The sequence below is a fragment of the Serratia sp. BFP-2025 genome (assembly GCF_050880365.1).
Taxonomy (GTDB): Bacteria; Pseudomonadota; Gammaproteobacteria; order Enterobacterales; family Enterobacteriaceae; genus Serratia; species Serratia surfactantfaciens.
Map to the genome: position 1 here is coordinate 401,729 of NZ_JBPAFV010000002.1, position 115,343 is coordinate 517,071.

105 protein-coding genes (2 of these 105 running past the window's edge) are annotated in these 115,343 nt (G+C 60.3%); 44 read left to right on the forward strand and 61 right to left on the reverse strand.

Annotated elements, in window-relative coordinates; translation table 11 throughout:
• From kdsD to npr, 10 genes are all read left to right on the forward strand, one after another.
• A protein-coding gene (gene kdsD, locus ACRAWE_RS17350; RefSeq protein WP_432525660.1) for an arabinose-5-phosphate isomerase KdsD crosses the window boundary here: on the forward strand, positions 1–675 show its 3' portion. The gene continues 312 nt to the left of window position 1, outside the view; only the last 675 of its 987 coding nucleotides appear in the window; the start codon falls outside the window, past its left edge; the stop codon is at positions 673–675.
• 17 nt (positions 676–692) lie between these two features.
• A complete protein-coding gene (kdsC, locus tag ACRAWE_RS17355) occupies positions 693–1,247 on the forward strand; it encodes a 3-deoxy-manno-octulosonate-8-phosphatase KdsC (RefSeq protein ID WP_432525661.1) in 555 nt (184 codons plus the stop codon).
• On the forward strand, positions 1,244–1,822 hold the full coding sequence (gene lptC, locus ACRAWE_RS17360; RefSeq protein WP_019453139.1) for an LPS export ABC transporter periplasmic protein LptC: 579 nt from the start codon (positions 1,244–1,246) through the stop codon (positions 1,820–1,822). Before kdsC ends, lptC begins: the two co-directional genes overlap by 4 nt.
• Entirely contained in the window at positions 1,791–2,330 is a 540-nt protein-coding gene (lptA, locus tag ACRAWE_RS17365) for a lipopolysaccharide ABC transporter substrate-binding protein LptA (RefSeq protein WP_025160121.1), read from the forward strand. Before lptC ends, lptA begins: the two co-directional genes overlap by 32 nt.
• Positions 2,331–2,336: 6 nt before the next feature.
• Positions 2,337–3,062: an LPS export ABC transporter ATP-binding protein gene (gene lptB, locus ACRAWE_RS17370; protein ID WP_004937040.1), complete on the forward strand. Its 726-nt coding sequence runs from the start codon at positions 2,337–2,339 to the stop codon at positions 3,060–3,062.
• A 52-nt stretch (positions 3,063–3,114) separates the two neighbouring features.
• Positions 3,115–4,548 carry an RNA polymerase factor sigma-54 gene (gene rpoN / locus ACRAWE_RS17375; RefSeq protein WP_063918697.1) on the forward strand — a complete coding sequence of 478 codons (1,434 nt, stop codon included), beginning with the start codon at positions 3,115–3,117 and terminating at the stop codon, positions 4,546–4,548.
• Between the two features lie 23 nt (positions 4,549–4,571).
• Positions 4,572–4,859 carry a ribosome hibernation promoting factor gene (gene hpf / locus ACRAWE_RS17380; RefSeq protein WP_004937038.1) on the forward strand — a complete coding sequence of 96 codons (288 nt, stop codon included), beginning with the start codon at positions 4,572–4,574 and terminating at the stop codon, positions 4,857–4,859.
• A gap of 155 nt (positions 4,860–5,014) precedes the next feature.
• Complete coding sequence (gene ptsN / locus ACRAWE_RS17385) at positions 5,015–5,476, forward strand: PTS IIA-like nitrogen regulatory protein PtsN (protein ID WP_016930212.1); 462 nt, start codon at positions 5,015–5,017, stop codon at positions 5,474–5,476.
• A gap of 129 nt (positions 5,477–5,605) precedes the next feature.
• Positions 5,606–6,460, forward strand: coding sequence for an RNase adapter RapZ (rapZ, locus tag ACRAWE_RS17390; RefSeq protein WP_015379177.1), 855 nt, complete (start codon positions 5,606–5,608; stop codon positions 6,458–6,460).
• Entirely contained in the window at positions 6,457–6,729 is a 273-nt protein-coding gene (gene npr / locus ACRAWE_RS17395) for a PTS phosphocarrier protein NPr (protein WP_004937034.1), read from the forward strand. The genes rapZ and npr overlap by 4 nt, the downstream gene beginning before the upstream one ends.
• A 48-nt stretch (positions 6,730–6,777) precedes the next feature.
• Here npr and ACRAWE_RS17400 read toward each other — a convergent pair whose 3' ends face one another.
• From ACRAWE_RS17400 to ACRAWE_RS17445, 10 genes are all read right to left on the reverse strand, one after another.
• On the reverse strand, positions 6,778–8,694 hold the full coding sequence (locus ACRAWE_RS17400; protein ID WP_432525663.1) for a BglG family transcription antiterminator: 1,917 nt from the start codon (positions 8,692–8,694) through the stop codon (positions 6,778–6,780).
• 51 nt (positions 8,695–8,745) lie between these two features.
• Complete coding sequence (locus ACRAWE_RS17405; RefSeq protein WP_063918695.1) at positions 8,746–9,960, reverse strand: lactonase family protein; 1,215 nt, start codon at positions 9,958–9,960, stop codon at positions 8,746–8,748.
• A 214-nt stretch (positions 9,961–10,174) separates the two neighbouring features.
• A complete protein-coding gene (gene dagF / locus ACRAWE_RS17410) occupies positions 10,175–10,915 on the reverse strand; it encodes a 2-dehydro-3-deoxy-phosphogluconate aldolase (protein WP_019453144.1) in 741 nt (246 codons plus the stop codon).
• Positions 10,912–12,030 (reverse strand): DgaE family pyridoxal phosphate-dependent ammonia lyase, encoded by a 1,119-nt coding sequence (locus ACRAWE_RS17415; RefSeq protein ID WP_019453145.1) that lies wholly within the window; start codon positions 12,028–12,030, stop codon positions 10,912–10,914. The genes dagF and ACRAWE_RS17415 overlap by 4 nt, the downstream gene beginning before the upstream one ends.
• Positions 12,014–13,153, reverse strand: a complete 1,140-nt coding sequence (locus ACRAWE_RS17420; RefSeq protein ID WP_432525664.1) for an amidohydrolase/deacetylase family metallohydrolase — start codon at positions 13,151–13,153, stop codon at positions 12,014–12,016. The genes ACRAWE_RS17415 and ACRAWE_RS17420 overlap by 17 nt, the downstream gene beginning before the upstream one ends.
• A 63-nt stretch (positions 13,154–13,216) precedes the next feature.
• Positions 13,217–13,867, reverse strand: a complete 651-nt coding sequence (locus ACRAWE_RS17425; RefSeq protein ID WP_004937013.1) for a DUF4310 family protein — start codon at positions 13,865–13,867, stop codon at positions 13,217–13,219.
• A gap of 11 nt (positions 13,868–13,878) precedes the next feature.
• Positions 13,879–14,655 carry a DUF4311 domain-containing protein gene (locus tag ACRAWE_RS17430; protein ID WP_004937006.1) on the reverse strand — a complete coding sequence of 259 codons (777 nt, stop codon included), beginning with the start codon at positions 14,653–14,655 and terminating at the stop codon, positions 13,879–13,881.
• Between the two features lie 30 nt (positions 14,656–14,685).
• Entirely contained in the window at positions 14,686–14,982 is a 297-nt protein-coding gene (locus ACRAWE_RS17435) for a DUF4312 family protein (RefSeq protein ID WP_019453147.1), read from the reverse strand.
• The gene (locus ACRAWE_RS17440; RefSeq protein ID WP_019453148.1) at positions 14,982–15,347 is read right to left on the reverse strand and encodes a glycine-rich SFCGS family protein; all 366 of its coding nucleotides are present in this window, start codon (positions 15,345–15,347) and stop codon (positions 14,982–14,984) included. The genes ACRAWE_RS17435 and ACRAWE_RS17440 overlap by 1 nt, the downstream gene beginning before the upstream one ends.
• Positions 15,348–15,383: 36 nt before the next feature.
• Positions 15,384–15,710: a glycine dehydrogenase gene (locus ACRAWE_RS17445; protein ID WP_086012753.1), complete on the reverse strand. Its 327-nt coding sequence runs from the start codon at positions 15,708–15,710 to the stop codon at positions 15,384–15,386.
• Between the two features lie 444 nt (positions 15,711–16,154).
• Here ACRAWE_RS17445 and rnk point away from each other — a divergent pair, with 444 nt between their 5' ends.
• Positions 16,155–16,565, forward strand: coding sequence for a nucleoside diphosphate kinase regulator (gene rnk / locus ACRAWE_RS17450; protein WP_004936993.1), 411 nt, complete (start codon positions 16,155–16,157; stop codon positions 16,563–16,565).
• A 37-nt stretch (positions 16,566–16,602) separates the two neighbouring features.
• On the opposite strand, the gene ACRAWE_RS17455 is transcribed toward rnk, so the two are convergent.
• Genes ACRAWE_RS17455 through ACRAWE_RS17465 form a run of 3 tightly spaced genes read right to left on the reverse strand, consistent with a single transcriptional unit; the run spans position 16,603 to position 19,656 of the window.
• A complete protein-coding gene (locus ACRAWE_RS17455) occupies positions 16,603–17,391 on the reverse strand; it encodes a sulfite exporter TauE/SafE family protein (protein WP_197667930.1) in 789 nt (262 codons plus the stop codon).
• Positions 17,384–18,265, reverse strand: a complete 882-nt coding sequence (locus tag ACRAWE_RS17460; protein ID WP_019453151.1) for a formyltransferase family protein — start codon at positions 18,263–18,265, stop codon at positions 17,384–17,386. The genes ACRAWE_RS17455 and ACRAWE_RS17460 overlap by 8 nt, the downstream gene beginning before the upstream one ends.
• Positions 18,262–19,656 (reverse strand): FAD/NAD(P)-binding protein, encoded by a 1,395-nt coding sequence (locus tag ACRAWE_RS17465; protein ID WP_432525688.1) that lies wholly within the window; start codon positions 19,654–19,656, stop codon positions 18,262–18,264. The genes ACRAWE_RS17460 and ACRAWE_RS17465 overlap by 4 nt, the downstream gene beginning before the upstream one ends.
• Here ACRAWE_RS17465 and ACRAWE_RS17470 point away from each other — a divergent pair.
• Both ACRAWE_RS17470 and ACRAWE_RS17475 read left to right on the forward strand, forming a co-directional pair.
• On the forward strand, positions 19,549–19,800 hold the full coding sequence (locus ACRAWE_RS17470) for a hypothetical protein (protein WP_432525689.1): 252 nt from the start codon (positions 19,549–19,551) through the stop codon (positions 19,798–19,800). The genes ACRAWE_RS17465 and ACRAWE_RS17470 overlap by 108 nt on opposite strands.
• A 199-nt stretch (positions 19,801–19,999) precedes the next feature.
• The gene (locus tag ACRAWE_RS17475; protein WP_019453153.1) at positions 20,000–20,782 is read left to right on the forward strand and encodes an AraC family transcriptional regulator; all 783 of its coding nucleotides are present in this window, start codon (positions 20,000–20,002) and stop codon (positions 20,780–20,782) included.
• A 4-nt stretch (positions 20,783–20,786) separates the two neighbouring features.
• Here ACRAWE_RS17475 and cybC read toward each other — a convergent pair whose 3' ends face one another.
• Both cybC and pmbA read right to left on the reverse strand, forming a co-directional pair.
• Entirely contained in the window at positions 20,787–21,173 is a 387-nt protein-coding gene (gene cybC / locus ACRAWE_RS17480) for a cytochrome b562 (RefSeq protein WP_019453154.1), read from the reverse strand.
• Between the two features lie 138 nt (positions 21,174–21,311).
• Positions 21,312–22,652: a metalloprotease PmbA gene (pmbA, locus tag ACRAWE_RS17485; RefSeq protein ID WP_063918690.1), complete on the reverse strand. Its 1,341-nt coding sequence runs from the start codon at positions 22,650–22,652 to the stop codon at positions 21,312–21,314.
• Between the two features lie 179 nt (positions 22,653–22,831).
• On the opposite strand from pmbA, the gene yjgA reads away from it, so the two are divergent.
• On the forward strand, positions 22,832–23,380 hold the full coding sequence (gene yjgA, locus ACRAWE_RS17490) for a ribosome biogenesis factor YjgA (protein WP_197667931.1): 549 nt from the start codon (positions 22,832–22,834) through the stop codon (positions 23,378–23,380).
• Between the two features lie 30 nt (positions 23,381–23,410).
• Here the strand turns inward: yjgA and ACRAWE_RS17495 are convergent, their stop codons facing one another.
• The 5 genes from ACRAWE_RS17495 to aaeX all read right to left on the reverse strand — a co-directional run bounded on the left by ACRAWE_RS17495 (position 23,411) and on the right by aaeX (position 27,583).
• A complete protein-coding gene (locus ACRAWE_RS17495) occupies positions 23,411–23,710 on the reverse strand; it encodes a barstar family protein (protein ID WP_019453157.1) in 300 nt (99 codons plus the stop codon).
• A gap of 5 nt (positions 23,711–23,715) precedes the next feature.
• The gene (locus ACRAWE_RS17500) at positions 23,716–24,189 is read right to left on the reverse strand and encodes a ribonuclease (RefSeq protein WP_019453158.1); all 474 of its coding nucleotides are present in this window, start codon (positions 24,187–24,189) and stop codon (positions 23,716–23,718) included.
• Positions 24,190–24,469: 280 nt separating this feature from the next.
• Complete coding sequence (gene aaeB, locus ACRAWE_RS17505) at positions 24,470–26,437, reverse strand: p-hydroxybenzoic acid efflux pump subunit AaeB (RefSeq protein ID WP_019453159.1); 1,968 nt, start codon at positions 26,435–26,437, stop codon at positions 24,470–24,472.
• Positions 26,437–27,372 (reverse strand): p-hydroxybenzoic acid efflux pump subunit AaeA, encoded by a 936-nt coding sequence (aaeA, locus tag ACRAWE_RS17510; protein ID WP_025160123.1) that lies wholly within the window; start codon positions 27,370–27,372, stop codon positions 26,437–26,439. The genes aaeB and aaeA overlap by 1 nt, the downstream gene beginning before the upstream one ends.
• A 7-nt stretch (positions 27,373–27,379) precedes the next feature.
• Positions 27,380–27,583 carry a p-hydroxybenzoic acid efflux pump operon protein AaeX gene (gene aaeX, locus ACRAWE_RS17515; protein WP_004936952.1) on the reverse strand — a complete coding sequence of 68 codons (204 nt, stop codon included), beginning with the start codon at positions 27,581–27,583 and terminating at the stop codon, positions 27,380–27,382.
• Between the two features lie 314 nt (positions 27,584–27,897).
• Between aaeX and aaeR the strand changes: the two genes are divergently transcribed.
• A complete protein-coding gene (gene aaeR / locus ACRAWE_RS17520) occupies positions 27,898–28,809 on the forward strand; it encodes an HTH-type transcriptional activator AaeR (protein WP_025160124.1) in 912 nt (303 codons plus the stop codon).
• Here aaeR and ACRAWE_RS17525 read toward each other — a convergent pair.
• On the reverse strand, positions 28,800–29,144 hold the full coding sequence (locus ACRAWE_RS17525; RefSeq protein ID WP_432525665.1) for a hypothetical protein: 345 nt from the start codon (positions 29,142–29,144) through the stop codon (positions 28,800–28,802). The genes aaeR and ACRAWE_RS17525 overlap by 10 nt on opposite strands.
• Positions 29,141–29,416 (reverse strand): zinc ribbon domain-containing protein, encoded by a 276-nt coding sequence (locus ACRAWE_RS17530; RefSeq protein WP_019453163.1) that lies wholly within the window; start codon positions 29,414–29,416, stop codon positions 29,141–29,143. The genes ACRAWE_RS17525 and ACRAWE_RS17530 overlap by 4 nt, the downstream gene beginning before the upstream one ends.
• A gap of 207 nt (positions 29,417–29,623) precedes the next feature.
• Here ACRAWE_RS17530 and ACRAWE_RS17535 point away from each other — a divergent pair, with 207 nt between their 5' ends.
• Positions 29,624–30,565, forward strand: coding sequence for a nucleoside hydrolase (locus ACRAWE_RS17535; RefSeq protein WP_019453164.1), 942 nt, complete (start codon positions 29,624–29,626; stop codon positions 30,563–30,565).
• A 692-nt stretch (positions 30,566–31,257) separates the two neighbouring features.
• Positions 31,258–32,922 carry a Wzy polymerase domain-containing protein gene (locus tag ACRAWE_RS17540; protein WP_432525666.1) on the forward strand — a complete coding sequence of 555 codons (1,665 nt, stop codon included), beginning with the start codon at positions 31,258–31,260 and terminating at the stop codon, positions 32,920–32,922.
• Positions 32,923–32,937: 15 nt separating this feature from the next.
• On the opposite strand, the gene ACRAWE_RS17545 is transcribed toward ACRAWE_RS17540, so the two are convergent.
• From ACRAWE_RS17545 to csrD, 10 genes are all read right to left on the reverse strand, one after another.
• The gene (locus ACRAWE_RS17545; RefSeq protein ID WP_025160125.1) at positions 32,938–33,702 is read right to left on the reverse strand and encodes a CDP-diacylglycerol diphosphatase; all 765 of its coding nucleotides are present in this window, start codon (positions 33,700–33,702) and stop codon (positions 32,938–32,940) included.
• A 163-nt stretch (positions 33,703–33,865) separates the two neighbouring features.
• The gene (gene tldD, locus ACRAWE_RS17550) at positions 33,866–35,311 is read right to left on the reverse strand and encodes a metalloprotease TldD (protein WP_154747274.1); all 1,446 of its coding nucleotides are present in this window, start codon (positions 35,309–35,311) and stop codon (positions 33,866–33,868) included.
• A gap of 7 nt (positions 35,312–35,318) precedes the next feature.
• Positions 35,319–36,179: a deaminated glutathione amidase gene (nit1, locus tag ACRAWE_RS17555; protein ID WP_025160126.1), complete on the reverse strand. Its 861-nt coding sequence runs from the start codon at positions 36,177–36,179 to the stop codon at positions 35,319–35,321.
• A complete protein-coding gene (gene yhdP / locus ACRAWE_RS17560) occupies positions 36,176–39,979 on the reverse strand; it encodes an AsmA2 domain-containing protein YhdP (RefSeq protein WP_063918685.1) in 3,804 nt (1,267 codons plus the stop codon). Before yhdP ends, nit1 begins: the two co-directional genes overlap by 4 nt.
• An 88-nt stretch (positions 39,980–40,067) precedes the next feature.
• The gene (rng, locus tag ACRAWE_RS17565) at positions 40,068–41,537 is read right to left on the reverse strand and encodes a ribonuclease G (protein WP_019453170.1); all 1,470 of its coding nucleotides are present in this window, start codon (positions 41,535–41,537) and stop codon (positions 40,068–40,070) included.
• 38 nt (positions 41,538–41,575) lie between these two features.
• Positions 41,576–42,160: a Maf family protein gene (locus tag ACRAWE_RS17570; protein WP_019453171.1), complete on the reverse strand. Its 585-nt coding sequence runs from the start codon at positions 42,158–42,160 to the stop codon at positions 41,576–41,578.
• A 10-nt stretch (positions 42,161–42,170) separates the two neighbouring features.
• Positions 42,171–42,659 carry a rod shape-determining protein MreD gene (gene mreD, locus ACRAWE_RS17575; protein WP_004936918.1) on the reverse strand — a complete coding sequence of 163 codons (489 nt, stop codon included), beginning with the start codon at positions 42,657–42,659 and terminating at the stop codon, positions 42,171–42,173.
• Entirely contained in the window at positions 42,656–43,681 is a 1,026-nt protein-coding gene (gene mreC, locus ACRAWE_RS17580) for a rod shape-determining protein MreC (RefSeq protein WP_025160128.1), read from the reverse strand. Before mreC ends, mreD begins: the two co-directional genes overlap by 4 nt.
• A 94-nt stretch (positions 43,682–43,775) precedes the next feature.
• Positions 43,776–44,819: a rod shape-determining protein MreB gene (mreB, locus tag ACRAWE_RS17585; protein ID WP_003855260.1), complete on the reverse strand. Its 1,044-nt coding sequence runs from the start codon at positions 44,817–44,819 to the stop codon at positions 43,776–43,778.
• A 413-nt stretch (positions 44,820–45,232) separates the two neighbouring features.
• Positions 45,233–47,167, reverse strand: coding sequence for an RNase E specificity factor CsrD (csrD, locus tag ACRAWE_RS17590; protein ID WP_019453173.1), 1,935 nt, complete (start codon positions 47,165–47,167; stop codon positions 45,233–45,235).
• A 205-nt stretch (positions 47,168–47,372) separates the two neighbouring features.
• On the opposite strand from csrD, the gene ACRAWE_RS17595 reads away from it, so the two are divergent.
• From ACRAWE_RS17595 to fis, 11 genes are all read left to right on the forward strand, one after another.
• The gene (locus ACRAWE_RS17595) at positions 47,373–48,350 is read left to right on the forward strand and encodes an MDR family oxidoreductase (RefSeq protein WP_019453174.1); all 978 of its coding nucleotides are present in this window, start codon (positions 47,373–47,375) and stop codon (positions 48,348–48,350) included.
• A 155-nt stretch (positions 48,351–48,505) separates the two neighbouring features.
• A complete protein-coding gene (msrP, locus tag ACRAWE_RS17600; protein WP_063918684.1) occupies positions 48,506–49,507 on the forward strand; it encodes a protein-methionine-sulfoxide reductase catalytic subunit MsrP in 1,002 nt (333 codons plus the stop codon).
• Positions 49,508–50,107 (forward strand): protein-methionine-sulfoxide reductase heme-binding subunit MsrQ, encoded by a 600-nt coding sequence (gene msrQ, locus ACRAWE_RS17605; protein WP_004936895.1) that lies wholly within the window; start codon positions 49,508–49,510, stop codon positions 50,105–50,107.
• Between the two features lie 287 nt (positions 50,108–50,394).
• Positions 50,395–50,847 carry a type II 3-dehydroquinate dehydratase gene (gene aroQ / locus ACRAWE_RS17610; RefSeq protein WP_004936891.1) on the forward strand — a complete coding sequence of 151 codons (453 nt, stop codon included), beginning with the start codon at positions 50,395–50,397 and terminating at the stop codon, positions 50,845–50,847.
• 32 nt (positions 50,848–50,879) lie between these two features.
• Entirely contained in the window at positions 50,880–51,347 is a 468-nt protein-coding gene (accB, locus tag ACRAWE_RS17615; RefSeq protein ID WP_019453176.1) for an acetyl-CoA carboxylase biotin carboxyl carrier protein, read from the forward strand.
• A 12-nt stretch (positions 51,348–51,359) separates the two neighbouring features.
• Positions 51,360–52,709 carry an acetyl-CoA carboxylase biotin carboxylase subunit gene (gene accC, locus ACRAWE_RS17620; protein WP_019453177.1) on the forward strand — a complete coding sequence of 450 codons (1,350 nt, stop codon included), beginning with the start codon at positions 51,360–51,362 and terminating at the stop codon, positions 52,707–52,709.
• 152 nt (positions 52,710–52,861) lie between these two features.
• Positions 52,862–53,104: a YhdT family protein gene (locus ACRAWE_RS17625; RefSeq protein ID WP_004936865.1), complete on the forward strand. Its 243-nt coding sequence runs from the start codon at positions 52,862–52,864 to the stop codon at positions 53,102–53,104.
• Positions 53,094–54,539, forward strand: a complete 1,446-nt coding sequence (gene panF, locus ACRAWE_RS17630; RefSeq protein WP_019453178.1) for a sodium/pantothenate symporter — start codon at positions 53,094–53,096, stop codon at positions 54,537–54,539. Before ACRAWE_RS17625 ends, panF begins: the two co-directional genes overlap by 11 nt.
• Positions 54,540–54,550: 11 nt before the next feature.
• A complete protein-coding gene (gene prmA / locus ACRAWE_RS17635; RefSeq protein WP_063918682.1) occupies positions 54,551–55,432 on the forward strand; it encodes a 50S ribosomal protein L11 methyltransferase in 882 nt (293 codons plus the stop codon).
• A gap of 393 nt (positions 55,433–55,825) precedes the next feature.
• Entirely contained in the window at positions 55,826–56,830 is a 1,005-nt protein-coding gene (gene dusB, locus ACRAWE_RS17640; RefSeq protein ID WP_004936856.1) for a tRNA dihydrouridine synthase DusB, read from the forward strand.
• Entirely contained in the window at positions 56,812–57,108 is a 297-nt protein-coding gene (gene fis / locus ACRAWE_RS17645; protein ID WP_000462905.1) for a DNA-binding transcriptional regulator Fis, read from the forward strand. The genes dusB and fis overlap by 19 nt, the downstream gene beginning before the upstream one ends.
• Positions 57,109–57,234: 126 nt before the next feature.
• Here fis and ACRAWE_RS17650 read toward each other — a convergent pair whose 3' ends face one another.
• A complete protein-coding gene (locus tag ACRAWE_RS17650) occupies positions 57,235–57,576 on the reverse strand; it encodes a hypothetical protein (RefSeq protein ID WP_019453181.1) in 342 nt (113 codons plus the stop codon).
• A gap of 247 nt (positions 57,577–57,823) precedes the next feature.
• On the opposite strand from ACRAWE_RS17650, the gene lpxO reads away from it, so the two are divergent.
• The 3 genes from lpxO to ACRAWE_RS17665 all read left to right on the forward strand — a co-directional run bounded on the left by lpxO (position 57,824) and on the right by ACRAWE_RS17665 (position 60,763).
• On the forward strand, positions 57,824–58,729 hold the full coding sequence (gene lpxO, locus ACRAWE_RS17655; RefSeq protein ID WP_154747270.1) for a lipid A hydroxylase LpxO: 906 nt from the start codon (positions 57,824–57,826) through the stop codon (positions 58,727–58,729).
• 299 nt (positions 58,730–59,028) lie between these two features.
• A complete protein-coding gene (gene lpxP / locus ACRAWE_RS17660) occupies positions 59,029–59,949 on the forward strand; it encodes a kdo(2)-lipid IV(A) palmitoleoyltransferase (RefSeq protein ID WP_044030347.1) in 921 nt (306 codons plus the stop codon).
• A 115-nt stretch (positions 59,950–60,064) separates the two neighbouring features.
• On the forward strand, positions 60,065–60,763 hold the full coding sequence (locus tag ACRAWE_RS17665) for a CTP synthase C-terminal region-related (seleno)protein (RefSeq protein WP_230328998.1): 699 nt from the start codon (positions 60,065–60,067) through the stop codon (positions 60,761–60,763).
• Positions 60,764–60,805: 42 nt separating this feature from the next.
• On the opposite strand, the gene ACRAWE_RS17670 is transcribed toward ACRAWE_RS17665, so the two are convergent.
• The 3 genes from ACRAWE_RS17670 to ACRAWE_RS17680 form a co-directional block, all read right to left on the reverse strand.
• Entirely contained in the window at positions 60,806–78,586 is a 17,781-nt protein-coding gene (locus ACRAWE_RS17670; protein ID WP_432525668.1) for an amino acid adenylation domain-containing protein, read from the reverse strand.
• A gap of 611 nt (positions 78,587–79,197) precedes the next feature.
• Positions 79,198–79,887, reverse strand: a complete 690-nt coding sequence (locus tag ACRAWE_RS17675) for an LrgB family protein (protein ID WP_004936833.1) — start codon at positions 79,885–79,887, stop codon at positions 79,198–79,200.
• A complete protein-coding gene (locus tag ACRAWE_RS17680; protein ID WP_004936830.1) occupies positions 79,880–80,302 on the reverse strand; it encodes a CidA/LrgA family protein in 423 nt (140 codons plus the stop codon). The genes ACRAWE_RS17675 and ACRAWE_RS17680 overlap by 8 nt, the downstream gene beginning before the upstream one ends.
• A 140-nt stretch (positions 80,303–80,442) precedes the next feature.
• Here ACRAWE_RS17680 and ACRAWE_RS17685 point away from each other — a divergent pair, with 140 nt between their 5' ends.
• On the forward strand, positions 80,443–81,330 hold the full coding sequence (locus tag ACRAWE_RS17685; protein ID WP_019453187.1) for a LysR family transcriptional regulator: 888 nt from the start codon (positions 80,443–80,445) through the stop codon (positions 81,328–81,330).
• Between the two features lie 75 nt (positions 81,331–81,405).
• Here the strand turns inward: ACRAWE_RS17685 and ACRAWE_RS17690 are convergent, their stop codons facing one another.
• The 5 genes from ACRAWE_RS17690 to ACRAWE_RS17710 form a co-directional block, all read right to left on the reverse strand.
• Positions 81,406–83,055, reverse strand: a complete 1,650-nt coding sequence (locus tag ACRAWE_RS17690; protein ID WP_019453188.1) for a Na+/H+ antiporter — start codon at positions 83,053–83,055, stop codon at positions 81,406–81,408.
• Between the two features lie 197 nt (positions 83,056–83,252).
• The gene (locus ACRAWE_RS17695) at positions 83,253–84,614 is read right to left on the reverse strand and encodes an NCS2 family permease (protein WP_063918680.1); all 1,362 of its coding nucleotides are present in this window, start codon (positions 84,612–84,614) and stop codon (positions 83,253–83,255) included.
• Positions 84,615–84,947: 333 nt separating this feature from the next.
• Entirely contained in the window at positions 84,948–85,355 is a 408-nt protein-coding gene (locus tag ACRAWE_RS17700) for a VOC family protein (protein WP_063918679.1), read from the reverse strand.
• A gap of 47 nt (positions 85,356–85,402) precedes the next feature.
• The gene (locus ACRAWE_RS17705) at positions 85,403–86,071 is read right to left on the reverse strand and encodes a glutathione S-transferase family protein (protein WP_019453191.1); all 669 of its coding nucleotides are present in this window, start codon (positions 86,069–86,071) and stop codon (positions 85,403–85,405) included.
• On the reverse strand, positions 86,068–86,511 hold the full coding sequence (locus ACRAWE_RS17710; protein ID WP_019453192.1) for a lipocalin-like domain-containing protein: 444 nt from the start codon (positions 86,509–86,511) through the stop codon (positions 86,068–86,070). The genes ACRAWE_RS17705 and ACRAWE_RS17710 overlap by 4 nt, the downstream gene beginning before the upstream one ends.
• Before the next feature lie 194 nt (positions 86,512–86,705).
• Between ACRAWE_RS17710 and bhsA the strand changes: the two genes are divergently transcribed.
• Positions 86,706–86,966, forward strand: coding sequence for a multiple stress resistance protein BhsA (bhsA, locus tag ACRAWE_RS17715; RefSeq protein WP_063918677.1), 261 nt, complete (start codon positions 86,706–86,708; stop codon positions 86,964–86,966).
• A 55-nt stretch (positions 86,967–87,021) separates the two neighbouring features.
• On the opposite strand, the gene ACRAWE_RS17720 is transcribed toward bhsA, so the two are convergent.
• Complete coding sequence (locus ACRAWE_RS17720) at positions 87,022–87,939, reverse strand: LysR family transcriptional regulator (RefSeq protein WP_432525670.1); 918 nt, start codon at positions 87,937–87,939, stop codon at positions 87,022–87,024.
• Positions 87,940–88,065: 126 nt separating this feature from the next.
• Here ACRAWE_RS17720 and ACRAWE_RS17725 point away from each other — a divergent pair, with 126 nt between their 5' ends.
• On the forward strand, positions 88,066–88,815 hold the full coding sequence (locus ACRAWE_RS17725; RefSeq protein ID WP_154747266.1) for a 3-oxoacyl-ACP reductase family protein: 750 nt from the start codon (positions 88,066–88,068) through the stop codon (positions 88,813–88,815).
• A 190-nt stretch (positions 88,816–89,005) separates the two neighbouring features.
• Positions 89,006–90,004, forward strand: coding sequence for an aldo/keto reductase (locus ACRAWE_RS17730; protein WP_019453196.1), 999 nt, complete (start codon positions 89,006–89,008; stop codon positions 90,002–90,004).
• Between the two features lie 52 nt (positions 90,005–90,056).
• Here the strand turns inward: ACRAWE_RS17730 and ACRAWE_RS17735 are convergent, their stop codons facing one another.
• From ACRAWE_RS17735 to ACRAWE_RS17770, 8 genes are read right to left on the reverse strand one after another with little or no spacing between them, the layout of a single operon-like run.
• On the reverse strand, positions 90,057–91,235 hold the full coding sequence (locus ACRAWE_RS17735; RefSeq protein ID WP_025160131.1) for an acetyl-CoA C-acetyltransferase: 1,179 nt from the start codon (positions 91,233–91,235) through the stop codon (positions 90,057–90,059).
• An 11-nt stretch (positions 91,236–91,246) separates the two neighbouring features.
• Entirely contained in the window at positions 91,247–91,642 is a 396-nt protein-coding gene (locus ACRAWE_RS17740) for a carboxymuconolactone decarboxylase family protein (protein WP_019453198.1), read from the reverse strand.
• Complete coding sequence (locus ACRAWE_RS17745; protein ID WP_019453199.1) at positions 91,639–92,853, reverse strand: MFS transporter; 1,215 nt, start codon at positions 92,851–92,853, stop codon at positions 91,639–91,641. The genes ACRAWE_RS17740 and ACRAWE_RS17745 overlap by 4 nt, the downstream gene beginning before the upstream one ends.
• A gap of 11 nt (positions 92,854–92,864) precedes the next feature.
• Positions 92,865–93,536, reverse strand: coding sequence for an HAD family hydrolase (locus tag ACRAWE_RS17750; RefSeq protein WP_019453200.1), 672 nt, complete (start codon positions 93,534–93,536; stop codon positions 92,865–92,867).
• Positions 93,533–93,763: a tautomerase family protein gene (locus tag ACRAWE_RS17755; protein ID WP_025160132.1), complete on the reverse strand. Its 231-nt coding sequence runs from the start codon at positions 93,761–93,763 to the stop codon at positions 93,533–93,535. The genes ACRAWE_RS17750 and ACRAWE_RS17755 overlap by 4 nt, the downstream gene beginning before the upstream one ends.
• A gap of 8 nt (positions 93,764–93,771) precedes the next feature.
• Positions 93,772–94,605 (reverse strand): hypothetical protein, encoded by an 834-nt coding sequence (locus ACRAWE_RS17760; protein WP_019453202.1) that lies wholly within the window; start codon positions 94,603–94,605, stop codon positions 93,772–93,774.
• A complete protein-coding gene (locus tag ACRAWE_RS17765) occupies positions 94,598–95,392 on the reverse strand; it encodes an AfsA-related hotdog domain-containing protein (protein ID WP_019453203.1) in 795 nt (264 codons plus the stop codon). The genes ACRAWE_RS17760 and ACRAWE_RS17765 overlap by 8 nt, the downstream gene beginning before the upstream one ends.
• A gap of 15 nt (positions 95,393–95,407) precedes the next feature.
• Positions 95,408–96,022, reverse strand: a complete 615-nt coding sequence (locus ACRAWE_RS17770; protein ID WP_019453204.1) for a hypothetical protein — start codon at positions 96,020–96,022, stop codon at positions 95,408–95,410.
• Positions 96,023–96,266: 244 nt separating this feature from the next.
• Here ACRAWE_RS17770 and ACRAWE_RS17775 point away from each other — a divergent pair, with 244 nt between their 5' ends.
• Positions 96,267–97,181, forward strand: coding sequence for a LysR family transcriptional regulator (locus ACRAWE_RS17775; RefSeq protein ID WP_025921000.1), 915 nt, complete (start codon positions 96,267–96,269; stop codon positions 97,179–97,181).
• 60 nt (positions 97,182–97,241) lie between these two features.
• On the opposite strand, the gene ssb1 is transcribed toward ACRAWE_RS17775, so the two are convergent.
• Complete coding sequence (gene ssb1, locus ACRAWE_RS17780) at positions 97,242–97,772, reverse strand: single-stranded DNA-binding protein SSB1 (RefSeq protein WP_004936793.1); 531 nt, start codon at positions 97,770–97,772, stop codon at positions 97,242–97,244.
• A 277-nt stretch (positions 97,773–98,049) separates the two neighbouring features.
• Between ssb1 and uvrA the strand changes: the two genes are divergently transcribed.
• From uvrA to ACRAWE_RS17795, 3 genes are all read left to right on the forward strand, one after another.
• Complete coding sequence (gene uvrA, locus ACRAWE_RS17785) at positions 98,050–100,878, forward strand: excinuclease ABC subunit UvrA (RefSeq protein ID WP_019453206.1); 2,829 nt, start codon at positions 98,050–98,052, stop codon at positions 100,876–100,878.
• A 363-nt stretch (positions 100,879–101,241) separates the two neighbouring features.
• Entirely contained in the window at positions 101,242–102,048 is an 807-nt protein-coding gene (locus tag ACRAWE_RS17790) for a MipA/OmpV family protein (protein WP_063918750.1), read from the forward strand.
• A gap of 219 nt (positions 102,049–102,267) precedes the next feature.
• Positions 102,268–103,065 carry a M48 family metallopeptidase gene (locus ACRAWE_RS17795; RefSeq protein ID WP_157783364.1) on the forward strand — a complete coding sequence of 266 codons (798 nt, stop codon included), beginning with the start codon at positions 102,268–102,270 and terminating at the stop codon, positions 103,063–103,065.
• Positions 103,066–103,080: 15 nt separating this feature from the next.
• On the opposite strand, the gene maa is transcribed toward ACRAWE_RS17795, so the two are convergent.
• From maa to ACRAWE_RS17820, 5 genes are all read right to left on the reverse strand, one after another.
• Complete coding sequence (maa, locus tag ACRAWE_RS17800; protein ID WP_432525671.1) at positions 103,081–103,662, reverse strand: maltose O-acetyltransferase; 582 nt, start codon at positions 103,660–103,662, stop codon at positions 103,081–103,083.
• 146 nt (positions 103,663–103,808) lie between these two features.
• Entirely contained in the window at positions 103,809–104,162 is a 354-nt protein-coding gene (locus ACRAWE_RS17805) for an MmcQ/YjbR family DNA-binding protein (protein WP_019453210.1), read from the reverse strand.
• A gap of 4 nt (positions 104,163–104,166) precedes the next feature.
• The gene (locus ACRAWE_RS17810) at positions 104,167–104,583 is read right to left on the reverse strand and encodes a secondary thiamine-phosphate synthase enzyme YjbQ (RefSeq protein WP_063918672.1); all 417 of its coding nucleotides are present in this window, start codon (positions 104,581–104,583) and stop codon (positions 104,167–104,169) included.
• Positions 104,584–104,709: 126 nt separating this feature from the next.
• The gene (locus tag ACRAWE_RS17815) at positions 104,710–105,903 is read right to left on the reverse strand and encodes an amino acid aminotransferase (RefSeq protein ID WP_041922290.1); all 1,194 of its coding nucleotides are present in this window, start codon (positions 105,901–105,903) and stop codon (positions 104,710–104,712) included.
• Positions 105,904–105,983: 80 nt separating this feature from the next.
• A complete protein-coding gene (locus ACRAWE_RS17820; protein ID WP_049201491.1) occupies positions 105,984–106,457 on the reverse strand; it encodes an Lrp/AsnC family transcriptional regulator in 474 nt (157 codons plus the stop codon).
• 215 nt (positions 106,458–106,672) lie between these two features.
• Here ACRAWE_RS17820 and ACRAWE_RS17825 point away from each other — a divergent pair, with 215 nt between their 5' ends.
• Complete coding sequence (locus tag ACRAWE_RS17825) at positions 106,673–107,440, forward strand: transporter substrate-binding domain-containing protein (RefSeq protein ID WP_019453213.1); 768 nt, start codon at positions 106,673–106,675, stop codon at positions 107,438–107,440.
• A 44-nt stretch (positions 107,441–107,484) separates the two neighbouring features.
• Here ACRAWE_RS17825 and alr read toward each other — a convergent pair whose 3' ends face one another.
• Together alr and dnaB are read right to left on the reverse strand one after the other, a co-directional pair.
• Positions 107,485–108,564 (reverse strand): alanine racemase, encoded by a 1,080-nt coding sequence (gene alr / locus ACRAWE_RS17830; RefSeq protein ID WP_211130557.1) that lies wholly within the window; start codon positions 108,562–108,564, stop codon positions 107,485–107,487.
• 17 nt (positions 108,565–108,581) lie between these two features.
• A complete protein-coding gene (gene dnaB / locus ACRAWE_RS17835; protein WP_025160134.1) occupies positions 108,582–110,006 on the reverse strand; it encodes a replicative DNA helicase in 1,425 nt (474 codons plus the stop codon).
• 167 nt (positions 110,007–110,173) lie between these two features.
• Here dnaB and ACRAWE_RS17840 point away from each other — a divergent pair, with 167 nt between their 5' ends.
• Positions 110,174–111,157: a quinone oxidoreductase gene (locus ACRAWE_RS17840; protein ID WP_019453215.1), complete on the forward strand. Its 984-nt coding sequence runs from the start codon at positions 110,174–110,176 to the stop codon at positions 111,155–111,157.
• A gap of 299 nt (positions 111,158–111,456) precedes the next feature.
• On the opposite strand, the gene pspG is transcribed toward ACRAWE_RS17840, so the two are convergent.
• Positions 111,457–111,675, reverse strand: a complete 219-nt coding sequence (gene pspG, locus ACRAWE_RS17845; protein WP_019453216.1) for an envelope stress response protein PspG — start codon at positions 111,673–111,675, stop codon at positions 111,457–111,459.
• Positions 111,676–111,832: 157 nt separating this feature from the next.
• A complete protein-coding gene (gene dusA / locus ACRAWE_RS17850) occupies positions 111,833–112,843 on the reverse strand; it encodes a tRNA dihydrouridine(20/20a) synthase DusA (RefSeq protein WP_019453217.1) in 1,011 nt (336 codons plus the stop codon).
• A 205-nt stretch (positions 112,844–113,048) separates the two neighbouring features.
• Between dusA and ACRAWE_RS17855 the strand changes: the two genes are divergently transcribed.
• Together ACRAWE_RS17855 and ACRAWE_RS17860 are read left to right on the forward strand one after the other, a co-directional pair.
• Positions 113,049–113,582 carry a tetratricopeptide repeat protein gene (locus ACRAWE_RS17855; protein ID WP_197667942.1) on the forward strand — a complete coding sequence of 178 codons (534 nt, stop codon included), beginning with the start codon at positions 113,049–113,051 and terminating at the stop codon, positions 113,580–113,582.
• A gap of 18 nt (positions 113,583–113,600) precedes the next feature.
• A complete protein-coding gene (locus ACRAWE_RS17860) occupies positions 113,601–114,134 on the forward strand; it encodes an RNA polymerase sigma factor (protein WP_084799185.1) in 534 nt (177 codons plus the stop codon).
• A gap of 21 nt (positions 114,135–114,155) precedes the next feature.
• Here the strand turns inward: ACRAWE_RS17860 and ACRAWE_RS17865 are convergent, their stop codons facing one another.
• Complete coding sequence (locus tag ACRAWE_RS17865) at positions 114,156–114,728, reverse strand: sugar O-acetyltransferase (RefSeq protein WP_432525673.1); 573 nt, start codon at positions 114,726–114,728, stop codon at positions 114,156–114,158.
• A 242-nt stretch (positions 114,729–114,970) separates the two neighbouring features.
• Here ACRAWE_RS17865 and zur point away from each other — a divergent pair, with 242 nt between their 5' ends.
• On the forward strand, positions 114,971–115,343 hold the 5' portion of the coding sequence (gene zur / locus ACRAWE_RS17870) for a zinc uptake transcriptional repressor Zur (RefSeq protein WP_015379223.1). It continues 140 nt past the right edge of the window; only the first 373 of its 513 coding nucleotides appear in the window; the start codon lies at positions 114,971–114,973; the stop codon falls past the right edge of the window.

Here is a 115,343-nt window from a genome sequence, read left to right on the forward strand (position 1 = left end):
AACTCCGGCGAGTCCAGCGAGATCCTGGCGCTGATCCCGGTATTGAAACGCCAGCAGATCACCCTCATCTGTATGACCAACAACCCGGAAAGTTCGATGGGCAAGGCGGCGGATATCCACCTGTGCATCAAGGTGCCGCAGGAGGCCTGCCCGCTGGGGCTGGCACCGACCACCAGCACCACTGCCACGCTGGTGATGGGTGATGCGCTGGCCGTCGCGCTGCTGAAAGCGCGCGGGTTCACGCCGGAAGATTTCGCGCTGTCCCATCCGGGCGGCGCACTCGGCCGCAAACTGCTGCTGCGGGTTAGCGATATCATGCACAGCGGCGACGAAATGCCCCACGTCAGCGCCGACGCCTCGTTGCGCGACGCGCTGCTGGAAATCACCCGCAAAAATCTGGGCCTGACGGTGATCTGCGACGATCTGATGAAAATCGCCGGCATCTTTACCGACGGCGACCTGCGACGGGTGTTCGACATGGGCATCAACCTGCACGAGGCGAAGATCGCCGATGTCATGACGCCGGGCGGCGTGCGGGCGCGCCCCAATATCCTGGCGGTCGATGCATTGAACCTGATGCAACAACGCCACATCACCGCACTGCTGGTTGCCGATGGCGACCAATTGCTGGGTGTGGTACATATGCATGACATGCTGCGCGCCGGCGTCGTTTAATTAAGGAATAGAACGGAATGGGTATGGTAGAAACCTGCTACGGGCTGGTAGAACAAGAGGTTATGGCGCGTGCCGGGAACATTCGCCTGTTGATTTGCGACGTTGACGGCGTGCTGTCGGACGGCCTGATCTTCATGGGCAACAACGGTGAAGAATTGAAGGCGTTCAACGTGCGCGACGGCTACGGCATCCGCTGCTTGAAAACCTCGGACATTGAGGTGGCGATCATCACCGGTCGCTCCGCCAAGCTGCTGGAAGACCGCGCGCAGACGCTCGGTATCACCCATCTGTATCAGGGGCAATCCGATAAGCTTTTGGCCTTCCGCGAACTGTTGGATACACTGTCGTTAACGGCGGATCAGGTCGCCTATATTGGCGATGACCTGATCGACTGGCCGGTGATGGCGCAGGTCGGGCTGGCGGTCGCGGTGGCGGACGCACACCCGCTGCTGACGCCGCGCGCTCACTATGTCACCCGCATTGCCGGCGGCCGCGGCGCGGTGCGCGAACTGTGCGACATCATTCTTTTGGCTCAAAATAAGCTGGAGGACGCCAAAGGGCTGTCGATATGAGTAAAACCAAACTGTGGATCACCATCCTGTTGACGGTGATCGTTCTGGCGCTGATCGGCTGGAACATGACGGACTTCAGCGACGACACCGCGCCTGGCCCGGCCAACGATCAGGATCCGACCTACCAGAGCCAGCATACGGTCACCGTGGTGTACAACCCGGCCGGCAAGCTGAATTACAAGCTGGTGGCGGAAGACGCGAAGTATTACACCGCCGGCGAGCTGAGCTGGTTCACCCAGCCGGTGATGACGCTGTTCGATGAGAATGCGGTGGCCACCTGGTCAGTTCGCTCCGATCGCGCCAAACTGACAAAAGACCGGATGCTGTATCTGTATGGTCACGTCGAGGTAAACAGCCTGACCACCACCTCGCAGCTGGAAAAAATTAAGACGGACAACGCTCAGGTAAACCTGGTCACCCAGGACGTCACCTCCGATGACGAAGTCACGCTTTACGGGACCAATTTTACCTCTAACGGCATGAAAATGCGTGGGAACCTGCGGACCAAAACCGCTGAGCTGATTGATAAGGTTAAGACCAACTATGAAATCCAGAACCAAAAACCAACTCCGTAATCTGTTGATCGGCAGCTTAGTTTTGGCCGCCAGCGCCCCTGCTCTGGCGCTGAAATCCGACTCCAGCCAGCCGGTCAGCATCGACTCGCTCAAGCAGTCGTTGGACATGCAAAGCAACGTCAGCACCTTCACTGACAACGTGGTGATCAAACAGGGCACCATCGATATCCGCGCCGACAAGGTGGTGGTCACCCGTCCGGGCGGAGATCAGAATAAGACCTATATTGAAGCGTTCGGCAACCCGGTAACCTTCTACCAGATGCAGGACAGCGGCAAACCGGTCAAAGGCCACGCGCAGAAAGTGCGTTACGACGTGGCGACCCAGCTGGTGACCCTGACGGGCAACGCCTATCTGGAGCAGCTCGACAGCAACGTGAAAGGCGATCGCATCACCTATCTGGTGCAACAGCAGCAAATGCAGGCGTTTAGCGACAAAGGCAAACGCGTGACAACGGTTCTGGTACCGTCGCAGTTGCAAGACAAAAACGGGCAAAAAAAGAGTAACTAATCACTTATGGCAACACTCATCGCAGAAAACCTGGCGAAAGCCTACAAGGGCCGTAAAGTTGTCGAAGACGTCAGCCTGAAAGTGAAATCCGGCGAGATCGTCGGCCTGCTCGGGCCGAACGGCGCCGGTAAAACCACCACCTTCTACATGGTGGTCGGCATCGTGCCGCGCGACGCCGGGCGCATCGTGATCGACGAAGAAGACATCAGCCTGCTGCCGCTGCACGCCCGCGCGCGCCGCGGCATCGGCTATCTGCCGCAGGAAGCGTCGATCTTCCGCCGTCTGAGCGTGTACGACAACCTGATGGCGGTGTTGGAGATCCGTCCCGATCTCACCAGCGAGCAGCGCGAGGACCGCGCCAAGGAGCTGATGGAAGAGTTCCATATCTCCCATCTGCGCGACAGCCTCGGCCAGGCGTTGTCCGGCGGTGAACGCCGCCGCGTCGAAATCGCCCGCGCGCTGGCGGCCAACCCGAAATTCATTCTGCTGGACGAACCCTTCGCCGGGGTGGATCCGATTTCCGTTATCGATATCAAGAAAATCATCGAGCACCTGCGTGACAGCGGCCTGGGCGTGCTGATCACCGACCACAACGTGCGCGAAACGCTGGACGTGTGTGAACGCGCCTATATCGTCAGCCAGGGCAAACTGATTGCCCACGGCACGCCGGATGCTATTCTGGCCGACGAGCAGGTAAAACGCGTTTATCTGGGCGAAGAATTCCGCCTCTGAGCGCCGGCGCGCCCTGCGGGGCGACACCGTTAACGGAAGTAGACAGAAGACTATGAAGCAAGGTTTGCAACTCAGGCTCAGCCAACAGCTGGCCATGACTCCTCAGCTCCAGCAGGCGATCCGCCTGCTGCAGTTGTCCACGCTTGAGCTTCAGCAAGAGATCCAGCTGGCGCTAGAGAGCAATCCGTTGCTTGAACAGACCGATCTGCACGACGAAATCGACGCCAAAGAAACCCAGGATACCGAGGGGCTCGATACCCGCGAGGCGTTGGAACAGAAAGACATGCCGGAAGAGCTGCCGCTGGACGCCACCTGGGATGAAATCTACACCGCCGGCACCCCGTCCGGCACCGGCACCGACTACAGCGACGATGAGCTGCCGATCTATCAGGGCGAGACCACCCAAACGCTGCAGGATTACCTGATGTGGCAGGTGGATCTGACGCCGTTTTCCGATACCGACGCCGCCATCGCCACCTCCATCGTCGACGCGGTGGACGACACCGGCTACCTCACCGTCCCGCTGGAAGACATTCTGGAAAGCCTGGGCGACGAGAACGTGACCCTTGAGGAAGTCGAGGCGGTGTTGAAGCGCGTGCAGCGTTTCGATCCGATCGGCGTCGCCGCGCGCGATCTGCGCGATTGCCTGCTGGTGCAGCTCTCCCAATACGCCAAAGACACCCCTTATCTGGCCGAAGCCCGGCTCATCATCAGCGACCATCTGGATCTGTTGGCCAACCACGACTTTCGCAGCCTGATGCGATCAACCCGGCTAAAAGAAGATACACTGAAAGAAGCGATGCTGCTGATTCAGTCGCTCGATCCGCGCCCGGGGCAGTCTATCAATACCGGCGAATCGGAATACGTGATTCCGGACGTGCTGGTGCGCAAGACGCAGAACAAGTGGACGGTGGAGCTCAACGGCGACAGCGTGCCGCGTTTAAAGATCAATCAGCAGTACGCCGCGCTGGGCAACAGCGCGCGCAGCGAAGCCGACGGCCAGTTTATCCGCAGCAACCTGCAGGAAGCCAAGTGGCTGATTAAAAGCCTGGAGAGCCGCAACGAAACCTTGCTGAAGGTCACCCGCTGCATCGTCAGCCAGCAGCAGGCGTTCTTCGAGCAGGGCGAAGAGTTTATGAAACCCATGGTGCTGGCGGATATCGCCCAGGCCGTGGAGATGCATGAATCGACGATCTCGCGCGTCACCACGCAGAAGTTTCTGCACAGCCCGCGCGGCATTTTCGAATTGAAATATTTCTTCTCCAGCCACGTGAATACCGACAGCGGCGGCGAAGCCTCCTCGACGGCGATCCGCGCGTTGGTGAAGAAATTGATTGCGGCGGAAAACCCCGCCAAACCACTCAGCGACAGCAAGCTGGCCACCCTGCTCTCCGATCAGGGGATCATCGTGGCGCGGCGCACCGTCGCCAAGTACCGAGAGTCTTTGTCCATCCCGCCGTCGAACCAACGCAAACAGTTGGTTTGACCTCTATTGAGAAGGAAGACACTATGCAGCTCAACATTACCGGACACCACATCGAAATCACCGATCCGTTGCGCGAGTTCGTGAACAACAAGTTCGCCAAACTCGAACAGTATTTTGATCGCATCAATCAGGTGTATGTTGTATTAAGTGTGGAAAAAGTGCAGCAAATTGCGGAAGCAACGGTGCACGTGAATGGAGGCGAGTTGCACGCCACCTCGGAAGACGAGAATATGTATGCCGCAATTGATACGCTGATCGACAAATTGGCACGTCAATTGAACAAACATAAAGACAAATTGAAGCAACACTGACACCCTAACCCATTCCATGAGGTTGCATACGTCGCAGCCTCGCCGTTCGGCGCGTGACCCGCATGGGTGACGCGCCGAACGGTAATCAGGGTTAAAACCGACGAAAAACCGCCTTGCCGGGTCCGCCCGGTGGCGCGGTTTTAAGTGAAGATGAGATGAACAACGAATATATGCAATTAAGCTCGGTGTTAAACATCGAGTGCACCAAAAGCTCGGTACACTGCACCAGCAAGAAGCGGGCTTTGGAAATTATCAGCGAACTGGCCGCCAAACAGCTCAATCTGCCTTCGCAGGTGGTGTTTGACGCGGTTCTCACCCGGGAGCGCATGGGCAGCACCGGTATCGGCAACGGTATCGCCATTCCCCACGGCAAACTGGAAGAGGACACACTGCGGGCCGTTGGCGTGTTTATCCGTCTCGACCAACCCATCGCTTTCGACGCCATCGACAATCAGCCGGTCGATCTGCTGTTCGCGCTGCTGGTGCCTGCCGATCAGTGCAAAACCCATTTGCATACCCTGTCGCTGGTCGCCAAACGCCTGGCCGACAAAACCGTATGCCGCCGCCTGCGCGCCGCGCAGAGCGACGAAGAACTTTACCAAATCATCACCGAGTGATGCCCGGCCGGCGTGACTTCCAGCCCGGATAACGATACTGTTTCACGATGATGGATCCGGCTGCGGCCGGAATAACAAAGTTTCCAACGGTGGCGATGAACGCCGCCGCGATGCCAGGGGAGTTGCCACATGGTGCTGATGATTGTCAGCGGCCGTTCCGGTTCCGGAAAATCCGTCGCCTTGCGGGCGCTGGAAGACATGGGTTTTTACTGCGTTGACAACCTGCCGGTGGTCCTGCTGCCGCAGCTCGCCAATACGCTGGCGGAACGCAATATCTCCGCGGCGGTCAGCATCGACGTGCGCAACATGCCGGAATCGCCGGAAGTGTTTGAATACGCGATGACTCAGCTGCCGGACAGCTTCTCGCCGCAGCTGCTGTTCCTCGACGCCGATCGCAACACGCTGATCCGCCGTTACAGCGACACCCGCCGCCTGCACCCGCTCTCCAGCAAAAACCTGTCGCTGGAAAGCGCGATAGACGAAGAGAGCGACCTGCTCGAACCGCTGCGCTCGCGGGCCGATCTGATTATCGACACCTCGGAAATGTCGGTGCACGAGCTGGCCGAAATGCTGCGCACCCGCCTGCTGGGCAAGCGCGAGCGCGAGCTGACCATGGTGTTCGAATCCTTCGGCTTCAAGCACGGCATTCCGATCGACGCCGACTACGTGTTCGACGTGCGCTTCCTGCCCAACCCGCACTGGGATCCGAAGCTGCGGCCGATGACCGGTCTGGACAAGCCGGTCGCGTCGTTCCTCGATCGCCATACCGAAGTGCACAACTTCATCTACCAGACCCGCAGCTACCTGGAGCAATGGCTGCCAATGCTGGAAACCAACAACCGCAGCTACCTGACGGTCGCTATCGGCTGTACCGGCGGCAAGCACCGTTCGGTATACGTGGCGGAACAGCTGGCCGATTACTTCCGCTCGCGCGGCAAGAACGTGCAGTCGCGCCACCGCACGCTGGAAAAGCGCAAACAATGACGGTCAAACAGACGGTTGAAATCAAAAACAAGCTGGGCATGCACGCACGCCCGGCGATGAAACTGTTCGAACTGGTGCAAAGTTTCGACGCCGAAGTGATGCTGCGCAACGAAAGCGGCACCGAGGCCGAAGCCAGCAGCGTCATCGCGCTGCTGATGCTGGATTCCGCCCAGGGCCGGCACATCGAAGTCGAGGCGACCGGCCCCGACGAAGTCAACGCGCTGGCGGCGGTGGTCGAGCTGTTCAACTCCGGGTTTGATGAAGATTAGCCGCTGAGGGCGCACCTTTGCGCCCAATCCCCCCATATTATCTCCCACTCAGCTTCGGCTCAGGCAGTCCAGCGCCACCGCTTTGAAGCTGTCGAAGCTGTCGCTGCCCAGCAGGCGGCTCATTGAGCGCTCACGCACGAAGGTGACGAACAGCTCGTAGATCGCCATCGCCTCTTCATAGTCGCTCTTGCTGATCGCCAGCAGGAAAATCACGTGCGCGACCTCGCCTTCGCCCCAGGCGACGCCCTGCGGCGCCAGCAGCGTCACCACCACGGTCTTCTTCGCCAGCAGCCCCAGCGAATGCGGCAGCGCGATGCCCTCGCCCAGCAGCGTGGAGACGATCGCCTCGCGTTCGACCACCGACGGATAAAAGTCCGCGCCGACGTACCCTTCTCGCTCCAGCTGGCCGCACACCCGGCTGAACAGCTCAGCCTGCGTCAGCGGCTCGTTGAGCACCATGAAATGCTCGGCGTCGAAGAACTTCTCCAGCATGTACGGCCGGGTGCGATCCACCAGCACCAGCTTGCCCAGTTGCTCCAGCTGATAATCGGTCGGGAACGGCGACATCACCACCACCGGCTTGTTCTTCTCGCCGATGCGGGCGTTGGAAATCACGAAGTCTTCGTCGATATGCGCAAGCATCTCGTAATCGCGCAGCGAAACGATGCGCGTCATCACCAACTGCGGATACTTGCGCGCAATCTGCGCCTGGATCATGCGCACCGTCGAGTTGCCGGTATCGCACACCAGCATCACCTGCGGGTGGCGTTCATAACCGATGTTGTAATGTCGCTCCAGCCCCACGCCGATATGCAGCACCAGATAGCCGATCTCGTTCTCGCTCAGGGTATAGGGGGTGTATTTGCCCCAGCTGGAGACCGCCGCCAGCGTCACGTCGTAAGCCATCGGATAGTGCTGCTTGATGTTGGCCAGCAGCGGATTGGGGATATTGATCTGGTACTTCACCCGCGTAATCATGGTTTTGATATGGGTGAGCAGATCGGCCCGCAGCTGCTCGTCGCCCTGCAGGTTGTAGTTATAGTGCGCGTTGATGTAGGACAGGATGTAGTCCACCAGCGCTTCTTCATCGTCGGCGTTGATCTCGGTCGGCTGCACGTCCTGCACGCGCCGCGCGGCGATGTTGACCCGCAAATAGGCCTCTTCGGCCATCGAGATCTCTTTGCCGGAGGCCGAACGCAGCTCTGCCGCCAGGCGGGTCGACACCTGGCGCACCGCCTCGTCGCCGTCCTCCACTTCGAAGTCCGGCAGCGGATAGCCGTCGCTGATGCGCCGCAGCGCCACCGCGCAGTAGAAGATCAGATACTGCTCGCCCTCGTCGGTCAGGCGAATGGCATATTGCGACAGCAGCGGGTGCAACAATCCGGCGAACGCCGCCACCTGCGGCTGCAGCAGGATCTCGTTGTTGAGCAACGGGTTCTCGGCGTCGGCCAGCTGTAGCTGGAACAGCAGATCGGTCAGGCAGGCGCGGATCGCCATTTCCGCGCCGAACAGCTTCATGCCGTAGCGCGGCTTGGTTTCGATCGTCAATTGATAATGCGCCAGACGCTCTCTCACCTCAGCCATGTCGTTTTGCAGCGTGCCGCGGCTGACGAACCACTCGTCGGCCAGATCTTCCAGTTTGAGAGAGAAGGCTGAGGTCAAAAAACGCACCAGCAGATAATGCACCCGCTCCTGCGCGCTGCGCGGGGTAGCCTGCTTGCGGCGCTCCTGCTGCTGCAGGGCGCTGAACAGCGCAGCGTTATCGACCTGCAGACGATAGCCGGCCCCGCGATTATGCACGAAGCGCGCGCCGTATTTGTCCAGGATCTCGTTCAGCGCGGTGATATCCGCCCGCACCGTGCGGGTGGACACGGCGAAACGCTTCGCCAGCTCATCCTGCGGCAAAGTCTCGGTTTGCAAAGCATCGAACAAGTAAGCCAAACGCGGGTAAGGAAATCGCACCATTCTGTGTCCGTCAATCAGGCGGCCCGCCCGGCGAACCGGGCGGGCCACGGGTTACTTCGGCGGCGGCAGGAACGCCATTTGCGAAGGGCTGCCGATCGGCAGATAGCCGCCCGCAAAGCTGAGTTTGCCGTCCGTCGGGTTGACGCTGAAGCGGGTGACGTTATCGCTGCGCTGGTTAAGCGCATACAGATAGCGGCCATCCGGGCTCAGCGCCAGCGAACGCGGGTAATCACCGCGGGTCCAGGTTTCCGCCACCGGTTTCAACTCACCGCCGGCGCCCACGCTGAACTGGGCAATGCTGTTATGCAGCCGGTTGGCGACGTACAGCGTGCCGCCATTCTTGCTGAGCGCCAACCCCGAAGCGAAGCTGGTACCCTGATAGTCGGCGGGCAGCGCGGAAACCGCATGCAGTTGTTTCAGAGTACCTTTTTGGCGATCAAAACGGTAGCTGGTCAATGTCGAAGCCTCTTCGTTCACCAGCAGCACGGTGCCGCCGTCCGGATGGAACACAAAGTGGCGCGGACCGGCACCGGCGGACGAGGCGGCGATCCACGGCGGATCGTTCGGCGTCAGCCGGCCGCTCGCGGCGTCAAAGCGCCATTGGTAGATGCGATCCAAGCCCAGATCGGTGGAGAACACGAACTTGCCGCTCGGATCGCTGGCGATCATATGGGCATGCGGGCCGTTGTGATCGCTGATGGCGAAGCTGCCGTTCACTGCCGCCGCCGGTTTGGCCGCCCCCGCCGGGCCCTGCTGTTGCTGCACCGAGCTGGCGGCACCCAGGCTGCCGTCCGCTTCGATCGGGAAAGCCGCCACGCTGCCGCTGACGTAGTTGGCCACCAGCAGATGGCGCCCGTCTGGCGTCGATGAGAGATACACCGGCCCCGCTCCCTGCGAATCCACCTGGTTGAGCTGGATCAGGCCGCCGTCGGCCGGATTGACCCGGTAAGCGGTGATACCGCCGTGTTTGCCGCCGTTGAAGTCGGCCACTTCACTGGCGACATACAGCGTCTTGCCGTCAACGCTCAGCGTCAGCTGCGCCGGATTCGGCACTTTGCTGACCAGCGTGGCGTGGCTCAGCGCGCCGCTGGCCGGATCGACCTGCACCCGGTAAACGCCTTCGCCGTTGGGATTGTAGGTGCCGATATAGGCGAAATGAGATGACGTGGAGTTCATTGCATCCTCAGCATGCAGCGCCGGGCCGGTCACGGCCAGCAGCGCCAGGAACAACGCGGTGCGTCGGGTTGAAGCCTGCCAGTTTCGCATAGTAATCCTCAGTATATATCCGTCATCTTTCAAGCCGCAGCGTTGTTGGCTGCCCGCACTCACCCCAGTCACTTACTTAAGTAAGCTCCTGGGGCTCCTGCGCTTGCCGCCTAGCTGCAACTTGAAAGCTATAGGCTATAGCTAACGGCGGCGCGGCATGCCGCGCCACGGGAAAACCTTCGCCTCCCAGCGTTTACCTCATCCCATTACGCGTTCAACCCACCAGCTTTTTGGTCATCGCCAGCAGGGTTTTCACGTCCTGCGGACGCGTATCGCCGCTGGCGGCGTCGATGATCGAGCTGTAGATATGCGGGATCACGCGTTTCACACCGGCCGCCAGCGCGATCTCGACGATCGGCTCGTAGTTTTCCAGATCGATGCCGCCGGTCGGCTCCAGCATAAAGTCATGCTCGGCACAGGCCTTGGCTACGTACTGGTATTCGTCCTTGCACTTCAGGCCGCCCATCGGGAAATACTTGATGGAGCTGCCGCCCATGTCCTTCAGCAAGGCGATGGCGGTTTCCACCGGCACGATGCCGTCCGGCGCCTCGGCGCTCAATGGGCCGGTAGAGATCTTCACCCAGCCGACGCGGCCGGTCGGCGACACCAGGCCATTGACCACGCTGTCGTTCTGGCCCAGCAGCGCGCGGCTGGCGCCGACGCCGGTAAACACCTGGTTAACGTGCTGCGGCTGCACCTGCTGAGCGATCAGGCTGACCATCGCCGACTGCTTCGGATCGCCGGCGCCCAGGCCGACCGAGAGCGCGTTTTCAATCAGGCGCGCATAGCGCAGCATGTCGGTCACCGCGCTGTCGACGTCCGGGTAGTTCTTGGAGAGCACGCCCACCAGCACATGGCCTTCCGCCGCGGCATAGATGTCCTGCGCGTTGGCTTTGGAGCCGGCCAGCACGTTCAGGCAGACGCGGTCGCGATAGTAGTTAGGCTGCAGCTTCATGCTTGTTTCTCCGTAAACAGGTTCTTGATACAGCTAAAGACGGTCATCAGCTGTTGCTCGTCGACGCTGCGCACGTCGACCTCAATCTTGCCCTCGTTGGCCTTGTAGCCGCGGAAGTAGATGGCAATATCGCCGGTTTTCAGCGCCTGGACGATGTCATAGGTCGACCGCCCCAGCACTGCTTCGTCGAAAGTGATCTCGGCGCGGGCGATATCGCGGCCGGCGCTGTCCCAGACGGTTTTGGCGCTGACGCCGGTCAGGGTGTTGAGGCTATCGAGGAACGGCGTCATCCGCTCCACCATCTGTTGCCCGGTGGTTTTCTCAAGCGTCAGATAGCTTTCAATTGCCTGCGTCAGGCCGAGGATGCCCTCTTTGCCGACCTTCATCGCCCGGCCGATGCCGCCGGACTGCAGCTTCACCCACTCGACGTACTGTTTCTTGCCGATCACCAGGCCGCTGGTCGGCCCCTCGATGGCTTTGGCGCCGCTGTAGATCACCAGATCGGCCCCCATCTGGTAGTAACACATCAGATCTTCTTCCGCCGCGGCGTCGACGATCAGCGGCAGGTTATGTTTGCGCGCCACCACCGCCGCCTGTTCGACGGACAGAATGCTTTTCTGCACGCAGTGGTGCGATTTGACGTACAGGATCGCCGCCGTCTGCGGCGTGATGCAGGCTTCAATCTGCTCCGGCGAACATTCGTTGGCGTAGCCCGCCTCCACCACCTTGCCGCCGCCCAGCGCCACCATGGTGTCCACCGGCGCGCCGAAGTTGACGTTGTGGCCGCGCGGCAACACGATCTCGCGCGGCACGGTGATCGGCGCCGAGTGCAGGTTCACCAGCAGATTGGCGTTATCTTTAACGATCGCTGCCGCCACCGACTGGGCGATGCCCGCCGAGGCGCAGGAAACGATCACCGCGTCCTCCACGTTGAGCAGGTCAGCGATGTAGGCGCCGGTCTTGTTGACCAGATCCTTGATTTCGAAGTAGTGATTCAGGCCGTAATCAACGGCGTCGATCACGTCCTGGCGCGGCGTGGAAACGCCGAGAATGGTCATGCGGCCGGAGGTGTTGATCACCTGCTTCAAACCGTATTTTTCATAAATCGAAGACATGGCTTGCCTCCCCTTGTTCGGTTAATAGGATTTCCCCGGCCACCACCGCGGCCAGCGGCACCAGCAGCTGTTCGCCCTCGGCGGTTTGCCCTTCGGCGTCGGCGAAGACCTGCGGTTCGCGGCGCAGTTCAAACAGCGTGAAATCGGCGTCATAGCCCAGCTCCAGCCGGCCCTTGCCGCTCAGCTGCAGCGCCGACGCGGCGTTCTCCGTGACGCAGGCGATCACCTGCGGCAGCGTCAGGCCGACGCTGAAGAATTTGGACATCACCGTCGCCAGGCTATGCACCGGCCCGTTCATGCGGTTGCGGCAGTAAATATCGGAGCTGATGGTGTGCGGCAAAATTCCCAATTTGATCGCCTGGCGCGCCACCTCGAAACTGAAGCTGGCGGTGCCGTGCCCCACGTCGAGCAACACGCCGCGCCGCAGCGCGCGCTGGATAGACTCGCGCAATGTGCCCGCCGGCGTCAGAATACGGTTTGGTTTGCCGTTGTAGCAGTGGGTGATGATGTCGCCGCGGGTCAGCAGATCGGCGATCTCGTCCAGATCCGGCGGGTTGTTGCCGATATGCACCATCAGCGGCAGCTGGCGGTTTTCCTGCTGGATCTCTTTGGCCAACACCAGCGGCCGGGTGCCGTTTTTCCCCACCACGCTGCTGCTCATGCGCGCCTTGATGCCGATGATGAAACCGGGGTGGTTGGCGATGGCCTGGCCGGCCTCGCGCTTGTCGATGTCCGCCATATCCGCCAGCTCGTTCTGCCGCAGCAGGCCGATGCGCGAGATGTTGAGGAAGGCGAAAACGTTGGTTTTGGCGCTGCGCGTCAGCTGATAAAAAGCGTCGATATCGTCGGCGCCGGTGCTGCCGGCGTCGACTACGCTGGTGACGCCGCTGGCGACACCGACCCGATCCGGTTCGTCATGGTAAATCGGCGATTCGGGATAGCAGTGCACGTGCGCATCGATCCAACCGGCGCTCAGGCGGCAGTTACCCGCCAGATCCAGTTGGCGAACGGCGCTGACGTCCGCCGCCAGCCGCCCCACCGAGGCTATTTTGCCGTCCTTTACCGCCAGATCGATCAGCGTATCGTCCGCCAGTCTGGCGCCTCTGATTACTAAGTCATACATACCGCATTGCTCCTGTTAGCCCGGGCGCCGCCGCAGCATCGGGCGGCGCCTGGCGCAGGCCTCTTAAGAAATGGCTACCGGGAAGATCGCTCCCAGGATCATCGCGCCGAGGATCGCTCCGCCGGTGATCGGTTTGCCCCAGATATAGAACAGCAGCGCACCGAGCAGCGAACCGATGCCGATCGGGATCGAAGCGGTCATCGCCGACAGGATGATCAACGGCCCGAGGAAACGGCCCGACGAGTTGCCCGCGCCCATCATCACGTCCGCGCCGTAGGTGGAGTTGCTCTGATTGATGGTGAATTTGCGCGCCAGGATGATCACGTAACCGATCGCCAGGCCGATGATCAGACCGGTGGCCAGCGACGCGGCGAAGTTGGCGACCGGGAACACGATGCCGGCCCCCAGCAGCAGCGCCGGGACGCCCAGCCCGACGCCGGTCTGGATCGCGCCGCCGATGTCCAGGATGCCCACCAGCGAGCCTTCGATGATGCGCGCGAATAGGAAGCTGGCGCCGAACGCCGCCACCGCGCCGTACACGCCGGTATCCATCCCTGCCCGCAGCATGGAGACGAACGCCACTTCGTTAAAGGCGCCGATGCCGTACAGGTAGTACATGTGCGTCCCGGCGAACACGCCGGAGGACAGCAGGCCAACAAAAATCGGGAATGACCAGTCGGCGTACCAGAAGCCTTTTTGGGTTTGCTCTTCCATCATCCCGCTCCTTATTTACCGCTCAGGGTGTTGTGAATGGCGTCCAGCCAGCCCGGCACGCCGAGGCTGAAGGACTCGAGAACTTTCATGTCGAAGCCGCGGAAGAAGCCGCTCAGCACGAACAACAGCACGATCACCGCCATCATGATCTTGGTTATCTTGTTCCAGCCGCTCTCTTCCACGCCTTTGCCGATCAGAATGCCCAGCACCAGGCCCGGTACGGCGTTGCCCATGATCAGCTGCGCCAGGCCGCCGAAGATGGTGCCCCAGAAGCCGGAACGGCGCCCGGCGTCGATCGCCGCCAGCCAGAAGATCACCGGCATCACGGTATTCACCAGCAGGTTGGCCGCCGGCACCAGCACCTTGATCGCGGTGACCTGCAGCGCGGCGGGCACAGCGGAAGCGGTGGTGTTGAGGAAGGCCACCACCAGCATGCCGATGATGCCGCAGGCGATAGCCATTTTTTTCGGATCGTGCAGCGTTTGCGCCAGGTTGCGGTTCTTGACCATCAAGGCCGCCGCGCCCCAGTGCGGAATGATGCGGTGGTCGACGTCCTGCGTGAAGGAACCCGCCGCCACGGAAGACGCCCAGGCGTTGAAGAAGAAGCCCAGACCGAATGAGAAATGGGAAGCCGGATCGCCCTCGCAGGAGTTCAGCTCGCCCAGGGTGCGAAACGCCCCCATGCCCTGTGTGGTCGGTGCGTGGAACATGCGCGCGGCGCCGGCCCCTACGCCGACCCCCACCAGTCCACCGATAATAATCGATTTAAATAAGATGATTAAAAACATCAGTATACCCTTTCATTTATGCTAACGTTTTTATTTCGTGACGAAGACAACCTTCTCGGTGTTGATAATGGTTACGTTCACGGTTATTTCCAGAGAAACGGCATAGCTTTTTCTTTCGCGCGGCAAAAAGAAGAAAAGAAATTTCTCTTTAGTTATTTTCTCTTCCGCTTTCAAGACGCTGACGTCCTGCGGCTCGATGCGCAGCAGAATATTATTGGTGGACTTTAATACCGCGCCCTGCACATTAGCCAAGGCGGAAGCAAAAGCTTTCGCCTTGCTGTCGCCTTTACCCTCCACCTTTACCGATGTGGTATATTGCTCTTTCATTATGGATTGCCATGTTTTTTGACGTAGGCTTCCACCAGTTTCTGGCCCAGCTCTTCTTTATCCATAAAGCCGAAGCCCAGCACGTTGTAGCCTTCGTTAATTGCCGTCACGCCCTCTTCCACCGAGCGCATGCCGTATTTTGCCTTGTAGCCGTGTTTGGTTTGCGCGGTAATCGCGCCGGCGCCGCCGCTGCCGCAAAAAGAGATGCCCAGCTGTGCATTTTCCGCTTTCATCACGTCGCCCAGCTTCATATCCGCCGCCACGCCGGGGATAACCACCGCTTTTCCGCCTGCGCTTTCAACGCCTTGTCCGACTTTTTGCCCTTTACCCAAACGATCGCCGATCACTACGGTAATTTGACCCATGGTATATTCTCCTGATTGAAATCGATGCGTTAACCGCTATGCGTTATTATCTTTCGCCACTTCGAAGTGCACGGACAGCAAATAGGCTTCTTCGATAGGCAATGTGCCAAACTGATTCACCACGCGCTCCGCCATTTGCATGGATTCGGCAGAAATTTCGTCGAATAACGATTTATCCACCTCCGGCAATGGCTCACCGGTTATTGAACGCAGCACCATGGCGCGAATATGCGACTCCAGCATCTGTTGCTGCACCGCATTGGTATAAATATTGTCAGCATTCAGCATCGCGGTAATATCCGCCAATACCCGAGCGGTGATCGCCCCGGCTTCGCTGACATCGGATTGTTCAATTTCTTTTATCGAAGCAGATCCATCATTCACTTTTCAGTACCCCTAGATCCCACATTAATCAGTAAGCCGTAAAGCGCATCACCTGAATAACCCGCTTTCTGTGATGTCTTTACCCTACCCCCGCCAGGATTTTCTGTGTAGACCGGTTTTTTCCAGTTCGAAGTGGAAATCGAATGACGCGCGGAGATCCATTTCGCAAAACGGCGCGGCGGCGAAAAAGTAAATGAGATAACAAATACATAACCCAGCTAACCGTTTCTTTTGCCACGATTGACGATAAAAGCCTTCGTGATCGGGATCTCTTTCTTTTCTCGCCTCAACCGCCTACTATCAATAGGACAAACCGACATTACCCACACCCCCGCTCCTCTGGCGCGGGGGTGTTGCTTTGTGTTGTTTTTCCGAATTTATGGGTGCACAGACTGGCACCCTTTGATTTGACTGGAGAGTGGAATGACCAAACCCATCATTACTATTAATGAGCTGGATGCGGAACGCCTGGATGCGCTATTGGAACAACCGGCCTTTGCCAATACCGACGTCGCCGCCGCGCTGAACGACGAATTGGATCGCGCGGAGATCCTGCCGCCTGAGAAGATGCCGGCCAACGTGGTGACCATGAACAGCCGCGTGCGTTTTCGCGATCTGCACACCGATGAAGAGCACGTGCGCACGCTGGTCTATCCGGCATCGCTGAAAGACAGCCACGATCAGCTGTCGGTGATGGCGCCACTGGGCGCAGCGCTGCTCGGCATGCACGTCGGCAAGCAGATCTCCTGGCAATTGCCGAACGGTGAAGAAGCGCGGATTGAAGTGCTGGAATTGCTGTACCAGCCGGAAGCGGCGGGCGAATACCACCGTTAAGCGGTTATCAGGGCGGCATCCGGCCGCCCTTTCTGTCTCAGATGCAGATGGCGATCAGCACGGCGATCAGCAGCAGTACGTAGATTTTGGCATGTAGTGCATCGCTCACCTTCGGCAAACAGCGCCTGGCAAACACGATCCCCGCAATCCCCGCCGCCACCAGCAGCCCCAGAATGTTCAGATTGACGTAGCCCAGATACTGCGGCCCGCTCATCTCGCGCCACCCCAACACGACATACATCAGCGCGCCGATCACCGCCACCGGGATCGACAACGGGTTGGCGGCGCTGACGCAATACTTCATGTCATAACCATGGCGGCGCAGCAGCGGCACGGTCATCACGCTGCCGCCCACCCCCAGCAGAGTGGCGATGCCACCGATCAGCGGCCCGCCGCCCCACAGCGTAGCGGTGGACAGTTCGGCGCGCGCCGGTTTGATCAGGAAGCCCCGGCGGAACAGACAGTCGGCGATGGTCACCGCCATATAGACCACGAACAGCCCGCGTATTACGCCGTCCGCCAACAGCGAGGAGGCGAACGCGCCCAGCGCCGCCCCGATGCCGATGAAAAAGATCAGCGGCACGATGGTTTCGCGCAGCAGGTTGCCGCTGCGCCAGTTGGTCAGGGTGGCGTAACTGGCGTTGAGGATCATCACCGCCGTCGAGGTCGCCACCGCAATATGCATCGCCTGACCGGGCTGCTCGCCCGACGCGGAGATCAAGTGATAGACAAAGGGCACCACCACAAAACCGCCGCCGAAGCCGAACAGAATAGTGGTGATGCCGGTCAGAAAACCGGCACCCAGCACGATGAGCGTTTCAATCATGGCCGTGCGCCCGAACGAAGTCGTCGAACCCGGCGCAGAACTGCCCCGCCAGCGGGTGGAAACGATCGCCGACGAACAGCCCCAGATACTGCTCGCGCACGGCGTCATGGTCCACCAGCTCAATGCCCGCCTGTTCCGCCAGCGCCAGCGTCTGCGCGTCCGGGAAGCCCCAATAGCGCGAATCGCCCTGCTTCTCCGCCGCTATCGCTTCGCTGTGCTCCGCCCGCATCAGCTGGCGCGCCAGGAAGCCGCCGCTCTGCACGCCCAGCAGCATCATATTTTCCAGGAACGACAGGTCGTGACGCAGCTCGGCAGGCAAGCGGGCGAGCACCGGCCCCGCGTCCCAGTGCTCATCCATTTCATGCAGCGTCACCGCACAATCCTTGTCACCGTTCATCATCGCCCGGAACAGCGTCATCACCCCGCGATAGCGCGGCAAATCCCCCGGATGCAGGTTCCACAGCAGCTTGCCGCGTCGGCTGAAGGCGCGCACATAGTCAGCGGAAAATTTCTGATAACAACGCAGGGAGATCACCCCGTCCATATGCCCGAGGCTGCTGATAAACGTGGCGTCGTTGATGTCGAGAACGCGATGCGCTTTTACCCCGGCGGCGGCCAGGAACAGGGCCGGCGGCTGATAGGCGCCCTCGCAGGCGCCGGCGTTGCGGCCAACGAACGGAAACACGAAATCATTCAGCACTTCGCGCTCATACAACCCCAGTCGGCGAACCGCCGGCTCCTGTGTGCGTCCGGCGCTTTTCGCCAGGGGGAAATACACCGTAAAAGCACAGTCGTCCTTCAGGGCGGCGATCAGATCCTGGCACACCAGCCAGGAGAAAATGTCGTTGCCGACAAAGAGCGCTACGTTTTTCATACTTCAGCCTTCTTTGCATTGAAAATAGGGTTATTGAACACGATCTTGCTGATATCCCGCGTGATGGATTCCATCGCCGAGGTGTAGAAAAGGTCGCCCTTGGCGGGCGCGCCGAGCGAGTAAAGATGCTGCTCGCGACCGCGGCGGTCCGCGATTTTCAGCGTATGCGGGTCGCACTTCACGCCGCCGAACAGGTTCTCCTGCACCAGCCCATCCTCCAGCAGCTGATGGCTCAGGCGATTGGGCGGCAGTTGATAAGAGGGCGTGGTGCAGTTGAACAGGTATTGCGTATGCACCCGAGCATCATGGCAACGCAGGATAAACCCGTCCGCTCCCTTGCTGATATCCGCCAGGCCGCCACAGACGCGCAGACGCTGGCTCTCCAGGGCCGCCGCGATCTTGTTGGCGTTTTTGATCGGCATGGCGTGCCGATTGCGCATCCAGGAGGAGTTGTAAAAACGCATGAAGACCTGCCGGTTATGAGCATCCATCTTGACCCAGGCGGCGCAGACTGTCGGATGGATCGCCGCCAGATAGCTGCAGATATGTTCCCGGGCAAAGCGCGCCCGATCGAGGCTGTCCGCCAGATCGCGATAACAGTCGCGCCTTTCCCCCAGCGCCGAAAGCACCACCAACCGCTCCGGCCCCGGATAGTGACGCGCCAGCGCGGCGTTGATCGCATGCACCAGCTGATGCGCATCAATAAAATCATTGCCGGCGACAAAGCGCCGCAGCTCCGTCACAAACGCTTCCGGCGGCGGACGCATCAGCGCCGGCTGCACGCTGGGGAACAGACCGGAACGCGACAGGGCACAGATATCGGTCGCCCCCAAACGCTCCATAAGTTCAACGATGGCGTCGATCGCCGTCAGGCTGCAGCCGATGACACCGATGGCCGAGTAAGGGTTGATCGGCGGCAGCTCCTGATGCGCCTGATAAGCGATCACCCCGTCCACCGGATAGAGACATTCCGGCGGGTTGTGCCCCGAACACAGCACCAGCGCGTTCATCTGTTCGACGGCGCCGCAGGCGGTGGTCAGCCGATAGCCCGCCTCGTGCGGCGCGATGGCGTTCACTTCGGCGGTCACGAAATTCAATATCACGTTACTGTCCGCCGCCATATACATTGTCATGTCGCGAATAAAATCGAGATATTCCCGATATAACCAGCGCGGCGGATAACGATCCTGACAAAATTGCGGAAAATGCATGGCGATCCAATCGACGAAATGCGCTTCGTCGAAAATATCCGCCGACATATTTTCCGGCGTCATATTTAATATATGGCTGTCAAAATCGCTGCTGTATGCCATCCCGCCCTTGAAGCCATGCTTGTCGAAAACCGTCAGGGAAAGCGGTCTTTTGCAATGATTAACCGACTTATTTTTTATAAAGTTATAGGCAAAAGAGATCCCGGCGGCTCCGCCGCCAATCACACCGAACTTATACATGAAATATCACCTTATAGTCATTTAACTGCGCTAAGAACTATTGCTTCAGGTGTTGGAATAAAAAGACGCTTTATTCCTTATTAACTTCTTGTATTGCGAGAACGAGAACGCTCGTCCCACCCCGGTGTGAAAACTTGCACGGGCTTCCTGGCCGATAAAATAACGGCGCCCCGGACAAGCATTATTTTTCTGCCCCGATAGTAGAACCCGGGGAGCTGGCTTGCTTTATATGAAGGGCCAACTATCATTGCGTTTCGGCCAATCTGCTCGCCAAAGGGGATACATGCGCAATGTTCGCATTGATGACTTCGACCATGTAGCGCGCGCGGTGATCGCCATCGGGACCGACTATCCGCCGGGGCATCTGCTGCCGATGCACAGCCACCGGCGCGCGCAGTTGCTGTACGGCGCCACCGGCGTGATGCACGTTTTCACGCAGCAAGGCAATTGGGTGGTCCCGCCACAGCACGCGGTGTGGCTGCCGCCGCAGATGCCGCACGCGGTGAGGATGGTCGGCGTCACCACTCGCAGCCTGTACCTCGAACCCGGCGCCTTGTCCGCCGCACAGCCTCAGGTATGCCAGGTGGTCAGCGTCACCCCGCTGATGCGCCAGCTGTTGATGGCGGCGGTGGATATGCCGCTGGAGTATGAGCAAGCGGGACGCGACGGGGCATTGGCGACCCTGCTGCTGCACGAGCTGGCCCGGCTGCAGCCCTTGCCGCTGCATATCCCGCTGCCCGCCGATCCGCGGCTCGGCGAGCTGTGCCACGCCTTTTTGCAGCATCCCGACGCCCACGACTCCGCGCAGCAGTGGGCCCCGCGTCTGTACATGAGCATTCGCACCTTCAGCCGCTTCTTTCGCGCGCAGACCGGTATGCCGTTTTCGCAATGGCGCCAGCGCGCCTGCGTGGTGCTGGCGCTGGCGCTGCTGGCGGAAGGGTGCAGCGTGACGCAGGTGGCGATGGAGATGGGGTATGACAGCAGCGCGGCGTTTTCAACCATGTTTCGCCGCGTGCTGGGGCAGGCGCCCTCTGCCTATCTGACGGAGGACGGGCGCGAGGGTTGACGGATTAGCGGAATTTCTTGTGGTTGGCGTCGCGGGTCTGCTTGAAGCCCTGCGCCACTTGCTTCGCTTCGGCAACTTTACCTTGATTGGCCAGCGCCAGTGCCTGATCGATCTGGCCGATCAGGGTATCCAATCCGCGATGAAAATCTTGCATTTCCGGGCTGTCGGCAGCTTTGTCCTCCAGCTTCGGCGGGGTGCCTAGTTTGGCGTCCTGCGCCGCCGCGCGCATGTTCTGCAGGCTTTGTTTGAGGGTGGCGGCGGAGTCGGTATTCAGCACCGTTTTGTAGTTTTCCGCCAGGGTGTCCATATCGTCGCCGAGATCGGCGGCGACCGCCAGCGAACTGGCCGCCAGCAGCGCCAACGCCGCCAGCGCTTTCAGGGTATTCTGCATGTTTGCTCACCTTCCAGTTATTGTTTTAATTAACCCACCGTTACCATAGGCAAGGCCGGGCGAAATCGAAACCGGAGATTTGTAAGCAAGGTTGAGACAGGATAATGCGCAGCCGGCGGGCGCCGGCTGCGCTGGGGATCACTGGCCGGCGATCTTCATTTCCGGCAGCAGCACCGAACCGCACTGGATATTGCTGCGGGTTTCGATATCGCTGCCGACGCTGACGATGTTGCGCAGCATGTCTTTCAGGTTGCCGGCGATGGTGATCTCGCTGACCGGATATTGGATTTCGCCGTTTTCCACCCAGAAACCGGCGGCGCCGCGCGAGTAATCGCCGGTGACGCCGCTGACGCCCTGCCCCATCAACTCGGTGACTACCAGGCCGGTGCCAAGCTGTTTCAGCATGCCGGCAAAGTCGGCGCCCTGCCCGGCAATGCGCCAGTTATGGATGCCGCCGGCATGGCCGGTGCTGTGCAGGCCCAGCTTGCGCGCCGAATAGCTGGTCATCAGCCAGGTCTGCAGCACGCCGTCCTTGACGATATCACGCCGTTGGGTGCGCACGCCTTCGCTGTCGAACGGCGTCGACGCCAGCCCTTTCAACAGATGCGGATGCTCCTCGACGGTCAGCCACGCCGGCAGGATCTGCTTGCCGAGCGAGTCCAGCAGGAAGGTGGATTTGCGATAAACGCTGCTGCCGCTGATGGCGCCCACCAGATGGCCGAACAGCCCAGTGGCCACCTCGGAAGCGAACAGCACCGGCGCCTTCATGGTCGACAGTTTGCGCGGCGCGAGACGCGCCAGCGTGCGGCGGGCGCACTCCTGACCCACCCACTCAGGGCTTTGCAGATCGCCCATCGCCCGGCCGATGGTGTAAGCGTAATCCCGCTCCATGTCGCCGTCCTGCTCCGCGATGACGCAGCTGGACAGCGAGTGACGGCTGGAACAGTAGCTTTGCAGCATGCCGTGGCTGTTGCCGAACACCTTGATGCCGTAGTGGCTGTTGAAGCTGCCGCCTTCGGTGTTGGTGATGCGCTTGTCCGCCGCCAGCGAAGCCTGCTCGGCGCGCGCCGCCAGCTCGATGCCGCGATCGGCGTCCAGTTCGATCGGGTGGAACAGATCGAGATCCGGCGCCTCAAACGCCAGCAACTCTTTCTCCGCCGGGCCGGCGCAAGGATCTTCCGAGGTGTAGCGCGCGATGTCCAACGCCGCCTGCACGGTGCGGGCGATGGCGTCCGGGCTGAGATCGGTGGATGAGGCGCTGCCTTTGCGTTGGCGGTGATACACGGTAATGCCCAGCGCGCCATCGCTGTTGAACTCGACGTTTTCCACTTCGCCGAAGCGAGTGCTGACGCTGATGCCGGTCGATTTGGTGACCGCGACTTCCGCCGCGTCGGAACCGGCGCGGGCCAGCTCCAGCGCCTGAGAAACGGCCTGTTCCAGCGCCTTGCGCTGTTCTGCAACTTGAGTGACTACTTTCATCAATCTGCCATAATTAATCAGAAAATCGTTGAGAAAAGTGCCGGAGCGGCGTAGTTGTGCACGCGAGGCGGCGCGCAAAAATCCTGAGATCTCTGCCGTTGAGTCTAACAGGAACCGCGTTGAATTTCGCATAAAGCCGGCAACCTGTTAGGATTAGCCTCTTTTTAACGGAGCCTACCATGAACAAACAGCCTGAAGACTGGCTCGACGATGTCCCGGAGAATGAAAACGAGGACGATGACGAGATTATCTGGGTCAGTAAAAGTGAAATTAAACGTGATGCCGAAGCGCTGAAAGACCTGGGGGCCGAAATGGTCGATCTGGGCAAAAACGCGCTGGACCGCATTCCGTTGGACGAAGATTTGCGCGCCGCCATCGAGCTGGCGCAAAAGATCAAGAAAGAAGGCCGTCGCCGTCAGCTGCAGTTGATCGGCAAGATGCTACGCGCCCGCGATATCGAGCCGATCCAGACCGCGCTCGACAAGCTGAAAAACCGCCACAACCAGCAGGTTTCGCTGTTCCATAAGCTGGAAGCGCTGCGCGACCGCCTGGTGGAAGAAGGCGATGACGCTATCCCGTCGATCCTGGATCTGTACCCGGCCGCCGATCGCCAACAGCTGCGTTCACTGGTGCGCAACGCGCAGAAAGAGAAGGCCGCCAACAAGCCGCCTAAGGCTTACCGCCAGATCTTCCAATACCTGCGCGAGCTGGCCGAAGCGACCGACTAAGCGCTGCCGCCATCCCGGGATGAACCCGTTTCATCCCCGGTGATGCGCCGGTTCGCCGCTGCTTTCGCGGATATTGAAACGCAGGCTGCCTTCCAGCTCTTCTTCCGCCTCTTCAAACAGCAGAATGATCGCGCCGAAACGACGCTTGCTGCGGGCATTCAGGTGGGTGAACTCGATTTCCACCGGCAAACCGATATCGCCGGTCACCACGTCCCACAGCGCGTCGAGGTTGGCGCCAAACTCCTCGTTCAGCGCAAACTTGTGCGCGAAATCGCGGTAGAAGGCCGGCACATCCTGGATCTGCTCAAAATCAAACTCTACTTTTGCCATCAAACTCACTCCACACGAATGAAGTTTTTGTAATGGTCGCGCGTGACGAAGATCAGACCGTCGCTCGAATACAGCAGGCGATCGGCGCCGCGCCGGCCACACTGGTAATTGATGTCCGCTTCGCGCCAAACCCGGCCGCCGGCGGTCGGCAACTGCCCCTCACGGTTAGAGAATCGATCGCCGCCAATCGCCTTGCCCGGCAATACCGAACAGAGGTTGCCTGAACGCGGATCCCAACCCTGCTCGCGCGCCTGCTTCTTGGTGACGTAATAGTCCGGCAGGCGCTGATGCTGCTGCAGGTAGCTCACCACCGTTTGCTGCTGCGTGAGTCGATCGATGCTCTGCGGCTGCCCCGCCGATGCCGGTGCCTGCGTTACCGCCGGGTTGCCGCCGATCGCTCGGTGCTCGTTGCCGCGCAAGGCGCTGAAAACGGCGATGACGACAGCGATGACGATCGCCAACAGAATCCGCTTGTTCATGACATTCCCTGAAATTATGCCGCAGGAGGCGCCGCAGCTCCCCCAGGCTAGTTAGGTATATAGCCGTTCTGGATGAAACTAAGATGACCGCCGCGTAACTTTTTCGCGGCGGCGAAGGTTTCATCCATTCATGACAATGATGCCACTTTCCAGCCGTTCTGGCACTCGGAGTCTCTCTGAAAACGGGCCGTCTCACATGAGACGACCCGCCGTGCCAAGCATTGCTTTCAGTATAGTCAGGGAAGGCGCCGCATCGCGCGGCGCAACAGGTGGGAACGCATCAATCGATCAATGCGTGACGATAGCGATGCAGCATGTCGGCCAGACGTTTCACCGGCCCGGTGACGCTGAGCGGTGCCTGATTGTCTACCAGCTTTTGCTGGTACTCGTTCATTTCACCCAGCAAGCGATCGTAGTAATAAGCGCGCTTGACGTCGTTCTTGGCGGAGACCACCCGATCGGCGGTGCTGCGGATCTGGCGGTGGAAGGCCGACAGCTCTTCGCTGATCGGGATTTCCGCCCGCTGCATGCGCTGATGGGCGATGATCAGGTTCAGCGCCAGACGATACTTGGCGATATCGTTCGGGAACATCATCAGCAGCTGGTTAAGCTGCTGATACAGCGCCGGCAAGTGGTTCTGCCGGCGGCGCGCCGCCTTGGTGGTCAGCGCCGACACCGCGCTGCTGACGAATTGGTTGAGCAACGTGCGGCCGGTGCGTTCGCGCGAATTGTCGCGGATCAGCAGCAGCACCATCAGCCCGACGCAGCTGCCGAGGAACTGGCCGAGCGCCCCGTCGAGAAACTGGGTCACGTTAAACTCCATTGGGTTGCTGAGCACCAGAATGTTGATGGTCCCCGCTAACAGCCCCAGCGAACCGAGCCGCCGCTTTTGCACCTCGATGCCGATGAAAAACGCCAGCAGACCGAGGCTGAGACACAACAGCAGAATGCTCTGCTGCGTCGCCGGCAGGATCACCATGAAGAACAGGGAACCGACCGGGATCGCCGCCAGCATCCCCAGCACGAAATCCATCGCCACCATGCGTGGCGCCGGGGTGCGCATCGCCAGCGAAGTGATCACCGCGATGATCACCATAAAACCGCTGCCGGATGTCCAACCGGTCCACAGCCACAGCAGGCTGCCGAAGGCCGTCGCCACGAAGGTGCGCAGGCCGTTGATCATCGCGTGGTGCCCTTCCGCCGAGGTCGGTTTGACTACGGTTTCTTTGCTCAACACGTCCTCTTCCACCGCGCTGATGCTGCCGTTGGTATGCACGCCCTTCGACAGCAGCAGGTAGCGCGTCGCCGCGCCGACCCAGCCGGTGATGGTCGGCAGCGTTTCATCGGAGCGATGGGTGGTCAGCACCTGGCGCAGCAGCTTCATGCGTTTGTGGATCTCCGGCGGGTTTTCCGCCGGCACCATCAGCTGCTCCCGCAGGCTCGCTTGCAACGCGTCCGGGTGATTCAGCAGGATCAGATAGGTTTCGCAGGCCTGAGTGATCAGCGTCAGCGACAGGGTATGCAACGCTTTTACCCGGCGATTGACCTTCTGCCAGCGCGAGGACTCCATCATCAGGTTGTTGCGCATGCCGTCCAGCGCCGTGGTACTCTTCACCAGGTTGCTCCAGGCGCGGTCGATGTCCTCTTTATCGGCGTTGCTGATGCACATCTGCAGCAGGCGGTATTGATCCACCAGCAGTTGATCGACCGCCCGATCGATGTCCTGCTTGATCGAGCGCGGCGAAAACAGCAGATCCGCCAGCACGGCGCTGACGATCCCCAGCACGATCTCGCTGCAACGCTCAATAGCGAACTGCGGCGCTTCCAACAGATGGGCTTCGCTGGTGGCGACGGTGACGATGATGATCAGCGCGGTATAACCGGCCAACCCCCAGGCGTAAGAGTTTTCCACCTTGATCAGCGAAGAAATCCAGGTGCAGAACCCGGCCCAGATGCAGCACAGCAGCAGCATTACCACCGGCGCGCGGGCGGTGGTGATGATAATGATCAGGCCGACGAAGCAGCCGATAAAGGTGCCGATGATGCGCAGCCAACCGCGATGACGGATGGCGCCGGAGAAGGGTTCACCGCCGGCGGCAAAGGCCGGGCCGGCGGCGACGATGGCGGCGGTCATCGCCGACCACCGCGGGGTTTCCAGATTGAGGTGGAAGCCGACGAACAGCGCAAACACAATCGCGAAGCTGAGTTTGAAGGCAAATCTCAGCCGGATGAAGGTTGGGCTGTTCATCAGCCGAACTCACGCAGCCGGTGCATCAGGCGCACAAAAGGCGAGCCGCTGTCGGCATTGCGGTCGTTCTTGCCGACGATCACCACGGTCGCGGTAGTGCCGGCCGGGTACGGATGCTGCTGATCCTTGGCGTCCAGCAGGATCTTCACCGGCACGCGCTGCGCCAGGCGCACCCACTCCAGGTTGCTGTCGATCGACGCCAACCCTTTGCTGTTGACCGTGCTGCTGCTGTTGTTTACCGCCGCCGCCACGCTGTCGACGGTGCCGTGCATGATGCGGTTGCTGCCCAGCGGGGTGATCTCCGCGCGGTCGCCCTTATTCAGGCCGCTCAGCTTGGTTTCTTCCAGGTAAGCCAGGATGTAGAAGGAGTCTTTCTTCACTAACGCCACCGCCACCGAGCCGCGAGTGATGTATTCGCCGGCGTGTACGTTGAGGTTGGTGATCCAGCCATCGGCCGGGGCGCGCACCGTGGTGCGTTCCAGATCCAGCTGCGCCAGCTCGCGCGCCGCTACGGCCTTCGCCAGCTGGTGCTGCACGGTCTGCAGCGAGTTGTTCGACTGGTCGATCTCTTCCTGCGACATCGCCTGCACGCCCAGCTTCACGCGGCGGCCGGCCTCACGCCGTTTTTCCGCCGCCAGCGTCTGGTAGTAGGCGACGTCGGCGCCGGCTTCCGCCAGGGCCTGCTCATAGCGCGGCCGATCGACCACGAACAGCACCTGCCCTTTTTTCACCAGCTGGTTGTCCACCACCGGCACGTCGGTCAGCAGGCCGCTGACGTCCGGGGCAATCGCCACCACGTCGGCGGTGAACTTGGCGTCGCGCGTCCACGGCGACTCGGTGTAAAACACCCAGGCCTTGAACACCGCAACGATCCCCAGCAGCACAAGAATCAAAGTGATCGCGATCCGGGTTATTTTTATCGAAAAATTTTTCACAGCGACCTCAAACAAAAAGACATGAAATCAAATAAAACAGGCAGCAATACAGCGCGGTGTTAAACAGCGCCGGATGCCAGACAAAATCGTAAATCCCCGTCGGCTGCAGCAGGCGGCGCAGGAGAAAAAACAGCGCCAGCGACACCAACAGCTCGAAAAACACCGGCGGAAACGACAGTCCGAAGATGACCATAACCGGAAGCAAACTCATCACTTTTTCCTTATTGTTCACTGCGCCGGGGGACGACGGGCCTTGCCATTCACATTCTCTTTACATTTTAGCGTGCGCGCGCCACAAATCTTGACCGGACAGCTTGTCCAGGTCACGAACCCGAAAAAAGGTTAAACTTTGGGGCTGACATCCACGACAGGGATTGCGAGGGTGCCGGAGGAGCGGCAGGATTGCAGGGCCGCTCGCTCTCGCACGTTGGTAAGGTCTATTCACCCGACCACGTTATATTAGCCTGCTTACTATCAAGGCATCAACAATCTGTGATCTAAATCACTTTTAAGCCAGAGTGAATAATGGAAAGATTAAAACGGATGTCGGTATTCGCCAAAGTGGTTGAGTTCGGGTCGTTTACCGCGGCCGCGCGCCAACTCGACATGAGCGTTTCATCGATCAGCCAAACCGTCTCAAAACTGGAAAATGAGCTGCAGGTCAAGCTGCTGAACCGCAGCACGCGCAGCATCGGCCTGACCGAAGCCGGCAAAATCTACTATCAGGGCTGCCGGCGCATGCTGCAGGAAGTCAGTGAAGTGCATGAGCAGCTGTATGCGTTTAACAATACGCCCGCCGGCACGCTGCGCATCGGCAGCTCCTCCACCATGGCGCAAAACGTGCTGGCGAACATGACCGCCGAAATGATGAAAGAGTACCCGGGCCTGACGGTCAACCTGGTGACCGGCATACCGGCGCCGGATCTGATCGCCGACGGGCTGGATCTGGTGATCCGCACCGGGGCGCTGCAGGATTCCAGCCTGTTCTCTCGCCGCCTGGGGCAGATGCCGATGGTGGTGTGCGCCGCCAAAAGCTACCTGAGCCAGCACGGCACGCCGCAGAAGCCGAGCGACATGGTTAACTTCTCCTGGCTGGAATACAGCGTGCGGCCCGACAGCGAATTTGAATTGATGTCGCCGGAAGGCATCACCACGCGCATTTCGCCGCAGGGGCGTTTCGTGACCAACGACTCCTCCACCATGATCCGCTGGTTGAAAAACGGCGCCGGCATCGCCTACGCCCCGCTGATGTGGGTGATCGAAGAGATCAAACGCGGCGAGATCGAGATCTTGTTCAAAAGCTACCATTCGGATCCGCGGCCGATCTACGCGCTCTATACCGAAAAGGACAAACTGCCGCTGAAGGTGCAGGTGTGCATCAACTATTTAACCGACTATTTCGAGCGCGTAGCGGCGGTCTATCAGGGCTATCGCTGAGCGGCGCTCAAATAGCGGCGCGCCAGCGCGCCCAGCAGCATCAGCGCCAACATGCCGAGGCCCCACAGCAGCCAAACGGCGTAACCCGCCCAGGTCAGCAACAGAGGAAAATAGCTCGCCAGCCCGCTGCCCAGCTGTTTCAGCCACGGCAGCCAGGCGTCCAGCATCGTCTGCGGCACCAGGCTCAGCGCGCCGTTTACCGGCAGGGATGCGTCGCCGGCCGCCTCCGCCAACGCCGGGAGCCAGGCCAGCATACCGGCAACGCCCCAGGCCAGCAGCATCCACAGCACCATCGCGCCGAGCAACAGCGCGAGCGTCCAGCCGCCCCGGTTCACGGTACGCCGCCGCCGCACTGCGGGCAAAAGCGGCTGCCCGGCGGCAGCGGCGCGGCGCACTGCCCGCAGGTGGCGCTCACCGCGGCAAACGGCTGGCCGCAACGGTGACAGTAACGCGCGCCCGATTTATTCACCGCCTGGCATTCCGGACACTGCGGCCCCTGATCGCCATGCTGGCTATAGCGGTTGCCATGATGCCCGCCGCGGTGACCCGCGCGCTGATGACCGCCGTTAACACCACCTTGCCCCAACAACCTTTTCAGTAAGCTCATCACGCCTCTCCTCTGTGCATTAACGCTGAACCTCACTGTAAACCCTGGAGTAAACTCCAGGGTAAAGCCCGGCGAGCAGGATTTACGTTTCATTACATCGAATGATCGGCAAGGCTTTGATGTAGTTAACAAAATTCGCATCGGCATTCCCCCACCTCGCCGCACTGCGTTATGCTGCGGGAACCTCTCCCTGCATCAGGAATAACCATGAAAAAAATCATACTGGACTGTGACCCGGGGCATGACGACGCTATCGCCCTGCTGCTGGCCTGGGGCAATCCGCAGATCGACCTGCTGGCGGTCACCACCGTGGTGGGCAACCAAACGCTGGACAAAGTGACGCGCAACGCCCTGGCGGTGGCGCGCATCGCCAATATCACCGGCGTGCCTTTCGCCGCCGGCTGCCCGCGCCCGCTGGTGCGCAATATCGAAGTGGCGCCTGACATTCACGGCGACTCCGGCCTCGATGGCCCGGTATTGCCGGAGCCCCACCTGCAGTTGGATACGCGCCATGCGGTAGATCTGATCATCGATACGGTGATGGCTCATCCGCCCGGCAGCGTGACGCTGGTGCCGACCGGCGGCCTGACCAATATCGCCATGGCGGTGCGCAAAGAGCCGCGCATCGCCGAACGGGTCAAGGAAGTGGTGTTGATGGGCGGCGGCTATCATGTGGGCAACTGGAGCGCGGTGGCGGAATTCAATATCAAAATCGACCCCGAAGCGGCGCACATCGTGTTTAACGAAAAATGGCCGCTGACCATGGTCGGGCTGGATCTCACCCACCAGGCGCTGGCCACGCCAGCAATCTGCGAACGCATCGCCGCCCTCGGCACCCGGCCGGCCACGTTCGTCGGCGAACTGCTGGCATTCTTTGGCCGTATGTACCAACAGGCGCAGGGCTTTAGCGCCCCGCCGGTACACGACCCCTGCGCAGTCGCCTACGTGATCGATCCCAGCGTGATGACGGTGCGCAAGGCACCGGTGGATATCGAACTGACCGGCACCCTGACGCTAGGCATGACGGTGGCGGACTTCCGCGCGCCGCCGCCGCCGGATTGCCACACCCAGGTGGCGGTCAAACTGGATCAGGATAAATTCTGGGATCTGGTGGTGGATGCGCTGGAGCGGATCGGTGAGGTGGAGTAAGCGAATGAGAGACGAGATTAACGCGCTTTTACGGGCGCGTTAGTCTGCATCATATCGCGTCAAGCGTGAGGCTCAGGCCATGGCCTCTTTTATTTTCAAGACAGCAGAATATTCCTAACAATAGAGCATTGAATAAAAACCATGAAAAACACTCAAAGACGAGAAAAATCTTAATAAAAAATAAAATCACAGCACTCAAATCAAATATGAAAAAAAGCGACAGATGAAGATACAATAAATTGCGGTCGCCACACCGGCATTGGCAACATAAACTTAACAGAGGATTGACGCCTTTATTCTCCATCTTGCCTGTCGATACAATCCATCGTCGTACTCACCCACTGCGCCAGCTCACACCAAAATGAGTACAATTTATTGATTTTAATTAAAAAATAAAATTATTTAATGAAAAATTGACTGAATCGCAATAGATTTGAGAAAATGACACCTCTATTTTTTACACACCTAAAATGCCTTTTAAAGGTGAACCAATACGGCTTAACCTTTCTTTATACAAGCAGCACCCCGTATTCTCAGTGTGAAAATAAATTATCATTTCCACATGAAGCACTTTCAATTTTCATAATGTTTTTAGGAATTGAAGCATCAGCGAATTTAAACACCGTAATAAAAGACAGGGAATAATAAAAACATGCATTCAATAACCGATATCGAGACATGGCGGGTTAACCATGACCGATAAATCCCCCGTTAACATACCGACTGCCGCCGTGCTGCCCCTGCTGCTGATCTGGATGGCGGTGATTTTGCCGGTTTATCACCCCAACATGGGCGGCGGTGGCCTGGCGTTGCCGCAAAATATTCTGGCCTGGAGCGCCATGGCGCTCACTACGCTGATAGTGACCTTCACCGTTTGCCTTGGCCGTACCCGTCTTTCGCTTACCCCTACCGCCCGGCTGTTGCTGCTCGGCATCGCCGTGCTGGCGCTGCCGCTGCTGTATACCCGCTCCGAGTGGCGCGAAGATGCCCTGTGGCGCTGCGCCGGTTTACTCGGCGGTTGGCTGTTCTATGTCGCCTGCTTGCAGCTGCGCCCAACTCCCCGGCAGCGCAGCCTGCTGCTGTACGGCCTGCTGTTCGCCGTCGGCGTTCAGGCATTGCTGGCGGCTCTGCAGCTGTTCGCCCCTGCGCTGGCCTGGGTATCCCCTAACGGCAACCGTGTCTACGGCGTCTTTCAGCAACCGAACGTGCTGGGCAGCTTTATCGCCACCGGGCTGACTTTAGCACTCTGGCTGCTGCCTGCCCCTCTCTCTGCGCCGGCACGGCGGCGACAACTTCCGCTGCTCGCGCTGCTGGTCGCTTTCTCCGCCCTGCTGGTGCTGATTCAATCGCGCGCCGCCTGGCTGGGCGGGGCATTGGCGGCGGCGTTGCTGTTGTGGCGTTTTGCCCGCCAGCATCCGGCCACAAGCCGCTGGGCCAGCGGCGCGCTGCTGTTGGGCATCGCGCTTGGCCTGATGTTTCTGTTCACCGGTTTTGGTTTTATCGCACGCGAAAGCTCGAATTATTCACGTCTGACGATGCTGCTGGATACCCTAAGCATGATCCTGGCCAAACCATTGCTGGGCTGGGGCTACGGCGGCTTTGAATACAGCTTCGCGCATTTCCGTCTGCAGGAAATGCCCTGGCGAGAAGTGTTGGAAGTCGCCGGGCATCCACACAATGAAATCCTGCTGTGGTGGGTTGAGGGCGGCCTGCCGGCGCTGGCGGGTATCGTTATCCTCCTCGCCGCCGGCGCGCTGCTGCTGAAACGCGCCTGGCAACGGGATCGCGAGCAGCCGGCCGGCGCGCGCGTCGGGCTGTTTCTGGTGCTGCTGCCAATGCTGGTGCACACTCAGCTGGAATACCCTTTCTATCTGTCTGCGCCGCACTGGCTGGCGTTTCTATTGCTGCTGGCGTTGCTGGACGGCCAAACCGGCGAACCCCGCCCGCTGCCGTTCGCCAAAGCCCTGAGCCTGACGGTGGCGATGGCGGCGATCGGCGTGCTGGTGATGGCGGTCTTCGCCTGGCAAGGGCGCATGGCGCTCACCCAGTCGGAACGCACCATGCTGACCACCATCGACAGCATCGAGCAGATGCCGCCGCCGGCCGCCTGGATCTACCGGGAGCGCAAAACCTTCGACGAGCAATCTCATTCGCTGCTGGTCTATAACCAGACGCGTGATGACGCCCTGTTGACCGGCTATCGACAGTGGGCCAATGCCTATCTGCTGCGCCGTATCGACGCCAACGTCTACGCCACGCTGATCATGATCTTGCGTTACCAGGGCGCTCAGGCGGAAGCCGATGCTCGCCAGCGGGAAGCCGCCTTCCTGTTTTCGCGGGATGCGCGGTTCAGATAGGGAAGAACGCCGCGATCAACGTGGCAAAATCGCGCACTCTTTATCCAGCAACGATTCTACCGACGCGCGATTGCCAACGTCCCAGCCACGTTTCGAGGCCAGCAAGATAAACCCTTGCCGGCCGGCAAATGTGGTCGGGACGACGGCCACGCCATATTCCGCCAGCTGCGACGGCGACAAATGGAAATATTGCGCGACGTCCTTAATCGGGTAAATGCCCATCGCGGTCGGCTGCATCACGCGGCGGGCATAGTAGGTGTGGCGCAACAGCTTATCCGGCAAAGGCCGCCATTGTTCCTGTATGTAGGGGCGCTCCGCCTGCAATTGACGCCGCACATCTTCGCGCAGGCAGGTCAGGTGAATATGCAATTGGTTCTGACTGCGGCCGTATGCGGAGTTGATCGCCATGCCCAACATATCATCCGGCACCGGCCCGCCATACTCGGCGGCCAACCGGTAACGCATCAGCCACGCATAGCCAAAATAATCCGTCCGTTCCCCAGCCAGCAGCTGCGGGCTTTCAATGCCGGAGAGCGGCGCCGTCGGGACCAGGATAAAGTGATAAGGGTAACGCGGGTTTTGCAGCACGCTAAAGCCCTGCGCTTTACCCTGCGGCATATAAATCTGCTCGCACGGGGCCGGATTGCGTTTTTGCTGATAGTTGGCCATGCAGAGCTTATCGACCACGCCCCACAGCGCATCTGAACGGGCGCAGCCCGTCAGGGACAGAACGCCCAGCACCAGCAGCCAACGCCGGGCGGATAATGCCAAACGCCTCATCCTCGAAGTGTTCTGTTTTTTCGCCACGTCAATTTCATTCCATCAATGGGCGCAGGCACGCCTGCCGGGATGCGACGTCCTGCCGCGCTTAACGTTATGAATGCGAGCAAGCCGCAACAGGGGGAATGATTAAGGGGCCACTGCATGGCCCCTTGAGGAAAGATTACGCCGTGCCGCCGACGGTGAGCGTATCCAGTTTCAGCGTCGGCTGGCCGACGCCCACCGGCACGCTCTGGCCTTCCTTGCCGCACACGCCCACGCCTTTATCGAGCGCCAGATCGTTGCCGACCATCGAGATCTGCTGCATCGCCTCAATGCCGGAGCCGATCAGCGTCGCCCCCTTCACCGGCTTAGTGATGCGGCCTTTCTCGATCAGATAGGCTTCGGTGGTGGAAAACACGAACTTGCCGGAGGTGATATCCACCTGGCCACCACCGAAGTTCGGCGCGTACAGACCGTATTCGACGCTGGCGATGATCTCTTCCGGCGTCGATTTACCCGCCAGCATGTAGGTGTTGGTCATGCGCGGCATCGGCAGATGCGCGTAGGACTCGCGGCGGCCGTTGCCGGTTGGGGCGACGCCCATCAGCCGCGCGTTGAGCTTGTCCTGCATGTAGCCTTTCAGCACGCCGTTTTCGATCAGCACGTTGTATTGGCCCGGCACGCCTTCGTCGTCGATCGCCAGCGAACCGCGGCGCCCTTGCAGGGTGCCGTCATCCACCACGGTGCACAGTTCGGAAGCCACCAGCTCGCCCATATGGCCGCTGAACACCGAAGTACCGCGCCGGTTGAAGTCGCCTTCCAGGCCGTGGCCTACCGCCTCGTGTAGCAGCACGCCCGGCCAGCCGGCCCCCAACACCACCGGCATATTGCCGGCCGGTGCCGCTACCGCGCCGAGATTGACCAACGCCATGCGCACCGCTTCTTTGGCATAGGCATCGGCGCGCACGTCGCCGTCGGCGATTTCCAGGAAGTAGTCGTAACCGAAACGGCCGCCGCCGCCGCTGGAGCCGCGCTCACGCTTGCCGTCCTGCTCCACCAGCACGCTGACGGAGAGACGCACCAGCGGGCGAACGTCCGCCGCCAGCGTGCCGTCGGTGGCGGCCACCAACACCTGCTCATAAACGCCGGTAATGCTGGCGTTCACTTCCTGCACCCGCGCATCGGCGGCGCGCGCCACTTTGTCGACACGGTGCAGCAGGGCGATTTTCTCTTCACGCGGCAGGCTTTGCAGCGGATCGAGCAGCGGATACAGCGCCCGATAGCCGATCTCGCCCAGGGTATGCGCCCGCCCGTCGCCCTGCTCGCGCACGATGCTGCGCGCCGCCTGGGCGCTCTGCTGCAGCGCATGCAGGGTGATCTGATCGGCATAAGCGAAGCCGGTCTTCTCGCCGCTGACGGCGCGCACGCCGACGCCCTGGTCGATGTTGTAAGAGCCATCCTTGATGATGCCGTCCTCAATCACCCAGGCTTCGTGATAGCTGGACTGGAAATAGAGATCGGCGTAGTCGATACGGCGTTCTGCCAGTTGACCCAGTACCTTGTACAGGTCTTGATGACTCAGCTTATTGGTAGCGAGTAACTGCTCACTGACAAACGTCAGGCTCATAATGGTTTCACTCTTGATTGGAGGATAGCTTGTCAGACGGCGCCGTCAGCGACGTCTGGAATCGATTATGCTGCAATACCGGCATCTGTTGCCGCAGCGTTTGCAGGCTTGCGGTGTCCACACGCACCTTCAGCGCCGCCACGGCGTCCGCGTTCTCGGCCAGCACCTTACCCCAGCCGTCGACAGCCAGCGAGTGGCCCCAGGTGCGACGGGTCGGCCCATGGCGCCCCACCTGCGCCGGCGCCAGGATCATGCACTGGTTCTCGATCGCCCGTGCGCGTAGCAGGATCTCCCAATGCGCCTCGCCGGTCACCCGGGTAAAGGCCGCCGGCACCGATATCAGTTCGGCGCCCTGCGCCCGCAGCGCCTGGAACAGCGCGGGGAAACGCAGATCGTAGCATATGGTCATGCCCAAACGCCCGACCGGCGTATCCACCACCGTCAGATGCTGCCCGTGCTGGTAGGTATCCGACTCGCGGTAGTGGCCGTGCGCATCGTTGATATCCACATCGAACATGTGCAGCTTGTCGTAGCGGGCGCGGATCTCGCCCTGATCGTCGAACAACAGGCTGCTGGTAGTGATAAGCTGCGGATCCTCCCGGCTGATCAAGGGCATCGAGCCTACCAATAACCATACGCCATAGCGGCGCGCCAGTTCGCGCACCGCGTTCTGCAGCGGTCCGTCGCCCTGTTTTTCCGCCTGTTGGCGATAGGCCGCGGAGTTGGCGAACAGCAGCGCGTTCTCCGGCGTCATGACCAGTTTTACCCCGGTATTGAGCTGCTTGATCTGCTGTTCAATCTGGGCCAGGTTATCGCGCACCTGATCGCCACTGCACAACTGCAACAACGCAACGTTAGCATTCCTCATGACGCCTTATCCTCCTTTGCCTTACGAAGTACCTCATTGATCTTCGGCTGGTCGAGATCGCCGCCGATATGGTAGCGAATCAGCGAAATCTTGCTCCACAGCGGCCCCAACACCTGCGAGGCGGCAAATACCGCCGCGCCGACGATCGGGTTGACGACAAACGCGGTCGCCACGCCGACGGTCGCCGAAATCGCCGGTGCCACCACCGCCTCCATATCGATGCGGCGGCGCGCCAGATCGATCTGACCGCTCATGGCGATATCCGCCGCCAGGCCGTCGATCAATAGATTATCCGTATGCATTATGCCATCTTTCAGCCAGGCGGTGCTGCGGATGGAATCAAAGTAGAAGCCTTTGCCAAAGGTATCGCTGAAATCGAACTGCAGCTTGCGCAGCAGGGCGTCAAAGCTGACCAATCGCAACAGCTGACCGGCGCGGCCGCCGCCCATGCTGTCGATCTCGCCCTTGCCCATCTTGACCTGCAGCGCGCCGCTCAGCGTATCGACCCGTGGCTGCCACGGCGTGCCATGCCAGTACAGATCGAAATCCACGTCGTAAGGCGCCCCCTTGAGCGGAATGGTGATGCCGAAGAAGGCGGCGGTTTCGTCGATCTTGCCGCCGAGCAGCTTGCCTTTCAGCGAGCTGCGCTCTTCCTGCGCATTTTGTTTCCACAGGCCGGTGGCGGTCATGCGCCCTTTGCCGGTATCGACCAGGCCGTGATCCAGCGTCAGGGTATCGCCCCGATTGGTCAGATCCGCCTCGACCCTACCGAGGTTCTGTCCCAGCACCCAGCACGACTTGCAGCGCAGCATCAGCGAAGGCCAATCGCGGAAGGAAACTTTCTCGGTCGACGGCGGCGGCGTGCCCGCCGCGTTTTTCGTTTCGGCGAACTGCGGGTTGTAATACAGGTAATTGATATCGGCGCGCCACGGCCCGCGATCGGCCACCCGCAGGCTACCGTCCACTTCGTCGCTCTTGGCGCTCACGAGGGTAGCGCCAAGCTGTTTCTCGGCCGACAGCGTCAGCTTATGCCAGGCCTGGCCCCCCAACAGCAGCTGCGGCGTGGTCAGCGCTACGGTGGTGGGGAAACTGAAACCGCCTACCTGACCGCTGCCGCCACCCTGTTTCAGCGCCGGTGCCAGCAGCGCCAGCCACTGCTCGCCGTCCAACGCCGGCAGGTTCAGCGTCATCGATTTGCCGGCCGGCAGCGGCGGCGTGCCGCCACCGTTGGTTTGCCAGGCGGCGCGCGCCAGATTCACCTGTTTCTTGTCGAAGCTCCATTCGCTGTTGAAGCGGTTCTGTTTGCCTGCGCTGCCCGTCAGCATGAAGCCGTTCAGACCGCCTTTAACCTTGACGTTCACCGGCAGCGCCTCACCCGGCGCCTTGTCCAGCGGCGAAGGTAAGTGACTGCTCACTTTCTTCAAATCCGCGTCAATGCCGATATCATAGCTGGCCGAGCCCTGATGCGGCAGCGTGATGGCCACCTGGCTCTGCCAGGACGCGCTGCCGCTGAGCGCATCAGCGGCCTCTTTTGGCAGGCCGGGGAACTTGCCCGGCTGCCAGTCGCCCTTCAGGCCGACGTTGACCTTGTAGTCGCGATCGCCTTCCTGCGTGGTGAAGTTCACCGCCACCGGCTGCCCGAACCAGTTGGCCGACAGGGTGTCGCTCTCCAGATTGCCGTTATCGAAGCGGAATTTGCCGCTAAGCTTCTGCAGCTCGCTTTCCAGCGGCTTGATCAGCAACGAATTGTTGTTCAACGCCACTTCGCCGGTGGCTTTGACCTGCTCGCCGTCCAAGGGGATATCGAGATGTAAGCGCCCACTGACATCACCGCCGATCTGCAGCTGATCCAGCGCCGCCCCCAGCGAATCGTGCAACGGCGTCTGCATGAAGTAGTCATGCACGTCGCTGCCCGCCCCCGCCACTTCGGCGTCGATCAGCAGCCGCTCTTTCAGATAATCCGGGATCACCGCGCTAATATTTTTGCCCGCCACCTTACCCAGCCGGGTTTGCGGCGCATGCATCCACAACCCCTCGTTGGCAAAATCGAGATCGATCGCCAAATCGGTCAGCGCCGGCCAGCCCGGTTGGAACTGGAAGGTGGCGTGGCGCAGCGGCACGAAGACCTCGAATTGCCCTTCGTTTTTACGGTACGGGAAGTGCTGCGGATCGCCGGAATAAATCAGCGTGGCGTTATCCACCTGGCCCCCCTGAATGGCGCCGCTCAGGTAATCCACCAGATGCTTGCCCATCAGCGGTTCCGGGAAATAGCGCCAGGCGTCGGCGCCGTCATACAGGCGGATACCCGCCAGGATGTTCAGCCACGGATCGCCCTTGGCCGGCTGCTGGTAGCGAAAATCGCCGTTGACCCACAGCGACTTCGCCTTGACGTCCAGCCCCTGGCTCGCCAGCTCCCAACCCTGCTGGTTATAGCGCCAGGTCAGCGCGCCGCGCGCGCTGCTGACTTCAAGCGGCGCACGGAACATGTCGCCGTAAGGCAGGGTGCTGTCGGTGAGCCCCAGCGTCAGACGGCCGTTCTCCACCCCACCGCTCAACGCGCCGGAGAAGTGGTTGACGCCCGGCAGCAGCTCCCAACGTTGCCAGCTGACATCGCGCCACAGCGCCTGGAACCGGCTCTTTTCCGGCTGCTTGAGCGGGATGTCCAGCGCCAAGGCTTCCAGCTTCCCCTGCGGCTGCAGATCGTTCCAGCGATCGAGCACATCCGGGCTGAGGAACGAGAAGGTCGGCAGCAGCGCCGACAGGCGCTCCAGCTGAATATTGGTCGCGCGCACCCGCAGCTCTTCATTCTGCGCCGGCCCCATGAACTCGGTGTTTTCCGGCAGCCACAGCGCGGAAAGCCTGCCCTGCGGCCAGGCCTGGCCGTCGGTGCTCAAACGCAGCTGCGGCACGTCGAGCTGCCAACCGGTGCCCTGGCGGCGCAGCGACAGCGCCAGATTGTCCACGTCCAGCCGGTGCTGAGCAGCGCCGGTATCCCAGTTGGCCGCCCCCTGCTTGAGCAACGCATGGCCGCCGGCGATCTCGCCGTTCTGCACCTGCAGCCAGGCCGCCAGACTGAAATCGGCGCTTTCCAGCCCGGTGTTGGCACGCAGCCAGCGGGTAAACCAGGGTTTCATGTCGATGTTGTCGGCCTGCAGGTAGACCGTACCGGTATCCAGCAGGCCTTGATTGTCACGCAGGTCCATGCGCAGCTGCACCACGCCATGTTGGCCATTCAACGTCGACAGGCTGATCTGCCCCTCGGCGCGGTGGCGATCGCGGCCGTTGAGCCAGGTCAACTGAGGAATGTCGAATTCGGCGCGCGCGCCGGCGGGCGTCAGGAATGAAATACGGCTGTCGCGCAGATCGAAATGGTCGAGCTGGCGCAGCATCAGATCGCTGATTTTGCCCGGCTCAAGGCCTTCGCCCTGCTGGTCGCCGCCCAGCGTGGCGTTCAGATCGAGCCGGAATTGGTAGAAGGTCAGATCGCGGAACTGCCAACGCCAGTGCAGCAGCGACTGCCACACGTCCAACGCCAGCGTTACGCGTTCGATATGCACATCGCTTTTGGGCAGCGTGGCGCTCAGGTTGCGCATTTCAAGCTGCGGGCCGAAGGTTTCCCAACTGCCCTGCACGAAATCCATTCGTACAGGCACGCCGGACAGCTTCTCCACCTGCGCCAACAGTTGGGGACGATAGTCGTTCAGCTTCGGCAGCATCAGGCGCAGCCCGCTGATCAGCAGCGCCACAATCACAATTAGGGTGGCGCCTGTTGCTAACAGAATCCCAGGCAGTCGCCTCACGCAGTTCTCCTTGCTCCGCTGCCTGGCAACGGGAATATCTATGCACTGACAGGCCCGGCGTGCCGGGCCCTTTCCGATGTCGGGCGGGCTACATCATGACGACGTCGAACTGCTCCTGGCTGTACAACGGTTCGATCTGCACCTTCACCTGTTTGCCGACGAAGATCTCCACTTCGGCCAGCGCATGCGACTCTTCGCTCTTCAGCGCTTCGCCGACCGCCGCGGAGGCGTACACCAGGAAGCGATCGGAATCGTAAGCGTGATGCACACGCACAATCTCGCGCAGGATCTCGTAGCACACGGTTTCCACCGTTTTCACGGTGCCGCGCCCATTACAAGTAGGACAATCGTGACAGAGCACATGTTCAATGCTTTCACGCGTTCGTTTACGCGTCATTTCAACTAAGCCTAGCTGAGAGAAGCCGTTGATCGTGGTTTTTACCCGATCTTTACTCAACGCCTGCTCCAGCGAGTGCAGCACCCGGCGGCGATGCTCTTCGTTGTTCATATCGATAAAGTCGATGATGATGATGCCGCCCAGATTGCGCAGCCGCAGCTGGCGGGCGATGGCCTGCGTCGCCTCGATGTTGGTATTGAAGATGGTTTCATCGAGGTTGCGATGGCCGACGAAGGCGCCGGTGTTGATGTCGACCGTGGTCATCGCCTCGGTCTGATCGATGATCAAATAGCCGCCGGACTTCAGCTCCACCTTGCGCTCCAGCGCGCGCTGGATCTCGTTTTCCACATCGTACAGATCGAAAATCGGCTGGCTGCCGGTGTACAGCTCCAGCTTGCGGGTGATGTCCGGGATGTACTCGCCGGTAAATTCCACCAGCAGATCGTGCGTCAACCGCGAATCGACGCGGATGCGATCCAGCGCCGCGCCGGCGAAGTCGCGCAAAATGCGCTGCGCCAGCGCCAGCTCGCCGTACAGTTTGTACTTGGTCTGGTTGCGCTTCTTGCGCTCCATCACCTTGGTCCACAGGCGCTTGAGGAACGCGGCGTCCTGCGCCAGCTCTTCCTCGCCGATGCCTTCCGCCGCGGTGCGGATGATAAAACCGCCCAGCTCGTCGCAGTGCGGCGCAACGATGGATTTCAAGCGTTCGCGCTCGGCTTCGCTTTCAATGCGCTGCGAAACGCCGACGTGCGCCGCGCCCGGCATGAAGACCAGATAGCGCGAAGGCAGCGTGATGTCGGTGGTCAGGCGCGCACCCTTGGTGCCGAGCGGATCTTTCACCACCTGCACCATCAGGTCTTGCCCCTGGCGCACCAGCTCGGCGATATCGCGCACGTGGAAGTTTTTCCGCTCGTCACCGGCGACGCATTCGGTATGCGGCATGATGTCGGAGGCGTGCAGGAAGGCGGCCTTATCGAGGCCGATGTCGACGAACGCCGCCTGCATCCCCGGCAAGACGCGGCTGACGCGCCCTTTATAGATATTGCCGACGATGCCGCGTTTGGATTCGCGTTCGATATGGATCTCTTGCAGAATGCCGCCGTCGATATAGGCGACCCGCGTTTCAGACGGTGTGATATTAACCAGTAGCTCAGCTGTCATGCCTTCTCCTCAGAGCCGGTCGATAATGGCAGCGCCCATCAACCGGTTCTTACATCACGTAATGCGACAAAATTACTGAGCAGCTCATGTGTTTCGACCAGCGGCAGACCGACCACCGCATGATAACTCCCGGTTATCGTTCTGACGAAACAACCACCCTTTCCTTGAATTCCGTAGGCGCCCGCTTTATCCATCGGTTCGCCCGTAGCAATATAGTCGCGGATATCCTGTTGCGACAGGCTGCGGAACGTCACGTCGGTCACCACCAATTGGCAACGCACGTCGTGGCGATCGGCGATCGCCACCGCCGTCATCACCTGATGCTGTTTGCCGGACAGGGCCGCCAGCATTTCCGCCGCATGGGCTTCGTCGCGCGGCTTCTCCAGCACCCGGCCGTTGAGCACCACGATGGTATCTGCACCCAGCACCGGCCGATCTTCCTGCGCCAGCGCCACGCCCGCTTTGGCCTTGTCCTGCGCCAGGCGGCGCACATAGGCTTCCGCGGCTTCGCCTTCCCGGCGCTGTTCTTCGGTATGCGTCAGCAGAATGTCGAACGGCACGCCCAGCAGGGTCAGCAGTTCACGTCGACGTGGGGAGCCGGAGGCCAGATAAAGCGAAGTCATTGATATACCCTTACTGTACGGCGAACTGACGGCGGATTTTGCGCATCAACAGGAATAACCACGGCCACAAAATGCCGTTTACCACACTACTCCAGAACACCTCTGGGCGGAAAGAGACGTTGATCACTAAAAACTCAGCCCAGAACACCACTACGTCCATCGACAGCGACAACAGCACGACGATCAGCGCCTGTTGCCACAGCGCCATATTGCGGAACAGTTGGAATTTGAACGCCACCAGGTAAGCGATGATACCCAGCGCCAGCGCGCGCACGCCCAGCGTGGAGCCGAGGATCAGATCCATGATCAGCCCCAGCACGAAGCCGGTGCCGACGTTGACCCGATGCGGCAAGGCCATCACCCAGTAGATCAGGATCAGCACCAGCCAGGACGGCCGGAACATGTAGATCTGCTCCGGCCACGGCATGATTTGCAGCACCAGCGCCACCAGGAACGACAGCCAGATTATCCAGCGCCCGTGGCTGCGGTAGCTGTTCATTGCACGACTCCCGCCGCTGCGGGCTGAACCTGAGGCTGAGCAGACGCCGGAGCGCCGGATTGCGGCGCCGCGCCGCCGGCCGGGGCTGGCAGCTGCGGCCCAACCGAACCGGCCGGCGGCAGCACCTGCGGCATCATCTGCATCAGGCGTTCATTGGCCACGCGGTGTACTTCGTCCGGCGGCAGCGGCATGTCGCCGTTGCGATCGGCGCCCCACAGCAGCAGCAGGTAGCGCAAACGCTGCAGACCGGCGGTTGGCCGCGCCTGAATCACGGTGTAAGCGCGCTGGTTGTCGACCTTGACCGAGGAGACCACCGCCACCGGATAACCTTCCGGGAAGCGGCCGCCGAGGCCTGAGGTCACCAGCACGTCGCCAACGCGGATATCGGTGTTGTTCGGCAGGTGTTCCAGCTGCAGATCGTCGGCGCAGCCGCTGCCTGCGGCGATCACCCGAATATCGTTGCGCAGCACCTGAATCGGCAGCGCGTGGGAGGCATCGCAGATCAGCAGCACGCGGCTGGTGACCTTCGCCACCGCCACCACCTGGCCGACCACGCCCTTGTCGCTGATCACCGGCTGGCCTTCATAGACGCCGTTGTCCGACCCTTTGTCGATAACGACCTGGTCGCTGTAGGGATCGGAACCGGTGGAGATCACCTGGGTAACCATCTTGTGCTCGTCCTGGCGCAGCGGGGAACCCAGCAGTTCGCGCAAACGGGCGTTTTCCTGCTTGAATTGGCCAAGAAGAAGAATATCGCTGTTTTTCAGCAGCAGTTCCTGCCGCAGAGCTCGGTTTTCCAGCTCCAGCTGTTGGCGGGTAGCCAGCGTTTCTGACACGCTGTCCAGAACTTTACGCGGCCCGTTGGCCAGAAAATAGAAAGGGCTGACTGCGGTGTCCATGTAGTTGCGTATCTTCACGAACGTGCCGAGCCGGCTGTCGGCAACGATCAGGCCAATGGCCGCGATCACCGCCAAAAAAAGTCGCAGTTGCAGGGAAGGCCCCCTGCTAAAAATCGGCTTCATAAATTATGCGAGTTCCTCGACAACAGAAAGAGGAACCGTACCCGATTTTCGCTGTGCGCATTCATCCGATACGATTCCTCCTTCCAGGGGCTGACTATTCTTCGCTGAACAAATCGCCGCCGTGCATGTCGATCATTTCCAACGCCTTGCCGCCGCCGCGCGCCACGCAGGTCAACGGATCTTCCGCCACCACGACCGGGATGCCGGTTTCTTCCATCAGCAGGCGATCGAGGTTGCGCAGCAGCGCGCCGCCGCCGGTCAACACCATGCCGCGTTCGGAAATGTCGGAGGCCAATTCTGGCGGGCACTGTTCCAGCGCCACCATCACCGCGCTGACGATGCCGGTCAGCGGCTCTTGCAGGGCTTCGAGGATTTCATTGGAGTTCAGGGTAAAGCCGCGCGGTACGCCTTCGGCCAGGTTACGGCCGCGGACTTCGATTTCGCGCACTTCGTCGCCCGGGTAGGCAGAACCGATTTCGTGCTTGATGCGCTCCGCGGTGGCTTCGCCGATCAGCGAGCCATAGTTGCGGCGCACATAATTGATGATGGCTTCATCGAAGCGGTCACCGCCGATGCGCACGGAAGAGGAGTACACCACGCCGTTCAGCGAGATCACCGCCACTTCTGTGGTACCGCCGCCGATATCCACCACCATGGAGCCGGTCGCTTCGGAGACCGGCAGACCCGCGCCGATCGCCGCCGCCATCGGCTCTTCAATCAGGAACACTTCACGCGCGCCGGCCCCTTGGGCGGACTCGCGGATGGCGCGGCGTTCAACCTGGGTCGCGCCGACCGGCACACAGACCAGCACACGCGGGCTTGGGCGCATAAAGCTGTTGCTGTGAACCTGTTTGATGAAGTGCTGCAGCATTTTTTCGGTCACGAAGAAGTCGGCGATCACGCCGTCTTTCATCGGGCGAATAGCCGCGATGTTGCCGGGGGTGCGGCCCAGCATCTGTTTGGCGTCATGACCGACGGCCGCTACGCTCTTTGGGGAGCCGGCACGATCCTGGCGAATGGCAACCACCGAAGGTTCATTCAGTACGATGCCTTGCCCTTTAACATAAATCAGGGTATTGGCGGTACCCAAGTCGATGGACAAGTCGTTGGAAAACATGCCACGAAATTTCTTAAACATAACGAAAGGATAATCCTGCAAGCTGGGGGCGGAAAATAAAATCCGCCTACTTTACCAACCACACGAAGCAGCGACAAGGCGCAAAAACGTTCTACTTCGGTGAAAAATAGTCTGTATTGTTTCTGCTCGAATGCACGGAAATTGGATGAGGCCTGAATTCCCTGAACAAAGGCTCAGTTTACCACCCTGTCAACGCACGAAACGGCGTAACACAGCTCATAAAATCTAACATATTCCCTGATTGCCGCCGGTGGTAAGCACCTACCAACGTCAGCCAGATAAAAGCTGACAAGAGCCTATCTCAAATAGGCGTCTTTGTCGCAGGCAGATTGGAGAAAACTCCAAAATGACAGGTGACATGGCCCAGATGGATCCGGCGCTCATTCTACGTCAATTTTTGTTCGGCAATCAGCTTAAACACGATAACGACGTGAATATTTTTTACGCCCCGGGTCGATCGGCTCCGGCGACGCGAAAAAGTCGCCCTGCCCGCCGCGGATCCCACGCTCTTTCAGCGTCTGCCACTCGTTGCGCGTACGCACGCTGGCGGCGAACACTTGAGCGTGCGTCCCCGCGCAGGCCCCGGTCAGGCTCTGCACGAACAGCTGATTTTCGTCCCGCTTATCGATACTCCGCACCAGCCCCGGATGGAGCTTGACGATCTCCACCTGCAGCGACTTGATATAGGACGTACTGACCACGGTTAAACCCGCTTTGGACACCGCGAGGCGGCAGCCCAGCCCTGACAACAGCCTCAGCACCGGACGAAGACGGTCGATATGTTGACACACATCTGCCTCCGCAAGTTCAATCAGAATTCGCCGACGCTGACTTTTTTCGCACTGCAGCAGCGTATCGCGCAGCCAGCGCTGGAAAGAGCGCTGCAAAATCGAATCCACGCACAGCGGGAACGCCAGCGTTTCCTCAGGCCATTGCGTCAACAAGGGGATGATGCGACTCACCTGCTGGCGATCGTAGCTCTCCGCCAACCCCAACTGCTGAACCAGCGGCATATATTCCGCCGGCAGCAACTCCTGGGAGCCGTCATAGATCCGGCTCATGATCTCACGATGGTGCACTTCGCCTTCCACGGTGACCGCCGGTTTCTGATACAGCCGCGGGCCGCCGCGCGCCAGCACCTGTTCCAGCAGCGTGCGCCACTTGACGCTGCCGCGCCCCATTTCCGGCACCTGGCTGTCGTACACATACCAACCGTTTTCGCCCTGCAGCGTGGCATGGCGCGTCGCCTGCTCCGCATAGTCGATCACCTGCTCCGTGGTTTGGCCGCTGCGGTACGCCACGATGCCGATGTGAAGGAAGGCCTCACGGTCGATCAGCGCCGTGGAAGGCAAGGCATCGATGGCGTTGACCAGCTGTGACGCGATGCCGTCGGCCTCCTTCAGGGTGCGATGCGGCAACAGCACGGTAAAATCGCTGTGGAAATAGCGCGCCAGCAACGCCGACGGGTATCGCATCACGAAAGTCGACAGCAGATTGACCAGCGAATACATCAGCTCCTGCACCGCTACGCTGCCGTGCGTGTCGCGCAGGGTCTCGAAATCGGGCAGCCGCACCATCATCACGATGCCGTGCGAACCTTCGTCTTCCAGCTGAGTGGTCAATTGATTATCGAAGAACAGGCGATTGTTCAGCCCGGTTTTGGCGTCCTGTGCGGCGAAGGCGCGGATCAGCGTATCGACCCGGCTGCGCTCTTCCCGCGCTTCCGCCAGATCGGCCAGCAGGCGGTCGAGCGCGCCGCTGACGTTGGCCGGCCACTCACGCACATCGCCCTGCATGACGTTTTCGCGCTCGCCGTTCAGAATGCGCCGCGCGCGGCGTTCCAGGCGATCTTCACCGTCGGCCTGTTCACGCAGCCAGCGCAGGCTGAACAGCAAAACCACCACCATGACGACGATCGACAGCGTGACGGCGGCAGTGGACTGCAGCGTGCGCACATCGCTGGCGAACGGATCGAGGTAAGTGATGTACAGCGTGCTGCCCGGGTGCTGCAACAGGGGGCGCGAGACCTGACGATAGCCGTTCAGCGCATCCCAGGGCTCTTTTTTCACCGTCGGCAATTTATAGTTGAGAAACTGGCTGGTACCGGCCTCTACGCGGATCGACACGATGCCGAGCGGGCGCATGACGATCGGCAACCATTTCTCCTGATCGCGCGGCGACTCGTGCAACATGGCCTGATCGAGAGAGGTGACCAGCGAATCAAAGCGACGCTCCTGGCGATCCTGGGTAACGTAAAAGAAGCTGTATGAGCATCCCATCAGCATCAAAAACATCGCCAGCGCGACCAACAGAGTGATCAATGCAGAGAGTTTGGTGGTAAATCGCATCCCTGTGCCTTGTCCGCTATGGTTAAGTGAGTGTTCACCCTTTAGTTAAAAGGGGGTTGTCCAACCCTAACAAGCCTTGCCGAGGAATAAAACCTGCAAGCGCCATTTTTGTCCTTTATCAGGGCCTGAGCCGCTTATTATGCATATAGTCAAAGAAATGTGATTCAGCCATTGATAGAAAAGTGTAAACAAGAGGAAGAGTGACATGCGTGCACTGCTATTGGAACAACAAGACGACCAAACTCTGGCTCATATCAAAGATATCGACAGCGGCCAATTGCCGGAGGGTGATGTTACCGTCGACATCAACTGGTCCAGCCTGAATTACAAGGATGCGCTGGCGATCACCGGCAAAGGCAAGATCGTGCGCAACTTCCCGATGGTGCCGGGCATCGACTTCGCCGGCACCGTGCGCCACAGCCGCGACGATCGTTTCAAAGAGGGCCAAAGCGTGGTGCTCACCGGCTGGGGCGTGGGTGAACACCACTGGGGCGGATTGGCCGAGCAGGCGCGCGTTTCCGGCGAGTGGCTGGTGCCGCTGCCGAACGGCCTCGATGAGCGCAAGGCGATGATCATCGGCACCGCCGGCTTTACCGCCATGCTGTGCGTAATGGCGCTGGAGGAAGGCGGCGTGCACCCGGACGACGGCGACATCCTGGTCACCGGCGCCAGCGGCGGCGTCGGCAGCACCGCCATCGCTCTGCTGGCGGCGCTGGGTTACCGGGTGACCGCCATCAGCGGCCGCGACAGCAATACCGAATACCTGAAGGCGCTCGGTGCCAAAGAGGTGATGTCCCGCGATGGCTATATCGACACGCCGCGTCCGTTGGAAAAACAGCTGTGGGCCGGCGCGGTGGACACCGTCGGCGACAAACTGCTGGCGCGGGTGCTGGCGCAGATGAATTATAACGGCACCGTCGCCGCCTGCGGCCTGGCGGGCGGCTATCAACTGCCGACCACCGTGATGCCGTTCATTCTGCGCAATGTGCGCCTACAGGGCGTGGACTCGGTGCATACGCCGCTGCATCGCCGCCAAACCGCCTGGGAACGGCTGGCCGGCATTCTGCCGGACAGTTTCTATCAGCAGGCCACGCACCAAATCCCTCTCGAACAGGCGCCGGCCACCGCCGCCGCGCTGCTGAACAACCAAATCACCGGCCGCACCCTGGTGAAGATTCGTTGACGCGCTCCCCCCGGCGACGGGGGGTCTCCGGCTTCTGCGAAATTTCATATTTTCCCGCGCCCCCTCGCTTCCGGCCGGCTTTAACGCCATGCTTATTTGATGGAGACCCGCCCGCCGCTCCCCGGCGGCGGGGATCAGTCGCGGAGAACATAAGCATGAACAAACACCCCAAATTGACCGAGGCCGACGTCACGCCGGAGAGCGTGTTCCACCAGCGGCGCAAAGTGCTGCAGGCGCTCGGCATCACCGCCGCTTCGCTGGCGCTGCCTACCGGCGCGCAGGCGGACCTGCTGTCGTGGTTTAAAGGCAACGATCGCCCCAAGGCGCCGCCGGGCAAAGCGCTGGCATTCAGCAAGCCGGCCGCCTGGCAGGCCCAGTTGGCGATGACGCCGGAAGACAAGGTCACCGGCTACAACAACTTCTATGAATTCGGTCTCGACAAGGCCGATCCGGCCGCCAACGCCGGCGGGCTGAAGACTGAAGGCTGGAAAGTGCGCATCGACGGCGAAGTGGCGAAGCCGATAACGCTGGATATCGACGATCTGATGAAGCGTTTCCCGCTGGAACAGCGCATTTACCGCATGCGCTGCGTCGAGGCCTGGTCGATGGTGGTGCCGTGGATCGGTTTCGAACTGGGCAAGCTTATCAAGCTGGCCGAACCGAACAGCAACGCGCGCTACGTGGCCTTCCAGACGCTGTACGATCCGGAACAGATGCCCGGCCAGAAAGATCGCTTTATCGGCGGCGGCCTGAAATACCCCTACGTCGAAGGGCTGCGGCTGGACGAGGCGATGCATCCGCTGGCGCTGCTGACCGTCGGCGTGTACGGCAAAACCCTGCCGCCGCAAAACGGCGCGCCGCTGCGGCTGATTACGCCGTGGAAATACGGCTTCAAAGGCATTAAATCGATCGTGCACATCCGTTTGGTGCGCGATCAGCCGCCGACCACCTGGAACCAATCCGCGCCGAACGAGTACGGTTTTTACGCCAACGTGAATCCGCACGTCGATCATCCGCGCTGGTCACAGGCTACCGAGCGCTTCATCGGCTCCGGCGGCATTCTCGATGTCAAACGCCAACCGACGCTGCTGTTTAACGGCTATGCCGATCAGGTGGCATCGCTGTATCGCGGCATGGATCTGCGGGAGAATTTCTAAGTGCGCCTGACGCCTGTTCATATCAAATGGCTGAAAGCCGCCCTGCATCTGGCGGCGTTTCTGCCCTTTCTCTGGCTGGTGTTGGCGGTGGACCAGGGCTGGTTCAGCGCCGATCCGTCCAAGGACATCCAGCATTTTACCGGCAGGATGACGCTGAAACTGCTGCTGGCCACGCTGATGATCGCCCCGCTGGCGCGCTACGCCCGTCAGCCGCTGCTGATCCGCTGCCGGCGCCTGGTGGGGCTGTGGTGCTTTGCCTGGGGCACGCTGCACCTGATAAGCTACTCCACGCTGGAGCTGGGGCTGAGCAATCTCGGCCTGCTGGGCAGCGAGCTGGTGAACCGGCCCTATCTGACGCTCGGCATCCTCACCTGGCTGATCCTGCTGGCGCTGGCGGCCACGTCGACGCTGTGGGCGATGCGCAAACTGGGCGCCAAATGGCAAACGTTGCACAACTTCGTCTATCTGGCGGCGATCCTCGCTCCCATCCACTACCTGTGGTCGGTCAAAACCTTTTCACCCCAGCCGTTCATTTACGCGTTGCTGGCGGTGGCGCTGCTGGGATTGCGTTATAAGAAGTTCCGCGCCTGGTGGCGCTGAATCGCACGGCGGCGCGCGTTATCGCCGTAGAAAAACGCGCGCCGTCGGCGGGAACTTTTTCTGTGTTCCAGCGCTCATATTGCTGTCACGGATCCCCGAGTTCGTCGATTTGGGGTTGAATATCTTCGCTGATAAGACCAGTATTTAGCTGCGAATTGCTACGATATCGTTATAATGCCCGACCTTGTTTCTGTTCTCAGGGTGAATTTCCCCCTTAACAGGTGACAAATCGGTAACATCGGGTTATTTTCTACGATGATGGTTTTATTGCCGGAGATACCAGCACAATGGCGGATAAGTTTCACATTTTGCTTCTGAACGGCCCCAATCTCAATCTGCTGGGGACGCGTGAGCCGGAGAAGTACGGCAGCACGACGCTGACAGAGATTGTTAACGGATTGGAAAACCAGGCATCCGCATTGGATATTACCCTGAGCCATCTGCAATCCAACGCCGAGCATCAGCTGATCGATCGCATCCATCAGGCGCGCGGCAACACCGATTTCATTCTGATAAACCCGGCGGCGTTCACGCACACCAGCGTGGCGCTGCGCGATGCGTTGTTGGCGGTGCAGATCCCGTTCATCGAGATCCACCTGTCCAACGTGCACGCCCGCGAACCTTTCCGCCATCACTCTTATCTCTCAGACGTAGCGGTAGGCGTGATTTGCGGCCTCGGCGCGGATGGCTACGCTTTCGCTTTACAGGCAGCGGTTAACCGTCTGTCGAAAACCCACTAATTGCTCCACAAAAAGAGTACGGAATCACACTCATGGATATTCGTAAAATCAAGAAACTGATCGAACTGGTTGAAGAATCAGGCATTTCTGAACTGGAAATCTCTGAAGGCGAAGAATCGGTTCGCATCAGCCGTGCCGCACCGGCGCAGGCTTATCCCGTCATGCAGCAGGCCTACGCGATGCCGGCACAGCAGCAGCCAGCTCTGGCTACCGCCGTCGCCACCGCACCTGCGGCAGAAACCCCTGCAGCACCGGCGGCCATGAGTGGCCACGTCGTTCGTTCTCCGATGGTAGGTACCTTCTACCGCACCCCAAGCCCGGACGCGAAAGCCTTCGTGGAAGTGGGCCAGAAAGTGAACGCCGGCGATACCCTGTGCATCGTTGAAGCCATGAAAATGATGAACCAGATCGAAGCGGACAAGTCCGGCGTCGTGAAAGCCATCCTGGTGGAAAACGGCCAGCCGGTCGAATATGACGAGCCGCTGGTCGTCATCGAATAACGAGGCGCCCCCATGCTTGATAAAATTGTTATCGCCAACCGCGGCGAGATCGCGCTTCGCATCCTGCGTGCCTGTAAAGAACTGGGCATCAAGACCGTTGCGGTTCACTCCGCAGCCGACCGCGATCTGAAACACGTACTGCTGGCCGACGAGACCGTCTGCATCGGTCCCGCGCCATCGGTAAAAAGCTATCTGAACATCCCGGCCATCATCTCGGCGGCGGAAATCACCGGCGCCGTGGCGATCCACCCGGGCTACGGCTTCCTGTCCGAGAACGCCGATTTCGCCGAGCAGGTTGAACGCTCCGGCTTCATCTTCATCGGCCCGAGAGCCGAAACCATCCGCCTGATGGGCGACAAGGTTTCCGCGATCAACGCCATGAAAAAAGCCGGCGTGCCTTGCGTGCCTGGCTCCGACGGCCCGCTGACCGACGACATGGATAAAAACCGTGCCTTCGCCAAGCGCATCGGTTATCCGGTGATCATCAAGGCCTCCGGCGGCGGCGGCGGTCGCGGCATGCGCGTCGTGCGCAGCGACAAAGACCTTGAGCAGTCCATCAACATGACGAAAGCGGAAGCCAAAGCGGCTTTCAACAACGACATGGTGTACATGGAAAAATACCTGGAGAATCCGCGTCACATCGAGATTCAGGTATTGGCCGACGGCCAGGGCAACGCCATCTATCTGGCCGAGCGCGACTGCTCCATGCAGCGCCGCCACCAGAAAGTGGTCGAAGAAGCGCCAGCGCCAGGCATCACCAGCGAAATGCGCCGCTACATCGGCGAGCGTTGCTCGAAAGCCTGTGTGGAAATCGGCTACCGCGGTGCGGGCACCTTCGAGTTCCTGTATGAAAACGGCGAGTTCTATTTCATCGAAATGAACACCCGTATTCAGGTAGAGCATCCGGTTACCGAAATGATCACCGGCGTGGATCTGATCAAAGAGCAGCTGCGCATCGCTGCCGGTCAGCCGCTGTCGATCAAACAGGAAGAAGTGAAGATCCACGGCCACGCGGTAGAATGCCGTATCAACGCCGAAGATCCGAACACCTTCCTGCCGAGCCCGGGCAAGATCACCCGCTTCCACGCGCCAGGCGGTTTCGGCGTGCGTTGGGAATCTCATATCTACGCCGGTTATACCGTACCGCCGTACTATGACTCCATGATCGGCAAACTGATCACCTTCGGCGAAAACCGTGACGTGGCAATTGCCCGCATGAAAAACGCCCTGGCTGAACTGATCATCGACGGCATCAAAACCAACGTTGAGCTGCAGCAGAAGATCATGAACGACGAAAACTTCCAGCACGGTGGCACCAACATCCACTATCTGGAGAAGAAGCTGGGTCTGCAGGAAACCTAAGGCAGCCACGCAGCATCGTCTGACGAAAGGCCGGTTAATCACCGGCCTTTTTCTTTGGCACTACCGCCAGTAACGGCTTGGCAAAACGCCGTCATGCCGTAAAATTCCCTACCTTTGATGAATCCATCACCGTAAACCTATGGGAGACACGGATGGACAAACGCTTTATCCAGGCGCACCGCGAAGCGCGCTGGGCGCTGGGGCTGACGCTGCTCTACCTGCTGGCCTGGGGCCTGGCGGCCTATTTGCCGGACAGCGCCATCGGCGTCACCGGCCTGCCGCACTGGTTCGAAATGGCCTGTCTGCTGGTGCCGTTGCTGTTCATCGGCCTGTGCTGGCTGATGGTGCGCACGGTGTTCCGCGACATTTCGCTGGAGGATCGCGATGCAAACTGAAGTGATTCTGCCGCTGGTCGCCTACCTGTTGCTGGTGTTCGGCCTGTCGGTGTACGCCTATCGCCGCCGCCAGAACGGGAATTTCCTCAGCGAATACTTCCTCGGCAACCGCTCGATGGGCGGCTTTGTGTTGGCGATGACCCTGACCGCCACCTACATCAGCGCCAGTTCGTTTATCGGCGGCCCCGGCGCCGCTTACAAATACGGCCTGGGCTGGGTGCTGCTGGCGATGATCCAGCTGCCGGCGGTGTGGCTGTCGCTCGGCGTGCTGGGCAAGAAATTCGCCATCCTGGCGCGCCGCTACAACGCCATCACCCTCAATGACATGCTGTATGGCCGCTACCAAAGCCGCCTGCTGGTGTGGCTCGCCAGCCTCAGCCTGCTGGTGGCGTTCCTCGGCGCCATGACGGTGCAGTTTATCGGCGGCGCCCGGCTGCTGGAGACCGCCGCCGGCATTCCTTACGACACCGGCCTGTTGATCTTCGGCATCAGCATCGCACTTTACACCGCCTTTGGCGGCTTCCGCGCCAGCGTGCTGAACGACGCCATGCAGGGGCTGGTGATGCTGCTCGGCACCGTGTTGCTGCTGGTGGCGGTGATCCATGCCGCCGGCGGACTGGACAGCGCGGTGCACAAGCTGCAGCAGATCGATCCGGCGCTGGTCTCGCCGCAGGGCGGCGATCAGATCCTCAGCCTGCCGTTTATGGCGTCGTTCTGGATCCTGGTGTGCTTCGGGGTGATCGGCCTGCCCCACACCGCCGTGCGCTGCATCTCTTATAAGGACAGCAAAGCGGTCCATCGCGGCATTCTGCTCGGCACCGTGGTGGTCGCGGTGCTGATGTTCGGCATGCATCTGGCCGGCGCGCTCGGCCGCGCGGTGCTGCCGGATCTCAAGATCCCCGATCAGGTGATCCCGACGCTGATGATCACCGTGCTGCCGCCGTACGCCGCCGGGATCTTTTTGGCGGCGCCGATGGCGGCGATCATGTCGACCATCAACGCCCAACTGCTGCAATCCTCCGCCACCATCATCAAGGATCTCTATCTTGGCGTGCGGCCGCAGCAGATCCACAACGAGCGGTTGATCAAGCGCTTTTCCAGCCTGACTACGCTGGTCCTCGGCCTGCTGGTGCTGCTGGCGGCCTGGCGGCCGCCGGAGATGATCATCTGGCTCAACCTGCTGGCTTTCGGCGGGCTGGAGGCGGTATTCCTGTGGCCGCTGGTGCTGGGCCTGTACTGGGAGCGCGCCAATGCTCAGGGAGCGCTTAGCTCAATGGTGTCGGGTGCGGTATGCTATACGCTATTGGCCAGCTTCAACCTGCAACCGGCGGGGCTGCATCCTATCGTGCCTTCGCTGTTGCTCAGCCTGTTGGCGTTTTATCTCGGTAACGTCGTCGGCGAAAAGCGCCGGGCGACGTCATCATTACCCTCTTGAAGAGAATTGCTATGCCTTGGATCCAACTCAAACTGAACACCACCGGCAGCCAGGCGGAAGACCTGAGCGACGCGCTGGTGGAAAGCGGCGCCGTGTCGGTGACCTTCCAGGACACCCACGACAACCCAGTGTTCGAACCCTTGCCGGGTGAAACCCTGCTGTGGGGCGATACCGACGTGATCGGCCTGTACGACGCCGAGACCGATATGGCCGAGGTGGTGGCGATGCTGGAACAGCACCCGCTGCTGGGCGCCGGTTTCCGCCACAAGATAGAACAGCTGGAGGATAAGGACTGGGAGCGCGAGTGGATGGACAACTTCCACCCGATGCGCTTCGGCGAGCGCTTGTGGATCTGCCCGAGCTGGCGTGACGTGCCGGATCCCGACGCGGTCAACGTCATGCTCGATCCGGGCCTGGCGTTCGGCACCGGCACTCACCCGACCACCGCGCTGTGCCTGCAGTGGCTGGACGGCCTCGATCTGGCCGGCAAAACCGTTATCGACTTCGGCTGTGGTTCCGGCATCCTAGCGATCGCCGCCCTGAAGCTCGGTGCGGCGCGCGCTATCGGCATCGACATCGATCCCCAGGCCATTCAGGCCAGCCGCGACAACGCGCAGCGTAACGGCGTTTCAGAGCGTCTGGAGCTGTATCTGCCGAAAGACCAGCCGGCGGACCTGCTGGCGGACGTAGTGGTCGCCAACATCCTTGCCGGCCCGCTGCGCGAGCTGGCGCCGCTGATCGGCTGCCTGCCGAAGGCCGGCGGCCATCTGGGGCTGTCCGGCGTACTGGCCAGCCAGGCAAGCAGCGTAGCGGAAGCCTACAAAGAGAAGTTCGCACTCGACCCGGTCGCCGAGCGCGAAGAGTGGTGCCGCATCACCGGCCGCCGCAAATAAGCGACACGGCGCGTTGTTCTATCATCCACCGGCCCTGCGCCGGTGGATTTTTTTTGTCCGGCGATCGGCCCGCGAACGACACAAAATTTTATCCACTTTTTCGCCGTTCAACGACGGATCGCCCTGACAATGCGCCTTCCAGGCAGGCTATCCCGGCCAAAACAGCGGGTGAATGCAGATAATATCCTGCACAAAGGCGAATATTTTGCCGCACACAAAATAAGCACTTTTCGTCAACTTATTGTAAAATATATATAATATTTTTATGAATCACCGCGTAGCGCATTTTTCGTCCTAATATCGGGCCAATTGGTTAAAGTTTGGCCTTTCATCTCGGCGCAAAAATGCGTAATATACGCGCCCTTGCGGACACAGTATGGTCACTCTTTGTCTATGCGCATTGGACACCACCAGCTTACTAATTGCCTGATTGCGGCCCCGATGGCCGGTATTACAGATCGCCCGTTCAGAACCCTCTGTCATGCAATGGGTGCTGGGATGGCTGTATCCGAAATGCTCTCCTCCAACCCGGAGGTGTGGCGGACGGATAAGTCGCGTCTGCGTATGGTGCATAGCGATGAACCAGGGATCCGCTCCGTGCAGATTGCCGGATGCGATCCTGATGATATGGCCGCCGCCGCGCGTATTAACGTGGCCAGCGGCGCGCAGATCATCGACATCAATATGGGATGCCCTGCCAAAAAAGTGAACCGGAAGCTTGCCGGGTCCGCCTTGTTGCAGTACCCGGATCTGGTAAAACGGATCCTCCACGCGGTGGTTGACGCGGTGGATGTGCCGGTAACGCTGAAGATTCGCACCGGCTGGGCACCAGAGCATCGTAACTGTGTAGAGATTGCCCAACTGGCCGAAGACTGTGGTATTCAGGCCCTGACGATTCACGGCCGAACCCGCGCCTGTCTGTTTAACGGCGACGCGGAATACGACAGCATTCGGGCAGTTAAGCAGAGTGTTTCCATTCCGATTATCGCGAATGGGGATATTACTGACCCGCATAAAGCCAGAGCAGTGCTCGACTACACCGGGGCCGACGCCCTGATGATAGGCCGCGCTGCTCAGGGGAGACCCTGGATCTTCCGGGAAATCCAGCATTATCTGGACACTGGGGAGTTGCTGCCGCCGCTGCCGCTTGGCGAGGTGAAGCGCTTGTTGATTGGGCACATTCGGGAATTGCACGGCTTCTATGGCCAAGGCAAGGGATTCCGGATTGCTCGTAAGCACGTGTCCTGGTATCTCCAGGAACACGCTCCGAATGACCAGTTTCGGCGCACATTCAACGCCATAGAGGATGCCAGCGAACAGCTGGAGGCGTTGGAGGCATATTTCGAAAATCTTAGCGTAAAAAAAGAGCTGACAGAACTATGTTCGAACAACGCGTAAATTCTGACGTACTGACCGTTTCTACCGTTAACTCACAAGATCAGGTGACTCAAAAGCCTCTGCGTGACTCGGTTAAACAAGCACTGAAGAACTATTTTGCTCAACTGAACGGTCAAGACGTAAATGACCTGTATGAGCTGGTACTGGCTGAAGTTGAACAGCCACTGTTGGACATGGTGATGCAATACACCCGTGGCAACCAGACCCGCGCAGCCCTGATGATGGGCATCAACCGCGGCACGCTGCGTAAGAAGCTGAAAAAATACGGCATGAACTGATACTAGTCAGTTAACGTGTTGAAAAGGCGCAACCTTGCAAGAGGCGGCGCCTTTTTCTTTGGGGCATTCCCGGTTTGCGAACAATAAAAAAGGCCGCAGCGCGGCCCTTGGGGTAAAGCGGAGACCTTACTCGGTCACTTTGTTCTTGAGGCTTTCCGCCCCTTGCTTGGTCTTATCCCAAGCCTTCTCCGACCCCTGTTTGGTGGAGTGCCAGGCCTTTTGCGAGCCTTCGCTCACTTTACTGCCGACGCTATCGCTCTTGCCTTCGGCGGCGTGCTTGGCTTTCAGCTTCAGCTCTTCACCCTTGTCCTGAGACTGGTGCAGCTTTTCTTTGGCGGTATCCGCCCCTTTATGCGCTTCGGCAACGACCTCGTTGCTGGCGTGAGCGGCGGTGTCGGTCGCGGTATCGGCGGCGAACACCGGGGAAGCGAGCAGCAGTGCAGACAAGGCAATGATTGATTTCTTCATAAGTCCCTCTTTTCTCAGATACGTGCCATTCGTCATGAAACAAGATGGCATAAAATGCCCCTCGAACGATTTAAGAATAGGACTAAAACCAAAAAAATCGATATAAAATTTTATTTTTAATGAATTTCCTGTTCTTTTATGCCACTCAAGCGGTTCACGGTCAAAGAGCACGAAAACGTTAAATTTTTCCTGTCACAAAACTATAATTTGTACGAATTATTAACAAGCACTAACAGGGATGGATTCTATGGTTGCCGCGATCATTATCGGCATTTTCATCGTCAGCTTCCTCTACGCACACTCCCGCGGCAAAGAGAAACAAAAGGTTACCCGCCAACTGTTCGATCACTCCACGTTTATGGGGCCGATCAACATGTTTATGACCGGTTTCTCCCGTTTGCCCGCCAAACAGCCCTATTTCGACGAAAAAGGCTTCCCGGAGCTGCAAACGCTGACCGACAACTGGCAGGTGATCCGCGAGGAAGCCGTGCGTTTGCAGGATCACATCAAAAAGGCGCAGTCGCATAACGACGCCGGCTTCAACACCTTCTTCAAACGCGGCTGGAAACGTTTCTATCTGAAATGGTACAGCGACAGTCACCCTTCGGCGCAAACGCTGTGCCCGAAAACCGTCGAGCTGCTCAACCGCATCCCATCGGTCAAGGCGGCGATGTTCGCCGAGCTGCCGCCCGGCAGCCATTTGGGTAAACACCGCGATCCTTACGCCGGCTCGGTGCGCTACCACCTGGGGCTGATGACGCCTAACGACGATCGCTGCTTCATCGAGGTGGACGGCGAGCAGCACAGCTGGCGCGACGGCCAGGCGGTGATCTTCGACGAAACCTACGTGCACTGGGCGCAAAACGCCACCGACCAGACGCGCATCATTCTGTTTTGCGACGTCGAGCGGCCAATGAAATGGCGCTGGGCGCAGGCGGTCAACCACTGGGTCGGCGCTACGCTGATGTCGGCGGCCAGTTCGCCGAACGACGATCAGGACCGCACCGGCGGCATCAACCGCATCTTCAAATACGTCAACGCGGTGCGCGACGCCGGCCAGCGCCTGAAGGCGCGTAATCGCCGCGGTTACTACCTGCTGAAATGGCTGGTGATCGCCGCCATTTTCGCCGCCATCATCCTCCCCAGCCTGTAAACCGTCGCCAATCGTCAATCCAGAGGCAATGCGAATGAGAATATTCGCATGCCTCTCTTCCTCTGAACCCCGTACCCTGTGTTAACATACGCATTCCTAGAGCCGCCTCCGCTGGCCAACAGCTATCCCTCCGAAGCCTGATAGCAGCGCAAACCGCCCTTCGAATGTAAATGTTTAGTCAATTATGGAATTCTGACTAAACCCTGGCCGTCCCCGGGTGTCTGAGTCGTTGTATCGCTATCGAGTGGATCCTTTATGCGCTACAGGTTGCTACCCCCCTAACGCATAAACGAGCTGCTATGAAACGCCAAAAGAGATTTCAACTTTCCTTGCTGCACCCGCGCTACTGGCTGACCTGGTTCGGTCTGGCCCTGTTGTTCCTGCTGGTGCAACTCCCCTACCCGCTGCTTAACCGCCTTGGCGTATGGATGGGGCGCACCTCGATGCGCTTTCTTAAGCGTCGCGTCGCCATCACCCGCCGCAACCTCGAACTGTGCTTCCCCGAAATGGACGAAACACAGCGCGAGCGTAAAGTAGTGGGCAACTTTGAGTCCCTCGGCATGGGCCTGCTGGAAACCGGCATGGCCTGGTTCTGGTCGGATAAACGCGTTAAGCGCTGGTTTAACGTCTCCGGCATCAACCACCTCAAAATGGCGCAGCGTGACGACCGCGGCGTGCTGGTGATCGGCGTGCACTTTATGTCGCTTGAGCTGGGCGGCCGGGCAATGGGCCTGTGCCAACCGATGATGGCGATGTACCGCCCGCACAACAACAAGGCGATGGAGTGGGCGCAAACCAAGGGCCGCATGCGCTCCAACAAGGCGATGATCGATCGCAAGGATCTGCGCGGCATGGTGCACGCACTCAAGCGCGGTGAGGCGGTATGGTTCGCGCCGGATCAAGATTACGGCCCGCGCGGCAGCGTATTCGCGCCGCTGTTCGCCGTCGATCAGGCCGCCACCACCAGCGGCACCTTCATGCTGGCGCGCATGGCCAACCCGGCGCTGGTGCCGGTGGTGCTGATCCGCCGTGAAGGCGGCCGTGGCTACGACCTGCTGATCCAGCCGGCTCTGGAAGACTACCCGCTCAGCGACGAACAGGCGGCGGCGGCTTATATGAACAAAGTGATCGAGAAAGAGATCATGCGGGCGCCGGAGCAATATCTGTGGCTGCATCGCCGCTTCAAAACCCGGCCAGTCGGCGCGCCGTCGCTGTACTGAACCCCGTTTTCCAGCCCGGCCGACGCCGGGCTTTTTTGTGCGCCGCGTTTAAAAAATCTGCGGCTCAACATTTCGCTTTCCTGTAATCTCCTTCTTTACCCGCACAGGAAAGGAAATGATGAAAGCTCAAGTCCGCATTGCTCTGGTCGGTGATTACAATCCGCAAGCCGTCGCCCATCAGGCCATCCCCGTAGCGCTCCAGCTTACCGCCGCTCACCTCGACATCGACGTTCAGCCTCAATGGCTGCCGACCGAAACCCTGACCTCCCCCGAAGTCCTGCAAGATTTCGACGCCATTTGGGTGGTGCCGGGCAGCCCGTATCGTCACGACGACGGCGCCTTTATGGCGATCAGGCATGCGCGGGAAAACGACGTGCCATTCCTCGGCTCCTGCGGCGGTTTTCAATACGCTATCGTCGAGTACGCCCGCAACGTGATGGGCTGGCACGACGCCGGTCATGCCGAAACCGACAGCGGCGGCCGGCTGGTGATCGCCCCGCTGAGCTGCTCGCTGGTGGAAAAAACCGGCGACATCGTTTTTCAGTCGGGCAGCCGCGTCGCGCGGGCCTACGGTAGCCTGAACACCCATGAAGGCTACCACTGCAACTTCGGCGTCAATCCGGAATTCGTCGCCGATCTTGAGCGCTTCCCGCTGATCATCAGCGGCCACGACACCGAAGGCGACGTGCGCGCTATCGAGCTACCGGGCCGGCGCTTTTACGTCGCCACGCTGTTCCAGTCGGAACGCGCCGCGCTGCGCGGCGAGCTTTCACCGCTGGTGGTGGAGCTCGTCAAAACCGCCGCTAACGGATAAAAAAAAGCCCTCTTGCGAGGGCTTCACCTACAAGCAACGCGGTCAGCGTCGGGCGAGCGCATTCAGCACGGCGCTGATGCGTTCCCCTAACCCGCGCCGGTTCGCGGCTTCCGACATCATGGTGACATGATCGCCATCGACCAGGTTGACCGTCACCGCCGACGCCGACAAATGCCCCTCCCAGCCAAGCGCCGAGCCGTCACGGCGGTTGTAACCCGCCGGCTTGATGCGCTGCCAGTAGGCCTCCAGATCGTCGTTCAGCAAGCCGGGCATCTCCTCCACCGCTTTAAACAGGTGCAGATTAAGGCCGAGCGGCCGGATAACGCTGGCGCCGACCAGGGTCGCATAGTGATAACGCTTGCGCCACAAAGCGGCTTCCTTCTGCGGATCGTCGAGGAAAGTGCTGATGCTCTGGCCGTGCAGCACGGCCAGCGCCTCCTCCACCGACAGCGGCTGCAGGCGGGCGAACAGCGCCGCCTCCAGCGTCGGATGTTCCACCTCCAACCAGCTGAGGAACAACTGCGTCGCATCGCGCATCGCCTGCTGCGGCCGCATGGTGTCGAGCAGGCCTACCAGCGCCACCTCTTCCCCTTCCGCCTGCAGCCGCTCCGCCACCATGTAGGTCAAGATCCCGCCCGAAGAGTAACCGAACAGTTGATACGGCCCGTTGGCTTGCGCCTGTCGGATGACTCCGGCGACGATCTCCGCCATCGCCTCCATCGTTGCCGGCGGCGCATCGGTCATCTCTGGCCATGGCACGGCATAAATCGGAAAGTCCGCATCGATCTCTTTGGCTATCTCATAAACATAGGAGTGATCGCCATAGCCGGTCGGCATGAAGAATACCGGCGGGCGCTGGCCGCTGCGGCGCGCCGGCAATGCCCTGAGCGGCTGTTCGCCCGTGCGCTGCTCGACATGCGCCGCCAGATCCGCCAACACCGGGTGGTCAAAGATCGCCTGTACCTGCAGTGCGATCCCCCACTGCTGCACCAGACTCGCCTGGCGCACCGCCAGCAGCGAGTGGCCGCCCAGTTCGAAGAAGTTGTCGTGTCTGCCGATCTGCGGCAGCCCCAGCAACTCCGCCCACGCCTGCGCCAACAGCGTTTCAGTATCGCCGCGCGGCGCTTCGTAGGCTTCGCCAGCGGCGGCGGCCATCTCCGGCGCCGGCAGAGCCCGCCGGTCAATCTTGCCGTTTGGCGTCAGCGGCATCGCCGCCAGCCAGACAAAGGCCGCGGGCAGCATATAGTCCGGCAGCTGCGCCGCCAGGTGCTGGCGCAGCTCGCTGGCCAACCCGTCGCTCGCCACGTCCTCACGCACGCTGATCCAGGCGATCAACCGCGTATCCGCACCGACGCAGTGGGCATCGACCACCGCTTCGTTCACCGCCGGGTGCGCCGCCAGGCGCGCCTCGATCTCTCCCATCTCGATGCGGAAGCCGCGAATTTTCACCTGACGATCGTTGCGTCGCTGATACTCGAGGTTGCCGTCCGCCCGATAGCGCACCAGGTCGCCGGTGCGATACATGCGTCCACCCGGATTGAATGGATCGTTCAGGAAGCGCTCTGCGGTCAGTTCCGGCCGGTTGAGGTACCCCAGCGCCACGCCCACGCCGCCGATATACAGCTCGCCGGTAACACCCAGCGGCGCCGGTCGGCCGCGCGCATCCAGCACATAGGCTCGGGTGTTGCCGATCGGTTTGCCGATCGGCAAGCGCGTTGCGCCTTGCACCTCGGCGATCGTCGCCGTCGTCGCGAAGGTCGTCGCCTCTGTCGGCCCATAGGCGTGGATCACCTGTACCGGCCCCGCTTCCTGCAGCAGACGTTCGAAGGCACCCGGCTCCTCTTTTTCCCCGCCGCAGATCAGGTAGCGCAGCTGGGCCAGCGTCGCGCCCATGCTGTACACATACTGATTGAACAGCGCGGTCGTCAGGAACAACGTCGTCACGCGATGCTGCGTCAATGCGGCGCTCAGGCGCGCCGCATCCATCACGGTTTCCGCCGGGATCACCACCAGTTCGCCGCCGTTCAACAGCGCCGCCCACACCTCCATCGTCGCGGCGTCGAAGGCCGGGTTAGCGGCGTAAGCCACTCGCTCCGTCGCATCGAACGCCGCATACCGGTTATTGATCACCAACCGGGTGATGCCCTGGTGCGGCGTCATCACGCCTTTCGGCAGCCCTGTGGAGCCGGACGTGTACATGATGTACGCCGCTTCGCCGCTCGACAGCGCCAACGCCGGGTCGCTCTCGTCACCGCCGGCGGCCTCCGGCCGCAGCAGCGGCAAGGTATCCCCGTCCGTCGCTTCACCGACGATAAGACGCGCGCCGCTGTCCTCCAGGATCCACTGCTGACGCGCCGCCGGCAGTTGCGGGTCGATCGGCACATACACCGCGCCGGCTTTGAAGATCGCCAACTGCGTCGCCACCAGATCGATGCTGCGCGTCAGGCGTGCCGCCACGCGCTCGCCCGGTTGGATGCCGCGCGCGATCAGGGCATGCGCCAACCGGTTAGCCTGGGCGTTCAACGCCGCATAGCCGATCCGACGATCGCCTTGCACGATCGCCACAGCCTGCGGCGCACGCTGCGCCTGACGCTCAAACAGCTGATGCACGCAAAGCTCTGCAGGATAAGGCTCCGCCGTCTGATTCCATTCCTCCAGCAGCAGCCGGCGCTCTGACGGCGGCAGGATCTCCAGTTCGCTCGCCGGCAGAGTCGGCTGGCTTTCCAGTGCCTGCGCCAATGAGGCCAGCGCCTGTTGCATATAGCCGCAGATCCTCGCCGCCGGCACCGGCTCGCTGACCTGCGCCGTCAGCCCCAGAGAATCACCGCCGTCTTCCACCGACAGGACGAACGGATAGTTGGTGCGCTCCTGCGCGCTCAACAGCGTCATGCCTTCCGGCAGCACCAGCTCGCTGCCGTTGTTGTGGCGATAGTTGAGCAACGCGCTGAACAGCGGCATCCCCGCCGCCACGCCGCTGCAACGTTGCGCCAGCGCCAGCGGCGCATGTTCATGATGCAGCAACCCGCTCAGCCGCGCATGGGCCTGGCGCGCCGCCGTCACCACATCGTCATCGCCGATGTCGAGGCGCAGTGGCAAGGTATTGATAAACAGCCCCATCGCGCGCTCGGCGCCTTCCCCCGCCTGCATCCGCCCCAGCAGCACGGTGCCGAACACCACGCGGTCGTGGCCGCTGGTGCGGGCCAGCACCTGCGCCCAGGCCAGATGGCACAGGCTGGCCAGGCTCACGCCCAGCCGCTTGGCCTGATGCCGCAGACGTTCGTTCAGCGCCTTGTCGATAGGCTGGTGCGCCGTGGTGACGCCTTTGCCGTCGCCGCGCACGTTGCCGAGCCCGAACGGCAGCACCGGCTCTTCGATGTCCGCCAGCAGGGTGCGGAAGAAGGTTTCATGCTCTTGCGCGCTGACGCTCAAGCGCGCCTGCGCCACCGCATTGCGGAACGGCGGTGCGGCCCCCAGTTCGGCGCCTTTGCCGGCGAGGATCGTAGCGATCTCTTCCTCGATCAATGCCGCCGTGGAATGATCCCCCACCAGATGGTGCCATTGCTGCAGCATCCACCAACCGCCATCGCTATCTTGCGCCACCACCACGTTCAGCAGCGGCGCACGGCTGAGATCCAGGCGCGCGTGCTGAGGATCGAAGCGCGCCAGCAGTTGATCGCCAATCGCCCCCTGCGCCGGATCGAGCGCCAGCTCAGTCCACGGCAGCGCAGCGGCGCGCCAAACGACCTGTACCGGCTCGCGGATCGCCTCGCTGATGAACGCCGTGCGCAGAATATCGTGACGATCGATCACCTGTTGCATCGCGGCCCGCCAACGATCCAGACGCTCGCGGTTCTCGAAGCGCAGCAGCGTTGACAACAGGTACGGATCGCCCCGCTCCGCCAACAGGTGGTGGAACAGAATCCCCTCCTGCAACGGCGACAGCGCATAGATATCCTGCACGTTGGCCACGCCGCCCGGCACGCGCGCCACGATGCTGTCGATCTCAGCCTGGTTCAGCGAGGCCAGCGGCAACAGCTCAGGCGTGATGCGCTCGCTATCCGGCCGCAGCAGGTTCTCAGGGATCTCGATTTCGCAGCGCGCCTCCAGCGCCTCCGCCAGCGAGGCCAGCGTCGGGGCGGTAAACAGCGTCTGCACGTTCGCCGTCAGGCCGCAGCGACGCAGCTCCGCGATCAGTTTCACCGCCAGCAGCGAATGCCCGCCCAGTTCGAAGAAATTGTCGTGTCGGCCGACATTCGGCAGACCGAGCAATTCGCCCCAGATCGCCGCCAACAGGGTTTCCGTCTCTCCCTGAGGCGCCTCATGGCCCACGCGCGCAAAGTCGTCGGCCTGCGGCGCCGGCAGCGCGCGGCGATCCACTTTGCCATTCGGGGTCAACGGCAAGTCGGCGAGCATCAGACAGGCCGACGGCACCATGTAGTCCGGCAGCTGCGCCGCCAAATGCCGCCGCAGCTCGTCTGTCAGATCGCGGCCTTCGGCCTCGGCTTGCGGAACGATCCAGGCGATCAACGCAGGATGCGCGCCGCGCACGTCAACCACCGCTTCGCGCACCGCCGGGTGCGTTTCCAGCAGGACTTCAATCTCGCTGCACTCGATGCGGAAGCCGCGGATCTTCACCTGCTGATCGTTGCGCCCGCAGTAATCGAGGTTGCCGTCCGACAGATAGCGCGCCAAATCGCCGGTGCGATACATGCGGCCCCCCTCGTTAAACGGATCCGCCAGGAAACGCTCGGCCGTGAGATCTTCGCGATTCAGGTAACCCAGCGCCACGCCCACGCCGCCGATATACAGCTCGCCAATCGCGCCCAGCGGCACCGGCTGACGGTGTTCGTCCAGCAGATACACCCGCGTATTGCCGATCGGTCGGCCAATCGGCAGACGGTGCCGCCCCGCCGCCACGGTGATGTGCGCCGAGGTGGCGGCGGTGGTGGCTTCCGTCGGGCCGTAGCCATTGATCAGCTGCACCCGGCCGCCCTCCTTCAGCACCCGGGTATAGGCATGAGGATCCGCCGCTTCGCCGCCGCTGATCAGGTATTTCAGCCCCGCCAACGTCGCGGGGATGCTGTGCGCATGCTGATTGAACAGCGAGGTCGGCAGCACCAGCACCGTAATCGCCTGGCGCGTCAGCAGATCGGCGAACGCCGAGGCGTCCAGCAAGACCGCCGGCGGCACCACCACCAGCGCGGCGCCGTTCAGCAATGCGCCCCACACTTCCAGCGTCGCCGGATCGAACGCCGGGTTGATGGCGAAAGCGATGCGATCCGAGTCGCTGAACTCCGCATAGCCGTTATTGATCACCAGTCGGTTGATCCCCTGATGCGGCACCATCACGCCTTTCGGCTTACCGGTTGAACCGGAGGTGTACATGATGTAGGCCAGATCCAGACTGTTGCTCGCCAATATCGGCGCGCCGGCCGGCAGGTCCGCGTCGTCGCTTTGAGGCAGACGGGCGACGCCGACGCCAATCTGCGCGTCGTCCTCACCGCCGTTCAGCAGCAGCACCGCGCCGCTGTCGGCGATGATCCAGTTTTGCCGGCCGGCCGGCAGCTGCGGATCAACCGGCACATAGGCCGCGCCGGCTTTCAGGATCGCCAATTGGGCGATCACCAGGGCAGCGCAGCGCTCAAACCGGACCGCCACCCGCTGGCCGGGCTCCACGCCCGCCTCAATCAGACGCCAGGCCAGTCGATTGGCGCGTTCCGCCAACTGCTCGTAGCGGATAAGCTGCTCGCCATCGATCAACGCCGTCGCCTGCGGCGTGCGCCGCGCCTGCTCGTCGAACAGCTGATGCACGCACGCCTGCGCCGGATACGCCCGCTCGGTGCGGTTCCAATCGTGCAGCAGACGTTGGCGTTCGGCCGCAGGCAGCAGATCGACGCGCGTGGCCGGCTGAGCAAGATCCGCCGCCATCGCTCGCAGCGCCTGCTGCAGATACGCGCCGTAGCGCACCGCCGTGTCGCGATCGAACAAGGCGCTGGCGTAATTCAACGAGCCGACAATGCCGCTGCCGCTTTCCGCCAACTCAAGCGTCATGTCGAATTTCGCGACGTCATAGCTCAACCCCGCATCCGTCGTTTGCAGGCCCGGCAATGCGATATCGCGCACCGAGCCGTCCTGCCAGGCCAGCATAACCTGGAACAGCGGCGTCGCGTCCAGCTGGCGCGGCGGATTGACCACCTCCACCACCTGTTCGAACGGCAGATCGCCGTTTTCCCGCGCCGCCAACACCGTCTCGCGCACTCGCTCGAGCAAGACTTGCAGCGTCGGCTCACCGCGCAGATCGACATGCATCGCCAGCGTGCTGACGAAGAAGCCGGCCAGCGGTTCGATTTCCAGCCTGCCGCGGTTGGCTTCCGGCGTGCCGATCACCACCTGCTGTTGGCCGGCCATGCGGGACAGCACCAGACTCCAGGCGGCCAACACCGTCATGAACAGCGTGCCGCCGTATTGACGGCTCAACCGCCGCAGCGCGTCGGTGAGCGCCGCGTCGATGACCAGCGGCACCTCACCGCCGGCGAACGACTGCATCGCCGGGCGCGGCCGATCGGTCGGCAGCGTCAGCAGCGCCGGCGCATCGCCCAGCGTCCGGCGCCAGAACGTCGCCTGCTTGGCCAACCGCTCCTGCGTCAGCCACTGGCGTTGCCAAACGGCATAATCGACGTATTGCACCGCCAGCGGCGGCAACGGCGACGGTTCGCCGCGTTGGAAGGCGCCATACAACGCGCTCAACTCCCGCATCAGGATCCCGGTAGACCAGCCGTCGGAAACGATATGGTGGCAGGTCAGCAGGAACAGATGTCGCCGCTCGCTCACTTGCAGCAAGCAGGCCCGCACCAGCGGCCCCCCTTCCAGATCGAACGGCGCTTTCATCGCCGATTCGGCCAGTGCTTGCAAACGTGGCTCCGCCTGACGCTCGCCGCGCAAGTCGTGATGCGTCAGCGGCATGGCCGCCTCCGGCAAGATACGCACCTGAGGTTGCCCATCCTGGCAGACAAACACGCTGCGCAAGGCCTCGTGGCGGGCATACAGCGCGTCGAGGCTGCGCTGGAACGCCGCTGCATCCAGTTCGCCGTCCAGGCGCAACGCCAGCGGGATATGGTAAGTCTCGCCGATCCCGCCCATTTGGCTCAGGAACCACAGCCGCTGCTGGGCAAACGACAACGGCAAGGCGCAGTGACGCGGCGTCGGCACGATGGCCGTCGGCTGCGCCGCTCCCTCCCGTTCAAGCAACTGCGCCAGCGCCTGCAACACCGGCGCGGCGAACAGCGCCGACAGCGGCAGCCGCCAGCCGGCCTGCTGCACCCGATTGGCCAGCTGTACCGCCAGCAGCGAATGCCCGCCCAGGGCAAAGAAGTCATCATGACGCCCGACGCGTTCCACGTTCAGCAACTGACGCCAGACGGACGCCAGCAGGCGCTCTCGCTCATCGGCCGGCGCTTCATAAACGGCGCGCGCGGCGGCGCCCAGCTCCGGCGCCGGCAGCGCGCGTTTGTCCAGTTTGCCGTTGGTGGTCAGCGGCAACGCCTCCAACCACATGAAGGCCGTCGGCACCATATAATCCGGCAGACGACCGGCCAGATGCTGACGCAGCCGCAGCGCCAGCGTTTCCCGATCCGCCCCTTCGCCCGGCACCGCCCAGGCCACCAAACGTTTGTCGCCGCCGTTGTCCTGCCAGGCGTCAACCGCCACGCTGCGCACCTCAGGATGGCCCAGCAGCGCCGCCTCCACCTCACCGCACTCAATGCGGAAACCGCGAATTTTCACCTGCTGATCGTTGCGCCCCAGGTACTCCAGCTCACCGTTCGGCAAATAGCGCGCCAAATCGCCGGCGCGATACATCCGTTCTCCCGCCACGAAAGGATCGTCGAGGAAACGTTGCGCATTCAGCTCCGGCCGATTCAGGTAGCCGCGCGCCACCCCCAGCCCACCGACGTACAGCTCGCCCACTGCGCCCTGCGCTACCGGCTGAGCATGTTCGTCAAGCAGATACAAACGCAGATCCGGGATACGGCGGCCGATCGGGCTGCCGCTGCCGGTGATGTCCGCCGGAGACATTTCCCGGTAGGTGACGTGCACCGTCGTTTCCGTTATGCCGTACATATTGATTAGCCGCGGCGCGTCCGGCCGATTACGCGCATACCACGGCGCCAGATCGGCCGGATTCAGCATTTCGCCGCCGAAGACGATGTAGCGTAGCCGATGCGGCGTGTCGTCCTGAGCCTGAATGAACGCCTTAAAGGCGCTTGGCGTCTGGTTCAGCACCGTCACGCCCTGACGGCACACCAGCTGATAGAACGCGGGAGCGGAGCGCGCCGTTTCCTGCGGCACGATCACCAGCCGGCCGCCGTGGCGCCACGCGCCCCAGATTTCCCATACCGAGAAATCGAAGGCGAACGAGTGGAACAGGCACCAGACATCCTCGGCGTCAAAGCCGAAGCCGTCATCGGTCGCGGTAAACAGGCGCTCAACCTGGCGGTGTTCCACCATCACGCCTTTCGGTTTGCCGGTCGAGCCGGAGGTATAGATCACATAGGCCAGATTGGCCGCCGTCAGCCCCGCCACCTGCGGATTGGCGGCCTCGGCGCCCCAATCCTCCTCCAGCGCCATCGTCGGCACGTCGGCCCCGCTCAGCGCCGAGCGCCCTGCGGCGTCGGCCAGCAGCAACACCGGCCGGGCATCTTGCAAAATGTACTCCAGACGTTCGCCGGTATAAGCCGGATCGAGCGGCACATAGGCGCCGCCCGCTTTCAGGATCGCCAGCAATCCGACCAGCATCGGCGTGCCGCGCTCCGCACACAGAGCCACCAGGCGATCGGGCCCGACGCCGCGGGCGATCAACACCTGCGCCAACGCGTTGGCTTGCTCATTGAGCGCCCGATAGCTGAGGCGTTCTTCTCCGCACACCACGGCGACCGCCTCCGGCGTGCGCTGCGCCAGCCGCTCCAGATGATGGTGCGGGCAGAGGTCCGTCTGCGGTTCGGCCGGCGTCCGGTTCCAGCCATGCAGCAACCGCTGCCGCTCGTCCTGCGGCAACAGCGCAAGCTGCGAAACCGGCTGCGCCGCCGCCAAGGCGATGCCCTGCAGCACCTGGCGCAGATAGATCCCGTAGCGCTCGGCGGTTTCACGATCGAACAGCGCCGTGGCGTAATACAGCGATCCGGCGATCTCTTCGCCGATCTCGGTCAGATCCAAGGTCATGTCATATTTCGCCGCAGCATAGCCGGCATCGATCGCTTCCGCCTGCAGCCCCGGCAGACCGATGTCGTGCACCGAACCGTCCTGCCAGCTCAGCATCACCTGGAACAGCGGAGTATGGCCACGATGACGCGGCGGGTTCACCTGTTCAACCACCTGCTCGAAAGGCAGATCGCCATGATCGCGCGCCGCCAGCAGCGTATCGCGCACGCGCAGCGCCAACGTCGGCAAATCCGGATCATCGGACAGATCGATGCGCAGCGCCAGGGTGCTGACGAAGAAGCCAATCATCGGTTCCGTTTCCAGCCGGCGGCGGTTGGCCTCCGGCGTGCCGATCACCAGATCGCGCTGCCCCGACAAGCGGGACAGCACGACGCTCCACGCCGTCAGCAGCGTGATGAACAGCGTGCACCCCTGACGCAGGCTGAATTGCCTCAGCGCCGCGGTCAGCTCGGCATCGAGCGAGATCGCCACCCGATCCCCGGCGAATGACTGCACCGCCGGGCGCGGGCGGTCGGTCGGCAGCGTCAACAGCGCCGGCGCATCGCCCAGCGTCTGGCGCCAATAATCGGCCTGCTTCGACAACCGCGCCGGCTGCAACCATTGCCGCTGCCAGTGGGCGTAATCCGCGTACTGCAACGCCAGCGGCGGCAGCGGCGACGGTTCGTCGTGACACAAAGCGCCGTACAGCGCGCCCAGCTCCCGCAGCAGGATGCCGTTCGACCAACCATCGGAAATGATGTGGTGGCAGGTCAGCGCGAACAGCTGTTCATCGTCGCTCAGCCGGATGAGGCAGGCGCGCAGCAGCGGGCCGCCGGCCAGATCGAAGGGCGCCGTGACCTCTTCCCGCATCAACGCGGCGGCGCGCGCCTGCGCATCCGCGACGCCGCGCAGATCGTGGATCGTCAGCGGTAAACCGGCGACCGGCAAAATGAGCGCCTGCGGCTGGCCGTCGCGGCTGATGAAAACGGTGCGCAACGCGTCATGGCGCGCATAAAGCGCGTCGAGGCTGCTCTGCCAGGCGGCCAGATTCAGCGACCCGCGCAGCCGCAGCGCCAGCGGCATGTGGTAAATTTCGCTCATGCCGTCCAACTGGGTCAGGAACCACAGGCGCTGCTGAGCGAACGACAGCGGCAAGGCCGCATCGCGCGGCGCGGGCAGAACCGGCGGCAGGCTTTCTGCCTGCGTGATCTGGCGCGCCAGCGCCTGCAAGACCGGGTTGGCGAACAGCGCCTGCAGCGACAGCGGCAACCCGCTTTGCTGCAGGCGGTTGGCCAAACGCACCGCCAACAGCGAATGGCCGCCCAAGGCGAAGAAACTGTCGTTGCGGCCAACCTGTTCCACGCCCAGCAGCTCTTCCCACAGCGCCGCCAGGCGCTGTTCTACGTCCCCCTGTGGCGCCTCGTAGGCTTCACGACGATAGGCCTCGCCCGACGGGTCGGGCAATGCGCGGCGATCGAGCTTGCCATTTGGCGACAGCGGCAGCGTCTCGAGCAGCACGCAGGCGGCCGGCACCATGTAATCCGGCAGTTTGTCGGCCAAATGCCGGCGCAACGTCTCCGCCAGCGACGCCTCCTCGGCGCCCTGCTGCGGCACCACCCAGGCGATCAGGCGTTTTTCACCGCCGTCGCCGCCGCGCGCATCCACCACCGCTTCACGCACCTGCGGATGCGCGGCCAGCGCCGCCTCTATCTCTCCGCATTCGATACGGAAACCGCGGATCTTCACCTGCTGATCGTTGCGCCCCAGATACTCAATGTTGCCGTCCGGCAGGTAGCGGGCCACGTCGCCGGTACGGTACATGCGGCCGCCGTGGCCGGCATCGAACGGATCGGCCAGGAAGCGCTCCGCCGTCAGTTCAGGCCGGTTGAAATAGCCGCGCGCCACCTGAATGCCGCCGATATACAGCTCGCCAACCGCTCCCAGCGGCACCGGTTGCCCTTGTTCATCAAGCAGATAGATCCGCGTGTTGGCCACCGGCCGCCCAATCGGCACCGACACCAGCCCGGGTTGGCGGGTGCAATGCCAGGCGGTCACGTCCACCGCCGCTTCGGTCGGTCCATAGAGGTTATGCAACTCGACATGCGGCATCTGGCGATAGAACTCCGCCACCAGCGAGGCGGGCAGCGCCTCGCCGCTGCACATGACGCGCACCACTTGCCCGCAGCGGCGGCTCGCGCCTTCATACAACAGGAAGCTTTGCAGCATCGACGGCACAAAGTGCAGCGTTGTCACGCCATACTGTTCGATGGCGCGGCTCAGGTACTCAGGATCCTTATGGCCTTCAGGGCGCGCCATCGCCAGGCGCGCGCCATACATCAACGGCCAGAAGAATTCCCACACCGAGACGTCGAAGCCGAACGGCGTTTTCTGCAGCACCGTATCCGCCGGCGTCAATCCATAAGCCTGCTGCATCCAGATCAGGCGGTTAACGATACCGCGATGCTCATTCATCGCGCCTTTCGGTTTGCCGGTCGAGCCGGAGGTATAAATCACGTAGGCCAGATGATTGGGCTGCGCGCGCGACGCCGGGTTATCGGCATTCAGATCGTTCGGCAACGGTTCATCCAGCGCCAGCAGCGGCACCGCGTGTTCGCCCAGCGCCGCGCGACCGGCGGCATCCGCCAGCAGCAGCACCGGATCGGCGTCCTGCAGGATATACTGTAGACGCTCGCCCGGATAAGCCGGATCCAGCGGCACATAGGCGCCGCCGGCCTTGAGGATGCCGAACAATGCCGTCACCATCGCCAGACTGCGCTCGGCGCACACCGCCACGCGGCAATCCGGACCGACGCCGCGCTGCATCAGCGCGTGCGCCAGGCGATTGGCCTGCGCATTCAGCTGGGCGTAGCTCAGTTCGGCGTCGCCGCAGACCAGCGCCACGGCGTCCGGCGTGCGGCGCACCTGCGCTTCAAACAACGCATGCAGGCAGACATCCTGCGGGTAAGGCTGCGCCGTTGCGTTCCAGCCGTTGATCAGCAAGGCGTACTCGTCGTCCGGCAAAATCGACAGTTCACGCACCGGCATTTCCGGCGTGTGTTCCAGCGCATTCACCAGAGCGGTCAATGCCTGTTGCATATAGCGGCACACCCGCGCGGCTTCGATAGGCTCGATGACCTGCGCCGTCAACGCCAGCGAGTCCATGCCGTCGTCCACCGACAGCACAAACGGATAGTTGGTGCGTTCGTCCGCGCCGATCAGGCTGACCCCTTCCGGCAGTGCCAATTCTTCTCCGTCGTTGTGACGGTAGTTCAGCAGCGCACTGAACAGCGGCGCGCCGCTGTTCACGCCGCTGCAGCGCTGCGCCAACGCCAGCGAGGCGTGCTCATGCGCCAGCAAGCCGCTCAAGCGCGCATGCGCCTGCCGCACCGACGCCTCAACGCTGCGCCCGTCCATATCCAGCCGCAGCGGCAGCGTATTGATGAATAGCCCCAGCGCCCGCTCGGCGCCTTCGCCCGATTCCATGCGGCCCAGCAGCACCGTGCCGAACACCACGGCATCCCGCCCGCTGGTGCGCGCCAGCACCTGTGCCCAGGCCAGATGGCACAGGCTGGCCAGGCTGACGCCCAGCCGTTTCGCCTGTCGACGCAGGCCGGCATTCAGCGCCGGTGCCAGCGCCAGGCGGTCGGTATTGGCGCACTGACCGTCGCCGTGGACGTTGCCGAGCCCGAACGGCAGCACCGGTTCGTCGATGTCCGCCAACATGCCGCGGAAGAAACTCTCATGTTCCTGTTCGCTGAGCCCCAAACGCGCCTGCGCCACCGCATTGCGGAACGGCTGCGCACTGCCCAGCGTCTCGCCGCGTCCGGCCAGAATGGCGTTGACTTCTTCTCCCATCATCGCCAGCGTCGAGTGGTCGCCAATCAGGTGGTGCCACTGCTGCAAGACGTACCAGCTGCCGTCGCTCTCTTCGGCGATGACGTAATACAGCAGCGGCGCCCGCGTCAGATCCTGACGGATCCGCCGGGGATCGAAACGCGCTTCCAGCTGACGGCCGATCGGCCCCTCGGCCGGATCCAGCGCCAGCTCGATCACCGCTAAACGCGCCCGACGCCAGACGACCTGTACCGGTTCGGATAACCCCGCACCGACAAAAGCCGTGCGCAAAATGTCATGACGATCCACCACCTGCTGCATCGCCGCCAGCCAGCGATCGAAACGCGCCCGGCTGTCGAAACGCAGCAATGCCGATAACAGGTAGGGATCGCCCTCTTCCGCCAGCATATGGTGGAACAAGATGCCTTCCTGCAACGGGGAGAGGGCGTAGATATCCTGTACGTTGTCGATGCCGCCCTCCACGCCGTCGACGATCTGATCGATCTCCGCCTGAGTCAGATCGGCCAGCGGCAACATCTGCGGCGTGATTGCGCGGCAACCCGGCGCAATCCGATTTTCCGGCACCTTGATCCGCTGCTGCGACACCAGCGTTTGCGCCAGAGCCGACAGCGTTGGCGTGGAGAACAGCGCCTGAACGCTCGCCGACAGCCCGGCCTGGCGCAGCTGCGCCATCAGTTTCACCGCCAGCAGCGAATGGCCGCCCAACTCGAAGAAGTTGTCATGACGCCCCACGCGTTCAACGTTCAACAACCCCTGCCAGATCTGAGCCAGCAGCGTTTCGGTTTCCCCCTGCGGCTCGACATAGTTTTCGCGCATGGCGGCATCCGGTGCCGGCGCCGGCAGCGCGCGCCGATCCAGTTTACCGTTCGGCGACAGCGGCAACGCCTCCAGCCACACAAAGGCCGTCGGCACCATATAATCCGGCAGCGCTGCAGCGAGCGCCCGGCGCAGCGTCTGCGCCAACGCCTCACGCTCCGCTTCCGGCTGCGGCACGACCCAGGCCACCAGACGTTTGTCGCCTTCGCCATCAGTGAGTGCATCCACCACCGCGTCGCGCACGGCGGCATGCATAGTCAGCTGCGACTCGATTTCACCGCATTCGATGCGGAAGCCGCGAATTTTTACCTGCAGATCGTTGCGGCCCAGATACTCCAGGCTGCCGTCCGGCATATAGCGCGCCAGATCGCCGGTGCGGTACATGCGGCCACCCGGCGCGAAAGGATCGGCCAGGAAACGCTCCGCCGTCAGCGCCGGCAGGTTCAGGTAGCCGCGCGCCACCTGCGCGCCGCCGATATACAGCTCACCCACGGCGCCCAGCGGCACCGGCTGGCCATATTCATCCAGCAAGTACGCCCGGCCGTTGGCGATAGGCCGGCCGATTGACGGCATCGCCGCACCGACCGCCGGCTCGCCCGACGTCGCTACCACGGTCGTCTCCGTCGGCCCATAGTTATTCACAATGGTTACGCCAGGCGGCGCCTGCAGCGGCCAGCGGCGAATGCTGTCGCCGCCGATCAGCAGCATCCGCAGATCGGCTGGCATTTCGCCCATCAGTGCGATCTCGGCCAGCGGCGTCACCATAAACCCGACCTGCACACCGCTGCCGCGCCACCATTGCAGCAGCGCTTCGCCATTGCCCGCCGCCTCTGCCGGCGGCAGCAGCAACATCGCCCCTTGCGTCAACGTCGGCCAGATTTCCCAAACGCTGGCGTCAAAACCCAGCCCCGCCATGCTGGTCGTTCGTTCACCAGCCTGCAAACCGGTCGCTGCGCAGTGCCACATGATCAGGTTGATCAGGTGCGCCTGCTCCACCATCACCCCTTTCGGTTTGCCGGTCGAGCCCGAGGTGTAAACCACATACGCCAGATTGTCGGGCTGCGCGCGCGGCTGCAGGTCGTGATCCTGCTCTGGCAGCACGTCTTCCAGAGCCAACAGCGGCGCCGCCACCTCTCCCAGCGCGGCGCGGCCGGCGCTGTCCGCCAACAGCAGCGCCGGCGCACAGTCCTGCACGATATAGTGCAGCCGCTCAGCGGGATAAGCCGGATCCAGCGGCACATAGCCGCCGCCGGCTTTCAGGATCGCCAGCAGCGCGACGATCATATCCGGGCTGCGCGCAGCGCAAACCGCTACGCGGCTTTCCGGCCCCACGCCGCGTGCCGCCAGATGGTGCGCCAGCCGGTTGGCACGCACGTTCAATTCCGCATAGCTCAGCGACACCTCGCCCTGAGACAACGCCGGCGCCGTTGGCGTACGCCGCGCCTGCGCTTCAAACAGGGCCGACACGCTCGCCGCCGGCGGGAAAGCCCGGTGGGTGCGGTTGCGCTGGTTGAGCAATAGCTCTCGCTCCGCCTGGCTCAGTAAACGTTCGCCACGCACCGGCGCATTCGGCGCCGCAGCGGCCTGCTGGAGCAGCAACAGCAGATGCTGCGCGGCGCGCAGCATCTGCTCGTCCCCCACCGCGGCGCTGTCGTACACCCAACGGAAAGCGCCGTTGCTTTCACTGATTTGCAGCACTGCCCGGGCGCCGGAGCGTTTAACCGCCGCTGCGCCTTCCTGGGTTTCGTCGAACCCCGGCGCGGTATCGCGGCCCAATAGCGCCACAACGGTTGACCAGGCGCGCGAACGCGTGTCCAGGCCGAGCAACGCCGGATGGTAGGCCCGGCGCGCACGCGCCTGCTGCCATTCGCGTCGCATCTGCGCCTGCGCCTCGGCGAAGCCCAGCGTCGGATTCAGCGAGATCTGCAGCGGCAGCGTCCAGACCTGACCCGGCTCGCCGATGCCGTCATCCGTCGCGTTCAGCCAACCAAGTTGGAAATCACTTTCGCCGCCCATCAATCCCAGATACAACGCCAGCCCGGTTAACACCGATTCAACTTCGATCTTGCCCGCGTGTTGCCAGGCCGTAGCCTGCCATACCGGCCGGGTTTCGCGCTGCCAGGCTACCGGGAACGCCGCCGGGGCAAACTGCGCCAATCGCGGTTGCCAGAAGGCCGCATGGTGCCCACCGGCCGCCTGCATCTCCTCCAGCCGTTTCGCCTGTGAAGAGTCAAGCAACGGCAACCGCTCGCCCACCGTCAGGCCGCGCAGCTGCGCCAGCGCTTCCCCCGGCGCCAGCTCGCCTTCGGCGGTGAACCAGCCCCCGATCCGCACCGTCCCTTCCGCCGTGGCGATATTCCAGCCCGCATCGTCGACGCTGAGCAGCGTACCGGGCGCCGCATCGCCGGCGTCATACAGCATTTCCAGGCGCCCAACGCCCAGCGCCCGGTCGGCCAACAGGATTTTCAGCGCGCAATCGCCCGACGGATGGCCGAGTGACGTCGCGAGGCGCACCAGTTCAGCGGCAGGACGATCCCAGCGGATGATGCCGGCGGCCGGCGGCAGTCGGCGAAGATCGTAGAAACTGCCGCTGACGTCCGTTTCAGGCTGCGCATGAAGTTGTTGCATCACCTGAGCGATGCTGCCCTCAGGCTGCTCGCAAAGGCTCCGCAGAATAAACTGGAAACGCCGCTGCAAACTCTCAAGCTGGCTTAATGAATGGGCATGCGGCGCATCGGCAAACATGACGTCCAACTCCTGCGCCTGCTGATCTTCGTAAAACAGAATTTGCATATCGCTGACGGCAATGTTGCCGCCGTAATACCAGCGCGTCTTACATCCCCAAAACGGATCGCCATGATCGAAGGAAACGATATTGATGGCGGGGCCAAACCAGGATGAACTCATGGTGCTGCGATCGCGACGAATGTCTTCACCGCGATATAATTGCCGACGAACCACTTTGGCTATTTCCGCCGCGACCTGTTGTGCGAAATCAGCCAGATGACTTTCAGGGTTAATGGCTAAAATCAGTGGTACCACATTCGCGGTCATGCCAATACTGTTTCGCTCTCGCGTACCGGTCACCGGCAGGCTGAAATTCAACAAGGTCTGACCAGTAATACTATGGAAACATAATGCGACGGCCGTCGCCAATATATGAGCGCGATGCACGCCGGCTTTTTCCGCCCCCCGATCAATCGCCACTATCTCATTTATTGTTAGTGTGTGATTACTGATTTGCATGGACGAATAAGGGACGAGTTTCTCCTGACGCGTCAGGCTATGGGGCGCGGCGAGCGTGTAGCCTTGCCAGAACTGTTTATCGGTAGCGAAGCGGGAAGAGTCGCGGTACTGCAGATCGTGTTCATACAGCCGGGTAAAACTGCAATTGCTGAATTCAGGAATGGTTTTTTTCTCAGCCAATGCGTTGTAATACAGCACGATACGGCGCATGAACTCTTCGGCGCTGCGGCCATCCACCAGCATGTGGTGAAAACGCCGGTAGAGGATATAGCTGCCCGGCGCCAACGTCAGTAAGGCAAAACCGAACAGGTCCTGATCCAGCGCGGAGATCACGCGATCGGCATCTTGCCGCATCCAGCGCTGCGCCGCTAATTCAGGATATTCGTGGCTGCTGAAATCCTGCACGGCAAGCGGATCATGACTGCGCGCCGCACGGTATTGGTAAAGCTCGCCGTCTTGTTCGGTGAAACGGGCCTGCATCGCCGGCGTTTCTTCAACGATCGCGTCTATCGCCTGGCGCAGCAGGGCTATCTGCAACGGCCCTTCTATCGTGCCGTATCCCCACATATTGAACGGCAAGCCTTCAGACATGCTGGCGCTCAGCCAAAGCTCGCGCTGAGCGGTGGTAATTTCATGCAGTTCGACTTTCTCTACCGCAACATGAGCACCCGCACGGAATTCCCCACTCTTCACATCAGTTTGTTTGTTCATAATATTCTCTAGCACGTTTTCATTACGTTAATGAAAGGGACCGTCCGGATTTAGGCAAAGCCTGGCCGCCCGACAGTTCAAGTCAGAATAAAAAAACCGTAGAAAAGTTGGGTCTCCCCCCAACTAAGAAAGGATGTAATGCTTAATCCAGAGGTTCCCCCTGTGCCTCAATTTGCTGAGGTGTGAAGTATAGGAGAGGATATTTTTTTTGGCGAAATGTGCGAAAGGGAATAAATGACCATTTTATTTCCCCGATATTACTCAGGGATGACGAGCGTATTCCGCTTGTATTAATTCGAGATAATTAGGAAGGAACTCATATTACTTATTATTATTCACCATAGTTAATGTGCAACAATGCTTACGATAAGAGCCTCTCCATATCAATAAGTTATACTTTATTGTTTTAATGAAAATAATTTACTTTTTAATTAATTCATTGCCATTTAAAATGAGCGGCGATTTTGCCTGCAGCGCATCTATCGTTTTTTGTTATAACGATGGGAAAAATTATGCTGAAAAATTTCTTCGTTTTTTCGGGCGTCAATCAACGGCACCGTTCCCAACGACAGACGACGTAAAAGGGGCGGCATAGCCCGCCCCGAGAGGTCTTACCACATCAGCCGGCCGATCAACGGCGCGGCCACTACCGTGATAATTCCCGCCAGCATCATCACCAGGCTCGACACTACGCCCTCCTGCGGCCCCAGCTCATAGGCGCGGGCGGTGCCGGCGCCGTGCGACGAGGCGCCAAATCCGGCTCCCTTCGCCAGGCGGCTACGCACCGCCAGGCGCAGGAACAGAATATCGCCCACCGCCATGCCAAATACCCCAGTGATCACCACGAACAACGCCACCAGATCCGGCTGGCCGCCCATCTGCTTGGCAGCCTCCAGCGCGAATGGCGTGGTGATCGAACGTACCGCCAGGCTGCGCTGCACCTCTTCCGGCAACGTCAGCAGTCGCGCCAGCCACACCGAGCTGTACACCGCCACCAGCACCGCCGTCGTTACGCCGGCGGTCAGCGACAGCCAGTGGCGGCGAATGATATGCAGGTTCTCGTACACCGGCACCGCGAAGGCGATGGTCGCCGGCCCCAACAGCCACAGCAGCCAGTGGGTTTCACCGATGTAGTCCTGATAGGAAATGTGGGTGACCACCAGCAGCAACACCAGAATCATCGGTGTCAGCACCAACGGCATCAGCAGCAGCGTGCGGCGGCGGCGATAGAGTTTCTTGTTGGCGAAGTACAGCGCCAGCGTCGCCAGAAAACAGGCCAGGCTAAGGATGAAATCATTCATGGCGCTGCTTCCGTCGCTGCAGCCAAATCTCCAGCCGATACACCCTGTCCACCACCAGCCCGGTGGCGCCCAGCGTCAGCATAGTGCTAACCGCGATCACCAGAAAGATCTTCCAGCCCTCGACCATCAGCAGCTGGGCATAGTTGACCACCGCCACCACCGCCGGCACGAAAAACAGCAGCATTTCCGCCAGCAGCCAGCGGGAACCGGCCTTGACCCAGCTCAGCGGCAGAATGCGCAGCAGGATCAGCGCCAACAGCATCAGCATGCCGACGATATTGGCGGGAAGCGGCAGGTGGAATTGTTGCACCAGACGATCGGCGATCAGGAACAGCGCCGCATACAACGCCACCTGAATCGGCACCTGCAAACGGGTCAGCAGGGAGGGGGCTACGCGGCGTAACGCCAGAGACATGAAAGATGACCTCAAACAATAAATTGACGGCCTACAGTATACGCAGCCGGGAAACCACGCCTGAAATGAATTAAAATTATCGACATCATGCCGTCTGGGAATAGTTTCCCACCGGTAGCGTCCCCAAGGAGAACCCTAACGTGGATGTCCGCACCCTGCGCTACTTCGTTGAAGTGGTGCGCCAGCAAAGCTTCACCCGCGCGGCGGAAAAACTGTTCGTCACCCAGCCCACCATCAGCAAGATGCTGCGGCATCTGGAGGAGGAGCTGGAGTGCACGCTGCTGATCCGCGAAGGCCGCAAGCTGCGTCTGACCGACAGCGGCCAGGCGGTGTATCAGCGCGGCCTGACGATCCTCGACGAATTCCGCCAGTTGGAGGCGGAGCTGGAAGACATCGGTTCAGTGAAAAAAGGGGTGCTGCGGCTCGGCATTCCGCCGATGGTCGGCAGGCAGATCGCCGATCTGATCCGCCGTTTTCGCCAGACCTACCCCGGCATCGAATTAAAAATTTCCGAACTGGGCGGGCTGTCGGTCGAGCAGGCGGTGATGTCCGGCGAGCTGGATCTGGCGATGACGGTGCTGCCCTTCGATTCGGAACAGCCGCTGACCTTTCTGCCGCTGCTGGGCCATCCGATGTGCGTGGTGGCGCCGCGCACGCCGCAGTGGCTCAATCGCACCCGCATCAATATCGCCGAATTGGCCGACAGCCCAATCCTGATTTATAACGAGGACTTCGCGCTGTACAAGATGCTGATGAAGGCGTTTAGCCAGGCCGGTTTTGAGCCGCAAATCGCGGTGCGCAGCGGCCAGTGGGACTTCCTCGCCTCGATGGTGCAGGCTGGCGTGGGCATCGCCATGCTTCCGGAACCGGTCTGCCGCTGGCTGGACAAGGAAAACCTGGTTTGGCTGCCGCTGGAGCCGCGCATGGAGTGGCGGGTCGGGCTGATCTGGCGGCAGGGCAGCTATCTGTCGCACAGCGCGCAGGCCTGGATCGCCTGCTGCCGCGACTACTGGCCGCCGGTCAAGTAGCCAAAAAACAAGGGCCGCACAGGCGGCCCTTCGGGGCGGAAATAAGAGGAAAAACGTTTATTCCTCGTCTGAAGTTTACCCTTCGCGCTCGATCAGCAGCGCTTCGAGCAAGTCGAGATCGTGCAGCAGTTTTTGCAGCGTCTCGTTGCTGATTTTCTGCGTGGCGCGCAGGTGGTACAGCTCGCCGCGCTCGGCGCGCAGCGCCGTCAGGCGGAAACGCCGCTCGAGGTTTTCCATCGCCAGCGCATTCTCGATGTCGTCTTTCGAGGCGATGCGCCGCCGCAGCATGCCCGTCACCCGCGAGCTGACCTCTTTCAATACCTGCGGATCGAGGTTCTCTTCGGTATCGGCAACCAGGCGCTCTTCCATTTTATTCACGCTCTCGATCGCCACTTCGGCCGCCATGGCGATCGCCATGCGCTCTTCCTGCTTGCTGGCGCTCTTGTCGGTGACCTGCACGCCACGCAGCAGCAGCGGCAACGCCAGCACGCCGACGATCAACGACAGCAGGATCACCCCGGCGGCGATAAACACCAGTTGATAGCGCGCCGGGAAGGCGGTGCCGTCACTCAACAACAGCGGTATCGACAGCACACCGGCCAGGGTAATCGCCCCGCGCACCCCGGCGAACGACGCCACCCACAGCTCACGCGTGCTGTAATCGCCGAACTGCAGCGGGCGCTTTTTCATAAAGCGGTTGCTGGTTTTCTTCATTACCCACAGCCAGGTGAAGCGCAGCACCAGCAGCGCGGCGTAGATGGTGGCCACGTCAGCGAACAGGTACCAGGTCTGAATCGTCGGATCCAGCTCCGCCTGCAGGATAGAGGTCTCGAGAATGCCCGGCAGCTGCAGGCCCAACATGATGAACACCATGCCGTTGAACACGAACTCCAGCATCGCCCATACGCTGTTGGCGCGCAGGCGCATCGCCAGCGGCGCGTTGCGGATCACGCCGGACTGGCTGATGGTCATCCCCGCCGCTACCGCCGCCAGGATACCGGAGACGCCGATATGTTCGGCGATCAGATAAGAGGCGAACGGCAGCAGCAACAGGAACACGATCTGGGTCGCCGGATCGTCGCCGCTCCAGCGGCTCATCACCCGCAGCGATTTACTGTAGGTCCAGGTGACCGCCACACCGGCCAACAGGCCGCCGATCGCCACTTTGAGGAACTCCAGGGTTGCGCCGCCCACGGTGAACACCATGGTGCCCATCGCCACCGCGATGGCGAACTTGAGCGACACCAGGCCGGAGGCGTCGTTCATCAGCGCCTCGCCCTCGAGCACGCCCATGATCGGCTTGGGAATGCGCCCTTTACCGACGATGCCGGACAGCGCCACGGCGTCGGTCGGCGACAGCACCGCCGCCAGCGCGAAGGCCGCCACCAGCGGAATGCCCGGCACCATGGCGTAGATCAGATAGCCGACGCCGACCACGGTGATCAGCACCAGCACCAGCGCCAGGCCGAGAATTTCACGCCCGTGATGCAGGAACTCGCGCGTCGGCGTTTTCCAGCCGTCGGCGAACAGCAGCGGCGGGATGAACAGCACCAGGAACAGTTCGGGATCAAAGTCGACGTGCAGCCCGAAATGCGGCCAGGCCAACAGCGCCCCGATGGCGATTTGCATCAGCGGCAGCGGCACCTGGAACGGCAACATGCGCGTCACCACCCCGGACAGGGAGACCACCAGGATCAAAATGAGGATTGTAAAAAAGATTTCCATGCTTTCCTTAGACTCTACGATTCAGACGACATCGGCTCAGGGCCTGCGTTGGTCCCGATAGTAGATCACTTTTTTTACAGCGGTTAAAGCTTGTTGTGCCTTTCAAAACGCGGTGCAGAGCAGAAGAAGACTTATCTTAAGAAGGGAGATGCCGTGCATGCTTCCCCCGCCCGCCGGGCGAGGGAAACGAGGCGTGATTAAATCGCCCAGCCGCCGGCGTAAAACGCCACCAGCGCTACGGCGATCAGCACGGTGCCGATGTTCAGCTTGCGCCATTCGCCGGAGAAGATGCGGCCGATGACCAGCGAGCTGAAGCCCAGCATGATGCCGGTGACGATGTTGCAGGTCAGCACGATGAATACCGCGCACAGCAGGCCGGCCATCGCATCGACGAAGTCGTTGAAGTCCAGCTTGGTGACGTTGCTCAACATCAGCAGGCCGACGTACATCAACGCCGGTGCAGTGGCATAGACCGGTACCAGATAGGCCAGCGGCGACAGGAACAGGATCAGCAGGAACAGAATGCCGACCACGGTGGCGGTCAGGCCGGTCTTGCCGCCCGCGGCGGTGCCGGCGGCGGACTCGATGTAGACGGCGGCGGGTGCGGCGCCCACCAGGCCGGAGAAGATGCTGCTCAGGGAATCCGAGGTCAGCGCCTTGCCACCGCTGATGATCTGCCCGTCTTTATCCAGCAGGTTGGCCTGCCCGGCCACCGCGCGGATGGTGCCGGTGGCGTCGAACACCGCGGTCATCACCAGCGCCAGCACGCTCGGCAACACCACCGGCTGCAGCGCGCCCATGATATCCAGGCTGAAGATCAACGATTTGCCATCAGCGTCCGCCAGGCTCGGCATGGCGAACAGCCCCTGGTATTTCACCGCCGGATCGAAGATCAGACCGATGATGGAAATGGCGATGATCACCAGCAGAATGCCGCCGGGCACGCGCAGTTTCTCCAGCCCGAAGATCACCGCCAGACCGACCAACGTCATCACCACCGGGAAGGAGGTGAAGGCACCGAGCGCTACCGGCAGGCCATCCAGCGGGTTCTTCACCACCAGGCCGACGCCGTTGGCGGCGATCAGCAGCAGGAACAGGCCGATGCCGATGCCGGTGCCGTGCGCCACGCCCATCGGCAGGTTGCGCAGGATCCAGGCGCGAATGCCGGTCACCGAGATGACGGTAAACAGCACGCCCATCAGGAACACTGCGCCCAGCGCCACCGGGATGCTGATGTGTTGGCCCAGCACCAGGCTGAACGCGGTGAAAGCGGTCAACGAGATCGCACAGCCGATGGCCATCGGCAGATTAGCCCACAACCCCATCAACAGCGATCCCAGACCAGCCACCAGGCAGGTGGAGACGAACACCGCCGCCGGCGGGAAACCCGCCTTGCCCAGCATGCTCGGCACTACGATCACCGAGTACACCATCGCCAGGAAGGTGGTCAGCCCCGCCACCACTTCCTGGCGCACGCTGCTGCCGCGCGCGGAAATTTTAAAATAGCCATCAAGCCCGCCGGTTGGTTTTGCGGCGTGGTTCGCTTGAGAGTTCGACATAGGTTACTTCCCCTGTGTTTCATGAATCGGCCCGTCGCAGCAGGCCTGTAATCTCGCCCGCGCCTGATCGCCACGTAATCGTTTACGTCACGTTCCGCTTCCTTGCCCTTCCGTCGCACCGCCAACGGCGATGCGCACCAAGGCAAACGTTTAACTCGCAGCGCGCGGTACGGGTGATTTATGGTGGTTTATTCAAGGCAAACGATTATCCTGCCTTCCCTAGCGTCTAATCAACTAAAGATCGCGGCAAATTATGCAGAAAATGACGGGAATGGCTTCTGCACGAAAAGACGGGGCGACCGGACGCCCCGAGCGACATCTTCCACGACGACATTATTGCGTCTGCACCGCACTGGGATCCATGTACATCAGCTCCCAGATATGGCCGTCCAGATCCTGGAATCCGTGGCCGTACATAACGCCATAATCCCGCGGCTGGTGGTAGGTATTGCCGCCGCCGGCGATCGCCTTGCGCACCAGTTCGTCGACCGCCGCCCGGCTGGGTTGCGACAGACAAACCAGCACCTCGGTGGCCTGCCTGGCATCGCCGATCGGATTTGGGGTAAACATGCTGAATTTGTCGTGGGTCAGCAGCATCACGTAAATCGTCTCGCTGACCACCATGCAGGCGGCGGTATCGTCGGTAAATTGCGGGTTGAAACTGAATCCCAACTGGGTGAAAAACGCCATCGAGGCGGGCAGATCGCGTACGGGCAGATTAACGAAGATTTGCGTAGCCATGGGCTACCTCCGATGAAGAATGACCTCATCGAGTATAGCCCATCGCTTTAACTCAGCAGATCGTAAGGGCCGCCCTGCTCCAGCGCCCGTTGATAGGCCGGCCGGGCATGAATGCGCTGCAGGAAGCCGCGCAGTTTCGGGCAATTGTCCAGCGCGCCGCGCGCCGCCATCGCCTCCAGCGGGAAACTCATCTGGATGTCCGCCGCACTGAAGTCGTTGCCGACGAACCAGCTGCCCTTGTTCAGGTGCTGCTCAAGGTACTCGCAGTGCGGCGCGATCTGCTTGTCGAGGTATTCGCGCTGCACGCCTTTGCCGATCGCGCCCGCCACCGGCCGCAGCAGCCACGGGATCGGCGGCTGGCCAAGACGGCTGAACACCAGCTTCATCACCAACAGAGGCATCAGCGATCCTTCCGCGTAGTGCAGCCAGTAGCGGTATTGCTGACGCGCGTGGAAATCGGTCGGCATGAACATGCCTTGCGCGTCATAGGCTTCCTGCAAATATTCGATAATGGCGCCGGATTCCGCCAGCGTCAGATCGCCGTCGACGATCACCGGCGATTTGCCCAGCGGGTGGATCTTTTTCAGCGCCGGCGGCGCCAGCATGGTGTTCGGATCGCGCTCGTAGCGTTGCACCTGATAGGGCACGCCCAGTTCTTCCAGAAACCACAGAATGCGCTGCGAACGCGAGTGATTGAGATGATGAACAATGATCATGACGAGGCTCCTGTCCGTTGCCACACCAGCTCGCCAACCTGCAAGCCGTTGCCGAGCTGCAGCGGAACCGTGCGCAACGTCAGCCGATCGCCGCTGAAAGCGTAAAAGCGTATCTGACGGCTGCCGATCCAGTTGGGGAACGAACAGCCTTCGACCTGATGCACCACCTGCAGCTCGCTTTCCTCCACCTGATAGCGGCCGAAGTAGCAAATCATATTGATGAAAGCGGTATGGATCTCGCGTTCGGACCCCTGCGCCAAATCAGCGGCGGCGAAACGCGGCCGCACGGCGCTGTAGAGCTGCGCCGCCATCGTGCCATTGGCCTCATAGTGGATGCGCCCCAACACCTGCTCACCCAGCGGATAATTCAACTCGCCATCCTGATTTTTAAACGCCGACGACACCAGCGCCCAGCTGCCGATAAACGCGTTTACCGTCATCAGTCTTCTCCGGTTAAGGATCGTCTGTAAAGGGTAGTGATGATTTTTACCGCGCGCCAGCGGGTGAAAATAATCAATTTATTTGAATGAAATACTCAAAACTCTCCGATTTTTTATTCCGACCTGCCGCACTACTATTTAACACATCGAGAGACAACGAGCTCTCACCCAATCAATACGCTGAGGAATACATCATGAAAAACGTCAAAATTTTTGCTACCGCTGCACTGCTGGCTACCGCTTCTTTCGCTACCTTCGCCGCTGACCTGCCAACCAGCCAGCCTGCCGCAGACGCTCAGAAAATCGGCGTAGTCTCCGTGAGCGGCGCCGCCAACCTGAGCGCGCTGGAAAGCGAACTGGCCAGCAAAGCCGCCGCATCGGGCGCCAGCTCATACCGCATCGTCGCCGCCGGCGGTCAGAACAAACTGTACGGCACCGCAGAAATCTTCAACTGATCGTCGAACAGCTAACCGACGGAAGAAAGAAGCCCCGCAAGGGGCTTTTCTCGTTTTAGCGGGCATCAAAGCGTGCCGCCAGCTTCTGCAGGCGAAACTGCTCGGTGATGTAATCGACGAATACCCGGGTTTTGGTCGGCAAAAATTTGGTGGTGGGAAAATAGAGGTAGACGCTGCCGCGATCGACATACCAGCCCGGCAGAACCCGCACCAGACGGCCGCTTTCCAGATAAGGCGCCGCATTCGGCATGCCGATCAGCGCGATGCCCACCCCCATCTCCGCCGCCCGCGCGGCCGCTTCCGGTTCGTTGACCGTCATCGTGACCGACATCGCCGGCGCCCGCTGCTCATTGACCGCGTTGCGCAGCGGCTGATGGCGGATACGCCCGGTTTGCGGCGAGCGGATAAAGATGCCCGCATGTTCCGCCAACTGCTCCGGCTCCGTCAGCGGCGGCCGCTGCCGCAGATACTCCGGCGAGGCCACCAACACCCCATGAGCCGGCGCCAGCTCACGCGCGATGATGCCCTGCGCCAATTCGATGCCGCCGCCCAATGCCGCATCGAAGTGCTCACCGATCAGATCGACCTGGCGGTTGTCGAAATGCCAGTCCGGCACGATCGCCGGATAACGCGCCAGAAAGTCCGGCAGCATCGGCAAGACGAAATGCAGACCAAAGGCGGTGCCCATGCTGACCTTCAGCCCGCCGGCCGCCGCGCCGCCGCCGCTGCTCAGCCCTTTCAATGCGCACTGGATCGATTGCAATCCGCCGCTCACCTCGCTGAGAAAACGCTCCCCCGCCTCGGTGAGGATCAGCTTGCGGGTATTACGCTGAAACAGCCGCACGCCAACCACCGCTTCCAGCCGGGTGACATTCTTGCTCACCGCTGCCGGGCTGATGCCCAGCTTGCGGCCGGCGGCGGAAAAGCTGCCGTTTTCCGCGCTGCTGACGAAGCACTCCAGATGTCCCAGCATGTTTTTCCTCTATGGATTTTAAACTTATGGTTTGAACTGATTATAGCTCTTTGTGGCTAGTTACCGCGCGGGCGATCCCAGATACTGACCGTAACGGTTTTCCCTTACCCACTCTGGAGACACAGCATGACCACAGCACAAACTCTGCAAGGTAAAGTCGCATTCGTTCAGGGCGGCTCGCGCGGCATCGGCGCCGCCATCGTGAAACGGCTGGCGAGCGAAGGCGCCGCCGTCGCCTTTACCTACGCCGCCTCGGCCGATCGCGCCGACGCGGTGGTGAACGCCATCACCGCCGCCGGCGGCAAAGCCCTCGCCATCAAGGCCGACAGCGCCGATGCGGCGGCGCTGCAGCAGGCGGTACGCCAGGCGGTGAACCTCTTCGGCAACCTGGATATTCTGGTGAATAACGCCGGGGTATTTACGCTGGGTGGCACCGAAGAGCTGGAGCTGGACGACCTGGACCGCATGCTGGCGGTCAACGTGCGCAGCGTGTTCGTCGCCAGCCAGGAAGCGGCGCGCCACATGAACGACGGCGGCCGCATCATCCACATCGGCAGCACCAACGCCGAGCGCGTGCCGTTCGGCGGCGCCGCGGTCTATGCGATGAGCAAATCGGCCCTGGTCGGTTTGACCAAAGGCATGGCGCGCGATCTCGGCCCGCGCGGTATCACCGTCAATAACGTGCAGCCCGGCCCGGTGGACACCGAGATGAACCCGGACGCCGGCGAGTTCGCCGATCAACTCAAGCAGTTGATGGCGATCGGCCGCTACGGCAAAGATGAAGAGATCGCCGGCTTCGTCGCCTACCTGGCCGGCCCGCAGGCGGGTTATATCACCGGCGCCAGCCTGAGCATCGACGGTGGCTTCTCGGCATAACCATCTCTGAAATGCAAACAGCCCCGTGAAGGGGCTTTTTTATAGAAAAAATATCATTAAATAAGGAAGCATTATTTGGCTTAATCACATTAATGCCACACTCGATACCTTTTTTGAATCGACAACTTTGAAATTCTCTTGTCATTACAGCCAATGCCATACTGCCCAGTCACCCTATGGAGAAGTTAATATGAAAGAAAGAACGCTAGGCAATGGTTTAACCGTATCGGCTATGGGTTTTGGCGCGATGGGATTGAGTGAGTTCTATGGCGACACCGATGATAATACATCGCTGACGGTATTAAAAACGGTGATTGACACTGGCGTCAATTTTATTGACACCGCCAACTTATATGGTCGTGGACATAACGAAAGGTTATTAGGCCATTTCCTTGCCACGCTGGGCCATGCACAGCGCAACAAAATAAAAATTGCCACAAAATGCGGTATCGATCGCTCCGATGACAATGCCTACGCGCGCCGCATCAATAATCAACCTGATTATATTCGCCGTTGCTGTCATGAGTCACTGCAGCGGTTGGGAGTCGAGCGTATCGATCTCTATTACCTGCACCGCGTCGATCCCCAAGCGGATATTGAGGAGAGCATGAGCTGTCTGTCACAGCTGGTGAAAGAAGGCAAGATTGCGCAGGTGGGCTTATGCGAAGTCTCTGCTGCCACATTGGAAAAAGCGCACCATGTTCATCCGATCAGCGCCTTGCAAACCGAATATTCACTCTGGACACGCGATATCGAAGAAAACGTGCTGCCGACAGCCATGCGTTTGGGCGTCGGCGTTGTTCCTTACTCTCCGTTAGGCCGGGGATTCCTGACCGGGAAATATCTCAGCAATCAGGCCTTCGCCGATAATGATTTCCGCAAAAACAATGAACGATTCATTCAGAGTAATATCGAGCATAATGCTAAAATCCTGCAGGCGATCGCCCCGCTGGCGGAAAAGCATCAATGCACGCCTGGACAAATTTCGTTAGCCTGGTTACTGGCTAAATATGAGAAAATCGTCCCCATTCCTGGCACCAAAAACAGTCATTACGCTATCGAAAATGCCCAAGCGGAGAACATCAGACTGACTGAAGAAGATTTAACCTTGCTTAATACATTAAAGGAAAAAATAACAATTATGGGAGAGCGTTATAGCCCAGAGGGAATGAAAGGCGTGAACGCCTGATAATATCAATAAAAAGAGGGCTGAAATATCAGCCCTCTTTTTTATGCTTAATTTATTTTCTCATTACGCTGAGGGCTACCCCCTCACCGCCCCCCACGCACAAAGCGGCAATACCTTTATTCAACCGGTTACGCTGCATATGATGAATCAGCGTAACCAGAATGCGGCAACCGGAAGCGCCGATTGCGTGCCCCAACGCGATCGCGCCACCATGCGGATTGACCCGTTGCGGATCGATGCCAGATGCCGACATCACCGCCAGCGCCTGGGCAGCGAAAGCCTCGTTGGACTCGAGCGCCTCCACCTCGTCCGCATGCCAGTTTTGTTTATTCATGCACTGACGAATCGCCTCGATCGGCGCCGCCCCCATGATTTCCGGTTCGATGCCGGAGTTGCTGAAATGCCCCAGTACCGCCAGCGGCTCCAGCCCGAGGCTCTCCGCTTTCTCCCGGCTACACAGCAGCACCGCCGCAGCACCGTCATTGAGCGATGAAGCATTGCCCGCCGTTACCGTACCCGCTTTTTGAAACACCGGCTTCAGCAACGACAGTTTTTCGTAACTCGTCTCCCGCGGCCCTTCATCCTGCTCGAAACGCGTTACCTCACCTTTGCGACTCACCGACTCAATCGCCACGATCTCATCGCGGAACAGGCCATTCTGCTGCGCTGCCAGAGCGCGCTGATGCGACAGAGCGGCATACTCGTCCTGCTGCGCCCGCGAGATATTGAATTGCCTGGCCACGTTCTCCGCCGTCACACCCATATGGAAATCGTGGAAAGCATCCCATAAACCGTCATGCACCAACGAATCCTTCAGTTCGCCGTGCCCTAAACGCTGACCTTTACGCGAATTGCCGATAAGGTGCGGCGCCAACGACATATTTTCCTGCCCCCCGGCGATCACCATCTCCGCTTCTCCGCTTTGGATAGCCTGCATCGCCAGATGCACCGCCTTAAGCCCCGAGCCACAGACCTTATTGATCGTCAGCGTCTGGGTCGTCACCGGCAATCCCGCCAAAAGCGCCGTTTGTCGGGCGGGGTTCTGGCCGCACCCGGCGGTCAGCACCTGCCCTATGATCACCTGCTCAACCTCTTGTGCCGCCACCCCGCTTTCGGCCAACAGCGCCTTCACCACAGCGCTCCCCAGCGCCGTCGCCGGCTTGTCGGATAGCGCCCCTTGAAAACTGCCTGTCGCCGTACGCTTTGCCGCCACCACCACCACATCTCTCATCACGATTGTCCTTAATCTTCTGGTTGCGCGGCGTGCTGAGCGACGGCAGCGCGATAAACGGTAAGCGCATTCATGCAGGCGGGAACCCCGGCATAGATCGCCATTTGAATCACAATTTCCAGCAGTTCCCGTTGCGTTACCCCCACGTTCAGCGCCGCACGCATATGGAGCTCCAGCTGGGCGGATGCATTACCCAAAGTGATAAGCGAAGCAACGGTGATCATCTCCCGGCTCTTGAGATCCAATCCTTCACGCCCTACCACCGCGCCAAAAGCATAATCGGTGATCAAACGCGGCAGGTCGTCGTCCAACTCCCGCAGACGGCCGGTCACCTTATCGGCCAAGCCCGTTTCAAGCCGATCCATAATCGCGCGCCCGTGCTGCGTCAACGCATCCCCGCTTCTCATGGCGCTTCTCCCACCAGCGCCGCTGCTTGTTCGGCTTTTACCGGAATCATCGCGATCAGCAGCAACGAGAGCGCAATGGCGATACCCGCGATCATCAATAACGCAGGAATGCTGTACAACGACACCAGCCATGCTCCCGCCAACGCGCCGCAGCCGATGGCACCATTAAAGAAGGAGACGTAAATCGCTGAAGCGGGGAACGCATTTTCACCGGCCAGGCGCAGCACCCAGGTTTGGAAACCGACGAAGATGCCGGAAACGGCCAGGCCCCAGACGATCACCAACGCCAGAATTTCCGCACTCGTCAGGCTGTTGCCCATCTGGCCAAGGGTCAGCAGCGTTGCGGCGATCAGCACGACAGACAGCACCACCATCGGTTTCAACCATTTGTCGATAAACACGCCGGTGACAAAGTTGCCCGCCAGGCCGGCAATACCGAAAACGAAAAGCATCACCGGGATCATGCTGGAAGTGACTGCCCCAACGCTGTGCAACCAGGGTTCAATAAAGGTGAATGCAGCGAAATGCGCCGTGATGGCCAGCAAAGTCGCACCGTAGATGCGCCACAGCGCGCCTGAACGCAATACGCGAGCCAATGCCTCGAAGCCGAGGGCGCTACTGGCTTTCACCTTCGGCACGACCAAAGCAATTCCCACCAATGCAATCACACTCAGCAGAGACATCAACCAAAAAGCAGGCCGCCAGCCGACGTTCAGCCCGATATAATTCGACAGCGGCACACCGAATACGCTGGCCGCAGAGACGCCACCGAAAACGATGGACGTGGCCAGCCCGATGAATCTTGTCGGCACCAGCGATACCGCCGTTGCACCGATCATCGCCCAGAATGCGCCGTGCGCCAAAGCGCCGATCACGCGGGCAGCCAGTAACCAGTGGTAATTTTCAACCATGGCGCACAGACTGTTGGAGACCAGGATGATCAGCGTCAACGTCAGCAACAGCAGCTTTTTAGGCAAGTTGCCCAGAAACAGCGAAGACAACAGTGCGCTGATCGCGCCAACCCACGCATAGAGCGTGACTGTCAGGCCGATCATCGACTCTGACTGGTGCAGGCCTTCGGCCATCGGCGTCAACAGGCCGATAGGCGCTAATTCAGTGGTAACAATGGTGAACGTGGACAGGGCCAAGATCACCAATGCCAACCAGGTTTTAATGCTCAATGGCTGATTGTCACTTGATAAATTTTTCATCGTATCCTCAATTAATTGGGAGCATTTTCCGCCAGCATGTTCCAATTATTCCGGCGCGCATATTCCGCCAGGTTTGAATGTTCGCCTACACAAACGGGGTTGCCCGTCGCTGACAGCATCGGAATATCAGAGAGATCGTCGCCATAGGCGAAACTTTTTCTCAAATCGATATTATGGCTTTGGCTAAATGACAATAGCGCCCGCTGCTTGCCCTGCCCGATCGTTTGCGGCTCACCGATTTCCCCGGTCAGTTTCCCTTTCGCATCCAACAGCAATTGAGTGCAAAGAATGGCATCGGCGCCGAGCCTCAGCCCTAACGGTTTCAATAACGGCAACATGGAGCCTGAAATAAAAACGGTGAGATGCCCACTGATTTTATGGCGCTGAAAACGATCGACGGCAGAGGCGATATAAGCATCCTGTTCCTGCAGATATTCATGAAACCAGTCCTCCGCTACCTGATAAACATCATCGATATCTATGCCGGAAAACTGCCTGTAATACATACGATTGAGCACCTCTCGCGGCACGCCTTCTGCAACCGCCTGTTGAAAGCGTTTAATAAATTCCTCATAAGCTTTCTGAGTGCCGCGAACATTGCTCCAATAATGATAAAAATGGAACATGCTCTTCATTTTAATCAAGGTTTCATCTACATCGAAAAATGCCGCAGCAGACGTCACGCTTCCTCCTCATAAGTCTTGCGGCGGCTTTTCACCGGAAAAGCGGTATCGTTACCCAATACACCGGCATCCGCCCAACGCGATGGCGAAATTTCGCTGATGACAACGGAAATCTTGTCTAACGGCGCCCCACAATGTAAATGGACCGAGTGCGTAATTTCTTCGATGAGTTTTTTCACTTTAGTCTCATCATTCATTTTCCAGGTAGTAACTTGAACAACTGGCATAGGAAACCTTATTCCACAGTGGTAAATTCGCTAAAAGATAATGCAGGCAATTTCAGATGCGCATGAATATCGCCCCCCAATCCATAAATGCCTATCGCGCCGCCAAAGCTCTGGCGACAGCTCATAAATAAAACCACGACATTAATCACCCGGTTGCTATTTTCGCTCGCGGCCGGGAAAGGGTTGGGCAATTCAGCCCAAAATTCGGCGTGGCCCTGCGCGTCTGTCACGAACACGTTGGGGATCCCCAGTGGTCCCGGCCGGGTTGGCGCAAGCGGCGACAGGTCACGCTCTCGCAAGCTCATCACGGTATAAACGCTATTCGGCACCAGATAATGAAAGCGGAAATCGAAACGGGCCGAGCGGCGATCTTCACTGAGGCTAACGACGAGTTCGCCTTGCGCCGTCATCCAATCGGCCAAAGTAATCGCCGGCAGCCGGCGCGGGCCGTCGGTGGTTCGCATGTCGGCGATGTAGCCTTCATGCAGCGGCACGCTTGGCCTGCGATCGTTAGCGGCCTCCGGCCGTTGCTCCGGTGCAAACGTCATCGGGTAGTTATTCAGCGGCAACGGCAGCGGCAGCGTGTACAGGGTGATATCCGCCAACTGTTCGGCCGTCAATGTCTGCAGTTCGTCGATGACGGTATAGGGTAAAGCCTGGCCAAACGCGGGTAATGGGCTGTTTTTATCTACAATTGCGCCCCCCCACTCAATGCCGTTTTGGCGCGGGATCTGCCCGATGACCACAAAGTTTCCCTTGGCATCCACAACCTCCGCAGGGGGGTAAAGCGGCCCCTGCGTGGTCACGGCCAGAGAGTAGCGCTGGCCGTTAGTCTCAGGCATGCACGCCCCCTCTTTCACTCGGGACGCCGAGACCGGCATTCTGCAAAAGGGTATGCGTCATCTCTGTCGCCAACACCGCTTCTTTTTCACCGATAACCGAAGCCGGATAAACGGTAAACGATACCGACATGCTCGCGCACAGCGTAGTGTGCTGAGAGATGCGGATCTCCGCTTTGAAGCGCGCGCGGCGTTCATTCACGTTCTGCTCCACCAACTCATAGTGGACAATCGCCGGCAACGGGAACAGGAAGTTTTCAAACTTGATGTTCATATCATTGATGACATAGTAGGATTTTCCTGCGCTGTCAGGCAGGTAGAATTCTTCGGTGACAGCAATAAAGGTTTGGCGACACGCCTCAACCAAAATCATCCCCTGAATATGTTGTCCCGTCTGGTGGTCGGCCATCAGTTCACAACGTTCATCAATCAGTAAAGGCAGAGCAAACAAGTTATCCTCAACTTTCTCTGCGGCGCCAATCAATGTGTTGTGATTTATTTTTTTATGCGAATAGGCGTTTCTTGCTGTCGCCGTCAGCTTTTCCAACTCGGTCAGATCTAATTTATTGTCATGACTTCTGTTGCGATGCTGGTTCTCCAGCACTTTCCCGGCATAATCATCGCGCACACCCTGGCCAACAATAAATTGGCTGTTAGTATCTATAATATGAGCAGGGATTTGAGTGATAAGTTCTAACTGGCTAATGGTTACAACGTCTTTACCGTTAGAGAACTCGCTAAACTTATCACCGACGACCACGATTTTCTTCGACATTGCTTGATTTTTCATTACAACCTCAAGTTATCAACAACAAGAAACTGAACGATAAATACGGGTATAAAGACCTTCATTTCCGCCGGTAATATAGCTATCTCCGGCTTGTTGAATAATGGTCTGATAACGGGCATTGGTGAAAGCTTCTTTATAGGCCTCTTTATTTCCATTGAAAGCCGAGATAAACATAACGCCTGGTTGGCCGCTGATCAGTGAGTGATATGCGCCGAAGCTGGTGATTTTATCTTTGTTATCACGAACGACATTGAAAATAGTTTCTTCACGCCAGTGACGATATTGACTGTAATTTTCTGCAGGAACCTCCACATGACGCAGTTGGACATACTCAGTGGCGGGAATATCGTCAACGGTGTCAATAGGCGCTTCAACGAACTTGACCAGCTCACGGCGAACGTCACCGGCAAGCACGGCAGAAAACGAATGGAATGCAGACTCCAACTCACTTTCCTGAGCGGCAATTTCCTCGATGGAGGAAAATGCGCGTAATTCGAGCAATTCGTTAATATTTTGCTCATCCGAGACAAAGTATTTTCCAGCATGGCTATTCGCCAGCGATTTGAATTGTGACTTATCGGTATTGTCTTTCAGTGGGAAGCGAGTAATGAGTACGTATTTTGCCGACATAAATAAACCTCTGTAGATGTGTGTGTTCAGAGGCTTCACAATAACAAGTCCATAACATTAGAGAATTGTTAGTTTTGTAATATAACTTTTGTATCAATAATGTTATGGAAATATAACAACCGTTCAGGTAATCTGATACAAAAAATAGAATACCGCTGTACCCGACGTGTTGATTCTGGATTTTATTTGCTATCGCCCACCTTTCGCCAATCAGCGTCAGGTCGAATGACGTCGGAGCCCGTAATTGACGATTTTCAATGAAAAACTACCCACAATTAAGCAGTTGCAGTGCTTTCTCGCCGTCGCACACGAGCTGAATTTTCGCCGGGCAGCCGAAAGAATGCGAATGACGCAACCGCCGTTGACCCGGCAAATCCAGTGCCTCGAGGACGTGATTGGTTGCCCGCTGTTTACCCGCGATACCCATCAGGTACATTTAACTGAGGCGGGAATCAAACTGGAGGAGCAAGCCAAACAACTCATTAATCAGCTTTCTCATTTGGTTCAACGACTCAATGTCGAGAGCGACACGGTGAAAATCGGCGTCACGCGTACGCTGGATTTCAGTCTGATCCCCACCATCAATGCCCATTTGGAAAAGCTCATCGATGCCGATGAGATCTCCGCTCATCAACTGACGTCAAAACAGTTACTGCAGATCTTGGCTCGGGGGAATCTGGATATCGCGCTTGTCGGCGAGAAAGCGCCTAACGGCGAAGAAGCCTTTGAATTTCGTTGGTTGTATCGAGAACCGCTCATGTTGGCGCTGCCTTCATCTCATCCCGCCAGCATTCAAGATACCGTATCGCTGCGCGACGTTGTCGATCTGCCGCTCTACTGGTTCTCCCGCAGTGCAAACCCGGGTTTTTATGATAAGTGCGAAAATGTCCTTCAATCACTGCCTTTTGTACTGAAGCGCAAAGCGGAACCCGACGATTCACTGATCATGCTGGCCAGCATCGCCCGGGGAAAAGGCATGGCACTGATGCCACAATCGATGTGCGTATCCACCCGGGCGGGCTTGTGCTATCGCCACCTGGATGCACAAATGAATGAAAGATTGCATATCGACGTTTATCTGGTGATGCAAAAAAACGAAAAACGGGTCAACGTATTGAACGCAGCCCGACAATTGTTGGCCTCATCGCCAGAGCGCTGAGGCTGCAAAAACAAAAAAGCCCCTTGCGGGGCTTTTTTGTTGGCTGTAAACGGCCGGATATCAGAACGGAATATCGTCGTCGAAATCCATTGGCGGTTCGTTGCTGGTCGCCGGTGCGCTGTTCTGCGCCGGACGAGACTGCTGCTGGCCGCCGCTGAACTGGTTGCCGCCCTGTGGCTGCTGAGGCTGGCCCCAACCGCCCTGGCCGCCGGCAGACTGACCGGCCGGTGCGCCGCCGCCCTGGCGGCCGCCCAACATCTGCATGGTGCCGCCGACGTTAACCACGATCTCGGTGGTGTAACGATCCTGGCCGCTCTGATCCTGCCATTTACGCGTCTGCAGGGAGCCTTCGATGTAAACCTGAGAGCCTTTGCGCAGGTATTCGCCCGCCACTTCGGCCAGTTTGCCGAACAGCACGACGCGGTGCCACTCGGTCTTCTCTTTCTGTTCGCCGGTCGCTTTGTCACGCCAGCTTTCGGAGGTCGCCAGGGTAATGTTGGCCACTGCGCCGCCGTTCGGCATGTAACGGACTTCTGGATCCTGACCCAGATTCCCGACCAGAATTACTTTGTTTACGCCTCTGCTGGCCATGAGCACTTCTCCCGATGATTGATTTCTACACAGTATAAACGCGTCAGTTTACCACGCTGAGTACGAAACCACACCCGTGTTGATAAGTGCGAATTGCATTCCAGAATTGTCTTTTCGATCGGCCTTGTTGCATTCGCATACTGGATATTCATTCAGGTTTTTTTGTGTCATAATTATGCGTTTCGACCAGGCTGTGCCGGTTTTTTGCGAGATCCATCACAAAATCCCCCGCAAAAATCGCGACAGGCGCGGTGTATCATCAAGACGGGAAGTGTAAATGGACAATATCGAAGTTCGTGGTGCTCGAACCCATAATCTGAAAAACATCAACCTGATTATCCCGCGTGACAAACTGATCGTCGTCACCGGCCTGTCCGGTTCCGGCAAGTCATCGCTGGCTTTCGATACGCTGTATGCCGAAGGGCAGCGGCGCTATGTCGAATCGCTCTCCGCCTATGCGCGCCAATTCCTGTCGTTGATGGAAAAGCCGGACGTCGATCATATCGAAGGCCTGTCGCCGGCGATCTCCATCGAACAGAAATCCACCTCGCACAACCCGCGCTCCACGGTCGGCACCATCACCGAGATCCACGACTACCTGCGCCTGCTGTTCGCCCGCGTCGGTGAGCCGCGCTGCCCGGATCACCATGTACCGCTGGCGGCGCAAACCGTCAGCCAGATGGTCGACAATGTGCTGAGCCAGCCGGAAGGCAAACGCCTGATGCTGCTGGCGCCGGTGGTGAAAGACCGTAAGGGCGAGCACACCAAAACGCTGGAAAACCTGGCCGCCCAGGGCTATATCCGCGCTCGCATCGACGGTGAAGTGTGCGATCTGTCCGATCCACCGAAGCTGGAGCTGCAGAAGAAACACACTATCGAAGTGGTGGTCGACCGTTTCAAGGTGCGCGACGACATGGCGCAGCGCCTGGCCGAATCGTTCGAAACCGCGCTGGAGCTGTCCGGCGGCACCGCGGTAGTGGCGGATATGGACGACGAAAAAGCGGACGAGCTGCTGTTCTCCGCCAACTTTGCCTGCCCGATCTGCGGCTACAGCATGCGCGAGCTGGAACCGCGCCTGTTCTCCTTCAACAACCCGGCCGGCGCCTGCCCGACCTGCGACGGCCTGGGCGTGCAGCAGTTCTTCGATCCGGATCGCGTGGTGCAGAACCCCGAGCTGTCGCTGGCCGGCGGCGCGATCCGCGGCTGGGATCGCCGCAACTTCTACTACTTCCAGATGCTGCGCTCGCTGGCGGAGCACTATGAGTTCGACGTGGAAGCGCCGTTCAACACCCTGAGCGCCAACGTGCAGAAGGCGGTGCTGAGCGGTTCCGGCAAAGAGTCGATCGAATTCAAATACATCAACGATCGCGGTGACACCACCGTGCGCCGCCATCCGTTCGAAGGCGTGCTGCACAACATGGAGCGCCGCTATAAAGAGACCGAGTCCAGTGCGGTGCGCGAAGAGCTGGCGAAGTTCATCAGCAACCGACCGTGCGCCTCATGCCACGGCACCCGCCTGCGCGAAGAAGCCCGCAACGTGTTCGTCGAAGACACTACGCTGCCGGAGATCTCCGATCTGAGCATCGGCCACGCGATGACCTTTTTCCAGAACATGAAGCTCAGCGGCCAGCGCGCCAAGATCGCCGAAAAAGTGCTGAAAGAGATCGGCGATCGCCTGAAATTCCTGGTGAACGTCGGCCTGAACTACCTGTCGCTGTCCCGTTCGGCGGAAACGCTCTCCGGCGGCGAAGCGCAGCGTATCCGCCTCGCTAGCCAGATCGGCGCCGGCCTGGTGGGCGTGATGTACGTGCTGGATGAGCCGTCGATCGGCCTGCACCAACGCGACAACGAGCGCCTGCTGGAAACGCTGATCCACCTGCGCAACCTCGGCAACACGGTGATCGTGGTGGAGCATGACGAAGACGCCATCCGCGCCGCCGACCATGTGATCGACATCGGCCCCGGCGCCGGCGTGCACGGCGGCCAGGTGGTGGCGGAAGGCACCGTCGACGACATCATGGCGCAGCCGGAGTCGCTGACCGGCCAGTTCCTCAGCGGTAAACGCGAGATCGCCATTCCGGCGCAGCGCGTGCAGGCCGATCCGACCAAGGTGCTGAAGCTGAGCGGCGCGCGCGGCAACAACCTGAAAGACGTGACGCTGACGCTGCCGGTCGGTCTGTTTACCTGCATCACCGGCGTGTCCGGCTCCGGCAAATCGACGCTGATCAACGATACGCTGTTCCCGATCGCCCAGCGCCAGCTCAACGGCGCCACCATCGCCGAACCGGCGCCGTTCCGCGAAGTGACCGGCCTGGAGCATTTCGACAAGGTGATCGACATCGATCAGAGCCCGATCGGCCGCACGCCGCGCTCCAACCCGGCCACCTACACCGGTATCTTCACTCCGGTGCGCGAGCTGTTCGCCGGCGTGCCGGAATCGCGCAGCCGCGGTTACACGCCGGGCCGTTTCAGCTTCAACGTCAAGGGCGGGCGCTGTGAAGCCTGCCAGGGCGACGGGGTGATCAAGGTCGAGATGCACTTCCTGCCGGACATCTACGTGCCGTGCGACCAGTGCAAGGGCAAACGCTATAACCGCGAAACGCTGGAAGTGAAGTACAAAGGCAAGAGCATCCACGAAGTGCTGGAGATGACCATCGAAGAAGCGCGTGATTTCTTCGACGCGGTGCCGGCGCTGGCGCGCAAGCTGCAGACCCTGATGGATGTCGGCCTGTCCTACATCCGCCTCGGCCAGTCGGCCACCACGCTCTCCGGCGGTGAGGCGCAGCGCGTGAAGCTGGCGCGCGAGCTGTCGAAACGCGGCACCGGCCAGACGCTGTATATCCTCGACGAACCGACCACCGGTCTGCACTTCGCCGATATCCAACAGCTGTTGGCGGTGCTGCATCAGCTGCGCGATCAGGGCAACACCATCGTGGTCATCGAGCATAACCTGGACGTGATCAAAACCGCCGACTGGATCGTCGATCTGGGGCCGGAAGGCGGCAGCGGCGGCGGCGAGATCCTGGTCGCCGGCACGCCGGAAACGGTCGCCGATTGTGAAAAATCGCACACCGCGCGCTTCCTGAAACCGCTGCTGGCAAAATAACGGCGGGTTATTCTCTCAACGAGGCGGAATCGTCCGCCTCATTTTTTTAATATTCCGCACTTTTCGCCGAGAAACACCTATCGCTTTAGTGATTGGCATAATATGCCGATTTTTTGCTTCTTCTGAATCATGCCTTTAAAAACAGGCAGTTTCTTCACCTCGAAAAATAAAATCCCTCCTGAATGCCGCCTGTTTGCCTTTTGTTTATTCCCCATGCGCTTCACTATTCCGATGAAATAACGCCGCGCCTGTGCACCGCGCGCATATTAATCAATATAAACATAGCGTTTATAAATAGCCTTCAATAAATGAATGGGCCTATTGGCTCGTACTTTCAATGGGATGATATAAAAGGTGTTTAACGTGGATAATAAATTGGGAACCTCTGCCGCCGCGCTGTTATTGTTTTTCCCCCTCGCCGGTCAGGCGCAAGACGGCGAAGCGTCTTTGACGCTCGCCGGCGGTCTCGCCGTCGCCCCCGCCTATGAAGGCTCTTCTTTTTACAGTATTGAACCTCTGTATCAGGTGAATGCCGGCTATCAAAACGCCAACTGGGGAGAGTTCAGCGCGGGCAGCGAAGGGGCGCGCTGGCAATTTCCGCTGGCCGGGCCCATCGGCATCGCGCTGTTGCTTAACTATGACGCCGGTCGTGACGAAGAAATCAGAACCTTGCGCGGCCGCAACACCCGGCTCAAAGGCATGGGAAAACTGGGTGGCGCACTGGAGGCCGGCGCCGAGCTAAGCTACCAATTCGATCCCTTCCGCGCCTATGTCAAAGGGATGCAGGCGACGCGCAAACGCAGCTACGGCGGGGAAGAACTGGGCCACACCGCCTATGTGGAAACCGGGCTCACCGGGCAATATCCGCTCAGCGAACAGCTGACGTTGATCGGCAACCTCTCCACCACCTGGGCCAACAGCGGCTATCTACGCGGCTATTTCGGCGTAACGTCGCAGCAGGCTCAACGCAGCGCCTTTAGCGCTTATCGGCCGGGCAGCGGATTTAAGGACGCCACGCTCACCGCCGCCCTCAATTATCAGTGGCGGCCGAACGTCGCTTTCCAGGCCGGGGTCGGCGTGACCCGTCTGCTGGGCGATGCGGCCGACAGCCCTATCGTCGAGAAAACCACCTCGGGCATGGCCTTCACCAGCGCCAGTTACAGCTTCTGAGGTTGTTGCCCAGGGTCTGTGCAGGCAGGGAAAACGTCGCGGTTAAAAAATGAACTATAGTTTAGCTGATTGTTAGGTAAACGGATGGATAATTAAGCATTGATTATTTACCTGACAATGTCAGGCGTGACTCCCTCTTATTAAGGATATTTTATGTGTCAACATCATGCGACAGAGAGCCGCAATTTCACCGCATTTCGGCATCGATGGGAAATGCCCATGATCTGGCTGTCGGCGATAATTACGTTGCTCGGTTTTTTATTTGGTATCGCCGCCGTCGTGGTAAATACGGATGGCACTGCACTTGGATTGGGAGACGACGCCAAGGAAACATTGGATACCCTCAGCCTGCTTGCGTTATTACCGCTGATCCCGATCGCTTTCTATATTTATCGTTTCTATCTCGCCGCACAGGCGAAATCCAACGCCTTGCGCATCGGGCCGGCGCAATTTCCGGAATTATTTGCGCTGTATCAGGATATCGGCCGGCGGCTGGAACTCAAGACGCTGCCCAAGCTTTATCTGACCAACGGCAACGGCGTGGTCAACGCCTTCGCGCTGGAGTGCAATCGCCGCCAGCGCTACGTGGTGATCCATTCTGAAATCGCCATGCTGATGCCTACCGCGCCGGAGATCGTGGAGTTCGTGCTGGCGCATGAGCTGGCCCACCACAAACTGCGCCATGTGTCGCTGTGGCGTCTGGCGATCGGCGTCGTGCCGCAGTCGCTGCTGCTGCCCGGCCTGGCGACGACTCGCGCACAGGAGTATTCCGCCGATCGCGTGGCGCTCGCGGTGTGCCCGAACTACGCCAACACGGTGCGGTTGCTGGCCGTCGGCCCCTGGATGCAACATGGCGTGAACCCGCAGGCCTGGCTGGAACAGTGTGAAGACGAGAATAAAGAGCTGTTTGTCCGCATCAGCAATCTGCTGTCTGACCATGCGGTGATGGTTAAACGCTTCAAGGCGCTCAAAGACATTGAGATGCACGGCTTCGAGCGCCACGGCAGCATGTTTTAACCTACTCCGGCGCGCCTACAGCGTTTTCAGCACGCGCGCCGGATTACCGCCCACCACGCAGTTGGCCGGCACGTCTTTGGTGACCACGGCGCCGGACGCCACGACCGCATTATCGCCGATGGTTACGCCCGGATTGATCACCGCACGCCCGCCGATCCACACGTTGTCGCCAATCTTGACCGGCTTGCCGAACTCCGCCCCGCCGACGCGAGTCTCGGCATCCAGCGGATGAGTGGCGGTGTAGATATGCACGCCCGGCGCCAGCAGGCAGTTGTCGCCGATATGCACCTCGCATACGTCGAGGATCACGCAGTCGAAGTTGGCGTAGAAATTCTTGCCGAGATAGATGTTATAGCCGTAGTCGCAACGGAACGTCGGCTCGATGGTGCCGCCCTGATAGCGGCCCAGCAGCTCATCCAGCCACTGCTTGCGCAGCTCATCCAGCCACTGCTTGCGCAGCTCGCCCTCTTCCGGCGACGAATGGTTGTAGCGATGCGTCAGTTGGCGTGCGCGCCGGCGTTCGCTGCGCAGCAGTTCATCGCCGGCGTCGTACAGCTCTCCGGCGATCATCTTGCGCTTTTCTTCGCTGATGGCCATATCGGCCTCCTTAATCCGCGTTGCTTGAAGGCTCAAGCGTAGTCGCTTTAGCCAGGCGATAAAAAGGGAACGTTCCCAAATCAGGACCGCGATCACGCTTTAAGACGAAAGAACGGGAAAAAACGGGCGGCGCCGCCGCCCGGCAATCAGGCGCGCAGTTCCTGGCGCACGTGTTCGGGCAGGCCTTCCACCACCAGCTGATAAGAGCTGTCGATCAGCGTGTAAAACTGTGAGTTCGGCAGGTTGCCGTCGAGGAACACCGTATTCCAGTGCGCCTTGTTCAGACCGTCGCAGGCGACGATCTCCGGATGGTGTTCGCGCAGGCTTTCCGCCAGCTCCGGGCTGGACTTGACCGCCAGCGCCGGCCGCCCTTCCACCTCGCACACCATGGCGAACATCACGTCGCCCACCTTGATCTGGCTGGCCTGCCACTGGTTTTGGTCGCTTTGTTCCGCGCCCGGCTTCGCCATGCAGTACTCCAGCAATGCGCTGTTATTCATTGGGTTACTCCCCCTGTAATGTGGCCACAATACGGCGTGCTCCGCCGTGGATGCGGTGCTCCCCCAGCCAGATGCCCTGCCATGTGCCCAGCATCAGCCGCCCGTGCCTGACGGGCAGCGTCAAGGAAGCGCCCAGCAGCGAGGATTTGATGTGCGCCGGCATGTCGTCCGGCCCTTCGTAGTCATGCTGATAGGGTGCGTTTTCCGGCACCTGACGCAGGAAATGCTGCTCCATATCGGCTCGCACCGTGGGATCGCAGTTCTCGTTGAGCGTCAGCGAGGCCGAGGTATGCTGCAGCAACAGATGCAGCAGGCCGGTTTGCAGGCGGTGTAAGTGGGTTAACTGGTTGGCGATCTCGTCGGTAACCAGATGAAAGCCACGCGCTTTTGCGCTGAGGATTAGCGTTTGCTGATGCCACATGAGTGAGCGCCCCTCAATCAGTATATTCTCTCTCCGGTTTGCGGCAACTTCGGCGGCGCGCCGGCAATAAAAAAGGAGCGATATCGCTATCGCTCCTCGATCAACGTCCGTTCAGACTAACAGGCGTTACTGCACCGCGGCAAACGCCTCGGCCACCTGACGCACGTTGTTGTGGTTCAAACCGGCCACGCACATGCGCCCGCTGTGGATCAGGTAGACGCCAAACTCTTCACGCAGACGATCGACCTGCGCCGCGCTGAAGCCGGTGTAACTGAACATGCCGCGCTGCGCCAGCAGGTAATCGAAGTTGCGCTGCGGCAGCGCGCTCTTCAGGGTGTCCACCAGCGCATGACGCATCTCGAGAATGCGGGTGCGCATGCTCTCCACTTCGTCCAGCCATTGGGTTTTCAGCTGGGCGTCGTTCAACACTTTGGCCACCAGCTGCGCGCCGAAGTTCGGCGGGCTCGAGTAGTTGCGGCGCACGGTGGCCTTCAGCTGGCCCAGCACGCGCCCGGCCGCTTCTTCGCTTTCGCACACCACCGACAGGCCGCCGACGCGCTCGCCGTACAGCGAGAAGATCTTCGAGAACGAGTTGCTCACCAGGCACGGTAAACCGGCCGCCGCGATGGCGCGAATAGCGTAAGCATCCTGCTCCATGCCGCCGCCGAAGCCCTGATAGGCGATGTCGAGGAACGGAATGATTTCACGTTCGGCGATCACCTTGACCACTTCATCCCACTGGGCGGGGGTCAGGTCGGAACCGGTCGGGTTGTGGCAGCATGGGTGCAGCAGCGCGATGCTGTGCTTCGGCAGCTGTTTCAGCGCGGCGAGCATGGCGTCGAACTTCACGCCCAGGCTTTCGCTGTCGAAATACGGATAGGTATTCACTTTGAAACCGGCGCCGCTGAAGATGGCGACGTGGTTTTCCCAGGTAGGATCGCTGACCCACACCTGCGAATCCGGGAAGTAGCTTTTCAGGAAATCGGCACCCACTTTCAGTGCGCCGGAACCGCCGACGGTCTGAATGGTGGCGATGCGCCCCTGCTGCAGCATCGGGTGCTGCGCGCCGAACAGCAGTTGCTGAATGGCGGAACGGTAAGACTGCAGCCCTTCCATCGGCAGATATACCGAGGCGCCATGCTCGACGCTGTTCAACTGCGCTTGCGCCGCGGCGACCGCCCGCATCTGCGGGATGATGCCCTGCGCATCGTAGTACAGGCCGATGCTCAGGTTTACCTTGTGCGCGCGCGGGTCTTGTTTGAATTTTTCCATCAGCGACAGAATGGGATCGCCGGCATAGGCGTCAACGTTCTGGAACACGGGGTTTTTCTCCTGGTTTATTTATTGTGGTTTGGGCACAGCGTTACGTTCCTAATATAGACGGAAAACCGCATTCGGTTTTAGCTTTCTCGCGCCACCGGCAATAAACCGTTTTCCTTGATGCGATTGAGCACCACCGCCGTTTTGATATGCGCCACGCTTTTGTGCGGCGACAGCGTCTGACTGATGAATTCGCTCAGCGCCGGCAGGTCCGCCACCGCCACTTTGAGCAGGTAATCGGCGTCGCCGGTGGTCTTGTAAGCGTCAAGGATCGCGTCCACTTCCTCCAGCATCTGATGAAAGCTGTCGATCTGCTCCTGCGCGTGCGTGATCAGACTGACTTCGATCAGCCCCACCAATCCCAGACCGACCGCCTCCGGCGCCAGCCGCGCGTGGTAACCGCGGATCAGCTGCGCCTGCTCCAGGCTGATGCGCCGCCGCGAACATTGGGAGGCGGAGAGCCCCACCAGCTCGCTCAGCTCCTGATTGGTCAGACGGCCGTTGGCCTGTAACAGCGTCAGGATTTTCATATCAAAATCGTCAATGTTGTACATAGCCACCTGTAAACTGTGTTAATAAATGTTGACGTTACAGCCTACCAGTTTTTTTACCGTTGCCGACGTCACACCCTGGCGCTTAAATCGCGTACAGCAGCAACGCCCGGCGTTTTCGCCGGTAAGCGGCATAAAAAACGGCTAACCCATGCAGGCAAACGACAATTAACGGCGAAGTAACGCATAAAACCACGAATGTATAAAAAGGACGCCAGATGAAAAAGCTACTCCCCCTCGCGCTGCTGCTCGCCGCCGGCAGCGCCGGCGCGCAATCCCACCTGGACAAAGTGCTGCAGCAAAAGACCCTGGAGGTCTGCACCACCGGCGACTACAAGCCCTATACCTTCCTCAAGGAAGACGGCGGCTATGAAGGTATCGACATCGACATGGCGGAGTCGCTGGCCAAGAGCCTGGGCGCCAAAGTGAAGTGGGTGAAAACCAGCTGGAAAACCCTGACGCCGGACTTCGTCTCCGGCAAGTGCGATATCGCCATGGGCGGCATCTCCGTCACGCTGGAGCGGCAAAAACAGGTGTTCTTCGCCGACAAACTGGATACCGACGGCAAAATCCCGCTGGTGCGCTGCACCGACGTGAAGAAATACCGCACTCTCGAACAGATCAACAAACCGTCGGTGCGCCTGCTGGAGCCGGCGGGCGGCACCAACGAAGCCTTCGTGCACGCCTATCTGCCAAAAGCCAAGCTGACGCTGACGCACGACAACATGAGCATTTTCCAGCAGCTGGTGGATCGCAAGGCGGACGTGATGATCACCGACGCCTCCGAGGCGCTGTATCAGCAGAAGCGTTATCCGAAGCTGTGCGCGGTGAATCCGACCAAGCCGATGCAGTACGGCGAGAAGGCTTACATGCTGCCGCGCGACGATTTGAGCTGGAAACTGTATGTGGATCAGTGGCTGCACCTGGCCAAGGCGACCGGAGAGTATCAGAAGATTATCGACAAATGGTTGGCGGTAAAGAAGTAACGCGTTGAGGAACGGGGCCGACGCACGTCGGCCCCTGCGGCGCATCAGTCGCCGATGTATTCCATCGCCACGCGCTGCGTGAGCTTGGTGATCAGTTCATAAGCGCTGATGCCGGTACAGACGGCGATACGCTCGACCGGCAACGCCGGCCCCCACAGCACCGCTTCATCTCCCACCTTATCGGCGGCGTCCGGCCCGAGATCGACCGAAATCATGTCCATCGACACCCGGCCGACGATCGGCACTTCGCGGCCGTTGATCAGGATTGGCGTACCGGTCGGCGCGCTGCGCGGATAGCCGTCGCCGTACCCCATCGCCACCACCCCCAGCCGGGTATCGCGCGGACTTACCCAGGTGCCGCCGTAGCCGACCGCTTCACCGGCCTTGTGTTCGCGCACCGCGATCAGGCTGGATTTCAGGGTCATCGCCGGCTGCAGCCCATGCTCGGCGCCGCTGCCGTTATCCAGCGGCGATACGCCGTACAGAATGATGCCAGGGCGTACCCACTCGTTGTGGGCGTCCGGCCACAGCAACGTGCCGCCGGAAGCGGCGACCGAGCGCTGGCCCGGTTTGCCGCTCGCGAACTGCTCAAAGCAGGCGATCTGTTTCAACGTGGTGTCGGATTCCGGCTCGTCGGCGCGACTGAAGTGACTCATGATATTGACTGGCTGCGCCACGTTGCGGCAGGCGCACAGGCGCTGATAAAACGCCTCCGCCTGCTCGGGGCGCACCCCCAGCCGATGCATGCCGGTATCGAGCTTCATCCACACCGGCACCGGACGCGCCAGCTCGGCCTGCTCCAGCGCTTCGAGCTGTTCGATGCTGTGCACCGCGGTTTCGATGTTGTTCGCCACCAGCACCGGCAGGTCTTCGGCGCTGAAGAAGCCTTCCAGCAGCAGGATCGGTTTGACGATGCCGCCGGAGCGCAGCATCAGCGCTTCGCCGATGCGCGCCACGCCGTAGCAGTCGGCGTCTTGCAGGGTGTGTGCTGTTTCCAGCAGGCCATGTCCATAAGCGTTTGCTTTCACAACGGCAATCAGGCGGCTTTGCGGCGCCTGGCGGCGCACCTGTTGCAGATTATGTCGCAGAGCGCGGCGGTCGATTACAGCGGTTGCCGCTTTCATTTCAGTTCCTTAGCTGATTATTCGTCATCGTATTGTGGCCCCGCGTAGTTGTCGAAACGCGACCACTGGCCGTTAAAGGTAAGGCGCACGGTACCGATCGGGCCGTTACGCTGCTTACCGATAATAATTTCCGCGATCCCTTTCAGATCGCTGTTCTCGTGATACACCTCATCACGATAGATGAACATAATCAGGTCGGCGTCCTGCTCGATAGAGCCAGATTCACGCAGGTCGGAGTTGACCGGGCGTTTGTCGGCGCGCTGCTCCAGGCTACGGTTCAGCTGCGACAGCGCCACCACCGGCACCTGCAGCTCTTTCGCCAGCGCCTTCAGCGAGCGCGAAATCTCGGCGATTTCCAGCGTACGGTTATCGGACAAGGCCGGCACGCGCATCAGCTGCAGGTAGTCGATCATGATCAGGCTAAGCCCGTCGTGCTCGCGGAAAATGCGCCGCGCGCGCGAGCGCACTTCGGTCGGCGTCAGGCCTGAGGAGTCGTCGATGTACATGTTGCGCTTCTCCAGCAGGATGCCCATGGTGCTGGAAATGCGCGCCCAGTCCTCGTCGTCGAGCTGGCCGGTACGGATGCGCGTCTGATCCACGCGTGACAGCGACGCCAGCATACGCATCATGATCTGCTCGCCGGGCATCTCCAGGCTGAAGATCAGCACCGGTTTTTCCTGGGTCATCGCGGCGTTTTCGCACAGGTTCATGGCGAAGGTGGTTTTCCCCATCGATGGACGGGCGGCGACGATGATCAGATCGGACTTTTGCATGCCCGCGGTTTTCTTGTTGAGGTCCTGATAGCCGGTATCGACCCCGGTCACGCCGTCGTGCGGCTGCTGATACAGCTGCTCGATACGCGACACGGTATCTTCCAGGATGCGTTCGATGCCCTTCGGGCCCTCGTCTTTGCTGGCGCGGTTCTCGGCGATTTGGAAGACGCGGGACTCCGCCAGATCGAGCAGATCTTCACTGCTGCGCCCTTGCGGATCGTAGCCGGCGTCGGCGATCTCGTTAGCGACCGAGATCATCTCGCGCACCACCGCGCGCTCGCGCACGATGTCGGCGTAAGCGCCGATGTTGGCGGCGCTCGGGGTGTTCTTCGACAGCTCGGCCAGGTAGGCGAAGCCGCCGACCGAGTCCAGCTCGCCCTTCTGCTCGAGCGATTCGGACAGGGTGATGAGGTCGATAGGCTTGCTCATCTCCAGCAGACGCTGCATCTCGGTAAAGATCAGGCGGTGCGGACGGCTGAAGAAATCGTTGGCGACCACGCGCTCCGCCACGTTGTCCCAGCGCTCGTTATCCAGCATCAAACCGCCCAACACCGACTGCTCGGCCTCCAGCGAGTGCGGCGGCATCTTCAGCCCTTCCATCTGACGATCTCTGGAACGCTCTCTGGTTTCGTCCGCGTTTGTTTTGTTGGTTGGTTTTTTTCCTGCCATGAAACGTAGTCTTTATCCGGTTGCGAATGAAGGATCCTGACGCGAGAGTATACGTGATTTTTGCGTCATAACCGATGCAAAAAAGGTATTGGCCCCCGCACGGGCGAACTGGATCTCCGCGACTAAAAAGAATAGGGTGAAATCAGACACTCCAACGAGGTAACGACATGGCCAAGCGCATTCAATTCTCCGCCACCGGCGGGCCGGAAGTCTTGCAATACGTTGATTTTACACCGCTCGATCCGGCCGCCGGCGAAGTGCAGATCGAGAACAAGGCGATCGGCATCAACTACATCGACACCTATGTGCGCAGCGGGCTATACGCGCCGGCCAGTCTGCCGAGCGGCCTCGGCACCGAGGCGGCCGGCGTGGTGGTCAAGGTCGGCGCCGGGGTCAGCGCGATCAAACCGGGCGACCGGGTGGTGTATGCGCAGTCGTCGCTCGGCGCTTACAGCGAAATCCACAACGTGCCGGAAGAAAAAGTGGCGCTGCTGCCGCACAACCTGAGCTTTGAACAGGGTGCCGCCTCTTTCTTGAAAGGGTTGACGGTGCACTATCTGCTGCGCCAGACCCACGAAGTGCAGCCGGGTGAAGTGTTCCTGTTCCATGCCGCCGCAGGCGGGGTTGGGCTTATCGCCTGCCAATGGGCCAAAGCGCTGGGCGCGCGCCTGATCGGCAGCGTCGGGTCCGACGAAAAAGCCGCGCTGGCCAAGCAGGCCGGTGCCTGGGCCACCATCAACTACCACAAAGAGGATATCGCCCAGCGGGTAGCCGAGCTGACGCACGGCGAGAAGGTTGGCGTGGTGTACGATTCGGTGGGGCAAAGCACCTGGCAGGCCTCGCTCAACAGCCTGAAGCGGCGCGGTCTGATGGTCAGCTTCGGCAACGCCTCCGGCCCGGTGACCGGGGTCGATCTGGCGCTGCTCAATCAGAAAGGTTCGCTGTATGTCACCCGCCCTTCCCTTAACGGCTACGTGACCAACCGCGCCGAGCTGCAGTACGCCAGCAACGAGCTGTTCTCGCTGATCGGCAGCGGCGCTATTCGGGTGGAAGTGAAAGACGAGCAGAAATTCGCGCTGGCCGACGCCCAACGCGCGCACCAGGTGCTGGAAAGCCGCAGCACCAGCGGTTCCAGCCTATTGATCCCCTGATAACGGCCAAAGAAAAGGGCTCCTTGCGGAGCCCTTTCTGTTACTGCGTTTTGTAGGGGTAGAGCAGAGTCCGCCAGAGACAGGGGTTGCTTCAGCAACACGAATTTTAGTTGTCTCTCACGGTGATGAAATTGGTCGCATCACTGCATCGATAAATATCCTAACAGCCCCGTCCGGCAAAAAACACGCTTTATGTGCCACATCGCGCGGGAAAACTGCCAAGCTGTGATCGCTGCCGCATTAGCGGTGCGGGCGATTGCGCAAGTTTCAGCGTGACTGACTGATTATTCAGCAAAAAATCAGTAGCGTCTGATCTGAGGTTTCTGCATCGAGCGGTAAATCCACACCCCGACCACCGCCAAAATCAGCCACGGCAGCAGCTTAAACACCACCGCGAACAATCCGCCCAACAACATGAACGCCGCCGCCACCAACAGCGCGGCGAAGATCCCCAGCAGCGAGATGCCGGTCACCATCAGCATCACCACAAAGCCAATGAGAAAGAAGATTTCCAACATGATTGCTCCTTTGCAATACAACGTATCTGCAGAGTGAATTACAAGAAGCGTGCCAGAACGGCGAAAGCGCTAACGCATTGAAATGATTAGACAGGCATCCAGTGATACGCTGAATGCCTGGCGAAAAAGACTAACTATTGGTGAAGTTTTTTGTTAATTACGCCATTTCGACCCGCGGTTGGCGCACCAGCGCCAGCGCCTGCTCCACCACCCGCGCATCGGCGCCCGGTTTATGGGCGTTCTCGCTCAGATGGCGGCGCCACTGACGCGCACCCGGCACGCCCTGGAACAAACCGAGGATGTGGCGAGTGATGTGGCCGAGGTAGGTGCCGTTGGACAGCTCGCGCTCGATATACGGATACAGCGCTTCGACGATCGCCACGCTGTCCGGCACCGCGGTTTGCGCGCCAAACAGTTCGCTGTCGACCCGCGCCAGAATCCCCGGATTCTGGTACGCCTCGCGCCCCATCATCACGCCGTCCAGATGCTGCAGGTGCTGCTGCGCCTCTTCCAGCGTTTTCACCCCGCCGTTGATAGCGATGGTCAGCGCCGGGAAATCCCGCTTCAGCTGATAGACGCGCGGGTAGTCCAGCGGCGGCACTTCGCGGTTTTCTTTTGGGCTGAGGCCGGAGAGCCAGGCTTTGCGGGCGTGAATGGTGAACATGTCGCACTCGCCGCGCCCGGCGACGGTCTGAATAAAGTCGCACAGGAAGGCATAGCTGTCCTGATCGTCGATGCCGATGCGGGTCTTCACCGTCACCGGGATCGACACCACGTCGCGCATCGCCTTGATGCAGTCGGCGACCAGCGTCGCCTGGCCCATTAAACAGGCGCCGAACATGCCGTTTTGCACGCGATCGGACGGACAGCCGACGTTGAGGTTAATTTCATCGTAACCGCGCTGCTCCGCCAGTTTGGCGCAGTGCGCCAGCGCGGCCGGATCGCTGCCGCCCAGCTGCAGCGCCACCGGATGTTCTTCTTCGCTGTAGGCCAGATAGTCGCCCTTGCCGTGGATGATCGCGCCGGTGGTCACCATCTCGGTGTACAGCAGCGTTTCCTTGGTCAGCAGGCGGTGGAAGTAACGGCAATGACGATCGGTCCAGTCGAGCATTGGCGCGATGGAGAAACGATTGGCGGCGTAGGTTGGGGCGTGGTTGTCTTTCGTCATGCTGAGTTACTGGCTACCTGATGTCTGTCTGAATTCAACGAACGGCGCGCGGCCGCAAACGGCTATTATAACGACAATCGGCGCCGTTGGGAAAACCGCCTTGTCGCCGACAAAAATTAAGTGGGGGATAAAGCGAATAAACCCACTCGCTCAGGTGTTATCTCATTACGGGCGCGCACGGCGCCTCTGCCTTGAGGACACAACCATGAACAGCTTCATTAAACGCCTGCTGGCATCGGCCATTGCCGGCTGCCTGCTGTTTTCCGGCGGGGCGCTGGCGATGGGCGGCGACGGTAGCGGCCAAACCCCGCCAACCTGTCCGAAAGGCCAGGTCTACGACAGTAAAACCCAGACCTGCACGGTGGATAAAAGCAGCAAAGTCGACGACGCCGACCGCACTAACTATGCCTATGCACTGGCGAAAAGCGGCCGCTATCAGGAAGCGATCGATATGCTCAACACGCTGAAAAATCCCAACACCGCCGTAGCGCTGAATTATCGCGGCTACGCCACGCGCAAACTTGGCCGCACCGATGAGGGTATCGGCTATTATTTAAAATCAGTGGCCCTCGATCCGAAATACCCCAAAGTGCGCGAGTACCTGGGTGAAGCCTATATGCTGAAAGGGCGGCCCGACCTGGCGCGCCAACAGCTGCAGGTGATCCAGTCGCTGTGCGGCACCGGGTGCGAGGAGTACCGAGATTTGGCGGCAGCCATCGACCGCCATCCGGAATCTTGATCCGACGCGCCTGCGGAGGTGACTATCAGCGGCGATGCGATACGCGATGAACTCGGCCACTATCTCTCCCGCCTGTGGCGCTATGCGCTGGTGCTTTCGCACCGGCGGGATGTCGCCGACGACCTGGTGCAGGCGACCTGCGTGCGTGCGCTGGAGCGCGCCGCGCAATTCACCCCCGGTTCACATCTGGATCGCTGGCTGTTTGCCATCTTGCACTCTATTTGGCTCAATGAAGTTCGCGCCCAGCTCCTTCGCCAGGGGCAAGGCTGCATGGTGGCGGAAGAGCTGGGCGATGCGGACACCGGTGAACAACCGGTCTTGCTCAATGAAGTGATGCGGCGCGTAAACCGGTTGCCGGCGGCCCAGCGCAACGCGCTGTTTCTGGTGTATGTTGAAGGGCTGTCCTACCGGGAAGCGGCGAAAGTGCTGACGGTGCCGATCGGCACCGTCATGAGCCGCCTGGCGGCCGCACGCCAGGCATTGGCCGATGACCGACAACGGCAACACCGTAAGGAAAGCCATTCGCCCCCCTTACCCCACTCCCGCCGATAAACCGTCGGCCAGCGACCGTACTTATTCCAACGCGCGGATAACCCGGCACGGCTGCCCCAGCGCCAGCACGTTGGCCGGGATGTCGCCGGTCACTACGCTGCCCGCACCGATGGTGGTGCCGTCACCGATGGTCACCCCCGGCAGGATCACCACGTTGCCGCCTATCCATACGTTGTTGCCGATGGACACCGGCTGCGCCGAGGTGCGGAAAGGAAAATCCGGATCGCCGGTGAAGCGTTCATCGGCCTTCAGCGGATGACTCGGCGTGTAGATTTGCACGTTAGGGCCGATCAGCGTGTTATCGCCGATGGTGATGGTATTGCAGTCGAGGAACACCCCATTGACGTTGATAAAACAGTTCTTACCGATGCGGACATGTTGCCCATAGTCGCACCAGAATGGCGTTTCAATCCAGCTTGCCTCTCCCCAGGCGCCGAACAGCTCGCCGAGCAGGCGGTTTTTTTCGTCCGCCTGATGCGAATCCAGCGCACCCAGGCATTTAGTCAACGCCCTCGCCCGGTGGTACATGGCGATCAGTTCTTCATCGCGGCTGTTGTACACCTGGCCGCTTAACAATTTATCTCTTTCCGTCATCACGGGGCTCCAGCTTTTAACGCGGGTGAGGCGCGTTATACCGCTCTCACCGCCCGCTCTCCAGCGCTAAAATCGGCAATGTTGATTTGCCGCCCGCCTGCGGGAAAAAGTTGTGATGCACCTCTCGTTTAACGCGGCCAACGCGCCTTTCTCTGCACTATCCTCAGGGGAAAAGGGGCAACTCTCGGCGATTCGCCGTAATCATGGTAAAATCGGCTTTTTTACGTACCGGGATATTTGCGATGAACTCAACCACCCAGGAAAAGCTGTTGGCGCAGGCGGAACGCCTCTGCCAGCAACGCAATGTGCGATTGACGCCGCAACGGCTGGAAGTGCTGCGTCTGATGACTCAGCAACCCGGTGCAATCAGCGCTTACGACCTGCTAGATCTGCTGCGCGTCGCCGAACCGCAGGCCAAGCCGCCGACGGTTTACCGCGCGCTGGATTTTCTGCTGGAGCAAGGTTTTATCCATAGGGTAGAGTCCGCCAACAGCTACGTGCTGTGCCATCACTTCGAACAGCCGATGCATACGTCCGCGCTGTTTATCTGCGATCGCTGCGGCCAGGTGACCGAACGCACTACCGAGGGCGTAGAAGAAACGCTGCAGAAGCTGG

Coding starts and splice junctions, on each gene's coding strand:
- kdsC (WP_432525661.1), top strand. CDS start 693: ATGGGTATGGTAGAAACCTGCTACGGGCTGGTAGAACAAGAGGTTATG.
- lptC (WP_019453139.1), top strand. CDS start 1,244: ATGAGTAAAACCAAACTGTGGATCACCATCCTGTTGACGGTGATCGTT.
- lptA (WP_025160121.1), top strand. CDS start 1,791: ATGAAATCCAGAACCAAAAACCAACTCCGTAATCTGTTGATCGGCAGC.
- lptB (WP_004937040.1), top strand. CDS start 2,337: ATGGCAACACTCATCGCAGAAAACCTGGCGAAAGCCTACAAGGGCCGT.
- rpoN (WP_063918697.1), top strand. CDS start 3,115: ATGAAGCAAGGTTTGCAACTCAGGCTCAGCCAACAGCTGGCCATGACT.
- hpf (WP_004937038.1), top strand. CDS start 4,572: ATGCAGCTCAACATTACCGGACACCACATCGAAATCACCGATCCGTTG.
- ptsN (WP_016930212.1), top strand. CDS start 5,015: ATGAACAACGAATATATGCAATTAAGCTCGGTGTTAAACATCGAGTGC.
- rapZ (WP_015379177.1), top strand. CDS start 5,606: ATGGTGCTGATGATTGTCAGCGGCCGTTCCGGTTCCGGAAAATCCGTC.
- npr (WP_004937034.1), top strand. CDS start 6,457: ATGACGGTCAAACAGACGGTTGAAATCAAAAACAAGCTGGGCATGCAC.
- ACRAWE_RS17400 (WP_432525663.1), bottom strand. CDS start 8,694: ATGGTGCGATTTCCTTACCCGCGTTTGGCTTACTTGTTCGATGCTTTG.
- ACRAWE_RS17405 (WP_063918695.1), bottom strand. CDS start 9,960: ATGCGAAACTGGCAGGCTTCAACCCGACGCACCGCGTTGTTCCTGGCG.
- dagF (WP_019453144.1), bottom strand. CDS start 10,915: ATGAAGCTGCAGCCTAACTACTATCGCGACCGCGTCTGCCTGAACGTG.
- ACRAWE_RS17415 (WP_019453145.1), bottom strand. CDS start 12,030: ATGTCTTCGATTTATGAAAAATACGGTTTGAAGCAGGTGATCAACACC.
- ACRAWE_RS17420 (WP_432525664.1), bottom strand. CDS start 13,153: ATGTATGACTTAGTAATCAGAGGCGCCAGACTGGCGGACGATACGCTG.
- ACRAWE_RS17425 (WP_004937013.1), bottom strand. CDS start 13,867: ATGGAAGAGCAAACCCAAAAAGGCTTCTGGTACGCCGACTGGTCATTC.
- ACRAWE_RS17430 (WP_004937006.1), bottom strand. CDS start 14,655: ATGTTTTTAATCATCTTATTTAAATCGATTATTATCGGTGGACTGGTG.
- ACRAWE_RS17435 (WP_019453147.1), bottom strand. CDS start 14,982: ATGAAAGAGCAATATACCACATCGGTAAAGGTGGAGGGTAAAGGCGAC.
- ACRAWE_RS17440 (WP_019453148.1), bottom strand. CDS start 15,347: ATGGGTCAAATTACCGTAGTGATCGGCGATCGTTTGGGTAAAGGGCAA.
- rnk (WP_004936993.1), top strand. CDS start 16,155: ATGACCAAACCCATCATTACTATTAATGAGCTGGATGCGGAACGCCTG.
- ACRAWE_RS17455 (WP_197667930.1), bottom strand. CDS start 17,391: ATGATTGAAACGCTCATCGTGCTGGGTGCCGGTTTTCTGACCGGCATC.
- ACRAWE_RS17460 (WP_019453151.1), bottom strand. CDS start 18,265: ATGAAAAACGTAGCGCTCTTTGTCGGCAACGACATTTTCTCCTGGCTG.
- ACRAWE_RS17470 (WP_432525689.1), top strand. CDS start 19,549: ATGGCTGTCAAAATCGCTGCTGTATGCCATCCCGCCCTTGAAGCCATG.
- ACRAWE_RS17475 (WP_019453153.1), top strand. CDS start 20,000: ATGCGCAATGTTCGCATTGATGACTTCGACCATGTAGCGCGCGCGGTG.
- cybC (WP_019453154.1), bottom strand. CDS start 21,173: ATGCAGAATACCCTGAAAGCGCTGGCGGCGTTGGCGCTGCTGGCGGCC.
- pmbA (WP_063918690.1), bottom strand. CDS start 22,652: ATGAAAGTAGTCACTCAAGTTGCAGAACAGCGCAAGGCGCTGGAACAG.
- yjgA (WP_197667931.1), top strand. CDS start 22,832: ATGAACAAACAGCCTGAAGACTGGCTCGACGATGTCCCGGAGAATGAA.
- ACRAWE_RS17495 (WP_019453157.1), bottom strand. CDS start 23,710: ATGGCAAAAGTAGAGTTTGATTTTGAGCAGATCCAGGATGTGCCGGCC.
- ACRAWE_RS17500 (WP_019453158.1), bottom strand. CDS start 24,189: ATGAACAAGCGGATTCTGTTGGCGATCGTCATCGCTGTCGTCATCGCC.
- aaeB (WP_019453159.1), bottom strand. CDS start 26,437: ATGAACAGCCCAACCTTCATCCGGCTGAGATTTGCCTTCAAACTCAGC.
- aaeX (WP_004936952.1), bottom strand. CDS start 27,583: ATGAGTTTGCTTCCGGTTATGGTCATCTTCGGACTGTCGTTTCCGCCG.
- aaeR (WP_025160124.1), top strand. CDS start 27,898: ATGGAAAGATTAAAACGGATGTCGGTATTCGCCAAAGTGGTTGAGTTC.
- ACRAWE_RS17530 (WP_019453163.1), bottom strand. CDS start 29,416: ATGAGCTTACTGAAAAGGTTGTTGGGGCAAGGTGGTGTTAACGGCGGT.
- ACRAWE_RS17535 (WP_019453164.1), top strand. CDS start 29,624: ATGAAAAAAATCATACTGGACTGTGACCCGGGGCATGACGACGCTATC.
- ACRAWE_RS17540 (WP_432525666.1), top strand. CDS start 31,258: ATGACCGATAAATCCCCCGTTAACATACCGACTGCCGCCGTGCTGCCC.
- ACRAWE_RS17545 (WP_025160125.1), bottom strand. CDS start 33,702: ATGAGGCGTTTGGCATTATCCGCCCGGCGTTGGCTGCTGGTGCTGGGC.
- tldD (WP_154747274.1), bottom strand. CDS start 35,311: ATGAGCCTGACGTTTGTCAGTGAGCAGTTACTCGCTACCAATAAGCTG.
- nit1 (WP_025160126.1), bottom strand. CDS start 36,179: ATGAGGAATGCTAACGTTGCGTTGTTGCAGTTGTGCAGTGGCGATCAG.
- rng (WP_019453170.1), bottom strand. CDS start 41,537: ATGACAGCTGAGCTACTGGTTAATATCACACCGTCTGAAACGCGGGTC.
- ACRAWE_RS17570 (WP_019453171.1), bottom strand. CDS start 42,160: ATGACTTCGCTTTATCTGGCCTCCGGCTCCCCACGTCGACGTGAACTG.
- mreD (WP_004936918.1), bottom strand. CDS start 42,659: ATGAACAGCTACCGCAGCCACGGGCGCTGGATAATCTGGCTGTCGTTC.
- mreC (WP_025160128.1), bottom strand. CDS start 43,681: ATGAAGCCGATTTTTAGCAGGGGGCCTTCCCTGCAACTGCGACTTTTT.
- mreB (WP_003855260.1), bottom strand. CDS start 44,819: ATGTTTAAGAAATTTCGTGGCATGTTTTCCAACGACTTGTCCATCGAC.
- csrD (WP_019453173.1), bottom strand. CDS start 47,167: ATGCGATTTACCACCAAACTCTCTGCATTGATCACTCTGTTGGTCGCG.
- ACRAWE_RS17595 (WP_019453174.1), top strand. CDS start 47,373: ATGCGTGCACTGCTATTGGAACAACAAGACGACCAAACTCTGGCTCAT.
- msrP (WP_063918684.1), top strand. CDS start 48,506: ATGAACAAACACCCCAAATTGACCGAGGCCGACGTCACGCCGGAGAGC.
- aroQ (WP_004936891.1), top strand. CDS start 50,395: ATGGCGGATAAGTTTCACATTTTGCTTCTGAACGGCCCCAATCTCAAT.
- accB (WP_019453176.1), top strand. CDS start 50,880: ATGGATATTCGTAAAATCAAGAAACTGATCGAACTGGTTGAAGAATCA.
- accC (WP_019453177.1), top strand. CDS start 51,360: ATGCTTGATAAAATTGTTATCGCCAACCGCGGCGAGATCGCGCTTCGC.
- ACRAWE_RS17625 (WP_004936865.1), top strand. CDS start 52,862: ATGGACAAACGCTTTATCCAGGCGCACCGCGAAGCGCGCTGGGCGCTG.
- panF (WP_019453178.1), top strand. CDS start 53,094: ATGCAAACTGAAGTGATTCTGCCGCTGGTCGCCTACCTGTTGCTGGTG.
- prmA (WP_063918682.1), top strand. CDS start 54,551: ATGCCTTGGATCCAACTCAAACTGAACACCACCGGCAGCCAGGCGGAA.
- dusB (WP_004936856.1), top strand. CDS start 55,826: ATGCGCATTGGACACCACCAGCTTACTAATTGCCTGATTGCGGCCCCG.
- fis (WP_000462905.1), top strand. CDS start 56,812: ATGTTCGAACAACGCGTAAATTCTGACGTACTGACCGTTTCTACCGTT.
- ACRAWE_RS17650 (WP_019453181.1), bottom strand. CDS start 57,576: ATGAAGAAATCAATCATTGCCTTGTCTGCACTGCTGCTCGCTTCCCCG.
- lpxO (WP_154747270.1), top strand. CDS start 57,824: ATGGTTGCCGCGATCATTATCGGCATTTTCATCGTCAGCTTCCTCTAC.
- lpxP (WP_044030347.1), top strand. CDS start 59,029: ATGAAACGCCAAAAGAGATTTCAACTTTCCTTGCTGCACCCGCGCTAC.
- ACRAWE_RS17665 (WP_230328998.1), top strand. CDS start 60,065: ATGATGAAAGCTCAAGTCCGCATTGCTCTGGTCGGTGATTACAATCCG.
- ACRAWE_RS17670 (WP_432525668.1), bottom strand. CDS start 78,586: ATGAACAAACAAACTGATGTGAAGAGTGGGGAATTCCGTGCGGGTGCT.
- ACRAWE_RS17675 (WP_004936833.1), bottom strand. CDS start 79,887: ATGAATGATTTCATCCTTAGCCTGGCCTGTTTTCTGGCGACGCTGGCG.
- ACRAWE_RS17680 (WP_004936830.1), bottom strand. CDS start 80,302: ATGTCTCTGGCGTTACGCCGCGTAGCCCCCTCCCTGCTGACCCGTTTG.
- ACRAWE_RS17690 (WP_019453188.1), bottom strand. CDS start 83,055: ATGGAAATCTTTTTTACAATCCTCATTTTGATCCTGGTGGTCTCCCTG.
- ACRAWE_RS17695 (WP_063918680.1), bottom strand. CDS start 84,614: ATGTCGAACTCTCAAGCGAACCACGCCGCAAAACCAACCGGCGGGCTT.
- ACRAWE_RS17700 (WP_063918679.1), bottom strand. CDS start 85,355: ATGGCTACGCAAATCTTCGTTAATCTGCCCGTACGCGATCTGCCCGCC.
- ACRAWE_RS17705 (WP_019453191.1), bottom strand. CDS start 86,071: ATGATCATTGTTCATCATCTCAATCACTCGCGTTCGCAGCGCATTCTG.
- ACRAWE_RS17710 (WP_019453192.1), bottom strand. CDS start 86,511: ATGACGGTAAACGCGTTTATCGGCAGCTGGGCGCTGGTGTCGTCGGCG.
- bhsA (WP_063918677.1), top strand. CDS start 86,706: ATGAAAAACGTCAAAATTTTTGCTACCGCTGCACTGCTGGCTACCGCT.
- ACRAWE_RS17720 (WP_432525670.1), bottom strand. CDS start 87,939: ATGCTGGGACATCTGGAGTGCTTCGTCAGCAGCGCGGAAAACGGCAGC.
- ACRAWE_RS17725 (WP_154747266.1), top strand. CDS start 88,066: ATGACCACAGCACAAACTCTGCAAGGTAAAGTCGCATTCGTTCAGGGC.
- ACRAWE_RS17730 (WP_019453196.1), top strand. CDS start 89,006: ATGAAAGAAAGAACGCTAGGCAATGGTTTAACCGTATCGGCTATGGGT.
- ACRAWE_RS17735 (WP_025160131.1), bottom strand. CDS start 91,235: ATGAGAGATGTGGTGGTGGTGGCGGCAAAGCGTACGGCGACAGGCAGT.
- ACRAWE_RS17740 (WP_019453198.1), bottom strand. CDS start 91,642: ATGAGAAGCGGGGATGCGTTGACGCAGCACGGGCGCGCGATTATGGAT.
- ACRAWE_RS17745 (WP_019453199.1), bottom strand. CDS start 92,853: ATGAAAAATTTATCAAGTGACAATCAGCCATTGAGCATTAAAACCTGG.
- ACRAWE_RS17755 (WP_025160132.1), bottom strand. CDS start 93,763: ATGCCAGTTGTTCAAGTTACTACCTGGAAAATGAATGATGAGACTAAA.
- ACRAWE_RS17760 (WP_019453202.1), bottom strand. CDS start 94,605: ATGCCTGAGACTAACGGCCAGCGCTACTCTCTGGCCGTGACCACGCAG.
- ACRAWE_RS17765 (WP_019453203.1), bottom strand. CDS start 95,392: ATGAAAAATCAAGCAATGTCGAAGAAAATCGTGGTCGTCGGTGATAAG.
- ACRAWE_RS17770 (WP_019453204.1), bottom strand. CDS start 96,022: ATGTCGGCAAAATACGTACTCATTACTCGCTTCCCACTGAAAGACAAT.
- ssb1 (WP_004936793.1), bottom strand. CDS start 97,772: ATGGCCAGCAGAGGCGTAAACAAAGTAATTCTGGTCGGGAATCTGGGT.
- uvrA (WP_019453206.1), top strand. CDS start 98,050: ATGGACAATATCGAAGTTCGTGGTGCTCGAACCCATAATCTGAAAAAC.
- ACRAWE_RS17795 (WP_157783364.1), top strand. CDS start 102,268: ATGATCTGGCTGTCGGCGATAATTACGTTGCTCGGTTTTTTATTTGGT.
- maa (WP_432525671.1), bottom strand. CDS start 103,662: ATGGCCATCAGCGAAGAAAAGCGCAAGATGATCGCCGGAGAGCTGTAC.
- ACRAWE_RS17805 (WP_019453210.1), bottom strand. CDS start 104,162: ATGAATAACAGCGCATTGCTGGAGTACTGCATGGCGAAGCCGGGCGCG.
- ACRAWE_RS17810 (WP_063918672.1), bottom strand. CDS start 104,583: ATGTGGCATCAGCAAACGCTAATCCTCAGCGCAAAAGCGCGTGGCTTT.
- ACRAWE_RS17820 (WP_049201491.1), bottom strand. CDS start 106,457: ATGTACAACATTGACGATTTTGATATGAAAATCCTGACGCTGTTACAG.
- ACRAWE_RS17825 (WP_019453213.1), top strand. CDS start 106,673: ATGAAAAAGCTACTCCCCCTCGCGCTGCTGCTCGCCGCCGGCAGCGCC.
- alr (WP_211130557.1), bottom strand. CDS start 108,564: ATGAAAGCGGCAACCGCTGTAATCGACCGCCGCGCTCTGCGACATAAT.
- dnaB (WP_025160134.1), bottom strand. CDS start 110,006: ATGGCAGGAAAAAAACCAACCAACAAAACAAACGCGGACGAAACCAGA.
- ACRAWE_RS17840 (WP_019453215.1), top strand. CDS start 110,174: ATGGCCAAGCGCATTCAATTCTCCGCCACCGGCGGGCCGGAAGTCTTG.
- pspG (WP_019453216.1), bottom strand. CDS start 111,675: ATGTTGGAAATCTTCTTTCTCATTGGCTTTGTGGTGATGCTGATGGTG.
- dusA (WP_019453217.1), bottom strand. CDS start 112,843: ATGACGAAAGACAACCACGCCCCAACCTACGCCGCCAATCGTTTCTCC.
- ACRAWE_RS17855 (WP_197667942.1), top strand. CDS start 113,049: ATGAACAGCTTCATTAAACGCCTGCTGGCATCGGCCATTGCCGGCTGC.
- ACRAWE_RS17865 (WP_432525673.1), bottom strand. CDS start 114,728: ATGACGGAAAGAGATAAATTGTTAAGCGGCCAGGTGTACAACAGCCGC.